This is a genomic window from Dyella sp. SG562 (assembly GCF_011759495.1).
Classification (GTDB): Bacteria; Pseudomonadota; Gammaproteobacteria; order Xanthomonadales; family Rhodanobacteraceae; genus Dyella_D; species Dyella_D marensis.
This window is the reverse complement of the sequence record NZ_JAAOYS010000002.1, coordinates 227,596-319,152: the sequence shown is the minus strand read 5'-3', so window position 1 is coordinate 319,152 and position 91,557 is coordinate 227,596. Positions and strand designations below refer to the sequence as shown.

Genomic DNA, 91,557 nt, shown 5'->3' with positions numbered 1-91,557 from the left:
TCATCCCGGCGTAGGCCGGGATCCAGTGGCGGTATCGCCTGGTTTTCGCGTTATCGCGAACGGGCCGCTTATGCAGCGGGCATTTCGGACGCCTGCTCCTTGCTCGTCATCCCGGCGTAGGCCGGGATCCAGTGGCGGTATCGCCTGGTTTTCGCGTTATCGCGAACGGGCCGCTTATGCAGCGGGCATTTCGGACGCCTGCCGGCGCCCGAGTCACTTTCTCTTTGCTGGCCCAAAGAGAAAGTAACCAAAGAGAGAATGGCCTAAGAGCCACTGCTCGCGACGCAACTAGAAGGAGCAGTGAGCGGCTGCGGTAACTTGATTAACCTGGGTCTACACGAAACCACAGTGCGTTTACGTAGCGGGTGCTTCAACGTGCCGTGGCGAAGAGGATATTCAAGGACTGGTGCCAGCTTCTGCTCTTCGTTCCTGCCTACCTCACGACTTCACCCCTCTCCCCTCCGGGGAGAGGGCAGGGTGAGGGGCTGGGGCTCGCCACGGCGTGGCTATGAAGCGAGCTTTCTTGCTTAAGACTTGCGCTTTATTTCATCCGTATGCTGCCCGAGCATCGGTGCGGCGAAGGGCGGGGGGCCGGGGGTGCGGCTGAATTTGATGGATTGGGCGACGCCGTGATAGCGGCCGACCATGGGATGTTCGATGGTGCCGACGATGCCTTCGGCCAGTACCTGGGGGTGTTCGAACATGTCTTCGATGCGGCGGGCGGCGGCGCTGGGGACTTCGTCGCCGAACAGGGCTTCCCAGGCCGGGGCGGAGCGGGTGGCGAGCGCTTGATGCAATTGCGGGAGGATTTCGCTGGCGTGTTCGGCGCGCTTGCGCACGGTGTCGTAGCGGGGGTTGTCGGCCAGGGCGTGCAGGCCGGTTTTCTCGCATAGCGCGCGCCAGAAGCGCGGCGTGTTGGCGGAGATATAGATGTGGCCGTCGGCGGTGGGATGGATGCCGGTGACGCCGCCGGAGCGCATGTCGCGGCCGATATCCAGGGCCTCGCCCTCGGCCCAGATCAGGCGGGCGGACTGCATGGTCAGCGCGGCGCGCAGCAGCGAGACGCCGACGAACTGGCCCAGGCCGCTGCGTTCGCGTTCGTACAGCGCGGAAGAAACGCCCGCGGCGAGCAGCGCGGCGGCGTAGTAGTCGACCACCGAGCCGTAGATGATCTCCGGCGGACCGCCGCGCTTGCCTTGCAGCGCGCACATGCCGGTCATGGTCTGCAGCACCTGGTCGTAGCCGGCCTTGTCGCGCATCGGGCCGGTCTCGCCATAACCGGTGACGGCGCAGTAGATCAGGCGCGGGTTGATGGCGCCGAGCTGGTCGAAATCGATGCCCAGCCGCCTGGGCACGCTGGGGCGGAAGTTGTGCACCAGCACGTCGGCGTCGCGCACCAGGCGCAGCAGCACGGCGTGGTCGGCGGGGTCTTTCAGGTCCAGCACCATGCCGCGCTTGCTGCGGTTCACGCCGAGGAAGGCGCGGCTTTCGGTGGGCAGCGTCGACGGATACTGGCGCAGGTTGTCGCCGCCCGGCGGTTCGATCTTCAGCACGTCCGCGCCTTGGTCGGCGAGCAGGGTGCAGGCGTAAGGGCCGGCGATATACGCGCTCAGGTCGAGCACGCGGATGCCATGCAGGGGACCGCGCGCCGCGCCGGCCGGATCAGGTGGAGTGCTTTCCATACGCCGCGAGTCCGCGTGATTCCTGGTGTCGTGTCGCCGCTACTTTGCGCCGGGGCCGCGCGTGGAAACAGGCGCGCCCGATATGTTCTGTCAGCACGATCGCTTGCTTCACCGCAGGGACTCCGGCGCGAGCTGCATCCAGGTGAGCCGCCAGGCGCCGTCGGCGCGGCCGCCCGCGCGGTAGTACGGCTCGAAGCGCAGCGGTGCGCGCTGCAGCGGGCGCAGTTCCAGCAGCGGCGCGGCATCGCCTTCCTCCGGCGGCAGCACGGTGAGCCAGTCGGTGGGGTCGCTGGTGGGCAGGCGCAGCGTTTCCTCGGTCTTGAAGCCGTCGATCAGGCCGGTGGCGTAGACCAGCGGGCCGCGCGTAAGGCCCAGGTATTCGAAACGCAGCACCTGCTGCAGCACCGGCTCGCCGTCGGGCGCGCGCGACTCCTGCACATTGCGGTTGACGGCGCGGTGGACGCGCGCGGCCATGGGGAAATCCAGCATCACTTCGTCGCCGTCCTGCCATTCGCGCTCGATGGCGGCGTAGCTTCCAGGCGCGGCGGCGATGGATTCGCCGCCGACGCGGACCCTGGCGCCTTCGGCCCAGGAAGGCATGCGCAGTTTCAGCCGGAAGCGGGCGGACGACGGCATGCGCAAACGGAGGGTCACGCCGCCGTGAAAGGGGTAGGCGGTGCGTTGTTCCAAAATGACCTTGCCGGCACCGGGCCAGTCGAACGAAGCGCTGCCGGGGCCGTAGATGTTCACCGCCACGCCATGCGCATCGCCCGCATACGCCACGCCGGGCAGTTCCTCCAATGCCATCGCGCCGCTGGACTTGCAGCAGCGCCAGTAGGTGGTGTGCACGCGCCGGCCGTTGGGGAAGACGTAGTAGCACCAGTCCTCGCCATTGGGCGCCTGCGCGCCGAGCAGGTCGTTGTAGGCGGTGCGCTCGATTTCCTCGGCGTACTTCGGATCGCCTTCGATCGACAGCAGCTCGCGGTTGAGCTGGATCCACGCCAGGCTGGAACAGGTTTCGACATAGCCATACGGGCTGAACGCACCCGGCGCGTTGAACACCTCGCGCGAACGATGCGCCACGCCGCCCCAGGGGCCGCCGCCCAGCGTCAGGTGGTGCGTGCGGATGCTGGTCCACATGCGCTGCAGCGCATCGCGATACGCCGCCTCGCCGGTGGCCTTGTACAGCTTGGCCAGGCCGACCAGATTCCACGCCAGCTGGTACGCCTTGCCGGTGGCGATCTCCGCCGCATCGGCGCCGGCCTGGATGCGCGGCAGCAGCGCCAGGTCGCGATGGGCATTGGCTTGCGCCAGCACCCGCTTCGCCAGCTCCAGGTAGCGCGCCTCGCCGGTGGCGGCATGCAGCTCCATCGCCGGATCGAGCAGCACCGTCGCCGAAAGGCCGAAGTGATTGCCCAGTTCGGTGATGTCGATGCCGCCTTCGGTCAGCGTGTGCCAGCACAGGTCGCCGATGCGCCGCGCGGCGTCGAGCCAGCGCGGTTCGGCGAAATGCCGGTGCGCTTCCAGCAGGCCGAGGACCAGATAGGCATGCGTCCAGATATCCCAGGTGCGCACGCTGGGCTCGCCATTCCAGCTCGGCGGCTTGGGTGGCTGCGGGCGCATGAAGCGGCGCTCCGGCGCATAGGTGCCGAGGTAGCCGTCCGGCTCCTGCACCGACACCAGGAAATCGGCGACGCGGCGCAGGCGCGCGGTCAGCTCCGCATCGCCGCTGCGCGCCGCGGCCTTGGCGGTGGCGTACAGCCATTTGCCGGCGTGTTCGCCATACCAGTCGCCTTCGGTGTTCTGCGCGCGCCGCTCGGGCGCGAACAGGGCGATGGCGGGGCTGTGTTCGTCGATGATGAAATGCGACAGGCGGCCACGCGCATTCGCGGCCAGCGCTTCGCCGAGCAGACCCTCCAGATGCACGGCCATGCTCACGAGGCATCCACCACGCAGCGGAAGCCGATGCAGCCCGATCGATCCTTGCTTGGCGCCATCAGCAGATACTTGCCGTGCTGATCCAGCCGGTACGCCTGCGGGAAATACCAGTGCGAGGTGCGCGGCTGGTAGCTGCTGCCGCCGCGCAGCACAGCGGCGCGGGTATGTTCGTCCAGATACTCGTCGGTCCATTGCCACACGTTGCCGACCAGGTCGAGCAGGCCGAACGGACTGGCGGCTTGCGGATGCGCGTCCACGTCGTCCGGCGCACGCAACGTGCGGCCGCGGTTGGCGGCGGGCACCTTGCTTTCGTCCCACGCGTTGCCCCAGGGATAGAGGCGGCCGTCCGTACCCTGCGCGGCGTACTGCCACTCCCACTCGTGCGGCAGGCGCTTGCCGGCCCACGCGGCGTAGGCGCGCGCATCCTCGATCGACACCCAGGTCACCGGCTTGTTGTCCCAGCCGGCCGGCGGCGCACCGTCGATCCAGTGCCGCAGGAAGTGGTGCGGATCGGCCGGCGTCCAGCCGCTGGCCTGCAGGAATGCATGGAACTGCGCGTTGGTCACCGGCGTGCGGTCGATAAAGTACGGCTTCAGCTGCATGCGCCGTCGATGGCCGCGGCGCGGCGTGTTTTCCCAGGGATACTGCACGTCGTTGCCGGCCCAGGTCTGGCCTTCGATCTCGATGCCGCCGACGGCGAAGTCGAAGTCGCCGCCGGGGATGGCGATCATGCCCTCAGGCGCCGCTGCGGCCGGCGCCGTGGCCGCGATCGGGCGCAACTGCTGCGGCAACGGCTGCCACTGGGCGGAATACGCGCTCAAGGGTGTTGCTGCGAGTCCGCGCATGCGTGCGAGGAAAGCATCGAGCCCGTCGATCAACGCACCCGGCGCCAACGCCAGCACGGCGCCGAACCCTCGTGCCTCCAGCGCGAACGACAGCACCGCGCGCCCGTGCTCGATGCGCGGCTCCAGCGCCACGCCATGCCACGCGTCGAAGTAGCGCGTGCCTTCGCGGTGCGGCACGGCCAGCTGCTCGCCGTCGACGTCGTACTCGTGCCGGTTGACCAGGTTCCACACGGTGTAATCGGCCAGCGGAAAGCGCGAACCGAACACTCCATGCTGCAAAGTGCGCTCATACGGCCGCCACTCGATGCTCACCATCGCCGGCGCGAACTGCCGCTCGATCGCCGCGATGCGCCGCAGCGACTCCGCATCGCGCGGCGTCAGCTGGTTCCAGATGCCCCACACGTTCTCCCAGGCGTTGTAGCCGATGCCGTTGAAGAAGATGTACTGCAGGTCGTGGTTGCGCTCGCGGCCCCAGCGGTTCTCGTAGTTGATCATGTGGCGCGGTTCCAGCCACTTGAACTTCGCCACCGGCGGCACTGTCTCGTTCGGCGCCTTCTTGCCCCAGCTCTGCACGTTCCAGATCAGCTGCTCCTCGGCGCTGATGGTGGATTCCGGCTGCAGCACCACCGGCCGGCCGGCGGCATCGCAGGCATCGAAGAAGGCGCGCGGCACGCCGTTGTAAGTATCGCCGTTGAGTCCGTCGGCGCCCACCGCTTTCACCAGCTCGGCCGCCGCCTCCCAATCGCGCTGGCCTTGTTCGCGCGTGCCGTTGTCCCACGGCATGGTGGGCAGGAACACGCGCACGCCGCGGCGGTGGAAATCCTCGACCGCGCCGCGCAGGCCATCGAGGCCGCCGGGCAAGTCGCGCGCCAGGTCGAACTGGTTGCGGTCGTCGACGCCGATATTCGGGTAGACGTACCACAGCAGCACGCTGTCGATGCCGCCGTAGCGCTGTTCCAGATCGTCGAGGTAGCGATCCACCGTGTAGCGGCGGGCCTCCGGATCGTAGAAGTAGCGGTCCTCCACCATCATCTGCGCGTGGACGAAGTTGCGCTGCGCCCATTGCAGCTCGGGGCGGCGGTAGTTGGCATCGTCGTAGCCGATGCGGGTGAGATGTTCGCGGCGCCAGTCTTTGAGCTCGGCGATCCAGTCGTCGGCGGTGCCGTCGACGTCCATCTTCCAGTGGCCGATCTCGGCGAACGGCCAGCCCGGCGCCTTGCCCGGCGTGGGCAGGTAGCGGCCGGTGGTGACGTGGGAGAACTTGTATTCGGTCTTCACCGGCGGCGGGTTGGCGTCGTCGGCGTTCACGTCGCGCGGCTGTTCGGAGGAAGGCGTCATGGGAAGCGTGATCGGTAAGGAAGGGAATCAGGCGATGCCGACGTAGGCGGCGAGCGCCTCGGTCGCATCGCCGGGACGCGCCGCCAGCAGCCGCCGCACCTCGTCCTGCCGCGGCACGCCGGTCTGCGCGCCCAGGCGGGTGCAGGCTAGCGCAGATGCGGCGCAGGCGCGGCGCAACGCGGCCGGATACGGCAGGCCCAGGCTCAGGCTGGCGACCAGGGTGCCGCAGAAGGTGTCGCCGGCGCCGGTGGTGTCCACGGCATTCACGGCGAAGCCCGGCTGCAGCAGGTACTCGCCGCCCACGCGCGCGCAGCAGCCGCGCGCGCCGAGGGTGACCACCACGGCGGGGGCGTCCAGTGCGTCGAGGCCGGCGCCGATGCCTTGCCTGCCGCTGATCGCCGCCAGCTCGCCTTCGTTGACGATCAGCAGCTGGCAGTCGCCCAGCAGGCTGCGCGGCAAGGCCTGCGCCGGTGCGGCGTTGAGCGCCACCTGTACACCGGCGCGTCGTGCTTCCCGCGCCCAGGCTTCCACCGTCGGCAAGGGCGTTTCCAGTTGCAGCAGCAGATGGCCGACATCGGCCAGCGGCGGCAGATGTTCGGGCAACAGCCGCGCATTGGCGCCGGGCGCCACGGTGATCGCGTTCTCGCCGTCGCCCGCCAGGCAGACGAAGGCGACGCCGGTGGCCGTGCCGCGCATGCGCACGATGTCGAGCCCGACGCCGGCCCCGCGCAGCGAGGCTTCGATCGGCGCCGCATGCACGTCGTCGCCCAGGGCCAGCAGCATCCGCGTGGGCGCGCCGCCGGCCCGCACGCAGGCCACCGCCTGGTTGGCGCCCTTGCCGCCGGGAAAGGTGGCGAAGCCGTTGCCGAGCACGGTTTCGCCCGGCGCCGGCACGTGCGGCGCGCGCACCACGAAATCGAGATTGGCCGAGCCGGCCACCAGCACGCCGCGCTTCATGGCTGCAGCGCCTGGTAGACCAGGGCGTAGAAACCGCGGCTCAGGCGCGGCAGGTCCTTGGCCGCGTCTTCGCGCGGCAGGTGCTGCAGCAGCAGGATGGCGAGCAGGTCTTCGTGCGGATCGATCGTGTAATACGTCGACGCCGCGCCGGACCAGCCGAACTGGCCCGGCGAACCGGGCTGGCCACGCCGTGCGGGATCGAGCACCACATAGCCGCCCAGGCCGAAACCCTCGCCCGCATTGAACTGATTCACCGGCGGGCCGAGCATGGCGAGGTGGTTGCGCAGCATCAGCTCCACCGTCTTGCGGCCGAGCACGGTGTGGCCGTCCAGGCTGCCGTGGCCGAGCAGCATCTGCGCGAAGCGGGCGTAGTCGGCGGCGGTGGAATACAGGCCGCCGGCGCCGCTGGCGTAGGCATTCAGTGGCGCGCCGGGATGCGCGGCACTGGCACCGTCCGCGATGCGCAGCTTGCCGTTCGCGCCCATGGTGGTGATGTCGACCACCCGGGCGCGCTTGGCCTCCGGCACCGCGAAGCCGGTATCGCGCATGTCCAGCGGCTGGAAGATGCGCTCCCGCAGGAAGCGCTCGAAGGATTCCCCGGACACCACCTCCACCACCCGCGCCGCCAGCTCCAGCGAGGCGCCGTCGTAGCCGAAGCGCGATCCGGGATCGGCGGCCAAGGGCACGCGGCTCATGCGTTCGGCGAAGCCGCGCAGATCCGCGGCGGCATGTGGATCGATGCTCTCCATCCGCTTGACCGCGGCTTCGTCGCCCTTCAAACCGGCCGGATAGCCTGCGGTGTGCGTCAGCAATGCATGCAAGGTGACCGGCCTGGCAGCGGGACGCTCGCTGCCGTCGCTCATCAGTACCCGCGGATGCTCGAAGCCCGGCAGGTAGCGCGACAGCGGATCGTCCAGCGACAGCTTGCCTTCTTCCATCAGCATCAGGACGGCCACCGTGGTTACCGTCTTGGTCATCGAATAGATGCGGAAGATATCGTCGCGGCGCAGCGGCTCGCGCCGGGCCAGATCGCGATAGCCGTACGCCTGCCAATCGACGATGCGGCCGTGCCGCGCGATCAATGCCACCGCGCCCACGTAACCCTCGGTGCCGGTCGCATCGCGCAGATAGGCATGCAGGCGCTCCAGCCTTTCCGCCGACAAGCCCTCGTCCTTCGCCGCGGCAAAAGGCAACGGCCCCTGCGCCGCCATCGCCGGCACCGCGCACAAGGCAACGGCCGCCACCAGGACGGCCCGTCGCCCATGCGCCAACCACCTCGTCACAGCGTGATGGTGTACGTCAGCGAGGTCATGCGCCCGCGGCCCGCCCAGTAATTCTGGTAGCCCGCCAGCTGCGACCAGCTGAGGATGTATTGCCGGTTGAACAGATTCTCCACGCCCAGCGACAGCTTGCCGTGCTTGCCGAGGTCGTAGTTCACGCCCAGGTCGAACAGGGTGTAGCCCTTGGTCTGTTCCGAATAGCTGAACTGCGCACCGTCATAGGCGCGCGTGTCCTGGCCGGATACGTGGCGGCTGAACAAGGTGGTGAAGCCCAGCGTGGCATCGGCGTTGGGCAGGAACTTCCACGTAGCCGCCGCCGCAAACTTGTCGGGATTGATATCCAGCACGCCCAGCGGCTTGTTCAAGCCGCCCGAGCCATAGCGCCCGGCCGGATCGGCCGACCAGAACGCGGTCTTGCCGCGGATATGCGAGTACAGGCCGGTGATCTTGAAGTCCCGGTCGAAACGCCATTCGCCGGTAACTTCGGTGCCTTCGATCCGCACCGGCGCGCGGCTGAGGATGAAGTCGGTGGTATGCGGATCCACCGCCAGCGAGGAACCGAACGGCGACTTCGACACATAGTGCGTGGCGCCGAATGCGCCGTGCTCGCCATGCCAGTTGAAGCCGCCCTCGTAGTTCTTGAACACGATCGCATTGAGATCGCGGATCTTGTCCACCGACTGCCCCGGCGTATTGATATTGCGCAGCGGGATGCCGATGTTCGGCAGGGTGAAGCCTTCGCTGTAGGACAGGAAGGTGGACCACTGGTCGTTGACGCGCCAGATCGCGCCGAAGTTCTTCAGCCCTTCCTTGTACTTCAGGCCGCCGCCCTGCACGAACACGCGGTTGCGGTAGTACGTGGTGGTGTAGCTGTTGACGGTGAGCTTGTCGTCCTCGCGGCGGTAGCCGGCGCTCAGCGTCACCGGGCCGACGTCCCAGGACAGCTGCGCGTACGGCGCCACGCTCTTGTAGTCCATCGGCGGCACCCACAGGCGGCTGGTCAGGGCCAGGCGCTGCTGCGCCTGGTCCTTGCCGAAGTCGATGCCGGTGTGCAGCTCCAGGCCAGTGACGTTGAAGATGTCCGGGCGCGTCCACGAGGTGCGCAGTCCCTTCTTGTGCACCACGATTTCCGACTGGTCGTACAGCGTGCCGAGCGGGGCGATCAGCGGATCCTGCTTGTCCTCGGTGTTTTCCGGCAGGTAGCGCATGGACTGGTCGGCCTTGTAGGCGTTGATGTCCAGGTAGCCGCCGAAGAACTTGTCGTTGGTGTATTGCAGCTGGTACTGCTTGAAGTCGTTGAAGGCGTCCTTGGAACCGAAGATATGGCCCTTCTCCGAGGTATTGGTGCGCGGCACCGCGCACGGCGGCGTGTCGGTGGGGCCGCGGCAGCCCAGCACCTGCACGTACTCGCCCTTGCCCTCGATGCGGAAGCGGCTGACGCTGGCCTGCAGGCGCTGCTCGTTGTCCGCGCCGAAGTTGAAGCCGACCTTGGCGTATAGATTTTTGGTTTCCGAATCCGCCAGCGAACCGCTGGTGTTCAGGCCGATGCGGCGGCCGTTGCCGTCGTAGCTGATGCCGCGGTCGATATACGAAGCGGCCAGCAGCGCATCGAACTCCTGCTGTTTGTGCGAATAGGTGGCGCCGACTTTCCAGCCTTCGCTGTCGCTGTGGGCCTGGGTCTGGTAGCGCGTGGTGAGGGTGACTTCGTCGCCGTCCTTGGTCGGCGTCTTGGAAATGTAGTTGATGATGCCGCCGGCCGCGCCGATGCCTTCGGAAGCGGACGGACCGTTGATCACCTCCACGCGCCCGACGATGCCCATGTCGGTAAACGTGCCGTTGCGCGTGCCTTCGCGCAGCGGCGAGCCCTGTGGCACGCCGTCGAACAGGCGCAGCGGGATGCGGCCGCGCAAGGTCTCGCCGGTATTGCTCATGGCCTGAGAGGACTCGGCATAGCCCGGCACCGAGCGCGCCAGCACCGCCGTCGCGTCCTCGGTCACCAGCAAGGTGTGCTGGATTTCTTCCTTCGACACCACGGTGATCGCGCCCGGGATCTCGTCGATCGCCTTGGGGCTGCGCGTGCCGGTGACGATCACCTGCTGCAGGTTGACCGCGTCCTTGTCCTTGCCGTCCTTCTTCGTACTGCTGTCGGCCGGCGCGGCGCCAGCGGCGGGTGCATCCTGCGCCGGCGCGCCGACGGCGTAGGCCAGCAGGATGCCGCTGATGGCGGCGGTGAGTGGCTTGATCATGTCTTGTCTCGTCTTGGTACCGCCTTGCGGCGGGTCGGCGCGCGCGGCGCGCCGGGGACGGTGCTTCGTCTTCGAACTGGCGACGCCCTCCCCCAGGCGTCCCGACGGCCCATGTCTTCTTATGCGAACCGCTTGCGGCGGCCGTACTGCAACCACGTTGGATTGCGAGCGAGCCTATGCGCTTCGCTGCCGGCGTAGAACCGTCGCGGACTATGTTCAGAGGCTAGTTTTTGTTGCTTACGAAGCAAGCGGATGTATGCGGCGTTGCAGCACGCTACGTGCTTGCCTCAGCGCGCTCTGGCCTGCATCGCCTTGCGGCTTTCCTGCAGCAGCACGGTGACCAGGCGCACGCGCACACTGGAGCGCGACCACACGATGCCGATGCGCCGCGGCACCGCCGGATTGGGCAGCGCAATGCGCGCCAGCTGCAGGCCTTCCGGCCACGGCTGCGCCCAGTCCGGCACCAGGGACACGCCCAGGCCGCGGTCGACCATCACGGCGATCGCATTGAGCGCGTTCAGTTCGAAGCGTTCGCGCGGCACGATGCCGTTCGCGCGCAGATAGTCATCGGCCTGGCGTCCGCCCCATTGATTGCGGTCGTAGCGGATCAGCGGCTGGGTGGCGAGCAGTTCGTGCGGATCGCGGCCGGCCATGCTTTTCGGCGCCAGCACGATCAGCGGTTCTTCGCGCAGCAGCAGCCATTCGCAGGTCTTGGGCAGCGGAAATGGCGCCTGCAGCACCACTGCCGCGTCGAGGTCGCCCGCTTCCACGGCGCGATACAGATCGACCGAATAGCCGGGCTTGATGAAGACGTTGATCTGCGGGAAGGCGTCGACCATGCGCGCCAGCACGTCCGGCAGCATGCCGGCCAGCGCGGTGGGACAGGCGCCCAGGCGCAGCTCGCCGGACACGGCGCTGTCGTTGGCCACGCTGCGCAGGTCCGAGACGCTGCGCAGCAGTTCGCGCGCGCGTTCGAGGATGCGCGAGCCTTGTTCGGTGACGCTCACCGTGCGGCCCACGCGTGCGATCAGCGTGGCGCCCAGCTCACGTTCCAGCGTGCGGATCTGCTGCGCCACCGCCGCCGGCGTCACGTTGAGTACGCGCGCCGCCGCCGCCATCGAGCCCTGGTCGACGACGGTGACGAAGGTATTCAGGAATTGCGTTTCCACGTGCCGCCCTCATCGGTCTTGCCCCCGGGGGGACGATGGGAGAGCGGGGAAAAAGCGTCAAGAGCCATAAGGAGCTCCCTAGTGAAACTCTTCTCCCCTCCGGGGAGAAGATGCCGGCAGGCAGATGAGGGGCGGGTGCTCGCGAAAGAGGTTCGACGAAGCGGAGGCTGCTCTGCTTCGCCGCTCCGTAGGTCCCCCTCACCCCAACCCTCTCCCCGCAGGGGAGAGGGGGCAGGTGGCGGTTAGCGTTTGGGTCTTGAGTAGATCGTCAGGCCTTCCAGCGAACGCTTCGGCGCCGGAAACAGCAGGCTCGCCAGATAGCCGATCACGATGCACAGCAGGATGGAGATGGCCAGATAGAAATACGGATGCACCAGGTGGAACGACCAGGCGATCAAGGTGAGCACGATGCTCGAGGCGATACCGATCGCCACGCCGGGCGAATTCGCCCGGCGGGTGAACATCCCCAGCGTATAGGCGCCCGCGAAGCCGCCACCCAGCAAGCCCGCCAGTTCGATCGACACGTCGAACAGCGAGTGGATGTCGAAGCGCGACAACAGCAATGCCGTGGCGATGCCGACCAGCCCCACCACCACCGTCATGATCTCCGCCATCAGCACGCTCTTCTTCGGCGACGGGTTCTTCACCAGCTTCTCGTAGAAGTCGACCGAGATCAGCGTCGCCACGCTGTTCATGATGCCCGACAGCGTTGCCATCGCGGCCGCGAAGATGCCGGCGATGATCAGGCCGGTCACGCCCATCGGCAGTTCCGCGGCGATGAACAGCGGGAACGTGGCGTCGATGGGCAGCAAGGGATTCAGGCGGTCCGGGTTGTCCTTGTAGAACACGAACAGCGCCGTGCCGATCAGATAGAACACGAAGCCGCCGGGGATCATGATCGCGGCGAACATCCAGATCGAACGGCCCGCCTCCTTGTCCGACTCCGTCGACAAGGTGCGCTGCATCAGCACCTGGTCCTTGGGGAAGGTCAGCACCACGTCGAACAGCACCAGGAAAAGAAAACCCCAGACGGTCGCCTTGGTCAGGTCGAAGCTGAAGTCCAGCAGGTGCATCTTGTGGTTGGCGGTAGCGGTGTGCATGAACTGCCCCACTCCGCCATGCAGATGCCACACGATAAAACCGATCACGAACAGCGCGCCGCCCATCTTCACCAGCACCTGCACGAAGTCGGTCCAGATCACCGCCTTCATGCCGCCCATCGCGGTGTAGACGATGGTGAAAACCCCCATCAGCACCACGCTCAAGCTCACGCTGATGCCGGTGATGGTGGCGATGGCCAGCGCCGGCAGAAACAGGATCACGCTCATGCGGCTGCCGATCTGGGTCAGGATGCACAGCGCGCTGGCCAGCATGCGGATGGCCGGATGGAAGCGCGTTTCCAGGTACGAGAACACCGACATCAGGTCGAGGCGGCGCAGCAGCGGCACGATCCACACCGCCACGAAGGCCAGGCCGAGCACGGCGATCAGGTTATTGGTGAGGTAGGTCCAGTTGCTTTCGAAGGACTTGGCGGGGATGGCGATAAAGCTGATCGAGCTGGTATTGGCCGCGTAGAGGCTTACGCCCGCCGCCCAGAACGGAATGCTGCGGCCGCCGACGAAGAAATTCGCCGTGTTGTTGCGCTTCTCGCGCAGATAGAAGTACAGGCCGATGCCGAACATCGCGGCGAGATAGACCAGGATCACCACCCAGTCCAGCCACTTCAGCAGCAGCTTGCCGGATTGCAGCTGCGCGGTGTGGATGGCGTAGCCGGCGCCGTCGCGCTGCGCCCAGGTGAAGCCGTCCTGCGCGGCGGCCATCAATGCGTCGTTCGCCGGTTGTACGCCGGGCAGCGTGGCCCAGGAGCCGGTGATGCTGTGGTACGTCATCGGGCGCGCGCCTTCCGGCGTGCCGACCAGATAGAGCAGATGGGCCTGGCCCAGCGCGCGCGGGGCGGCGGGCAGCAGCGTGCCGGGGATGGTGGTGGCTTCGGTCCAGCCTTTCGTGGCCGACCAGCGCAGCAGTTGCTGTTTGCCGTCGTGCGCAACGGCGACGAACAGGTTGGGGCCTTGCGCGACCAGCGATAGCGGCGGCGAGTGGCCAGGCCATGCGGGAATATCGGTCCACCCTGCGCGGGGATCGGCCGGATTCGCTCGCCATGCGTGCGCCTTGCCAGCGACCGTGCCGGCCACGAACAGCGCATCGGCGGACACGGCGCCGCGCGGATCGGCCAATGCCGCCGGCAGCGCAGGGAGTGCGGTCGCATCGAGGCGATCGTTGCGCAGATGCAATTCCGCCAGCGCCGTGCGCCCCTGCGCCGGCCACACCAGGTAAGCGCGAGCGCCATCCTGGATCAGCGACACATCGTTCGGCGTCGCCGCGGGCCAGGCCACCGTCAGCCAGCGCCTGCCCGCATCGTCGAGCCGCCACGCCTGTCCCTGCCCCACCGCCACGGTCTGCCCATCGATCACCGCCATGCCGACCAGCACCTGCGCGGTCGCCAACGGCGGCAAGTCCGCGGTACGCAAAGGCGTCAGGCTTTCGGCATGCAGCGGCAGCGCGAGCAACAGCCAGGCCAGGCAGAACAGGCACGAACGGAACACGTGGAGCCGGGCCTCTCGATACGGTCGTCGCGGAACGGGTTCCTGCGCCGGGCGCGCCGCCGTCACGGCTTGTGCGCCGCGGCGAGCAAGGCCTGCGCCCGTTTCAGGAACGGCAGGTCGACCATCTTGCCATCGACCATGAAGGCGCCGCGACCCTGGTTGCCCGGTTCGCGCGCGGCTTCGACGATGCGGCGCGCGCTTTCGATCTCCGCTTCGGAGACGGCGAACGCTTCGTTGGCCAGCGCCACCTGGCGCGGATGGATGCAGCTCTTGCCGAGATAGCCGAGCCGGCGTGCCAGCGCGGCTTCGGCACGGTAGCCGTCGCTGTTGGCGACGTCCGCGAAGGCGCCATCGAGTGCGAACACATCCGCCTGCGCGGCGGCCATGCGCATGGCGAAAAGCACGGACTGCACATTGGCCAGATCGTGCCGCTCGATGCCGTACGGCTCGAACATATCCGCCAGGCCCAGCTGCAGCCCCGCCACGCGCGGATGCGCGCCGGCAATCGACGCGGCCCGGGCCAGCGCACGCGGCGTCTCGATGTTCACCAATAGCCGCGTGCGGCGCTGCCAGCTGCGCGCCGCTTCCACCCGCGCGATCATGTCCACCGCCGCGCGCACTTCCTCGGCGGATTCGATCTTGGGCAGGTTGATCAGGGTGACGCCGTCGCCGACCACCGCTTCCACGTCGTCGCTGAAGTACGGCGTGGATGGCGCATTGGTGCGCACGATCATCAGCTTGGGCGATTGCCTTGCCGCCTCGGTGGCAAGGAAGGCCGCGACGGCGGTGCGCGCGGCGCCCTTGAGGTCGGGCGTGACCGAATCCTCGAGGTCGAACGACAGCGCATCGGCCTCGCCGGCCAGCGCCTTGGCGAACAGCTCCGGCCGCCCTCCGGGGACGAACAGCTTGCTACGCATGGAGGATGGGCGGCGAAATCGGCATGCCCGTAGTGTGCGGCAGCGATCCCGCGCGATCGGTACAGCGCGGGCTTGTTCAGACGATAGCGATGCTATCGATTCGCCGCGGTGCGGCATGAGGAGGGTGGACTCGCATTCGCCCCCAAAGCGCCGTCATTCCGGCGCAGGCCGGAATCCAGTGACGACAACGTGGGATTGTCGCAAAAAGCGCCAGTCGGGCTCTTAGCGAAAATCGGGCGATATCGCTACTGGATTCCGGCCTGCGCCGGAATGACGAGCATGGCCGCGGGCGCACCGCACCCGCGGCCCTTCATGTTACGGATCGAACTTCTTCTCGACCCCCAGCTGGATCGACTGGTTGTCGCGCGTGCTGTTGTCCAGCAGGTTCTGGTACTCCAGCCGCATCGACCAGCCCTTCAGCGTCTGCAGCATCACCCCCGCGCCCACCAGGGTGTGGTTGCGGTTGGTGTTGCCCAGCGCCGCCTGGTACAGCGGGCCGCCCAGCAGATCCGCGTAGCGCATCGCCGCGATGCTTGCGCCCTGGAAGTCGTGGCGGAACTCCGCCCGCAGCTGCGGCATCCACACGCCGTAGTCGCGCTTGACCACCCACTGCGCGCGCAGGCCCAGCACGCCGGTGCTGGTCTTCACGGTCTGGCGCTCGTACTGCAGCGCGTAGACGCTGTCGCCGTGCTCGGTGTAGCTGTCGAGCGTGGCGCGGGCGAAGTCGAAGCGGCCGTACGGCGAGATCAGCATGCCGTCCTCGGTGCGGTGCTCGTAGCCCACCGAGAGCGAGGCGAAGTACTGCTTGCCGTCGCGGCTGCCGGTCACCGTGTTGCCGTTGTCGGTGACGTAGCGGCGCGAGTCGAACGACATCTTCTGGTAGCCGATCAGCGCGTCGACATACACCAGCGGCACCGGGCGGTAGCTGCCGTACACCGCCGCGCTGTAGGCGTCGACCGTGCTGCGGCTGTCGTGCTTGCCCACGTCGGAGGAGTCGTGGCCGTAGCCGACGCCCACGCCCGCCGCGAAGTTGTCGCCGAAGGCGCGGTCCGCACCCAGGCTCACGCCCGAGGTGGTGAAGTCGATGCCGTCGCTGCTGCTGCCCGGCAAGGTCTTGCCGAAGTTCACCGCACCGCCGGTCCACACCGACCACGTACCCGGCTGGCCCGCCGCGCCGGAGCGCTGGCCCTGGCCCGGCGTCGGCTCGTCCGGCTGCACCAGGAAGCGGCGGCCCCAATCTTCACGACCCCAGTCGTCGTCGCGGCCGTGCAGGCCCGCCATCGGGTCGCGGTTCTGCCGTGCGCTGGCCGAGCTGAAGCTGATGCCGTTGCTGAAGCCGCCGCCGCCGGCGCCGGTGTGCAGGGTTTCCAGGCGGCGCTGGAAGTTGTCGATCTGGCCCACCGCCAGGCGGCGTGCGGAATCGGCCTGCGCCTGCAGGATGCCCAGCACTTCGGCGTCCTTCGACGGATCGCTGCGGCCGGTCACGGTGATGTTCACCGTCGCCGTGGCGGAAGTGGCGTAGGCATTGCTCAGCGTGTAGCTGACCTGCGCCTGGCCGCTGTAGCTGTTGGCCGCGGTGAATTCCAGCGTATAGCCCGAGGTGCCGCTGTTGTGGATGTGCGCGTTGCCCGCCGCGGCCGGCGACACCGAGATCAGCGTGGCGCCGGTGAACGGACCGCCGTGCGCCGCCGTGGTCAGGTCCACCTGCACCGTGCGGCCGGCCACCACGTTGGCGGTCAGCGCCGCCGGCAGCGGGATCGGATTCACGGTGACGGTGATGTGCGCCGGCGTGGAGGTGCCGAACGGGTTGGACAGCGTGTAGTCCATGCCCACCGCGCCCGAGGCGTCCTGCGGCGCCGTGTACACGATGTCGGTGCCGCTCACCGCCGCCGTGCCCTTGGCGGGCGGCGTGGTGATGGCCACGCCGGTGAACGGCGAGCCGGTGGCGCCGGCGGTGGCGTGGATGGTGACCGACTGGCCGGCCAGCACGGTGCCGCTCTGCGCCGCCGCGACCGGCACGGCCAGCGGCGTCACGGTTACGGTCACCGTGGCGGGCGCCGAGGTGCCGCCGGGGCCGCTGGCCGTGTAGGTGAAGGTGTCGGTGCCGAAGAAGTTCGTCGCCGGCGTGTACACCGCATTGAGGCCGCTCACCGTCGCCGCGCCGTGCGCCGGAGCCTGTGCCACCGCGATGCTGGTGATCGGGCCGGTGTCGTTGGCGGTGACGTTGATGGTGACGGGCGCGTTCGCCGGCGTGCTGGCGGTGTCGTTCACCGCCACCGGCACGGGCTGGTTGATGCCCACCGTATAGGCCTGGCTGCCGGTGAAGCCGTTGGTGTCGGTGGCCGTCACGGTGAAGCTGTAGTTGCCCGCCGCGGTCGGCGTGCCGCTGATCGCGCCCGCGCTGCTCAGCGCGATGCCGGGCGGCAGCGCACCCGCCGTGAGGCTGTAGGTGAAGCTGCCGCTGCCGCCGCTGGCGCTCACCGTCTGGCTGTAGGCCACGCCCACCTGGCCGCCCGGCAAGGTGGTGCGGGTGAAGGTGATGGCCGGCGCGTTCACCGTCACCGTATAGGCCTGGCTGCCGCTGAAGCCGAAGCCGTCGGTCGCCTTGACAGTGAAGCTGTAGGGACCGGCGGTGGTCGGCGTGCCGCTGATGACGCCGGCGCTGCTCAGCGCGATGCCTGGCGGCAGCGCGCCGGAGAGCAGGCTGAAGGTGTAGCCGCCGTTGCCGCCGCTCGCGGTCAGCGGCTGGTTGTACGCGACGCTGCCGGTGAACGCCGCCAGCGTGGTCGGCGTGATGGCGATCGTCGGCGCATTCACCGTGACGGTATAGGCCTGGCTGCCGCTGAAACCGAAGCCGTCGGTGGCCTTGACGGTGAAGTTGTAGGAGCCCGGCGTGGTCGGCGTACCCGACACGATGCCGGCGCTGCTCAGCGCAATGCCGGCCGGCAGCGCACCCGCCGTGAGGCTGAAGGTGTAGCCGCCGTTGCCGCCGCTGGCCGTGATCGTCTGGCTGTAGGCGACGCCGCCCGAACCCGCCGGCAGCGTGGCCGGGGTGAGCGTGATGGCCGGCGCGTTCACCGTGAAGGTGTAGGCCTGGCTGCCGGTGAAGCCGTGGCCATCGGTGGCGGTGACGGTGAAGTTGTAGGTGCCGGCCGTGGTCGGCGTGCCGGACAGCACGCCGCCGCTGGTCAAGCCGATGCCCGGCGGCAGCGCGCCGGCCGAGAGGCTGTAGGTATAGGTGCCGTTGCCACCGCTCGCGGTGATCGTCTGGTTGTAGGCGACACCGCCGGTGCCCGCCGGCAGCGTGGACGGCGCCAGGACGACCGTCGGCGCGGCCAGCACCAGCGCCACCGGCTGGGTCGCCGTGAACGGCGCGCCGGTGCCGGTGCTGCTGTCGGTCGCCCGCACGGTGAAGTTGAAGGTGCCGGCGACCGTCGGCGTGCCGGACAGCACGCCGCTCGACGAGAGCGACAGGCCCGCCGGCAAGGTGCCCACGCTGAGCGCGTAGGTGTACGTCGGCGTGCCGCCGCTGGCGGTGAAGGTGTGGCTGTAGGCCACTTCCGCCGTGCCGCTGGCCGGCGCGGCGGAGGTGAACACCACCGTGCCCGCGCCCACCGTGCCGCTATAGGCCTGGCTGCCGGTGAAGCCGCCGCTGTCGGTGGCGGTGATGGTGAAGCTGTAGGCGCCCGCCGCGGTCACCGTGCCGCTGAGCACGCCCGAGCTGCCGTCCAGGCTGAGGCCTGCCGGCAGCACGCCGGAGCCCACGCTGTAGGTGAACGTGGCCGGATGGCCTTCGGAGGCGGTGATCGCCTGGCTGTAGGCCACGCCCACCGACGGTGCCGGCAGGCTGCCCGGCGACAGCGTGATGGTCGGCGCGACGATGGCCAGCGTGTAGCTGCCCGACACGTGGAACGGTGCGCTGGTGCCGGTGGAGCTGTCGGTCGCCTGCACCGTGAAGTTGAAGTTGCCGGCCGCGGTCGGCGTGCCGGACAGCGTGCCGGTGGACGACAGCGTCACGCCCGGCGGCAGTGCGCCCGAAGTGATTGCATAGGTGTAGGGCGAGGTGCCGTTGGCGGCGGTGAAGCTGCCGCTCACCGCCACGCCGGCCGTGCCGTTGATGGTGGTGCCGGTGCTGGGCGTCAGCGTCAGCGTCGGCGCGTTCACCGTCAGGGTGTAGGCGCTGCTGCCGGTGTACGGACCGGTGCCGGTGCTGCTGTCGGTCGCCGTGATGGTCAGGTTGTAGGCGCCGGCACCGGTAGGCGTGCCGGTGATCGCACCGCTGCTGCTCAGGCTCAGGCCCGGCGGCAGCGAACCCGCGGTCACCGCATAGGTGTACGCGCTGGTGCCGCCGGAGGCCGTGACGTTCTGCGAGTACGAGCCCGCCACCGTCGCGTTGGGCAGCGAAGCCGGCGCAAGGGTGATGCTCGGCGCGTTCACGGTAAGCGTCAGCGCACCGCTGGTGGCGCTGAACGGACCGGTGCCGGTGCTGCTGTCGGTGGCGGTCACGGTGAAGTTGAACGTACCGCCCGCGGTCGGCGTACCCGACAGCGTGCCGTTGCTGGCCAGCGTGATGCCCGCCGGCAAGCTGCCGGAGGCGATGGTGTAGGTAAACGGCGCCGTGCCGCCGGTGGCGCTGGCGAGCGAGCGGCTGTAGGCGGTGCCCACCGTGGCCGGCAGCGGACTGGTCGGCGCGTAGCTGATGGTGGGCGCGGCGATGGTCAGCGTCAGCGTGCCGCTGGTGGCGCTGAACGGGCCGGTGCCGGTGCTGCTGTCGGTGGCTTTCACCGTGAAGTTGAACGTGCCGTTCGCGGTGGGCGTGCCGGACAGCGTGCCGTTGCTGGCCAGCGTGATGCCGGCCGGGAGCGCGCCGGAAGCGATGGTGTAGCTGTACGGCGTGGCGCCGCCGCTGGCGCCGGCGAGCGACTGGCTGTACGCGGTGCCGACCGTGCCGGCCGCGGGGCTGGACGGCGTGTAGGTGATGGTGGGGGGCGAGACGGTGATCGTCGCGGTGGCGGGTGCGGAGGTGCCGCTCGCATTGGTTGCCGTGTACGTGAAGCTGTCGGGACCGGCGTAGCCGGGCGTTGGCGTATACGTGATCGACGTACCGCTCGCGGTGGCCGTGCCGTGTGCGGCTTGCGTGCCGACGGCGACGGAAGCCGGCGCGCCGCCGGTGATATTGAGGGTGATCGGGTTGTTGGTGCTGTTGTAGGCGACGGTGGCGCTGACCGGGTTGGCGACGGGGGGCGGCAGGGTCTGGACAGTGACATTAAAAATAGTGGCGGAGAAGAATCCGCCCGTGTCGGTCACTCTTACGGTGAAGCTCTTCGCACCCGCCGTCGTAGGCGTACCGCTGATTGTTCCGTTGCTCGCAAGCACCAGGCCGGTCGGCAGCGTAGTGGAGCCGTCGAGCGTGTAAGTGTAAGGCGCCGTGCCACCGGTCGCCGTAAGCGTGAAGCTGTAGGGTGTGTTGATGATCGGATTGCTTGGCGTATTCGTGATGTGCACGTTCGGCGCCGCGATCGTGACCGTATAACTTTGAATGCCGGTCACGCTGGCGCTATCGGTCGCAGTGACGGTAAACGAGTAAGTGTTGTCCGTCGTCGGCGTGCCTGAAATCACACCGGCCGTACTAAGGCTTAGCCCGGGCGGCAGCGTGCCGCTGGTAACCGCATAGGTATACGGCGCAGTGCCGCCGGAGGCGCTCAAGGTGGTGGAGCTGTAGGTGACAGCCACGGTGCCCGAGGGCAGCGTCGTCGGCGTAATGTTGATAGGCGAAGTGTGCGGCGCAATGTTCAACGTCACGGTAATGGCGGGATCCGTGCCGCCGAGACCGTCGTCGAACTTGAAGGAGTCCGTCGTGGCTCCATCGCCGTTATTGACATAAGTGATCTTGCGAAGGCTGTAGTCGGTGGTCTGCGCCGAACCGTGACTGGCCGGAACCGTGACATCACCGATCACATTGAAGGAAGAGCCGCTGCAGCTTACGGGCACGTCGATGACGATGGTGCCGCCTGAGGGTACCGGTGACCCGACGCTCGCATTGGGCGGCGTGAAGTCCGGGCAGCTTGCGTAGGACATGCCGGGCAAGGCCAGCATGACGCACAGCAATAAAAATGCAGTCCAGCGGCCGAATAAATGACGGCCGAGCCCATGGCGCATCGCATCGCGATGCTTCGACTCCGTATGCCACATGACTTGTCCCCTGCTTGCCCGTCTTCCCAACGGGCGGGCACCTGGCGGCGCCAATGTGAAAGCTGCCGTGGCTCGTGAACGAGCAGCCGCGGTACCGGACCCCCTCCGCCGGACAGCTGTCAGCCTTGCCTGGCGGTCCTGCACCTTCCCCTAAGTGCCTACCCTCCTTGGGCAAGCAACGCAATATTGTGACCTTGCGCACGAAGTGCTTGTCAAGATGCCGGCCGCGCGCGAAAGTTAAGCGATCCGGCCAGGGGCTCTTTTCGCCGGCACAACCAAGGGGGAAAACTCATGTCACAACCCTTTCTCGGGCAGGTCATGCCCGTGGCGTTCAATTTCGCGCCCAAGGGATTCGCTTTCTGCAATGGACAGCTGCTGCCGATCGCGCAGAACCAGGCATTGTTCTCGCTGCTAGGTACGTACTACGGCGGCAACGGCACCACGAATTTCCAGCTGCCCGATCTGCGCAGCCGCACGCCGGTAGGCTCCAACAGTGGTGCGGACATCGGCCAGATCGGCGGCGTCGAGAACGTCACGCTGCTGACCGCCAATCTGCCGTCGCATAACCATGGCTTCAATGCCAATACGGCTGCCGCCACCGCAGTCGATCCCAGCAAGGGGCTCTTTGGCAATACCGGTTCCGAGCAGATTTACGGCGCCAACACCGGTACGCAGATCGCGCTCAATGTGCTCGACAACGCGGGCCAGACGCTCCCGCACTCCAATCTGCAGCCATACCTGGTGCTGAATTTCTGCATCGCGCTCAATGGCATCTATCCCTCGCGCAGCTGACCGGAGCCCCCGCCATGTCTCAACCATATGTTGGCGAAGTCCGCCTGTTTCCCTACAACTTCGCGCCGAACGGCTGGTTCGATTGCGATGGCAGCCTGCTTCCCATCTCTGAGTACGAAGTGCTGTACACCTTGCTCGGCACCACTTATGGCGGTGACGGCGTGACCACGTTCGGCCTGCCCAACCTCTGCGGGCGCGTGCCGATTCATCAAGGCACCGGACTTGGCATGGGTACGTACGTGCTGGGCCAGCTGGCCGGTACCGAGTCGGTCACGCTGCTGCCCAACCAGATGCCGGCACATACCCATGCTTACTATGCCGTGAGTTCGGCCGGCGGTGCCGCCGCGCCAGCCGCTACGTTGCAGCTCGGCGCGGTCAGCGGTGATGTGCTTTATACGACCAGCACTGCAAGCATCCCCAGTGTTCCCATGGCAACTTCCGCCGTCGGCTCCATGGGCAACAGCCAGCCGCACGAGAACACCATGCCGTCGCTGGTCGCGCGCTTCTGCATCGCCTGGGCCGGCGTCTTCCCCTCCCAGGGTTGATGCTCATCGATAGATTACAAGGACCAACATCATGAGCGATCCCTTCATTGGCGAGATCCAGATCTACGCTTTTAATTTCGCCCCCTACAACTGGGCCATGTGCCAAGGGCAATTGATGCCGATCCAGCAGAACACGGCATTGTTCTCGCTGCTGGGCGTTACATTCGGCGGCAATGGCACCTCCAACTACCAATTGCCGAACTACGTTGGCAACGCCGCGTGCGGCCAGGGTGCCGGTCCCGGACTGACGCCGCGCGTCATGGGCGAAACGTTCGGCTCGGATAGCGTCACGCTGCTGACCAATGAGATGCCGGCGCACAACCACAACGCTCGCATCTATAACCAGACCGACGCCACCAAGCGCACCGGTACACCCGTAACCGGCGCGGCCATCATCCCGCTGCAGAAGCCGGGCATGAAGACATTCACCGCAGACCCATCTTTCAACACCACCTTCCCGCCAGCGACGATCGGTGTCGCGGGCGGCAGCACGGCACACGAAAACCAGCAGCCCTACCTCACGCTGAATTTCTGCATCTGCCTGTCGGGTGTCTTCCCGCAGCGTCCGTGAGCACGGCCCATGCACTGACCTTTCCCCCGTTGCGGGCAGCCTGGCTGCCCGCAACGGGGAAAGACCTCCCGCCCGGCCTTAGCTGGCGCGAAGCGCAAAACACGGACCTGCCCTTCTTCCGCAAGCTCTACGCCGACGTGCGCGCCGACGAACTCGCGCTCACCCCCTGGCCCGACGCGGTGCGCCAGGCCTTTCTCGACAGCCAGTTCACCCTGCAGCACCAGCACTACACCGCGCACTACCAGCCGTCGGATTACCTGGTGATCGAAGACACCGGCACGCCGATTGGCCGCCTGTACCTGCACCACGACGGGCGGGAGGCCAATGTCATCGACATCGCCCTGCTCTCGGCCACGCGTGGCCGCGGCTTCGGTTCGTCATTGCTGAAGCTGGTGCAGCAGACCGCGCATCGCGACGGCCTGGCCAGCGTGATGCTGCACGTCGAACACCGCAATACCGGCGCGCGCCGGCTCTACGAACGCATGGGTTTCGCCGTGGAGGAAGACATCGGCAGCCACCTGCGCATGCGCTGGATGGCCGCCGCGGTGGCGCTCAGTTGAACAGCGCCTGGTAGATGAAACCGGTCTGGTCGCGCGCGACCGGCACCAGGAAGATGCCGAACTCGCCGATGCTGGCGTGCTTCATCTGGTAGATCTTCTGCGGGAACACGATCGCCGCCTCGTGGCGGAACAGCAGCGAGAACGGCGAGCGCACCATGCCCTGGTACTGCTGCACCGGCAGCGGCCGGGCCTCCACCAAGGCAAACGGTGCGTTGCCGTCGTGATCCAGGGCGACCGTGAAGGTCTCGCCCACATGTCCCGCGAAATGTTCCAGAGCAAAGAATTGCATCGCGCCGCCCCCTTACGCCGCCGATGGAATGGGCGCCGAGTGTCGCACAGAAGCGGCGGCGAATCGCGTGTCGGCAGCGCCGTTACTGCATGTGCACGAGCCCGCTGCCGATGCCCTGGCACAGGCGCAGCGAAAGCTTGCGACCGCGATCGAGCAGGCGGCGCATGGCCTCGCCGCTGCCTGCGGGTGCGGCGTCCGGATGTTCGGCGGCCTCCTCCGTGACCAGGCGCTGCGCCAGTTGCGGATCGGCGACGTAGCCATGCAGGAACAGCAGCGCGGTCCACAGCGAAGGCTTGGATGATGCCGGGTCCATGGAAGTCTCCGCTCAGTCGTGTGTCGCACCGCTCAAGGCGGTGGCTTGCATGGAAGGGCGCGACGAGAACCGCTCGTACCACGCGGCGAGGCGCGGGCGGCCGGCGCGGAAATCGTAGACCTCGCGGAATTCGATCCAGCTCAGCGCGGTGGCGAGCGCGATCGTGCCGAGGTCGACGGCGCCCTCATCGATCTCACGTTCCAGGTAATCGCAAGTCGCCGCGATCTTCCCGCGATACGCATCGACCAGCACCGGCCAGCGCAGCGCCTCCGGCCTGCGCTCGATATCCCAGCGTGCCGCAATACCCGCATCGGCGATACCTTGCGCCAAAGCCTGCATGCGCAGCACGCCATAGCGCGCGGCAGTCTGCATGGGAATCAGCTTCGGCCCACCGTGCAGACCATCGAGGTATTCGCAGATCACGCCGGAGTCGAACAGAACCTCACCATCGTCAAGCAGCAGCACGGGCACCTTGCCCAGCGGATTGACCGCATACACCGCTTCGTTGCGCCGCGTGGGGCTGGTTTCGTGATGGATCACGTCGAGCTGGCCTGCTAACCCGGTTTCGTGCGCGGCGACGAGCACCTTGCGGGCATAAGGCGAGTGAGTCTGATAGAGGAGTTTCATGGGTCAGTCCGCGAGCAGCTTTTCGCGCAGCGAGGGATGGATGTTCCTGCCGCACAGCACGGTGGCGGCAAGGCGGCCGGCGTAGCGCGCCGGTTCGGCGAGGATGGCCGCCACGCCGGCGGCGCCGGCCGGTTCGACGACCAGATGCAGGTGGCGATGGAGCAGGCGCATCGCACTCATCAGCTGCGCTTCGTCCACGGCCACGATGCGGTCGCAGCAGCGCCGCAGCTGCGGCAGGCGCGAGGCGATCGGCACGCGTACCGCGATGCCGTCGGCGATGGTGTCGGCGCGTGCGGTTTCGATCGCGCGCTCCGCTTCCAGCGACAGTTTCATCGATGGCGCACCGGCGGCGACTACCGCCACGATCTCGGCGGACGGCGAGCGCGCGCGCAGCACCGAGCCGATGCCTTCGAGCAGCGCGCCATTGCCCAGCGGCACCAGCACCACCTCCGGCGCGGCGTCGGCGAGCAACTCCGTGGCGATGGTGCCGGCGCCCTGTGCGATCGCCGGCTCCGCGCCGTCTTCGACAAAGCGCAAGCCTTGCTCTTGCGCGTAGTGGCGCGCCGCTGCTTTCGCGGCATCGAAGTCCGCACCGGCTAGTCGCACATCCGCTCCCAGTGCACGCATCGCATCGAGCTTCGCGGGGTTGGCGGTTGCCGCGGCGAACACCGTGCAGGCGTGGCCTCGCCGCGTCGCCGCGCGCGCCAGCCCTTGCCCGAAGTTGCCGGCCGAGGCGGACACGATGGCTTCGCCGGGATGCAGGGCGGTAGCGGCGAACCATTCGGTGCCGCGCCCCTTGAACGAGCCGATCGGATTGCCGGTTTCGTCCTTGGCGATCAGGCGGCAGCCCAGCGCGGCGTCGAGTGCGGGGCTGCGGCGTACTGGCGTGCGCAGGAATACGGGATCGATCGATGACGGGGCGGCGACGATGCCGTCCAGATCCAGCGGGGTGTTCATGCGGTGCGCTCGCTACGGTGGCGAAGGCCGACCATGCTAGGGTGGCGCCGCGCGGCGGGGCCGCGTCCGCCCCAGAACCGGCGGGTTTTCTCCCCGATCTTCCGAGAGACCACGCGGCCATGCCCACCGCCCTGGATAAATTCGACCGCCGCATCCTGTCCATCCTGCAGCTCGATGCGCGGCGCTCCGCCGAACTGATCGGCGCGGAGATCGGCCTGTCCGCCTCCGCCGTGCAGCGGCGCATCGCGCGGCTGCGCGAGGAAGGCGTGATCCTGGCCGAGGTGGCCATCGTCGATCCGAAACGCGCGGGGCGTCCGCTCACCCTGATCGTGGACGTGGAAGTGGAGCGCGAACGCCCCGAACTGCTGGCCAGCCTGAAGCAATGGATCGCGGCCGAACCGGCGGTGCAGGAAGCCTGGTACGTCACCGGCGAAGGCGACTACGTGCTGGTGGTCAGCGCGCGCGACGTGGAGGACTACGACGCGCTGATGCAGAAGCTGGTGGCGGACAACGCCAACGTGCGGCGCTTCCAGACGCGCGTGGCGCTGGGCACCTTGAAGCGCGGCGTTCTGGTGCCGATCGAAGAACCACCAATGTAGGTTGGGGTGAGCCGCAGGCGAACCCCAACATCGCAACTTCCAAACGCACCGCATTGTTGGGGTTCGCCTGCGGCTCACCCCAACCTACGCGTCGCCGGCCGTATCCCGATGGCACAACGCCGCGAACACCAGTACGGGCGGCAGCGCGAAACACCACATGCCGGCATAGCGATACAGCAGCGCTGCCGCCGCGCAGCCCGCCGCAAAGGTAAGCACCGCACCGCCCATGCTCGCCATGCGCGTGCGCGCGGCGGCGCGCTGCTCCTGCGGCACGCCGTGCAGCAGGTCGGCCACGTCCAGCATCAGCTGCGTGGTGGTGCCGGTCATCATGGTGGTGGGCGGCGCCTTGCCCAGGTGCACGCGCTGCACCGCGTTCTGCACCGCCATGCCGGCCACCAGCACCAGGCCGGCGAACATCGCCGCCGGCGCATCGCCCTGCTCGAAACGCCCGTGCCAGATCGCCACGCCGCCACCCAGCACCAGCAGCACCAGCTGGATCGCCAGCAAGGTGCGGAACACCGGCCGGCCCGCAGCCACCAGCCGATAGCGCAGCAGCCGCGCGAGAATCACCGCCACGCAGAACGTCGGCAGCGCCAGCAGCTTGGTGACGATGCCCGTCGCGCCCATCACCAGCGCCGCACCGATGGTGACGAAGTTGCCGGTGACGTGCGCGGTGAACAGGCCATGCATGGCCAGGAAGCCGGCAGTGTCGGTATAGCCGGCGGCGAAGCTCAGCAAGGTGGGGACGGTAAGTTTCATGGGATTCCCGGATATTGGCCTACCAGGTGAACTTGAGCTCGGCGCCAAGATAATCGCTGTCCCGGCCGCCCGCGCGGCGAAGCGCATCGCTGACCTCGAAGCGCACCAGCTCCAGCGCCGTCGCCACGTGCCGGTTGACGGCGTAATCGGCGCGCAGCTGGCCGTACGTGCCCGTGCGCCGGCCGCCACGGCCGGCAGTATTCGGCACCGCCACGTTCGGCTGCGCGTACACCGCATCGCCGGTGGTCTGGCGCCATTGCAGGCCGATAGCGGCGGTGAGCGCCAGGCCGGTCATGGGCTTTACGGTGAGCGACGGCTTCAGGTGGATGAAATTGGCATAGCCGGTATACCCGGCCAAGGTGACGTAATAGCCATTGGGAAACAGCGGATGGAAGGTGCCCAGCGTGCCGTCGCCGCGATGCCGGTCGCCGGAGGCGGCATCCAGCTGCAGGCCGAAGCGCGGCATCCACGGCAGCGCGGTGAAGGTATAGCCGCCGCGCGTGCCGACGGCCCAGGCGCGGATATCTTTGCCGCCCACCGAACCGCGCTGCGCCATCGCTTCCAGATCCCAGTCCAGGCCGTTGGCATTGCCGGCGTAGCGCGTGTCGAACACCTGGCGCGATTCGCGCCCGGCCGCATCGATAAAGCGCGCGTTGTCGCGCCGGTACAGCGCCGCATAGGCGGACAGCTCGTGCTTGCCGTCGATCAGCCGCTCCACGCGCAGCAGGTGAAAGCGCACGTGCCGGTTGGACGTATCGTCGAAATGGCGGTCGTCCTTGTACTGCACCGGCTGGCTGAGCAGGCCGATCAAGCGCCAGCGCCCCGTTTCCCAATCCGCCCACACCGCATCGAAGGCCTGCCGCACGTTCGGTCCGTCGCGCAGCGAGACGAAGCGCTGCAGGTCGAAGGCGAACTCCTGCCGGCCGGCGCGCGCCTTGAACGTGCCCGTGCCGAAGGCATGCACGTAGGCGATAAAGGCCAGGCGCAGATCGAGCGGGTTGCGGTCGGTGGGCGTGGGGTTGCGCTTGCCGTAGGCGTGCGCGTCTTCCAGTTGCACGAAGGCCTGCCAGTGGCTGCCGAGGCGCAGGTCGGCATGGACCTGCGCACGCTGGATCACATAGCCGTCGGCCCGCGCGCCGCCGGCACCGAAACCGGCCGCGTCATTGCGCTCGAAACGCTCGCGCAGGTTGGCGCCCAGCGAGAGATAGCTGGCCGGGCCGCCGCCATCCAGCGCGATGTACTTCAGCGCATCGCCCGGCTCGGTACGCAGCGCCGGATCGGCCAGCGGCGACCAGTCTTCCTGCCAGCGGTTGGAGGCGAAGGCCGGCCGCGCGGCCTCCTGCGCGGCGGCCGCGCCGGCGCCTGCGAGCAGCGCAATCGCCAGCAGCCGCCGCGGCATGCTCAACCGCCCTTGGCCGCAGCGTGGATCTCGGCGATATAGCCGCCGGGGAACGACACCATCGCGATGCGGCGCCCATCGGCTTCGTACGGCTCGACCAGCACCTTGGCGCCGCTCGCCGTGGCCTTGGCCAGCGTCGCGGCAAGATCGGCCACTTCGTAGCCGCTCATCTCGCGGCCATAAGGCCAGGGCAGCAGACCATCGGTGACCTGCACGGACATCTTGCCGAAGTCCGATTCGACGCGGATGCGGCGGAAACGATCGCTGGCGCGGCCGATCTCCACGCCCGGCGCCTGCTTGTCGTCGGACACCACCTTGCCGTGCGAGAACGCCAGGAAGGCGTGGACGAAAGCATCGGCGCGATCCGGCGACACGTACACGCGATTCTCCGGCACGGTGCCGAACGCTTTGTAGTTCGGCGCGGTGGTGTGCCAGTACAGCTGCATGTTCACGCCGCCGGGCCACTGGATCACGGCGTCGCGGCCGATCGGATCGGGAAACGGCGCCACCAGCACGTCGGCGCCGGCGGCGCGCGCGGCGCGGATCGCCACGTCCATGTCCTTCACCAGATAACCCGTGCGCTCGGCGCCGAACGGATACGGGATCGGCGTGCGGAAGCCGAACAGCGACACCGTGCCGGCCGGCGTCTGCAGCAGCTGCGAGCTGGTCTGGCTGGGCGTGGGCGTCACCTGCACCACTACCTGCTTGGTGCTCTGCCCGCCGAAGGTGGCGGTGAAGCTCTGCACGAAGCGGTCGACGTCGGCCGGATCGACATAGACATGAGTGGTGTCGTACTGCGGGGCTACCGCCACGTGCGGCAACGCGGATTCGCGCGCCCCCGCCGACGCGACCAGAAGGCTCAATGACAGGGCGAAGATAGATAGGACAGAAGCCTTGCGCATGGGAAAAACTCCTTGGATCTTGATGATGCGACGGGTCTTGATGATGCGATCAACGTGCGGCGCGGCGTCCGCGCCAGTCGTGCCAGGCCACCAGCAGGAAGCCGCCGGCGAGACCTAGGTGTTCGAATAACGTATTGGCCGCCGGCAGGCGCTGCGCGAGCGGCAGTTCCCAGAAACGTACGGCGAGAAAAGTGGCGCCCAGGGTGAACACCGCCAGCGCCAGTGCGCCGGCCCAGCGCAGCACCCCGCTGAGGATGGCCAGCGAGGCGCCCAGCTCCAGTGCGATCACCAGCACCGCGAATACGGCCGGCGGCGCCAGGCCGAAGTGCGCCATCTCGGCGATGGCGCCGGGGAAATCCAGCGCCTTGTCGATGCCGCCTTGCAGATAGGCGGCGCACAGCAGCAACAGCGCGATCCAGTGCGCCGCTTTCCAGGCGGTCGAGGGCGCCGCGTTCATAGCGCCCAGCACGCGCAACCCAGCGCGCCCCAGAAGGATTTCAGGTCGGCGATCGGCAGGCGGCTGGACCAGGCGGTGGCGTGGTCGTGGCCGTGGATGCCGCAGGCATGCGAGCAGGCGCAGGCCGCGGGCGCCGCTGCGGGCGCCGGCTGCTTCGCCGCCCATGCACCGTAGCCACCGTAGCGGTTCACCGGCGACCAATCCGGCATCGCCGCCGGAATCGGCGCTTCGTCCAGATCGGCGAAGCGGCCCGCGCCGTACACGATCTTGCCGCCCACCATGGTCAGCTCCGAGGTGATGCCGGCGATCTCGCTTTCCGCGCAGGCGAAGAAATCGCGGTCCGGCACGATCAGGTCGGCCAGCTGCCCGGCGGCGATATGCCCCTTCTTGCCTTCCTCGTTGGAGAACCAGGTGACGTATTCGGTCCACATGCGCAGCGCCGTCTCGCGGTCCAGGCAGTTGCGCTGCGGATACAGGCGCAGGCCGCCGACGGTGCGGCCGGTGATCAGCCAGGCCAGCGACACCCACGGGTTGTACGAGGCCACGCGGGTGGCATCGGTGCCGGCGGAAACCCGCGCGCCCTTCTCCAGCATGCGCGCCACCGGCGGCGTGGCCTCGGCCGCGCCGGGGCCGTAGCGCTCGACGAAGTATTCGCCCTGGTAAGCCATGCGGTGCTGCACGGCGATACCGCCGCCCAGCGCCGCGATGCGGTCGATCGACTGGTCGGAAATGGTTTCGGCGTGATCGAAGAACCAGTTCAGGCCTTGCAGCGGAATGTCCTGGTTCACCCGCTCGAACACGTCCAGCGCGCGGCTGATGGTCTCGTCGTAGGTGGCGTGCATGCGCCATGGCCAGCGGTTCTCGGCCAGGATGCGCACCACCCCTTCCAGGTCGCCTTCCATTTCCGGCGGCAGGTCCGGGCGCGGCTGGCGGAAGTCCTCGAAATCCGCGGCGGAGAACACCAGCATTTCGCCGGCGCCGTTGTGGCGGAAGTAATCGTCGCCTTGCTTGTACTTGGAGGTCTTCGTCCAGTTCAGAAAGTCTTCTTTCTCCGCCTTGGGCTTCTGCGTGAACAGGTTGTAGGCCAGGCGGATGGTGAGCTGGCCGTCGTCCGCCAGCTGCTGGATCACCGCGTAGTCGTCGGGATAGTTCTGCGCACCGCCGCCGGCATCGATGGCGCCGGTGACGCCCAGGCGGTTCAGCTCGCGCATGAAATGGCGGGTGGAATTGAGCTGGTAGTCGAACGGCAGCCTGGGACTCTTGCCGAGCGTGGCATAGAGAATCGCGGCATTGGGCTTGGCCAGCAGCAGGCCGGTGGGGTTGCCGTCGCGGTCGCGCACGATCTGGCCGCCCGGCGGCTCCGGCGTGTCGCGGGTGTAGCCCACGGCGCGCAGCGCGGCGGCGTTGAGCAGGGCGCGGTCGTACAGATGCAGCAGGAACACCGGTGTGTCGGGCGCCACCGCGTTGAGTTCGTCGATGGTGGGCAGGCGCTTCTCGGCGAACTGGTGTTCGGTGAAGCCGCCGACCACACGCACCCACTGCGGCGGCGGCGTGATGGCGACTTGCGCTTTCAGCATCGCCATCGCATCGGCCAGCGAACGCACGCCGTCCCAGCGCAGTTCCAGGTTGTAGTTCAGGCCGCCGCGGATGATGTGCAGATGGTTGTCGATCAGCCCGGGCAGCACGCGGCGGCCATGCAGGTCGATCACGCGGGTGGCCGGGCCGGCCAGCGCCATCACCTCGGCGTCGCCGCCGACCGCGACGAAGCGGCCGTCGGCGATCGCCACCGCGCTGGCGGTGGGACGCGCGCGGTCCAGCGTGGTGATCAGGCCGTGGTGCAGGATCAGGTCGGGCGTGCTGGCCGGCGCGTTCATGCTTTGCGCTCCGCGGCGGTGGTATCGCGCCTGGTATGCGGGCCCTGCGGCAGCTGGCCGAACACGTGCGGACTCACCTGGCCGCGCAGCCAGGTGGTCTGCGCGCTGTCGCGATGCAGGAGCTGCTTGACCAGGGGCGGAATCTGCTCGCCCACCAGGATGCCGAGCAGGCCGACCAGGGCGATCACCGGCGGCGCCGGCGAGCGCACCTTGAGCAGGGCGTAGACGACGCCCACCAGCAGGCCGGCGGCGAGGGAAAGGATGTAGGGCTTCATCGGTGCTTCCTCGGTGTGAGGGTTTATTGCCCCTCTCCCTCCGGGAGAGGGGTTGGGGTGAGGGTGCGGGCGGAGCACGAGAGTGATGTGCACCGCTCCGGTCGTACCCTCATCCGGCTGCCGCCACCTTCCTCGCTCCTCAGAGCCGCGCACATCCATGTGCGCTCCCCGCGTGCCCCCGGAGGGGGAAGGGTTCCAACTTGAAGACTGAGTAGGCTCAGCCCTCGTGCGCGCCGAACATGGTCTTGGCGTAAGTCACGCCCAGGCCATACGCGCCGCCGTTGCTCCTGGCGATGCCGGTGGTGCTTTCGTAGGTCTCGCCGCGCGCCCAGTCGCGCTGCAGCTCCAGCAGGTATTGCAGCGAAGTCATCGGGCGGGCGCCGGCCTGCACCATGCGGTCCATCGCGCGGTCGTGCGCTTCGGCCGACACGTCGCCGCAGGCATCGGCGATCACGTACACCTCGAAGCCCTGGTCGAGCGCGGACAGCGCGGGGCCGACGATGCACACGGACGTCCACAGCCCGGCCAGCACGATGCGGCCCTTGCCGATCTCGTTGACCCGGGCAATCACCGCGGCGTCTTCCCAGGTGTTCATCGAGGTGCGGTCGAGCAGGGCCTGTCCCGGGAAGGGTTCGGTCACTTCGCTGAACATCGGGCCGGAAAAGCTCTTCTCCGCCACCGTGGTGAGGATGGTCGGCACCTTGAAGCTGGCCGCCGCCTTGGCCACCAGGCCGGCGTTGTTGCGCAGATTCACCGCATCGATGGAATGGGTGGCGAAGGACATCTGCGACTGGAAGTCGATCATGATCAAGGTGTGATCCGCAGGCGTCAGCAGCAGCTTGCCGGGGGTGGGCGTGGCGATGATGGACATCGAAGGATTCCTTGCGGCGAAATGAAAAAATGTCGTTTCAGATGCGAATAAATCGATGATCGGCGATCAGCGATTTATTCCGTGCATCAACAGTATCTGCGCTCTCTTTCGGCGCAAAAAGCGGAAAGCTTGCCGCTCTAGCATCGATAAATTCGAATGCCGCGCGGCAAGCCGTCCGCCGGCCACGCCGCATCAGCTCTTGATAAAGGCCAGCAGGTCGCTGTTGAGCTGGTCCTGGTGGGTGACGGCCAGGCCGTGCGGCGCACCCGGGTAGACCTTGAGCGTGGCGTGCTTCACCAGCTTGGCGGTGAGCCGCGCGGAGCCGTCGATGGGCACGATCTGGTCGTCGTCGCCGTGGATGACCAGGGTAGGCACGTCGATCTTCTTCAGGTCCTCGGTGTAGTCGACTTCCGAGAACTCCTTGATGCAGTCGTACTGGCCCTTGATGCCGCCCATCATGCCCTGCAGCCAGAACGCTTCGCGCGCACCCTCGGAGACCTTCGCACCGGCGCGGTTGTAGCCGAAGAACGGCAGGGTCAGGTCCTTGTAGAACTGCGAGCGGTCGTCGAACACGCCCTTGCGGATGCCGTCGAACACTTCCAGCGGCAGGCCATTGGGATGGCTGGCGGTCTTGAGCATGATCGGCGGCACCGCGCCGATCAGCACCATCCTGGCGATCCGCCTGGTGCCGTGGCGGCCGACGTAGTGGGCGATTTCGCCGCCGCCGGTGGAGTGGCCGACCAGCACGACGTCGTGCAGATCGAGCTTCTCGATCAGCTCCGCCAGGTCGTCGGCGTAGCGGTCCATGTGGTTGCCGTCCCAGGTCTGCGCCGAGCGGCCATGGCTGCGGCGGTCGTGCGCGATCACGCGGTAGCCGTGCTGGCCCAGGAACAGCATCTGCCCGTCCCAGGCATCGGCGCTGAGCGGCCAGCCGTGCGAGAACAGCACCGGCTGCCCGTTGCCCCAGTCCTTGTAGAAGATCTCGGTGCCGTCGCTGGTGACGAAGCGCGAGCCCGGCGTCTTGCCGGCGCGGGTGGCGGCAGCGCCCTTGGAGGCTTCCGCGGCCGCGGCAAGCGCGGGCATGGCCATCACGGCGGTGGAGGCGAGGGCGGCGTGGCCGAGCAAGGCGCGGCGGCCATGGCTGATGTCGGTCTTTGGCTGAGACATGTCGAGGTTTCCTTGGGCGTGACGGAGGGCCGGGCGCGCGGCATGGATGCCGCGGCGCCGGCTGCGCAATGTCGCGCGCCGCCGCGCCGCGGCACAGCCCGGTTTGGGCATGCCGCGGCTACCCGATCGGGCATGGCGCAAAGAGGGGACAACGGCGAAAATGCGCGGTTTTTTGCCTGGGAAACGCGTGCGATCAGGAATCGAGAAAACCGCGCCGCAGGGCGATCGTCACCGCATGCGTGCGATCGGCGGCGCCGAGCTTGGCGGTGATGTTCTTCAGCCGTGCCTTCACCGTGTCCTCGGAGACGCACAGCAGTTCGGCGATCCGCCGGTTGCCGTGGCCGGTGGCGACCAGGCGCAGCACGGCCAGCTCCTTGGCGGTGAGCATGTCGGCGTCGACGTGCGAGGCCACTTCGCGGGCGATCTCGCCCACCACCACGCGCCGGCCGAGCGCGGCGCCGCGGATCGCCTGCAGGATGTCGTCGCGGGTGGAGGATTTCAGCAGATAGGCCATCGCGCCCAGCATCAGCGCCTGCTTCACGCGCGCATCGCCCGGATAGGTGGTGAGGATGACGATGCGCGCATCGGGAAACTCGCCGCGGATCGCGGCGATCGCCTGCAGTCCGTCCATGCGCGGCATCTGCAGATCGAGCACGGCGACGTCCGGCCGCTGCGCGCGGAAACACTCGATGCTTTCCACGCCATCGCCGGCCTCGCCGGCGACCTGCATGTCCGGCGCGCTTTCGATCGCGGCACGCAGGCCGTCGCGCATGACCGGATGGTCGTCGGCGATCAAGATCCTGAGCGTCCTGTTGTGGCTGTTCACGCTGCCCGGCCTCCGAGCCCGTCCTGCGCATCATCGCGGCGTGGCCGCTGCGCACTATCGGCGCGCGCCATGGCCCTGGCAATGCCCGATCGGGTGAATGAGGCCAAGGTCGAAAGGCAGGCCACGGCCGCGCTCGCTAGACTGCCGCCCACTCATGCATGCAGACCTCGCTGGCGCCCCGGATGGTGCCGGCGTACAGGGCGGCATGCGTCCGCCGGGGGAACGACAGGCATGAAACGACGCGGGCGCCGCGCGCCCTGGCTGCTGCTCTGGTGCGCCGCGCTGCTGTGCCCGGCCCTGCGCGGACAGGATGCCGGCCACTGGAACGGGGAGCAGTTCCGCCAGACGGTATGGAGCGTGGAACACGGCGCACCGGCGGATATCTGGGCGCTCGCGCAGGATCGCGACGGCTTCCTCTGGCTCGGCACCGGCTCGGGCCTGTACCGCTTCGACGGCGTCGCCTTCGAGCGCTTCGAGCCGCGCCAGGGCGAGAACCTGCGCACCAACGACATCACCGCGCTGTCGATGCAAGCCGACGGCACGCTGTGGATCGGCCTGTTCCACGGCGGCGCCAGCGCCCTGCGCGACGGCCGCCTGACCAGCTATTCGGCACGCGACGGCTTTCCCACCAGCATGGTGACCTCCTTCGCGCGCACCGCCGATGGCGCGCTGTGGGCGGCCAGCCGCGGCGGGCTGGCGCGCTTCGACGGCACGCGCTGGGAGATCGCCGGCGCGGACTGGAACTATCCGGCCGCCCGTGCCGAATGGGTGATGACCGATCGCGACGGCACCTTGTGGGTCACCACCGGCGATGAGCTGCTGTCGCTGCGCCGTGGCGGGCATCGCTTCGAAGCGACCGGCATCCGCGTGGCGCGCGATACCACGCTGAGCCAGGCGCCGGACGGACGGATCTGGCTTTCCAGCGGACCGCGCGGCACCAGCGCCCTGCCCGCGGCGCCGGCCGCGCAGCCATCGGAAGGCTTGCGCGAGGACCCGGCGCTGGTGCATTCCAAACGGCTGCTGTTCGACCGCCGCGGCTACCTGTGGGGCACCGAGGCGATGCGCGGCGGCGTCTACCGCATCGATGCGCCGGCGCGCCTGGCCGATGGCCGCGCCTTGCGCGCATCGGCGTTCGACGCCTTGCACGACCGCGGCGGCGGCCTGCCGTCGAATGTCGCGGTGCCGCTGCTGGAAGACCGCGAAGGCACCGTGTGGGTGGGCACCAACCTGGGCCTGGCCAGCTACCACGCCAACAATGTGCGCGTGCCGCCGGGCAGCAAGGTCGGCCCCGGCATCAACACCGCGCTCGCCGCCGACGCGCAGGGCACGCTCTGGCTGGCCAACGGCGGAGTGCTGCAGCGGCTCGACGCGGACGGCGCGCAGGTGGTCGCCGACGGCCTGCCGGACATCAACGCGATGCTGGCCGCGGACGGCACGCTGTGGCTGATGGGCGGCTCCTGGCTGGGCCGCCTGGAACACCACGGCCGCGTGGAGCACATCGAGGTGCCGGTAAGCGAACCGCGCTGGAGCCTGGAAGCGCTGGCCGGCGACGGCCGCGGCGGCCTGTGGGCGAGCTTCATGGACCATGGCGTGTTCCATCTGCGCGATGGCCGCTGGACGGCGCTCGAAGGCAGCATCGGCCGCGGCCGCACCGCGCCCACCGCGCTGCTCGCCGACGCCGCGGGCCGGCTGTGGGCCGGCTATCCCGATGGCCGCGTGCTGTGCGTCGACGGCGAGCAACAGCGCACCTATGCCGGCGCCGAGGGGCCCCGCGTCGGCGCCATCGCCACCTTCGCCCGGCGGGGCGACGAGCTGCTGGTCGGCGGCGACCGCGGCGTGGCGCGCTGGCGCGATGGACGTTTCGAGCCGCTCGCGGCGGACCCGGCGATGCTGGCCGGGGTGTCCGGCATCGCGCTTACCGCGCAGGGCGAGGCATGGATCAACGGCAGCCGCGGCGTGCTGCGCGTGAGCGCGCGCGACCTGGCGCGCGGCTTCGGCGGCCAGGCCGCCGCTTACGAGCTGTTCGACTATCACGACGGCCTGCCCGGCATCGCCCTGCAGGCCACGCCGGTATCGACCGCCGCGATCGATGCGCGCGGACGGGTGTGGTTCAACACCAACCAGGGCGCCGCATGGATCGACCCGGCGCAGGTGCGGCGCAACCCGGCGGCGCCGGCCACCTTCGTGCAGACCCTGATCGCCGGCGACCGGCGTTACGCCGCCGCCGGCGAACCGCGGCTGCCGCAACGGACCAGCGCGGTGCGCGTGCAGTACACCGCCACCAGCCTGGCCATGCCCGATCGCGTGCGCTTCCGCTACCGCCTCGACGGCGTGGACGAAGACTGGCAAGAGGCGGGCACGCGGCGGGAAGCCTCGTATGCCAACCTGGGCCCCGGGCACTACCGCTTCCGCGTGATCGCCGCCAACGAGGACGGCGTGTGGAACGAGCAGGGCGCCAGCCTGGCCTTCTCGATCGAACCGCAGTTCTTCCAGACCGGCTGGTTCCGCGCGCTGTGCCTGGCCGCCGGCGCGCTGCTGGCCGCCGGCCTTTACCTGTGGCGGCTGCGCCTGATGGCCGAGCGCATCCATCTGCGCCTGGAAGAGCGCACGCGCGAGCGCGAACGCATCGCGCGCGAGCTGCACGACACGTTGCTGCAGGGCGTGCAAGGCTTGCTGCTGCGCCTGCAGGCGCTGGCCGCCGGGCTTGGCGAAGGCGGGCGCACGCGCGAGGCGCTGGACGCGGCGATCCGCCGCGCCCGCGACGTGCTGATGGAGGGGCGCGACCGCATCGTCGCGCTGCGCGGGGATAGCGAGGAAGGCGAGCGGCTGGCGCACACGCTGCGCGCGGTGGGCGAGGAGTACCGCGACGGCGGCAGCATCGCCTTCCAGGTAAGTACCGAAGGCGCGGAACGCGCCTTGTGCCCCGCGGCCGCCGACGAAGTGATCGACATTGCCCGCGAGGCGATCCGCAACGCCTTCCGGCATGCGCATGCCGGCTGCATCGACGTGCGCGTGGCGTACCTGCCGCAGGGCTTGCGCATCCGCGTGCGCGACGACGGCATCGGCATCCCGCTCGACATCCTCCGGCACGGCGGCAGGCCGGGCCACTGGGGCCTGGTAGGCATGCGCGAGCGCGCCGGGCGGCTGGGCGCGACGCTGGCGATCCGGCGCGGCAAGGCTCGCGGGACGGACGTGGTGCTGCATGTGCCGGGGCAGGTGGTGTTCGAAGCCGGGGCGCACGGGCGCAGAGCGTGAAGTGCGGCTTCTGGCGTGTGGCTTGATCGCCGTTCCTGCATCAACGCTCCGCCCGCCCCCTCACCCCGACCCTCTCCCCGGAGGGGAGAGGGTGATGACGGGCGGGGCGACAATCAAGCGAAGAGCTCGCGGCACAGCCGCGGCGTTCCGCTGTTGCTCTTGATCTACCGGGTCCCCTTGGCGCCGGCGGTGAGGGCTGGACGAAAAGGCCCCCGCAGGGGGGCGGGGACACGATGTCCCCGCCTTTTTGATCAGGGCATGGATGCCCTGTCAAAAAGCCCGGCCAGCCCTCACGGACCCTCAGCAGCTACGCTGCTGAGGGCGCCAAGCAGGGTGCCCTTTCTTCTTGGTTACTTCTTCTTTGGGCACGCAAAGAAGAAGTAACTCGCCCCGCGGCAGCGGGGCGAAACCCTCGCCAAAGGCGAGCCAACCAACCGCAACGCGACAATCTCCCCCGCAGGAAAAGGAGAGCACTCAGACCGGCAGATCAAACAGCAGCAACTCGGCGTCGCCATTACCTTCGAGCTCGATCAACGCAGCGTCCCTGAGCTGCAACGCATCGCCCGCATTCAGCACAATGCCGTTGACGGTAACGCTGCCGCGCGCCACATGGACATAGCCCAGCCGCCCCGGAGCAAGCGCATGGGCGAGCTTGTCGCCGTCCGCCAGGATCGAAGCGTACAGATACGCATCCTGATTCATGCGCAGCGAACCATCGCGGCCATCCGGCGAAACGACCAGACGCAACTGGCCGCGCTTGGAAGCCTCATCGAAATGCTTTTCCTCGTAGCTGGGCTCAACGCCCTGGCGCTCCGGCATGATCCAGATCTGCAGGAAGTGCACCGGCTCCCTGGCGTCATGATTGAACTCGCTGTGGCGCACGCCGGTACCCGCGCTCATGCGCTGCACGTCGCCGTAGCGCAGCACCGAGCCCGTGCCCAGGCTGTCCTTGTGCTCCAGCGCGCCGCCGAGCACGTAGGAGATGATCTCCATGTTCTGGTGGCCGTGCGTACCGAAGCCCTGGCCGCCGGTGACGCGGTCCTCGTTGATCACGCGCAGCGGGCCGAAGCCCATATGGCGCGGGTCGTAGTACTCGGCGAAGGAAAAGGTGTGGCGGGACGACAGCCAGCCGTGCTCGGCGCGGCCGCGTTCCTGGCTCTTGCGGACTTCCAACATGGGATGCCTCCGTAATGATGTGCGATGGATTCGATGGCTTGCGGGCCCGGGCCACCCAGCCCAAGAAGCCTTGTTTTGCTTGCCATCGCGTCCTGATGGAGAGAGTATGGGCGCCCTCGTCGGCGGGGAAAAGCGAGTGGATTGCCGGCCTATCATCGAGAATTTCGAATGCTGCGCCTGAGCCTCGACGCCCTGCAGATCCTGGACGCCATCGACCGCCGCGGCTCCTTCGCCGCGGCTGGCAAGGAGCTGCACAAGGTGCCCTCCACCATCTCCTACACGGTGGCCAAGCTGGAGGAGGAACTGGGCGTGCAGCTGTTCGAGCGCGCCGGCCCGCGCGCCGACCTGACCCAGGCCGGCAGCGTGCTGCTGAAGGAAGGCCGCCACCTGCTGCGCGCAGCGCAGGACCTGGAGGCGCGCGTGCGCCGGGTGGCCTCGGGCTGGGAAACCGAGTTCGCCATCGAGATCGACTCGATGTTCGCCCCCATCGCGCTGCGCGAGGACATCGAGGCGTTCTGCGCCGTGGCCGACCGCACGCGGCTGCGGGTGGGGCAGGAAGCGCTGTCCGGCACCTGGGAGGCGCTGCTGGAGCGCCGCGCCGACCTGCTGATCGGCGCCGCCGGCGAAGGCCCCTCCGGCGGCAGCTACGTGGCCGAGCCGATGGGCTCGCTGCCGTTCGTGTTCGCGGTGGCGCCGGATCACCCGCTGGCCGCGCTCGACCGCCCGCTGGGCCGGCTGGACCTGCAGCAGTACCGCGCCATCGCCGTGGCCGACAGCGCGCGCAAGCTGGTCTCGCGCACCGTGGGCCTGGCCTTCGGACAGGAGGCGATGACCGTGCCGGATATCCGCAGCAAGCTGGATTTCCAGCGCGCGGGCCTGGGCTTCGGCTTCCTGCCAGAACCCTACGCGCGCCCCGCGATCCAGGCCGGCGAGCTGGTGGTCAAGCAGGTGGAAGAGCCCAAGCCGGCCGAGACCTTCTACCTGGCCTGGCGCACCGGCGAGGAGGGCGCCGCGCTGCGCTGGTGGATCGAGCGCGCGCGCCGGCCCGGCACGCTGGAGCGCCTGCTCGCGCTATCGTTCTGCCACTGACCGGATGACCGGATGACGGAGGCCGCCATGGCACCCTTCGGACGCGCGCTGCGGCGCCTGCGCCAGCTGCGCGGCATGAAACAGAGCCACCTCGCCGAACTGCTCGGCGTCACCCAATCGACCGTGTCGCGCTGGGAGCGCGGCGACCTCGACCTGTCCGCCGCACAGCGGCTCGCCGTGCAGCGTTTGCTGGAAGCGCGGCCCGACCCCGCGCAGGACGCCGCGCTGAAACGGCTGGTGGAGCATTCGGCGCAGAAGGTCCATCTGGTCTGCGACCGCACGCACCGCCTGCTGGCGGTGTCGCCCGCGCGCTTCGCCGACTGGCGCCGGCCGGCCGCCGAGCTGCTCGGCACCTGCATGCTGGTCTATGCCACGCCGGAAATCCTCGCCGCCGAAGCCACGCTGGATGCGCGCGGCTGGTACGAGGACCGCCAGGGCTCGCTGCGCATCGCCACCGGCACCAATGCGGAGCTGCCCATCCGCCCCGGCACCGCGCTGTGGGAACGCATCGCGCTGGCGGACGGCAGCATGGGGCGGCTGGTCACCACGCTGGCCTGAGCGCCGCGCATATTTAATGCGTGGCGGGCACGCCGCGCCGCTCGCTACGCTCCGGTTCCCAGCAGCACGGGAGCAAGCCATGACCATCCTGGTGACCGGCAGCGCCGGCCATCTCGGCGAAGCGCTGATGCGCAGCCTGCAAGCCGCCTCGCGCGAGGCCGTCGGCATCGACCTGAAACCCTCGCCATTCACGCGGCACACCGGCGATATCGCCGACCGCGCCTTCGTGCGCGCGGCGATGCGCGGCATCAGCGCGGTGATCCACACCGCCACCTTGCACAAGCCGCATGTGGCGACGCATCCGGCGCAGGATTTCGTCGACACCAATATCAGCGGCACCCTGGCCCTGCTGGACGAAGCACTGGCGGCCGGCGTGCGCGCCTTCGTCTTCACCAGCACCACCAGCGTGTTCGGCGCGGCGCTGACGCCGGCCGCGGATGCGGCGGCGGCCTGGATCACCGAGAGCGTGGCGCCGGTGCCGAAGAATATCTACGGCACCACCAAGCTCGCGGCCGAGCAGTTGTGCGAGCTGTATCACCGGCGCCATGGCCTGCCCGTGGTGGTGCTGCGCACGTCGCGCTTCTTTCCCGAAGCGGACGACGATGCGGGCAAGCGCGCCGCCTACACGCTGGCCAATGCGCAGGCCAACGAGCTGCTGTACCGCCGCGCGGATATCGAAGACGTGGCGAACGCGCATCTGCTGGCGGTGGAGCGTCTGCCGGCGCTGGGCTTCGGCCGCTATATCCTCTGCGCCACCACGCCGTTCGCGCCGGAAGACCTGGCGCTGCTGCACTGCGATGCGCCGGCCGTGCTGCGGCGGCTGTTTCCGTCGTTCGAGGCCTTGTACGGCGCGCGCGGCTGGCGCATGTTTCCGCGCGTCGATCGCGTCTACGTCAACGCGCTGGCGCGGCATGAGCTGGGCTGGCAGCCGCGGCATCACTTCGCCCACGTGCTGAACTGCCTGGCGGCGGACCGGGATTTCCGCAGTCCGCTGGCCGTGGCGGTGGGCGCCAAGGGCTATCACGCCACCAGCTTCGGCGAGATGCCTTATCCGGTGGACTGAAGGCGCCGCGCGTACTGCGCGGGCGTGCAACCGACCAGGGCGCGGAAGTCGCGGATGAAATGCGCCTGGTCGAAGTAGCCCAGCGACAGGGCCAGCTCGATCCAGTCCGCCGACTGGCCTTGCTGCAGCTGGGCGATCGCCTCGTGCAGGCGGTAGCGGTTGATCGTCCATTTCGGGCCGATGCCGACGTAGTTCTTGAACAGGCGTTGCAGGGCGCGTGCGTTGAGTGCGCTGCGTTCGCACAGTTGCTCGACCGTGGTGATGGAGCGGTCGGCGGCGATGTCCGCGACCAGGGCGGCCACGCGGTCGACGGTGGCGTCGGGCGCGGGCAGATGTGCCATCAACATCCGTTCGGCGGCAGCGGCCATGTCGTCGACTTCAAGCGCGGCGGCTATCGCGGCTTCGTAGCTGTGGGCGTCGGCGCCGAACAGATCGCCGGCGGCCATCGACGCGTCCATCAGCTTCGCCACCTCCGCTGCGTAGAACGGACGAAAGCCGCCCGGCCGGAACTTGATGCCGAACACCTGCCTCCGGCCTTCCAGCACGCGCACGAAGCGCCCCTGGTGCACGCCATGGATACGCCCCTCCACCAGATGCACGCTCGGATGCGGCAAGGTTTCCTGGGTCTGCGGCGGCAGGCCGCGCAGGTCCCAGGCGACGAACCAGTAATGCTCGACCAGCCCCGCCAGCGCGGCGCCGGGCAGGCGGCGCTCGTGGCGGAACTCGCCCTGCGGCAGGCGCGGGTGCAGCACGCCGCGCGGTTCGGGAGCCTTGGCGCTCATGGCTGTCGCGTTTTTCCAATCATCGGGAAGGGCTTCCTGTTGCAATGGCCATGCACTGACGGAGCACGCTATGTTCCCCCGGCTTCCCTTGCTTGTCGCCGTCGCCGTGCTGGCGATGGCGCCCGCCGCATCACACCTGTCGGAGAATCGCATGAAGCACGCCCAAGGCAGCTTCGAGGTCAAGCTCGCACCGCAGCCCGCCGCACCCGGCACCGAAGCCGCGGCGCTGGGCCGGCAGACCATCGACAAGCAGTTCCACGGCGACCTCGAAGGCAGCAGCCTGGGCGAGATGCTGGCGGTGATGGACAAGAACACCGGCTCCGGCGCCTACGTGGCGCTGGAGCGGGTCACCGGCACGCTGGGCGGCAGGCAGGGCAGCTTCGTGCTGATGCACAGCGCCACCATGACGCGCGGCGCGCCGGCCTTGTCGGTAACGGTAGTGCCCGATTCCGGCAGCGGCGAACTGCAAGGGCTGAGCGGGACGCTGGCGATCCATATCGACGCGAAGGGTGCGCACTCCTACACCTTCGACTACAGCCTGCCGGCGGAGTGAAAGCCGCTCGTCATTCCGGCGCAGGCCGGAATCCAGTAGCGACAACACTGGGTTGTCGTGGGAACGTTCAAAAGCACGCCTTGGAGCACCACGCTCAATGCAGCGCACCGCCACTGGATTCCGGCCTGCGCCGGAATGACGAGCGGGAGGCGTTGATGCCATCAGAGAAGGCGGCGAATGCCTTCGGCCGCGGTAAGCAGTGCGATGCCCATCAGCAACGCCCCCACCCCCCGCAAGGCCACCCGCGTATAGCCCGGCCGCTCCGCCAGCCACAGCTGCGCACCGCCCGCCGCACACGCCAGCGCGCCATACACCGCCAGCTGGGTCAGCACGATCACCACGCCCAGCGTCGCCGCCTGCGGCCATAGCGGCCCCTGCTCGCGGCGCATGAACTGCGGAAACACCGCCAGCATGAACAGATAGGCCTTGGGATTGAGCAGGCAGGTGACGGCGCCGCGGCGGAAGGTGGTCCAGCGCGACTGGCCGGCCACCTCGACGGCATGCAGCGCGCCGCCTTCGCTGCGCCACATGCCGTAGCCGATCCAGGCCACGTAGCCCGCGCCGATCCACAACACCGCCTGGAACAGCACGGGCGACCACTGCAGCAGCGCGCCGACGCCCAGCCCGGTCAGCAGCACGTGGCAGGCGCCGCCGGCCATGATCCCCGCCACCGCGGCCAGGCCGCCGCGGCGCCCGCCGCTCAGCGAACTGCCCAGCACATAGGCCATGTCCAGGCCGGGCAGGGCCACGATGCCCAGCACCAGCAGGAAGAACAGGCCCAGCTGCACGGCAGGAATCATGGCGGCGACCTCGTGAGGTAACGGCTTCAGCCTAGGGTCGAATCAGGGCGAAGACGGTCCTGTTTATCCGCTAGGCTGCGGCCATGTATCGCCCCGCCACCCGCGCCCTGGCCGTGCTGGAACTGCTGCAGACCCATCGCCGCATCAGCGGCGTGGAGCTGGCGCAGCGGCTGGGCGTGGATGGCCGCACGGTGCGCCGCTATATCGCCGCGCTGGAAGAACTGGGCATCCCGATCACCGCCGAACGCGGCCGCCACGGCGCCTACCTGCTGGTGGCCGGCTTCAAGCTGCCGCCGATGATGTTTACCGACGACGAGGCGCTGGCCTTGTCGGTAGGTCTGCTGGCGGCGCGCAGCATGGGGCTGACCGAAGCATCCGCGGCCGTGGCCAGCGCGCAGGCCAAGCTCGAACGCGTGATGCCGGAGCGGCTGATGGCGCGCACGCGCGCGGTGGCCGACACGGTGATGCTCGACCTGGCGCGTTCGGCGGCGGCGGGCACCAGCGACACGCTGTTCGCGCTGAGCGCGGCCGCGCAGCAATGCCGGCGCGTGCGCATGGGTTATCGCGCGGCCAATGGCGTGGACAGCGAGCGCGAGATCGATCCCTACGGCCTCGCCCACACCGGTGGCTTCTGGTACGTGGTCGGCCATTGCCATCTGCGCCGCGGCCTGCGTTCGTTCCGGCTCGACCGCATCACGGAGGTCGTGACGCAGGCGACATTGTTCGTGCGCCCGCGCGACTTCGACGCCGTGGCGCATCTGACCTTCAGCCTGGCCACGCTGCCGCGCGAACACAGCGTCGAAGTGTTGCTGCATACCACGCTGGACGATGCGCTCGAGCGGCTGGGCGGCACCATGGGCCTGTTCGAGCCGACGGAAGCCGGCGTGCTGCTGCGCGCACAAGTCGACGGACTGGACTGGTTCGCCCGCCAGCTGGCGCGGCAGCCGTTCGACTTCAGCGTGCGCGGACCCGAAGGCCTGCGCGCCGCCGTGGGTGCGCTGGCGGCGCGCCTGGGCGCAAGCGCCGCACGCGGCGGGTAAGGCGACGCAACGCACGCAAGTCCTATCGCGCGCTTCCTTCGCGCTCCGATGCACCGTCCCGCTCAAGCACGGCAAGGATGCGCCGCACGCGTTCGCAGGTCGCTTTCCGATAAGCCTCCTGCCGTCCCTGCCCGATCATCGACGCATGCAGCTGCGCGGCCTCCTGCGCCGCACCGACGAAGATCGCCTTGCGCTGCGCATCGCCCTGGACCACCCATTCGCTGTACGCCGCGAACCTGGCCAGCGCCGGGGCGGGGAGCCGGCAGACGTCGCGCGCGGCCACCATGTCCATGCCGGCGTCGCGGGCGTCCTCGGCGGTGGGTTGAGCGGCCGCATCCGCGGCGACGCCGGCGGGCGTGGCGGCGGGAATCTCCGGCATCGGCGGCGAGACCGCCGGTTCGACGTGCGCATCGTCCGAGGAATGGCAGCCGGAAAGCACCGCCGCGAACAAGGCAAAAACCATGAAGCTACGCATGCACTCCATCCCGCTGTCACTCCATCCCGCTGTCCAGGAAACGCCGCGAACGGATGCTGGCCTTTTGCATGGCCAGGCCGCTTCGCTGGCCGGACCACGTGCCGCCCGGCCCCCACGTCGCGACGGGGACCAGTACTTCCATCACCCAGGCGCGCTCGATCGGCCCGAAATAGCGGCTGTCGAAGGAAAGCGGATGCGTGTCGGACATCACCCACAGCTGGGACGGCGCCAACCGCAGCTGCGCCGCCACCGGCCGGGGCATCGGCCGGCCGGCGGCATCCACCGCGCGATGCGCGCTCAGCGGCAGCAGCCGCCCATCCACCCGCACGCCGTCGTCCTGTGCGCTGATCCATGCGCCGCCTACCGCGGCCACGCGCTTGAGCATTGGCAGATAGCCATTGCCGCAGGCCTCGCCCTCGTGCAGATAGCCGCGCTCCATGGCCAGCGCGATGCTGCCGGAGCGCGGCGGACAGAAGCGCACGTAGGCGCCGCGCTGCACCGGCCGGTCCACGACCCGGTACAGGCCCGGCGGCAGGCTGCGCGTGAGGTTCAGGCGCAGGCCCGCGGCGTAGCCCAGCTCCAGCAGGATCAGCGCCGCCAGCAGCACGCCGAAACAGGCGATGCCGGCACACCGCGGTCCGTTGCCGTAGCGCGACCGGCACGGCGCCATCTCAGCGGAAGGTGACGCGCACGGCGATCGGCCGCTGGATGCGTCCTGCCGTGATGTTGCCGGTGCTGCGCTCCAGGCGCGCGCGGAACGCATAGCTCGAGCCCGTGCCGACCGCGGCGAATCCGCGCGACACGCCGGGCCGCATGCGCGCGGCGCCATCGCCGGTTTCGATGGCGATGCCGTAGCCGCCGGGACCGTTGGCGTTCATGGCGAACAGATCCGCATGGCTGGCGTCGGCATCCGCCGCGGTGCCGAAGGTGACGTCGGTCAGCAGGCCCGCCGGATCCGCGCAGGACGCCATGGTCAGCTTGAACGCCTGCCACGCGGGCGTGACCTTGCCGCCACGCAGGTCGGAAGCGGTGTAATTCCCCAGCGAAACCTCCTGGTTGAGCGAACCGGTTTCGATCGAGCAGGCCGGGCGGATCAGTTCCAGGTGCACCATCGTTACCGGATTGATGATCCGGTTGAATGGGAAGGCCGTCATGTCCGGCACCAGGATCCGGCCCAGGCGGGCGTTGACGACGGTATCGGCATGGCCGTATCGCACCGGCCCGCCGGTGCGCACGTACTCTGCGTAGAAAAATGTCTGCCACGTGGATGCGCCGGCGGCAAATGTCCTGGTCACCTTGCGTGGCAATGCCGTGTAGCCCGTATCGCCGGGGACCTTGGCATAAAGCCGGATGCCCACGCCGGAGCGCTGCTCGCCCACGGTCAGTTCGCGCACCGTGCCATCGACCAGCCCGTCGCCCTGCAGCTCCATGCTCACCTCGGTCGTGGTCTGCGCCGAGCAGTTGATGCTTGCGGTAGCGCTGTCCGCCGCCGTAGCCAGGATGGTCGCGCCGGCTGGCAGATCGCCATCCACCACGATCCCGTCCGTGCGGTTGACCATGAAGGGCGGGGTATAGGTCACGGTGCACGCCGCGCTTGCGTCACGGGCATGGCAGGCCGCGGCAGCGCACGCGGCGAGGAACAGGAATCGGGTCAAGGCCATGCGGGATGATCTCCATGGTTTCGAACGCCGGCCATGTTGGCTTCACCAGGCTGGCCGATGCGGTGGTCCGCCGGCGGCGAGGGCGGCCGGATGTCGTCGATGCTGTGCGTGTTGAACTGCCTGCGCAGCCACTGGCTCCAACGCCAGGCCCTGCGCATCAGCTGCTCGCGGTAGCGCGCGTTGTGCCGGGGCGTGCGCGAGTGATAGTTGGCCGCTCGTGTCCACAAGTCGCCGCCGTCCTTGCGCAGATGCCCGCGCAATCGCCACGCGGCCAGCCGATAGGCAAAGATCACCCTGGTGCCCAGGATGACAACATCCGCCTCGCTGCGGCCCGCGCATAAGCAGACCAGCCAAAGCAGGCCGGCCAGGCGGCTGCGTAACATGTGTTCCATAGGCTTTCCGTTCGGATGGATCGCGGGCGGCGCGATGCCGCCCGCTTGCGGAGATGAAACCGGCTCAGTCGTAGCTGGCTTCGTAGATGACGTCCGAACGGACATTGCCCGCGGTGGCCACGCCGGTGGCGTAGTACTGCACGCCATACCTGATGGCCGTGGGGCCGGTGGTAGCGAGCGTGACGTCCTTGCGCGTGTGATTGGTGAGATTGATCACCGCGTTGCTCTCATCGAGCATCTGCAGGTCGACATTGGCCGCGCCGGTGAGGCCGAGCACGTTCTTCATACGGCCATCGATATTGACGCTGGGACTGCTGCCGACGAAGCGGAAATGCGCCTTGGTGATCGCCGCGGTGGCGCAGGAACCGCCCTGGCCGTTGCTGAACACTACTTCGAAGCCCTTGCGCCCCGCGGTCTTGGCGGCAGCATCCAGCGCGGTGGTCCTGACCGGATCCAGCGCCACGGTGAAGTTGCCGAAAGCGCCGTTGCTGCCGTTGCCGCCGCTCACCACGCAGGTGCTGTCGGACACGGCGCCGGTGAAGGTGATGAGCCCCTGGTCGGCGTTGGCCGCACCAGCGGTGGCGGCGAGCGCCAAGCCGAAGATGGCTGTCTTGATGTGCTTCATGGTTGCTCCATTGGATGAAGTGGATCGGTTGGTTCGCTTGTCTGCCGCCTCCGCGGCCTTCTTCGTCGTCCGTCGGCCATGCCACGAAGACAAAGACCTTTGGGAGCATTCCACTTCGGCGCTTTCCACCTTGTTCAGGGCATACCTGTCCGCCATCGCTGTTTCCGGCGATGTCGATGTCAGGTTCGCGATGGATGGACAGCGCAAAGCGGATGCGCTGCCCGCACGGGATGCCTGCCTCGCTAGTTACGACGCATCCCGTGCGGGTTTGGACGGCTGAATCATAGGAAACGACTTGCGGCTCCATCCATAGTACGAATTGTAAAAATGAGCCGATATCGGGCTTCGACGGACTTTTGGGAGCAATCCGATTACCACCGAACGGCGCTTCGCCGCGCCTCACATCGCAACCGCTTATGGTGACTTTTCACCATGCGTGAATAGGTTGCGCGTCAAGCCTCGGATGCATCGTGCGGCGATCCTTGCTTGCTGGAATGTTCAACCGGAAAAACCCTCGCGCCGCAGGAAGTCGAACAGCTCCACATCGTTGCGGATGCCGAGCTTGCGCGCCGCGTCGCTCTTCTGCTTGCTGATGGTGGTGATGCCGCGGTTGAGCTGCAGCGCGATCTCCTTCACCCGCATGCCCTTGGCGACCAGGCGCAGCACTTCCACTTCGCGCGGCGACAGCAGGCGCTGGCCCGCGGCATGCGGCCGGCGCAGGCCCGCCTGCGCCAGCAACTTGCGCAACGGCGCGCTCACGTAGACGCTGCCGCGCCGGATGGCCTGGATCGCCGTCGGCAGCTCGGCCATCGACGAGGCCTTGTCGAGCAGGCCGAGCACGCCCGCGGTCTGCAGCAGGCGCAGGATGCTGGCGTTGCTGGTCATGCTTAGCACCAGCACCGGCAGGTCCGGATGGTTGCGGCAGATGCGCTCGATCATAGCGTAGCCGTCCGGGTTCAACGGACCCGGCATGGACAGGTCGGTGACCAGGATGTCGAAGACCTGTTCCGCGAGCAGGGCGAGCAGCTCGTCGACGGTGCCCGCCTCGGCCACGACCTTGCCAGCCTCGTGGGCTTCGATGACGGAACGCACGCCGATGCGCACGACGGGATGATCGTCGGCAAGAAGGATCCGCAGGGACATGACCGAGAGGCTCCGAGACGAACGCGCACCAGCTTAGGCGCATGCCTTGGCGATGCGTAGACGGGCGATGTCCGAAAGTTATCTCCAATACGCGGCTATGCTGTATCCCGTTGCACCGCCGCGGTACCCGATCGCCCGGCGCCACCGGGCCTACTCACCGGAAAGGAGCAGCTCATGCCTGTGCGCCAACGTTTTCTCATCGCCGCCATCGCGCTGGCGCTCGCCGCGCCCGTGGCCGCCCAGACCGGGCTCGGCTATATGGCGAAAAAACTGGACGTCGCCGTGAAGAACTTCGACGCGGCCGACCGCAACCACGATGGCCTGCTCAGCAAGGAAGAAGCGCAGAACGGCAACGTGCCGTTCATCGCCAAGCATTTCGACCAGATCGACCGCGAGCATCGCGGGCAGGTGTCGAAAGAGGATGTCGCCAATTATCTGAAGTCGCTGACGCGGCCGGCGCCGGCGGCTTCGGGCGCCAAACCTTGAGACAAAGCCTGGAGATAGAACCCTTCTCCCTTCGGGTCGCCGAGGGGAGAAGGGCTTAAGCGTCAGAGCGCGGCTTACTGCTCGGTCACCTTCAGATCCTTCATCAGCAGATCGAGCTTCGGCTTCATGCTGTCCTGGCCCTGCGAGCCGGCCATGGCATAGAACACCGAATAGACCACGCCGGGCGTCGCACCCGCGCCGCTGGCCGGCGCACCGATGCGCGTCTCACCATTGGCCGAGTACGCCGTGCCCTCGTAAGGGTGGCGGCGCTTGAGCAGCTTGTCCCAGTAGCTCTTGGCGTCGTCGTCGAGCGCCGCCGGCGGCACCACGTTGCGCTCGATATGCAGGCGGTCGGACTCCTGCGGGTTGGCGCGCAGCGAGACCGCGTTGACGTCCCACACCACCTTGCCATGGTCGGGCACGAAGCCCATGCCCAAGGTGAGCGTGCTTTCCGGCTCGATCTTCTGCAGCTGCGGCGTCACCGAGAAGGCCAGGCGATTGGAGCTGTAGCTGAAGCGCTGCTGGTAATCCGCCTGGATATGCACGGACTTCAGCGCATCGGGCAGCAGGGCGGTGTTCTTCAGGAAATCCTTCCACTGCGCCAGCGAGCCCTCGTAGCCCACCGACATGTAGTCGAGCAGGGCGCGCATGTCGGCGAGGTTGTCGTAGCTGTCGTCGGCCGAGGCGAAGCGCATCAGCATGGCGTAGCCGTCCGGCACCGGCAGGGCGAAAGTGATCACCCGCGTATTGGCGAACGGCAGCGTCCACACGCGCAGCTGCCAGCGGCGCTGGGAGTGGTCGACATACACGCTGTCGGTGGCGGGCTTGCCCAGCGAGGTGATGCGCACCTGCTCCGAGCCGACCGGGCGCATGAAGATGCCCATCTTGCACAGTTGCTCGGACAAGGCGCTGGGGTCGTTATAGAGCTTGTCCGCCGGGAGATTGTCCGGGCGGCGCAGATGCAGCAGGAAGTTATGGCCCGACACGCCCGCCTGCACATAGCCGTTGGCGGCCAGCGACATGCGGTTGCCTTGCTTCTCCACCAGGCCCCATTCGCCGGCGCTGTTGCGCACGATCAGGCCCGGCACGGTATTCATCCAGGAGGCGCCGTAGAGCAGCTGGTTGGAGCCGTCGCCGCGCGGGAACAGCTTGTCGGTATCGCGGCTCAGGATTTCCTTGAGCTGGTTGTCGATATAGCCGTTGAACACGGCTTCGTAGCGCTTGAAGAATTCAGCCACGCCCAGCGGCAGCGCGAACTGGCCCTTCAAGGTGTTGCTCAGCGTGCTGCTGAAGATGTCGAAGCGGAACGGCACGCGGCTGTCCATCACCGCCTGCGCCGGCGCATTGAGCACCTCGCCCATCTGCAGCGCATAGTTGAGGTTTTCGTTGGCCGACTTCATCAGCACCACGCCGATGACCTTGCCTTCCTTATTGAGCAGCGGACCGCCGCTGTTGCCCGGCGAGGCGGCGGCGGAGAAGCGCATCCACTTCCACGCGCCGTCCTGCTGCTCGGGCGTATCGGAGGTATACAGGCCATCGCGGATCACCACGCCCGTGCCCAGCGCATTGCCCACCGCGTAGACCTCCTGGTTGAGCACCGGCTTGGTGTCGACGTCCAGCGTTTCCGGGCCCGGGTTGCCGGACACGGTGAACACCACGAAGTCCTTGCGCAGGTCGAACTTCTCGATCTTGTCGATCGCATAGACCTTGCCGTTGGCGTCGCGCAGCGAGGGCGCGCCCCACAGGCTGTCCACGCCGGTGAGCAGCACGTGGCCGGCGGTGACGAACTGGTTCTTGCCGATGGCGAAGGCGGTGCCGATCGAGTGGTATTTGTCGGTGCGCTCCTGGAACGGGAGCAGGTCCAGCGGCAACGCCTTTTCGTAGGTGAGCGGGTCGTCGGCGGGTTTGGCGGCGACCACTTCGAAGGTGGCGCCCTGAATCTTCGGCAGCAGGGCTGCGTCGAGGCTGGCTGCGGCGGCCGCGCCGGTGGCGGCCAGCCATAGCGCGAGGGCGCAGGCCCAGGTTCGGGCGAGTCCTTCGCCCCCGATCAGCGACCACTTCGTGTTCCGCATAGGTTTCCCGCGCGTGAGTTCCGGCGCCGGGGCCCCCTCCGGGCGTCCTTGTCACGACGGAATGGGCGGCATATTGGCATGCCGCAGGGGGGATTGCATGGGCTGGGGTGGGCCCCTGCCGGCCCCCCTCTGGTTGTGTCGCCAGATGTTGCGATATCGCGGCTTAGACGCTTGCTTTTTGCTCGTCATCCCGGCGTAGGGCGGGATCCAGTAGCGACTAGGTGGGGTTGTCGCGACTTGGCCGCTTATGCAGCGGGCATTTCGGACGCCTGCCGGCGCCCGAGTCACTTTCTCTTTGCTGGCTCAAAGAGAAAGTAACCAAAGAGAAATAGCCTTAGAGCAAAGGCTCGCGACGCGACTAGAAGGAGCAGTGGGCGTCTGCGGTAACCTGATTAACCTGGGTCTACACGAAACATCAGTGCGTTTACGTAACGCGTGCTTCAACGTGCCGTGGCCGAGAGGATGTTCAGTGATTGAGGCCAGCTTTTAGCTTTAGCTCTGTTCATTGCGTAAGCGCACGGCGTAGGTTGGGGTGAGCCGTAGGCGAACCCCAACATGGCGAGGCGCGTGAAGGTGCGGGTGTTGGGGTTCGCCTGCGGCTCACCCCAACCTACGTCACGGCAAGATTTAACGTTACGCTCCGCCCGACCCCTCACCCTGCCCTCTCCCCGGAGGGGAGAGGGGTGAAAGCGTGAGGTAGGCAGGAGCGAAGAACCAAAGCTGGCCCCGGTTCTTAAACGTCCTCTCGGCCACGGCACGTTGAAGCAGCCGCTACGTAAACGCACTGTGGTTTCGTGTAGACCCAGGTTAATCCGGTTACCGCAGACGTCCACCGCTCCTTCTAGTCGCGTCGCGAGCCTTGGCTCTTAGGCCATTTCTTTTGGGTTACTTTTTCTTTGGGCCAGCAAAGAAAAAGTGACTCGGGCGCCGGCAGGCGTCCGAAATGCCCGCTGCATAAGCGGCCAGTTCGCGTCACCGCAAAAACCGAGCGATACCGTTACTGGATCCCGGCCTACGCCGGGATGACGAGCAAGGAGGGCGCCGCCACAAAAAGGCCGCGGCGCCCAGCCGCCATTAGAGTTCGGTGCGGAACTCCACACCCACCACCCGCGGATCATTCACGAACGCAGTGCGATTGTTGAAATCGATCGCGCCAGTGATGACCTTCTTGTTCGTCACATTGCGCGCATACAGCGCCACTTCGCGCTTACCGAAACCCCAGTTGTAGCCCAGCCGCAGGCCACCCTCCAGGAACGGCTTGCTCTGGAACTCCTTCGACTCGTACAGGAAGAAATTCACATCGCTGCGGTAATTCCAGTCGGTGTAGACGAAGAACTCGCCGCTGTCGCCATAGGGGATGCCATAGCGCGCGGTCAGCGTACCGATCCAGCGCGGCGCATTCGGCAGGTCGTTGCCGTTGACCAGCGCGTTGCCGGAGGCATTGAGCGGATCGAGCACCGTGCAACCGGAGCCGCAAGGCGCCACCGCCAGCGTCGGATCCTTCAGCTCGGTGTGGTTGTAGCTGCCGCCGGCGGTGACGATGAAGTTCGGCGTGAGGTAGGCCTCCAGATCGAACTCGGCGCCGTAGCCCTGCGTCTTCTTCGCGTTCAACAGGCGCGTGACATTGATGTCGCCGCCCACCGCGGTGAGCTGCTGGTTGTGCATGTTGTAGGTGTACACGTCCGCGTTGAAGCGCACGCGGTTGTCCATGCCCGTGCTCTTCAGGCCCAGCTCGTAGGAGGTGATGGTCTCCGGCTTCGCCTGCGAGATGAAGTCGGCGAACAGCACGCGGCCCTGCACGCTCGGCGCGCGGAAGCCGTTGGCCACGCGGGCGTACACGTTGAGGTTGGGATTGAGCGTCCAGGTGGCGGTGACGTCGCCGCTCCAGCGCGAATCGTGCGGCTCGGCGCCCAGGGTCAGCGGGCCGCCGCCGATCGGCGAGAGCAGGCGGTCGACGCGGAAGGTGCGCGAGTCGTGCGAGTAGCGCGCGCCGGCGCGCACGTCGAAGTCGTCGGTGATGTGGTAGTCGGCCGAGCCGAACACCGCCCACGCATTGGTGCGCTGCTGCTGCTTGGCGTAGCCATCCAGCACGTGGTTGTTGAGCGTCGCGTAGTCGTAGTTGTTGATCGCGATGTCTTCGTGGAAGTAGTACGTGCCGACCTGCCAGTTCAGGCGGTCCTGCGGATTGCTGGCCAGGCGGAATTCCTGGGTGAGCTGGCGGTCGTGCGGCAAAGCGTCGGCGGTCTCGGACGGGAACGGCGTCACCGCCTTCTGCTGGCTCGGGTCGTGCGGGATGGCGATGCCGCCGTCCACGTCGCCCAGGCTGTAGGTGGTGGCCTTCTCGAAACCGGTGATCGAGGTGAAGGTGTAGTCGCCGAGCTTCCAGTTCAGGTGCAGGTTGCTGCCCCAGGTGAACAGGTGCTGCTTGTTGCGGCCGTCCTGGTACACCGTGTCGCGGCTGAAGCCCGGGGCGAAGCTGTTCTCGCCCATCGGGATGGCGTTGGCGCGGTTGACCATGGCGCTGCCGTCGAGCCAGCGCGCGTGGGTGTTGATCAGCGCGCTGAAGTCGCCGTTCTCGTACAGCGCCTGCAGGCGCACGGCGCGGTCGTTGTAGCCGCCGAGCGCGTCCTTCTTGCCGGTGTAGTCGTTGTCGATCCAGCCGTCGCGGTGCTGCGCCAGCGCCGACACGCGGCCGGACCAGTGCGAGCTCAGCGCGCCGCCCAGCGCCGCCTCGGCGTTGGCGGTGCCCAGGGTGCCGTAGGAGACGCGGGCGTAGCCGGTGGTTTCCTGGCTGGGCTTGCGCGATTCGAACTTGATCACGCCGGCCGGCGAGTTGCGGCCGAACAGCGTGCCCTGCGGGCCGCGCAGCACTTCCACCTGCTCCAGGTCGAACAGCGGGAAGCCCTTGAGGATCGGGTTCTCCTGCACGATGTCGTCGTACACCATCGACACCGGCTGCGAGGCGTTGAGGTCGAAGTCGCTGTTGCCCAGGCCGCGGATGTAGAAGCGCGGGAATTCGCGGCCGTACGAGGTTTCGGCGTACACGCTCGGCGCGCGCGAGGCCAGCTGCAGCGCGCCGTCGCCGGCCTGGCCGAAGGCCTCGAGCTTCTCGGAGGTGAGCACGGTCATGGAGATCGGCACCTTCTGCAGGTTCTCCACGCGCTTTTCGGCGGTCACGGTCACCGCCTGCAGCTCGACCGGCTTCTTCTTGCCGGCGGGCTGGTTGTCGGCGTCCTGCGCCTGGGCGGCGGCGGCCGACAGGGCGAGGGCAATGGATACGGCAAGCACGGCGAACCGCGACGGGTGGGCGACGGACATTGGTTTTCCCCGGGATGGATAAGCAACCGTAGGCAATGGCGCGCAGTACGCCGGCGCATTGCTGTGACGCAATATTGTCATTCATGCGTGCTACCGGCGGAAGTGACCCCGGCCGGCGCCTTGCCGGCGCTCTTACGCGCCCCCATCTAGAATATTCTCTCCGCCCCGGCTCCAGGCGAGCCTAAGCCCATGTCCCTGCAAGATTTTCATCCCGCGGTCCGGCAGTGGTTCGAGCGCGCGTTCCCGGCGCCCACCGCAGCCCAGCTGGCCGCCTGGCCTTCCATTCGCGATGGCCGTCACACCCTGGTGGCCGCGCCGACCGGCTCCGGCAAGACCCTGACCGCCTTCCTGGCCGCCATCGACGGCCTGGTGCGCGAAGGCCTGGCGCACGGCGGCGCGCTGCCGGACGCCACCACGGTGGTGTACGTGTCGCCGCTGAAGGCGCTGTCCAACGACATCCACATCAATCTGGAAGCGCCGCTGGAAGGCATCCGCGCGGAGCTGGCCGCGCTGGGCCTGCCGGACGTCGCCATCCGCACCGCCGTGCGCACCGGCGACACGCCGCAGGCCGAGCGCAACCTGATGCGCCGCCAGCCGCCGCACATCCTGGTGACCACGCCGGAATCGCTGTACATCCTGCTGGGCTCGGCTTCCGGGCGCGAGATGCTGGGCGGTACGCGCACGGTGATCGTGGACGAGATCCATGCGATGGCCTCGACCAAGCGCGGCTCGCATCTGGCCTTGTCGCTGGAACGGCTGGAAGCGCTATGCCAGCGGCCGCTGCTGCGCATCGGCCTGTCGGCCACGCAGAAGCCGATCGAAGAGGTAGCAAAGTTCCTGGTTGGCGAAACCCGTACCTCCTCTCCCCGCCGGGGTGAGGGGGACCTGCGAAGCGCAGAAGCAGCAGCAGAAAAGCAAGCGATGCTTCGTCGATCTTCTGCCGCGAGCACCCGCCCCTCATCCGGCGGGGAAAAGGGAATTCACATCGTCGACGTCGGCCACACCCGCGCCCGCGACCTCGCCATCGAAGTCACCCCGGTGCCGCTGGAAGCGGTGATGTCGAACGATGCCTGGGAGCTGGTCTACAACCGCCTCGCGGAACTCGCGCAGGCGCATCGCACCACGCTGATCTTCGTCAATACGCGGCGCATGGCCGAACGCGTCGCGCGCCATCTGTCCGAGCGCATGGGCAAGGAAGCCGTGGCCGCGCACCACGGCAGCCTCGCCCGCGAGCAGCGCCTGGATGCCGAACAGCGCCTCAAGCGCGGCGAACTGAAAGTGCTGGTGGCCACCGCCTCGCTGGAGCTGGGCATCGATATCGGCGACGTCGACCTGGTCTGCCAGCTCAGCTCGCCGCGTTCCATCGCCGCCTTCCTGCAGCGCGCCGGCCGCTCCGGCCACGCGGTGAACGGCACGCCGAAGGCGCGCCTGTTTCCCACCTCGCGCGACGACCTGGCCGAATGCGCCGCCCTGCTCGACTGCGTGCGCCGCGGCGAGCTGGACACGCTGGCGATCCCGCCGCGCCCGCTCGACGTGCTGGCCCAGCAGATCGTGGCCGAAGTGGCCTGCCAGGAATGGGACGAGGACGCGCTGTTCGCCCTGGTGCGCCGCGCGTATCCCTATCGCGACGTGCCGCGCGAGCAGTTCGACGCCATCGTGCGCATGCTGGCCGACGGCTTCACCACGCGCCGCGGCGCGCGTGCCGCGTACATCCATCGCGATGCCGTGCACAAGCAGTTGCGCGCGCGGCGCGGTGCGCGGCTTACGGCGGTCACCTCCGGCGGTGCGATTCCCGACACCGCCGACTATCTCGTCGTGCTGGAACCGCAGGCCACGGTGATCGGCAGCGTGCACGAGGATTTCGCGGTGGAAAGCCTGGCCGGCGACATCTTCCAGCTCGGCAACACCAGCTACCGCATCCTGCGCGTGGAGCGCGACCGCCTGCGCGTGGAAGATGCGCACGGCGTGCCGCCGAGCATTCCGTTCTGGCTGGGCGAGGCGCCGGGGCGCAGCAATGAGCTTTCGCATGGCGTGTCGCGCCTGCGCGAAGCCATCAGTGCGCAGCTCGACGAAGGCGGCGTGCCCGAAGTGCTGGCCTGGCTGCAGGACACGCTGGGCCTGAGCGAGCCGGCCGCGCAGCAGCTGGCCGACTACCTGGCGAAGGCCAAGGCCGCGCTCGGCGCGCTGCCCACCCAGCACCAGCTGGTGTTCGAGCGCTTCTTCGACGAATCCGGCGGCACCCAGCTGGTGATCCATACGCCCTGGGGCAGCCGCATCAACCGCGCCTGGGGCCTGGCGCTGCGCAAGCGCTTCTGCCGCCAGTTCAATTTCGAGCTGCAGGCGGCGGCGACCGAGGACGCCATCGTGCTGTCGCTGTCGACCAGCCACAGCTTCCCGTTGATCGAAGTGGCGCGCTATCTGCATTCCAACACCGCCGAGCACGTACTGGTGCAGGCGCTGCTGGATGCGCCGCTGTTCCCCGTGCGCTGGCGCTGGAATGCCACCACCTCGCTGGCCCTGCCGCGCTTCCAGGGCGGGCGCAAAGTGGCGCCGCAGATCCAGCGCATGCGCAGCGAAGACCTGCTCGCCACGGTGTTCCCCGACCAGGTGGCCTGCCTGGAGAACATCGTCGGCGAACGGCAGATTCCCGATCACCCGCTGGTCGAGCAGACGCTGTACGACTGCCTGCGCGACGCCATGGATGTGGACGGCTTGCTGCATATATTGCGCGGGCTGGAGAGCGGCCAGATCAGCGTGGTCGCGCGCGACCTCACCACGGCCAGCCCGCTGGCCGCCGAGGTGCTTACCGCCGCGCCTTATGCCTACCTGGACGACGCGCCGCTGGAAGAGCGCCGCACCCAAGCCGTGCAGACGCGCCGCTGGAACGACGGCGACAGCGCGGAAGACCTGGGCAAGCTCGATCCGGACGCCATCGACGCGGTACGCGGCGAAGCCTGGCCGCAGGTGCGTGGCGCCGACGAGATGCACGAAGCCTTGAGCGTGCTCGGCTTCGTCACCGCGGAGGAAGCGGCGCGCGACGGTTGGGAGCACTTGCTGCAGGCCTTGGCGAACGCCCGCCGCGCCACTTTGTTGAGTTCACCGACCCACGCCGGCTGGCAGGTATGGGTGGCGGCGGAGAAGCTGCCGCTGTGGGCGGCCATTCATGCCGATATCGCCATGCAGCCGGCGATCGAAGCGCCGGCCGAATTCCTCGCGCAAGCGTGGACGCGCGAAGACGCGTTGCTGGAAATGGTGCGCGGACGCCTGGTCGGCCTCGGTCCGGTGACGGTCGCGACGCTCGCCGCCTCGCTCGCTGCCGATCGCAGCGACGTCGAAACGGCCCTGCTGCGCCTGCAATCCGAAGGCTACGTGATGCAGGGCCAGTTCACGCCCGCAGCCGCCGACACCGAATGGTGCGAACGCCATCTGCTGGCACGCATCCACCGCTACACCATCGGCCGCCTGCGCCGCGAGATCGAGCCGGTCAGCCGGCGCGACTTCATGCGCTTCCAGTTCGACTGGCAGCACGTCGCACCCGGCGCGCGGCTGAGCGGACCGGAGGCGCTGCCCGCCGCCATCGCCCAGCTCGAAGGCTACGAAGCCGCCGCCGGGGCCTGGGAAGCCGAGTTGCTGCCAGCGCGCATCGACGACTATTCGATCACCTGGCTGGACGATCTGTGCCGCGCCGGCCGCGTCGGCTGGAACCGCCTGCGCGGCGCCACCGGCGGCAGCAGCCCCGTGCGCGCCACGCCGATCGTGCTGCTGCCGCGCAAGGAGATGGCGTTGTGGAGCGGCATCGCCGCCGCTGGCCAGCCGCAGGAGCTGCAGCTGTCCTCGCGCGCCCAGGCCGTGGCCGACATGCTGCGCGAGCATGGCGCGCTGTTCTTCGACGAATTGATGAGCGCCGCGCATCTGCTGCGCACCGAACTGGAAGACGCGCTGGGCGAACTGGTCGCCGCCGGCCGCGTCACCGCCGACAGCTTCGCCGGCCTGCGCGCCTTGCTGCTGCCCGCCGCCAAGCGCGATGCGCACCGCCATCGCCGCGTGCGCCGCCATATGCTGAGCGGCATCGAAGACGCCGGGCGCTGGTCGCTGGTGCGTGCGCCGCTGGTGCCGGACGGCAAGGACGGCAAGCGCGCCGAGTACGTCGAGCACGTCGCGCGCACCCTGCTGCGCCGCTATGGCGTGGTGTTCTGGAAGCTGCTGGAGCGCGAGGCTTCGTGGCTGCCGACGTGGCGAGAGCTGCTGCGCGTGTATCACCGGCTGGAAGCGCGCGGCGAGATCCGCGGCGGACGCTTCGTCGAAGGCCTGGTCGGCGAGCAGTTCGCGCTGCCGGAGGCGATCGGCAAGCTGCGCCATGTCCGGCAGCTGCCGAATGACGGCCAGTTCGTCTGCCTGAGCGGTTGCGATCCGCTCAATCTGGTTGGCACGGTGCTGAGTGGTAATCGCCTGCCGGCGGTGGTTGGTACGCGGGTGCTGTATGAGGATGGTGTGGCGGTGGCCGCGTTGGTGGCGGGCAAGCCGCAGTGGTTGGTGGAGGCCGATTCCGCGCGGCAGCAGCGGTGGAAGAACGCGCTGTTGCGTCGCGCTGAGCCTGGGGCCGCTTTGCTCGTCATTCCGGCGCAGGCCGGAATCCAGTAACGGTATCGTTCGATTGTCGCGTTGCCGCGATTTGGCCGCTTATGCAGCGGGCATTCCGGACGCCTGCCGGCGCCCGGGTCACTTTCTCTTTGCTGGCTCAAAGAGAAAGTAACCAAAGAGAAATAGCCTCAGAGCAAAGGCTCGCGACGCGACTAGAAGGAGCAGTGGACGGCTGCGGTAGTCTGATTAACCTGGGTCTACACGAAACCACAGTGCGTTTACGTAACGGCTGCTTCAACGTGCCGTGGCCGAGAGGACGTTCAGTGACCGAGGCCAGCTTTTGCTTTTCGTTCCTGCCTACCTCACGACATCACCCCTCTCCCCTCCGGGGAGAGGGCAGGGTGAGGGGGCGGGCGGAGCGTAACGTTAAATCTTGCCATGACGTAGGTTGGGGTGAGCCGCAGGCGAACCCCAACACCCGCACCTTCACGCGCCTCGCCATGTTGGGGTTCGCCTATGGCTCACCCCAACCTACGCCGTGCGCTTACGCGACGAACAGGGCTGAGCCCAAAAGCTGGCCTCGGTCACTGAACATCCTCTCGGCGACGGCACGTTGAAGAAGCCGTTACGTAAACGCACTGTGGTTTCGTGTAGACCCAGGTTAATCAAGTTACCGCAGACGCCCACTGCTCCTTCTAGTCGCGTCGCGAGCCTTGGCTCTAAGGCTATTTCTCTTTGGTTACTTTCTCTTTGAGCCAGCAAAGAGAAAGTGACTCGGGCGCCGGCAGGCGTCCGAAATGCCCGCTGCATAAGCGGCCAAGTCGCGGTAACGCAAAAACCAGGCGACACCGCAAAAGTATCCCGCCCTACGCTAGGCCAACAAGCAAAGCATCACTCACTAAAATCAGCGATATAAACCAACTTACCCTCGCTGACGCGATATTCGCTGCGCCCAGTCAGCGCAATAGTCTGCCCCGCCCGCACCCCATTCGGCAGATCGATGGCAAAAGTGCCATCGAACAAAATATCCGCAGTGGCGGCATCCCCACCATGCTCCCAGAACGCCGTGATGATCTGCCGCCGCGCCGAAAACAAATGCAGCGAACTCTCCGCCAGATGGCGCAACTCAGCCACCCCCTGAGTGCGCACACTCAGCACACCCTTGGTGTAATTCTCGAACACCACGCCGGCATGCATCGTATCGAGCATGGCCGGCACGTCCATGCGGTTGTAAGCGGCGAGGTAGCGATCGATCAGGTCGCGCATAGGAGAATCCGGAGTCGGTATGGAAAGGGCGGGCGCGCAGCCCGCCAAGCATAGCAACTCGCGGACGCCCGCCGGCGGGCCTTACTTGACGTTGTCGGTCTCGCCGATAAATCGCGCCACGTTGTCGTGCAGCTTCTTCAGCGAGTCCTCGTGCGCGTAGACCATATGGCCCGACGGATACCACTCGTAGGAGATGTTCTTCTGCAGCGAGGCGGGAATCGGCAGGTGGCGCATCTCGTAGTCGGCCGCGAAGTACGGCGTGGCCAGGTCGTAATAGCCGCCATGCAGGGACACGCGCAGGTTGGGGTTGGTCTTCATCGCCTTGGCGAGATCCGGCATCACGTTGATCGGGCGCTCGCCGTCGCCGCCGGGGCGGCGGAAGTCCCAGTTGTCGATCGAGGCGAACAGCCGGTACTGCTGGCCGTCGCCGTACTTCAGCTGCTTGCGCACGTAGTCGTTGAACGCGGCGACATAGGCGGCGCTGATCGCCGAGGACTGCGGGTCGTACTCGGAGTCCTTACTCAGCGGATCGAGCGACGGGCCGGAAAAGCGGCCATCCAGGCGGCCGGTGGTGACGCCGCCGTCGGACTGCAGCTGCTGCTCGAACATGCCGCCGGTGACGCGCAGGTCGGCCTTCAGCAGATAGGCCACCGGCAGGCCGGTGTACTGGTGCAGCTTCTCCGCCACCGCCTGCTTGCGCGCGTCGTCGAGGCGGCTGCCGGCCATCAGCGCCTGGGCATAGTCGTTCAGCGCGAACTGTTCCACTTCGCGCAGGAACGGCTCCAGCGCGGCCGGCTGCTGCGGCAGGCGGTGGTGGTAGAACGCCGTCGCGGCGAAGGTGGGCAAGGCCACGACATAGGGCACGTCGATGCCCGGGTTGGTCTCCGGACCGTCGATGCTGGTATCGAAGTTGAGGATCTGCGACAGCAGGATCACGCCATTGAGATCGACGCTGGACTGGTTCTCCAGGATATTGGCCAGCACCGCCGAGCGCGTGGTGCCGTAGCTTTCGCCGAACAGGTACTTGGGCGAATTCCAGCGGCCGTAGGTGGACAGGAACTGCGTGATGAACTGCGCGAAGGCATGGCCGTCGCCGTCCACGCCGTAGACCTCCTTGCGGCGCTCCTTCATCTGCTCGTCGCGCTTGCTCTTGTCCTCGTCCGCGGCGATCAGGCGGCTGAAACCCGCACCCGGCGCGTCGATGAAAACCAGGTCCGACGCATCGAGCAGGCTGTAGTCGTTGTTGACCAGGCCGTAGGGCGCGGCGGGCGTGTGGCTGTCGTCGGACGTGACCACGCGCCTGGGCCCGAACGCACCCATGTGCAGCCACACCGTGGCCGAGCCCGGGCCGCCGTTGTAGATGAAGGTGACCGGCCGCTTGCCGGCGTCGGCGCCTTTCTTGAAGTACGCCGTGTAGAACATGCTGATCTGCGGCTCGTGCTCCTTGTCGCCCTTGCCGTGGATGATCAGGGTGCCGGCAACCGCCTTGTAGTCGATGCTCTTGCCTTCCACGCGCACGGAGCCGGTGCTCTCCGACGACTGCGGCTGCAGCAGCGCGGCGTCGGGTTTGCTTTCCTGGGGCTTGTCCTTGTCCTGCTTGTCGGCGGCCAGCGCCGAACCGGCGAGCAGCAGGGAGGCCAGGGCGGCGGCCAGGGGGAGCGTGCGCATCGGAGTTCCTTCGGGGAGGGGCTTGGAGTCCCCGAGCTTAGGCGCTGCAAGTGCCGGCTTTCACACGCCAGAAGTCATGCCTGCGCTCAGCCGCGCGTGGCCAGCACGATCGCCACGGCGGCCAGCGCCACGCCGGCCAGATTGAGCCGGCTGAGCTTTTCGCGGAAGGCGAGCGTGCCGACCAGGGCGCCCAGCGCCACCACGCCGAGGTTCATCGCCGCAAAAACCAGCGACGGTCGGTCGGCCAGGGCCTGGTGGGCGCGCACGTAGAACACGATGTTGCCGAAGTTGGCCAGGCCCAGCAGCAGGCCGGCCAGCGCATCGCGCACGGTGAAGCGCATGCGCCCCGTGGCGCGGCGGCCGAGCTGGATCGCGAACGCTACCACCAGGGCCAGCGCGAACATCGCCTGCAGCGAAGCGGCGAACGGCGTGCCGGCCTGAGCCACGTGCTTGAACAGGATGTCGATCGCGGCGAAGCCCACGAACACGATCAGGGGCCACCACCATGCGGCGCTCGCTTCCGCCTCGTCCGCGCCGCCGCGCCACACCATGCAGGCCATGGCGACCAGGCCGACGCCGATGCCGGCCAGCTTGAAGGCGCTGGCCGCTTCGCCGAACAGCAGGAAGGCCGCCAGCAGCGACACGATCAGCGACAACCGCTGCGCCGCATCGCTGCGCACGATGCCGGCATGGCGTACCGAGGCGGCCAGCGCCAGGAAGATCACCGGCAGCAGCAGGCCCAGGCCGACGAAGCCGATCCACGGCGCACCGGGCCGCGCCAGCGTGTCGAGCGAGGGATGGAACACCCAGGCGGTGAGCGCGCTGGTGGCCACGTAGTTCCAGGCGACCGCCTGCCCCACGTCGATGCCGTGGCGCCGCGCCAGTTTCAGCAGGACGGACACCAGCACGCTGCAGCCGATGGCGAGGAGGATGTAGAGCATGGGTCGATGCCGGCGGGGAACGGGGCGCAGCTTAGCGGCGATGGCGCCGCTTCTCTATGCCCGCTGCCCCGCCAGCGCGAATCGCTCGCGATACCGCGCCGGGCTGAGCTTGATCGCGCGGCGGAAATGATGCCGCAGCGTATCGGCGCTGCCGAAGCCGCAGCGGTCGGCGATCTGCTCCACCGCCAGCTCGCTGCCTTCCAGCAGCTCGCGCGCCCGCGCCAGGCGTTCGTGCACCAGCCACTGCTTGGGCGAATGCCCGGTGGCTTCCTCGAAGCGGCGCAACAGGGTGCGTTCGCTCATGCGCGCGCGTTCGGCCAGCACGCTGATCGGCAGCGGCTGGTCGAGGCGGCGGCGCATCCATTCCAGCAGCGTGCCCAGGGCGGCGCCTTGTTCCGGCAGCGGCGCCGGGATGAATTGCGCCTGGCCGCCGTCGCGATGGGTCGGCACCACCGCGCGGCGCGCCACCTGGTTGGCGATGCGCGGGCCGTAGTCGCGGCGGATCAGGTGCAGCGACAGGTCGATCGCCGCGGCGCTGCCGGCGGAGGTCATCACCCTGCCTTCGTCGACATAGAGCACGTCGGGTGCGAGCCGGATGCGCGGATAGCGCGCCGCGAGCGTCTCCGCATAGCGCCAATGCGTGGTCGCCGCGCGATCGTCGAGCACGCCAGCGGCGGCGAGCACGAACACGCCGGAGCAGAACGACAGCAGGCGCGCGCCACGCTTGTGCGCCGCGCGCAGGGCATCGAGCAAGGCGGGCGGCGGCGCGGCATCGGCGCCGCGCCAGCCGGGGACGATGATGGTGCCGGCGCGGGACAGGCCTTCCAGCCCGGCATCCGCCCGCACGCTGAGGCCGCCGGCTGCGCGCATCGCGCCGCGATCCACGGCGCAGGAGGTGAAGCGGTACCAGCTGTCCAGTTCGGGCCTGGCGATGCCGAACATCTCCACCGCGATGCCGTACTCGAAGGTGCACAGGCCGTCGTACACCAGCGCCGCCACGTTGCGGTTGGCGGGGCCAGTCGGAGTGCTCGCACGCTTTGGCGGTTTCTTCATGATGCCTGGCATTCTTGCCAATGTCGGCGGCGGCCGCCAGTGCCCACACTGGCACCATCCTCAGCACGGAGTACCGCCCCATGAGCAGCGTCGTCCACCGCGTCCCGGCCGCCGCCAGCGCGCAGGCCCTGGCCCATTTCCAGGCGCGCCTGGGCTTCGAAACCGACTGCGCGGACGTGCACTACGCCACGCAGCACGAGGACAAGGATTTCGTCCTGCTCGACGTACGCACGCCGACCCTGTACGCCGCCGGCCACGTGCCTGGCGCGTTGAACGTGCCCACGCGCACCATCAGCGAGCAGCGCTTGAGCGAGTTCCCGGCCGATACGTTGTTCGTGGTGTATTGCGCCGGCCCGCATTGCAACGGCGCCAACAAGGCGGCGGTGAAGCTGGCGCAGCTCGGACGGCCGGTGAAGGAAATGATCGGCGGGCTGACCGGATGGATCGACGAAGGCTTCGGTCTCGAACGCGGCGTGTAAATAGCTGCCTTCACCATTGCTTCGGTACTCACGCTTGAATCCTTCTCCCTCCGGCAACCCGAAGGTAGTCCCCGTGGGAGAGAAGGTGGCGGCAGCCGGATGAGGGTTCGGCCGGAGCGGTGCACATCACTCTTGCGCTCCGCCCGTACCCTCACCCCTCTCCCAGTGGGAGAGGGGCTCTGCATTGCATTACTTCGCGAGCATTTCTCGCCATCGAAATTCGATGCACATCACACCCGCCACTTGCGCGAGCCTTGCATGATCGACCCGTGAAGAACTTACGAAACATTCCTATGTTCTTGCGATGGATGCACCCGGAGGATAGCCGCGCTCAGGGGAGGGATCTCTAGGGAGCTTTCTTATCGGTGCCTGTTCGGCGGCATGCGCAACGCATGCGGCCGCGCTGCCCTTTTGCCCACTTTTATCCAGGAGTGTCGTGATGTCTTTGAAGCCTTACGTCCTGAGCCTCTCCATCGCCGCCGCGCTGACCGTCGCCGGCGGCGCGCAAGCTGCACGTTTCGATCATCTGGCCATTGCCGGCGTCGCCAAGGGTCTCGCCAAGCAGCAGCCTGCCGCGCTGCAGGCCGACAGCGACGACACGTTCGAAGCGACCGATGTGATCGTCGATCCCGACGGCACGGAACACGTGCGCATGCAGCGCAGCTACCGCGGCCTGCCGGTGATCGGCGGCGACGTGGTCGTGCACAGCAACAACGGCCGCTTCCGCGAAGCCAGCCTCACCCTGCGCGGCCGCGGCCGCCCGAGCCTGTCGCCGCGCACCACGGCCGACGAGGCACAGCTTGCCGCCGGCAAGGATTTCAACGGCGAGATCGAGAGCATCGAGAGCCGTGGCCTGGTGATCTATGCGCGCGGCGCCAAGCCGGTGCTGGCCTATGAGGTGAACGTGCAGGGCGCGTCCGACACCTTCGGCACCGCCAACATGCGCTACTTCGTCGATGCCTCCAGCGGCAAGGTGCTGGACCGCTGGAACCTGTTCCAGACCATTGCCGCCAACGGCACCGGCAAGTCCCTGCTGGTGGGCAACGTGGGCATCGTCACCAACTCGGTGAACGGCGGCTACCAGCTGATCGATCCCTCGCGCGGCAACGGCTCGGTGTACGACGCGCAGGGCAAGAACGACACCTCGGCCAACCTGCGCAATGCCACGCTGTTCACCGACACCGACAACACCTGGGGCAACAACGCCGAGAGCGACCGCGCCACCGTGGCCGGCGACATCGCCTACGGCGTGTCCAAGACCTGGGACTATTACAAGAACGTGCACGGCCGCAACGGCATCTTCAACGACGGCAAGGGCGTGAAGAGCTATGCCCACGTGAAGATCAATGTCGGCGGCGGCAGCTACACCTCCAACAACGCCGCCTGGAACGGCAGCGCGATGGAATACGGCGACGGCGGCACCACCTGGTTCCCGCTGGTGGCGGTGGACGTGGCCGGCCACGAGATGAGCCATGGCGTGACGCAGGCCACCGCCGGCCTGGCCTATTCCGGCGAGTCCGGCGGCTTGAACGAAGCGAACTCCGACATCTTCGGCACCATGGTCGAGTACTACGCCAACAACGGCACCGACGCCCCGGACTACCTGATCGGCGAGAAGATCTACCGCAGCAATCCCAACGGCACCACCGCGCTGCGCTACATGTTCAAGCCCAGCCTGGACGGCGCCTCGGCCGATTGCTGGAGCAGCTCGGTGGGTTCGCTCAACGTGCATTACAGCTCGGGCGTGGGCAACCACTTCTTCTATCTGCTGGCCGAAGGCGCCGTAGTGCCGGCGGGCTTTGGCGCGGGCAGCTCGGCCAACCTGACGGCGGCGAAGCTGGTGTGCAACGGCAACACCGCGGCCGGCGGCATCGGGCGCGATGCGGCGCAGAAGATCTGGTATCGGGCGTTGACGGTGTATATGACGTCCAACACGAACTATGCCGCGGCGCGGACGGCGACGCTGAAGGCGGCGGCGGATCTGTATGGCACGACGTCGACGCAGTATGCAGGTGTGGCTTCGGCGTGGAGTGCCGTCAGCGTCAACTGAGGTTGGCGAGTGATGGAGTGATATGGCCGGCCCGGGTAACCGGGCCGGCTTTTTGCTGTCGCTCGATTCGAGGTTATGGCGAGCCCCGGCCCCTCACCCCGACCCTCTCCCCGGAGGGGAGAGGGGGATGCAGCGCGCGGCGAAAATCGGGCGAAGAGCACGCGGCGCAGCCGCGGCGTTCCGCTGGTGCGCTTTTGCTCTTGATCCACGGGTCCCCTTGGCGCCGGCGGTGAGGGCTGGACGAAAAGGCCCCCGCAGGGGGGCGGGGACACGATGTCCCCGCCTTTTTGATCAGGGCATGGATGCCCTGTCAAAAAGCCCGGCCAGCTCTCACGGACCCTCAGCAGCGCAGCTGCTGAGGGCGCCAAGCAGGGTGCCCTTTCTTCTTGGTTACTTCTTCTTTGGGCACGCAAAGAAGAAGTAACTCGCCCCGCGGCAGCGGGGCGAAACACTCGCCAAAGGCGAGACACCCAAGCGCCAGCGCAACAACCGAGCGATACCGCCACTGGATCCCGGCCTACGCCGGGATGACGATCAAGAGCGCGCCTTGAGTGCAGCTGCCTCACGCGCCAGCGCCTCAATCCCCGCCCAGTCGCCAGACTTCAACTTATCCACCGGCGTAAGCCAAGACCCACCTACACACACCACATTCGGCAACGCCAAAAACTCCGGCGCACCCGCCAGACTGATCCCACCCGTAGGGCAAAACCGAATCTGCGGCAGCGGACTAGCCCACGCACCAAGCAGCTTGTGCCCCCCCGCCGGCACCGCCGGAAAAAACTTCAGATAGCGATAGCCACGCTCCAACAGGCTCATCGCCTCAGACGCCGTAGCCACACCCGGCAGCAACGGCAGGTCGCTGTCGTCCGCCGCCGCCAGCAACTTCGGCGACACACCCGGCGACACCGCGAACTTCGCGCCAGCCTGCCACGCATTCTCCAGATCCCGCGGCGTCAGCACCGTACCCACGCCCACCACAGCACCCTCCACCTCCGCGGCGATCGCGCGGATCGCCTCCAACGCCGCCGGCGTACGCAAAGTCACCTCGATCGCCGGAATCCCGCCGGCCACCAGCGCGCGCGCCATCGGCACAGCCGCCTTGGCATCGTCGATGATCACCACCGGCACCACCGGCGCCAGGCGTAGAGTGGCTTCGACTTGCTGCTGCTTGGTTTCGATGAGGCTCATGGGGAATCCTGGGAAGAAAGGTCAGAGCACGCCGGCGCCGAGATCGGCTTCGACCGCGGCCTGGCGGAACAGGCCGAACAGTTCGCGGCCCATGCCGCTATGGTGCGGCGAGAGGTCGGCCGTGGCCGGCGCGCGGCTGGCAAATTCAGACGCATCCACCAGCACGTCGAGCGTGCCGCGGGTGGCGTCGAGGCGGATCAGGTCGCCGTCGCGGATCTTCGCGATCGGCCCCTGCGCCTGCGCTTCCGGCGTGACGTGGATGGCCGCCGGCACGCGGCCGGAGGCGCCCGACATGCGGCCGTCGGTGAGCAGGGCGATGCGGTAGCCGCGGTCCTGCAGCACGGCCAGCGTGGGGGTGAGCTTGTGCAGCTCCGGCATGCCGATCGCACGCGGCCCCTGGAAGCGCACCACCGCGATGAAGTCGCGATTGAGTTCGCCGCGCTCGAAAGCCTTGCGCACGTCGTCCTGGTCGTGGAACACGATGGCCGGCGCCTCGATCACCTGGCGGTCGTCCGGCACCGACGACACCTTGATCACCGCGCGGCCGAGATTGCCGGCGAGCAGGCGCAGGCCGCCGTCGGCGCGGAACGGTTCGGCGATGCCGCGCAGCACGCCGCGGTTGCCGCTTTCCTTCGCCACGGGAGTCCACTGCACGGTACCGGCATCGTCGAGCGACGGTACCTGGGTATAGCCGTCCAGGCCGGTGCCGAACACCGTGCGCACGTCCGCATGCAGCAGGCCCGCGCTCAGCAGCTGGTCGATCAGGAAGCCCATGCCGCCGGCTTCGTGGAACTGGTTCACGTCGGCATAGCCGTTCGGATACACGCGCGCCAGCAGCGGCACCACCGAGGACAGCGCGTCGAAATCGTCCCAGCGCAGCTGGATGCCGGCCGCGCGCGCCATCGCCACCAGGTGCAGCAGATGGTTGGTGGAACCGCCGGTGGCATGCAGGCCGACCACGCCGTTGATGATGGCGCGCTCGTCCACGATATGGCCGATCGGCAGGTGCTGCCCGCCCTTCGCGCTCAGCGCGGCGACGCGGCGCACGGCTTCGGCGGTGAGCGCGTCGCGCAGCGGCGTGTCCGGCGCCACGAAGCTTGCGCCCGGCAGGTGCAGGCCCATGATCTCCATCAGCATCTGGTTGGAGTTGGCGGTGCCGTAGAAGGTGCAGGTGCCCGGCGCGTGGTATGCGGCGGCTTCCGCTTCCAGCAGCTCGGCGCGGTTGGCCTTGCCCTCGGCATAGGCCTGGCGCACCTTGGATTTCTGCTCGTTGGTGATGCCGCTGGGCATCGGGCCGCCGGGCACGAAGATGCCGGGCAGGTGGCCGAAGCTCAGCGCGCCGATCAGCAGGCCGGGCACGATCTTGTCGCAGATGCCCAGGTACAGCGTGCCGTCGAACATGTCGTGCGACAGCGACACCGCCGTGGCCATCGCGATCAGGTCGCGCGAGAACAGCGACAGCTCCATGCCGGCGCGCCCTTGCGTAACGCCATCGCACATCGCCGGCACGCCACCGGCCACCTGCGCGGTAATGCCGGCTTCGCGCGCCACCTGGCGGATGAATTCCGGATAGCGCTCGTACGGCTGGTGCGCCGACAGCATGTCGTTGTACGAGGTGACGATGCCGAGGTTCGGCGCATGGCCGTCGCGCAGCGCGGCCTTGTCGTCCGTGCCGCAGGCGGCGAAGCCGTGCGCGAGGTTGCCGCACGAGAGCCGCTCGCGGTGCGTGCCGCCGGTGCCGGCCGCGTCGATGCGCGCCAGGTAGGCGGCGCGCGTGTCGCGGCTGCGTTCGCGCAGGCGTTCGGTGACTTCGGCAAGGACGGGGTGCAGTGGCGTGCTCATGCGATGGCTTTCGATCGGAGAAGAGAGGGAGAAGCGGGAAACGGGCGTTGAGGGTCGCCCGTTCCCCACTCCTGGCGTCCGGTGCTCAAGGGCACCAGTACACGGCGACCGGCACGCGCGGCTGGGTCAGCACGCTGCGTACCGGGTAATCCTTGCCGGCGCCCAGGCCGAGGCGGGCATCGGCGAGCAGCTGGCGCTTGGTGTCGCCTTCGATGTGCAGATACAGCGCCTGCGTGTCGAGCAGCGCAGGCAAGGTGAAAGTGATGCGCGGCTCGCCGGCGCCATTGGCGCGCATCGGCAGCACCTGCGCGGTGCCGGCCAGGTCCAGCGCTTCGGCAAGGCGGTCGCCACCGGGGAAGAACGATGCGGTATGGCCGTCCGTGCCCATGCCGAGGATCACCGCGTCGAACGGAAACGGCAGCGCGGCGATGCGCGCGCGCACCGCGGCGACGCCGGCTTCGGGCGTGGGCATGTCGGTATACAGCGGCACGAAGTGCGCGGCGGAGGCGGCGTGCTGCAGCAGGTCGGCCTTCACCATGCGCGCGTTGGAGCGCTCGTGGCTTTCCGGCACCCAGCGCTCGTCCACCAAGGTGACCTGCACTTTCGACCAGTCGAGTTCCGCGCGCGCCAGCTGGCGGAAGAAATGCACCGGCGTGCTGCCGCCGGAGACCGCGAGCAAGGCCTGGCCGCGCGCGGCGATACCGGCGCGCAGGCGTTCGGCGACGCGTTCGGCCAGCGCGCGGGCCAGCGCGTGGCAATCGGTGAAGCTGTGCGTGGTGACGTCGGTGTGCTCGGGCATGGCGGTGGGAGGAAGCGGTGGGCGCGCTCGCGCCGGCGGGGTTATCGAGTGTAGGTGGGGGCGTGCAACGCGACGGTGAAGCCAGGCTGCACCGTCGCGGGTGGTGCGGCCTTACTCGCTGTCTTCGTTCCAGGTGCGGCCGTCGCGCTCGATCAGCGCCACTGCCGCGCTCGGACCCCAGGTGCCGGCGGTGTACGGACGCGGCGCCTCGCCGCTGGCACCCCAGGCATCCAGGATGGGGCCGGCCCAGTGCCATGCGGCCTCGACCTCGTCGCGGCGCATGAACAAGGTGGGGTTGCCGCGCACCACGTCCAGCAGCAGGCGTTCATAAGCATCCGGCTGCGATACGCCGAAGGCTTCGGCGAAGCTCATGTCCAGCGGCACGTGGCGCAGGCGCAGGCCGCCGGGGCCGGGGTGCTTGATGGTGAGCCACAGCTTCACGCCTTCGTCCGGCTGCAGGCGCAGCACCAGGCGGTTCTGCGAGAGCGGGCCGGCCGAGGCGTCGAAGATCGAATGCGGCACCGACTTGAACACCACCACGATCTCGGACACGCGCTCCGGCAGGCGCTTGCCCGTGCGCAGGTAGAACGGCACGCCGGCCCAGCGCCAGTTCTCGATCTCGGTCTTCAAGGCCACGAAGGTTTCGGTGTGCGACTTCGAACCGGGGCCGAGTTCTTCCAGATAGCCCGGCACGCTCTGCCCTTCGGCGGCGCCGGCGCGGTACTGGCCGCGCACGGTGTACTGGGCGGCGTTGGATTCGTCGATGGGCCGGAGCGAGCGCAGCACCTTGAGCTTCTCGTCGCGCACGGCGTCGGGCGACAGCGAGGACGGCGGCTCCATCGCCACCATGCACAACAGCTGCAGGATATGGTTCTGCACCATGTCGCGCAGCGCGCCGGCGCGGTCGTAGTAGGCGCCGCGGGTGCCGACGCCGAGCGTTTCGGCCACGGTGATCTGCACGTGGTCGATATGGCCGGCATTCCACAGCGGCTCGAACAGGGCGTTGCCGAAACGCAGCGCCAGCAGGTTCTGCACCGTTTCCTTGCCGAGGTAATGGTCGATGCGGTAGGTCTGCGACTCGTCGAAGATGCGGCCGACCGCGTCGTTGATCTGGTTGGCGCTGGCCAGGTCGCGGCCGATCGGCTTCTCCAGCACCACGCGCGACTTGCCGCGGTTGAGGCCGTATTCGCCCAGGCGGTTGCAGATATCGACGAAGAGCTCGGGCGAGGTCGACAGGTAGAACACCCGCACGTGCTCGGGCTGCTCGCCGATCAGCGCGGCGAACGCGTCCCAGCCTTCGTCCTTGCGCGCGTCGAGCGAGCGGTAGGCGACCTGCTTGAGGAAGGCGTCGACCTGGTCCTTGGCGCCGCCGGCCTCGAGCAGGGCCTTGCGTATGTTGCCGCGGTAGCCGTCGTCGTCCAGCCCTTCGCGGGCGATGCCGATCACGCGGCTGCCGGCGGGGATCTGGCCGTCGAGGAAGCGATGGAACAGGGCGGGCAGCAGCTTGCGCAGGGCAAGGTCGCCCGTGCCGCCGAAGATCACCAGGTCGAAGGCGTCGACCAGGGGGGGAGAAGCCGTCACTGCAGTCACCTCAGGGATAGGGCGTAGACGGAGGCCGGCGTTTTCATCCGGCCCGTTCGGTGCATCCTAACGTACCAGTCAAATACCAGACAACACCACTTCGCGCGGACCGCAAGATGGCGGCCTTCCGGACCTGGCTGGAGGCCAAGTGGTAACCCCTGCAAGGCCCGGTTTCAAGGCGCGCTTGTGGAATTGGTATGGTCATTGGTATGTTGGCCGCCATGGAAACCGCCCTGGTCAACGAATACTTCCGCCTGAGCCGCGACGCGGCCACCCACCAGCCACTGGCATATCTGCGGCTGCGCCGGGCCATTCGCAATGTGGTGGAGCACCGCGACATCGAGCCCGGGCAGGCCCTGCCCAGCGAGCGCGACCTGTCGCGCGCGCTCAGCCTGTCGCGGGTGACCGTGCGCAAGGCCATCGCCGGCCTGGTCGAGGAAGGCATTCTTACCCAGCGGCATGGCGCGGGCACCTTCGTGGCCGAGCGCATCATCAAGCCGATGTCGCGCCTGACCAGCTTTACCGAAGACCTGCGCGCGCGCGGCCTGAATCCGCGTTCGGAGTTCTTCGAGCGCGGCATCGGCGAAGTGACGCCGGAGGAATCGATGGCGATGAACCTCTCGCCCGGCGTGCAGGTCGCCCGCTTGCACCGCGTGCGCTATGCGCGCGAGGAGCCGCTGGCGATCGAGCGCACCGTGGTGCCGGCCAGCGTGCTGCCGGATCCGCTGATCGTGCACGACTCCTTGTATGAAGTGCTGGAAAGCCTGGGCTGCCGCCCGCGCCGCGCCCTGCAGCGCCTGCGCGCGGTGTCGCTGGGCGCGCAGCAGGCGCGCCTGCTGCACGTGCCGACCGGCAGCGCGGGGCTGAATATCGAGCGGCGCAGCTTTCTCGACGACGGGCGCGTGGTGGAGTTCACCGTGTCCTGGTACCGCGGCGATATCTACGACTTCGTGGCCGAGCTGCATACGGACTGAGGTCCGCGCAGAAAAAGCCGCCGGGGATGCCGGCGGCTCGCTTCGGATGAAAGGCGCCGGCGCGAGGCCGGCGCCGGTGTGGCTTACAACGAGAAGTCGTAGCGCACGCCGAACTGGAAGTAGCGCGGCTGCTGGAACGCCACCGGACGCAGATAGTCGACGCTGCGCACCGGCTTGCCGGTGGCGCTGCTGATCGAGCTCTCGCCCACTTCGATCACCGCCAGTTCTTCCTTCTTCGAGAACACGTTGAACACGTTGGCGGTGAAGGCCAGCGGCTGGTTCTCGCCCGCCCAGGTCGGACGGTATTCGGCGTTGAGGTCCAGTGACCAGGTCCACGGCAGGCGGCCCTTCGAGCCGCGCGGGCTGGGTTCGAAGTTGCACTCGAAGTACGAGGCGCCGTAGTGGATCGCGTCGACCGGGTCGAAGCCGATGCAGTTCTTCGGACGGCCCGAAGCCACCGCGAGGTTGGCGCCGAACAGCCATTCCTTGGTGGCCTGGAAGTAGCCGTAGGCCTTCAGCTGGTGCTTGCGGTCGTTCGGCAGCGGGCCGTTGGTGAACTGCATGATTTCCGGCGCGTCCCAGTCCTGCGTCACCGACGGGTCGAGCTGGCCGATGTCGGACTTGAGCTGGCCTTCCGAATTGCCGTAGCTGCGCGAGAAGGTGTAGTCGACGCGGCCGTACCACTGGTCGCTGAACTGGTGTTCCAGGTACAGGTCCAGCGAGTAGTACTTGCGCTTCAGGTCCGGGAACGACACGCCGGCCGGCGTGGTGAAGTCTTCCTTGGTCAGCTTGAACGGCACGAAGTTGCCCTGGCCGGTGGTGTCCACCAGGAAGGTGTTGGACTCGCCCGGGTTGAACAGGTAGCAGCCGGCGATGCGCGCGTTGCTGATGTCGATGTTGTTGCGCGCGGCGTACTTCTCGAACGGGCGCGAATCGCAGAAGTCGTCGATCGAGCTCTTCAGCTTGCGCAGGGTGGCCTTGGCGCCGAAGGTCCAGTTCGCGCCGAGCGTCTTGTCGAAGCCCAGGATGTACTCGTCCTGGTAATAGGCCTTGAGCTTCTGCGCGGCGACGCTGCGGGTGTCGGGCGTGGTGCCGTCCTCGCCGTTCAAGTAGCTGCGCGAGCCGAGCTGGGTCAGGCCGGTGGGTTCGCCGTTCGGGCCGACGCCGCTGTAGGTGTAGTACTCGCTGTAGTAGTTGGACGCCGAGGCGCCGCGGATGGCCACGTTCGACGGGATCGCCAGGTGGTAGCGGCCCGCGTTGGCGTACACCTTGAAGCTGGAGTCGCCGAACACGTCCCAGGTCAGGCCCAGGCGCGGCGCCAGCTGGTGGCGCTGCTTGACGTAGACCTGGCCGGCGCCGTTGAGGTTCTTGAACTGCTCGTTGCGCAGGCCGACATAGGCCAGCCAGCGGTCGTTGACCTGCCAGCGGTCTTCGATGAACTGCGCTTCCTGCTCCACCTTCACGCTGGCGCCGGTCTGGAACAGGCGCTTCTCGGCCACGTACTGGGTGCCGGGCGGCGGCACGATGTCCGGGCGGCCGGTGACTGGGCCGGCATTGCGGTAGACCCAGCGGTAGCCGCCTTCATAGACGTTGCCGGCGGTGGATTCGAGCGTCTGGTTGTCCACGCCCGCGCGCAGGTCGTGGTCGCCCAGGCGGTATTCCACGTCCAGGCGCCAGCCGTGCGTCTTGTCCTGCGCGCCCTTGCCCAGCACGGTGCCGTTGACCAGGCCGCAACCGGTGATCGGCGTGCCGACGCCCGCGCCCTGGCGCGAATCGAGGATCCACGGGCAGTTCGGATTGGCGGCGTAGCCGAGGTTGCGCACGTGCTCGGTCTTGCTGCGGCCGTACAGCGCGTTCACCGTCAGGCTGTCGGTGATGTAGCCGGTGTACTTGCCGATGTAGACGTCGCCGCCCGGCTGCGAGCCCGGGCCGGAATCGAAGTTCTTGGTCTTGTCCGAACCGAGGTAATCGGTGGTGTGGAAGGTCTTGTAGTCGTAGCGGTAGACCTGGCGGTCGATATTGGTCTTGTCCGACAGGCCGGTCAGTTCCAGCAGGTGGTTATCGGTGATGTTCCAGTCGATCTTGGCCAGCCACTTGGTGGCCTTGCTGACGTCGTTGGTCTGCTGCGGCGTGGTGATCGGCAGCACGGTGCGGCCGGTGGTGCGGGTGAAGTCGCCGGCGGCGTACAGGAACAGCTTGTCCTTGATCAGCGGACCGCTGACGTAGCCGGTGTACTGCTCGGACGAGGTCTTGTTGTCGGCGCGGTACTGGTACAGCTGGCCGTTCTCGCGGTAGATGCTGCGCGGCGAATCGCGGAAGTACTGCGGAATGACGTACATGCCGACGCCACCCTTCCAGGTATTGCCGCCACGCTTGGTCACCACGTTGATCACGCCGCCGGTGGAGCGGCCGTACTCGGCGCCGTAGCCGCCGGTGTAGATCTGCTGCTGGTCGATCGCGTCGTACGGCAGGCTGGTGAAGCCCAGGCCGGTCAGCGCGTTGGTCACGGCGTAGCCGTTGATGTAGTACTGGTTCTCCGACGCCGACGAACCGCCGAACGAAGCCACGTTGCCGTAGCGCGAGTCGCCCGACACCACGCCCGGCGCCAGCAGCGCGGCGGCGGTGACGTTGCGTGCCAGCGGCAGCTTCTGCAGCTGCTCGGAGGTGAGCACGGTGCGCGAGTCCACCGCCGACACGTCGATCGCCGGCAACGCATTGCCGATCACCTGGATGCCTTCCAGCGTCTGCGCATTGCCGGATGCCGCGGTGGCCGCGCCGGTGAACGAGACGTCCACGCCGCCGCCGAGCGCGACCTGCACGTTGTCGCGGCTTTCCAGCGTCTTGCCGTCCTTCTGCACGCTGACCTTGTAGCGGCCGACCGGCAGCGAAGCGGCGCGGTAGCGGCCGTCGGCGTCCACCCCGATGTCGCGGGCGAAGCCGGTGTCCAGGTTTTCGATATGGATGGTGCTGCCGGCCTCGGCCGAGCGGCCGAAGATGACGCCGGAGGCATTGGACTGCGCCATCGCCGTGCCGGCGAGGCTCATGCCCAGCGCGAGGGCGAGGGCGGTACGGCGGCACACCGCCGCGTGACGCGGTTGGCGGAACGTCTGCATTGGTTGATCTCCCCGAGAAATCCAAAAGGACGGGCGAAAAGTTCGCCCCAAAGCGTCGCGGGAAATCGCGGCAGGTCCCTTCGAAAGCGGATCGGCGGAAAGCGGCAGGCGACCCCTCGCCTGGCGCGCTTCGCAACTTCTCGCGGGTCGCTCGCCGACCTTAGAGGGGGGTCGGAAAGGGAGTCAACAAAAAACTAAGATTTTTTCTTAGGCGGAGTCATGCACTGATACGCTTGCAACACCTTGTATGGAAAGCAATTTGGAAAAATCGCCCGGCAAGAAAAAAAGTGAATAAATACTTAACGTACACCGACGCGACCGGATCGTAGGAATTTCACCCCCCCTGCCAGCAGGGAATCGCGGCCGTGTGCGCAAAAAAAGGCCGCCGTTCCCGGCGGCCAATTCGGGGAGATACGCGCCCGGCGAAGCCAGGCGCGCTTTCCTCTGTCGTTGTTATAGCGAGAAGTCGTACCGGGCTTCGAACTGCACGTAGCGCGGCACCTGGAAGCTGATCGGACGGTTGTAGACCGGGTCGGGCACGCCGACGTCGGTTTCGCCCAGATCCTGGCGGCTCAGCACCTTCTGGCTGTTGAGCACGTTGAACACATTCGCTTCCAGCGTCAGGTTGTCGCCAGCCCAGTGCGGCTTGTACTGCGCGCTCAGATCCAGCTGATAAGCCCACGGCGTGCGGCCGCGCGAGCCACGCGGAGCGATCTTGCCGTCGCAGTAGAAGTACGCCTCGCCGTACTGGATCGGATCGCCCGGGGCCACGCCGATGCAGTTCTTCGGACGGCCCGAGTAGATCGACACGTTGGCGCCGAACATCCATTCCGGCGTGGCCTGGTACCAGCCATAGGCTTTCAGCTGGTGGCGGCGGTCGTTCGGCAGGTTGCCGTTGGCGCCGAGCATCAGCTCGGGCGCATCCCAGTCCTGCGTCACCGACGGATCGGCCTGGCCGATGTCGGACTTCAGCAGGCCTTCGGAGTTGCCGAAGCTGTGCGACAGCACGTACTCGACCTTGCCGTACCACTTGTCGCTGAACTGGTGCTCCAGGTACATGTCCAGCGCGAGGTACTTGCGCTTCAGGTCCGGGAAGCCGAGGTCGGCCTTGGTGAGCTTGAACTCCTGGAAGTTGCCGTTGCCGGTCACGTCGACCAGGAAGTTGTTGCCCTTGCCCGGGTTGAACAGGTAGCAGCCGTTGAGCACGGCGTTGCTCATGTCGATGTTGTTGCGCGCCGCGTACTTCTCGAACGGACGCGTATCGCACATGTCGTCGATGATGTTCTTCAGGTTGCGATAGATCGCCTTCGCACCGAACGTCCAGTTCGAACCCAGCTGCTTGTCGAAGCCCAGGATGTACTCGTCCTGGTAGTAGGCGCCCAGGCCCTTCGCCGCCACCGTGCGCGGATCGGGCGTGGTGCCGTCGGCGGCGTTGAGGTAGTACACGCGGCCATAGGGCTGGAAGTTGATCGGGCGGCCCTGCGCATCGACGCCGGTGAAGGTGCCGTACTGGCTGCTGTAGGTCGAAGCCGAGGCGCCGCGGATGGCCACGTTGGCCGGCACGGCCAGGTGGTAGCGGCCGGCATTGGCGTAGACCTTCAGGCTGGAGTCGCCGAACACGTCCCAGCTGATGCCCAGGCGAGGCGCGAGCTGGTGGCGCTGCTTGGCGTAGGACTCGCCGCTGCCGTTGAAGTTGTTGAACTGCTCGTTACGCAGGCCGATGTAGGCCAGCCAGCGATCGTTGATCTGCCAGTGGTCTTCGATGTACTGCGCTTCCTGTTCCACGCGCACGTTGGCGGCGGCCTTGAACACGCGGTAGTCGACGTAGTTCAGCGTGCCGGTCGGGAAATGGATGTCCGGACGGCCGGCGATGTTGCCGCTCGCCGGAGCCAGCGTGTAGATGTAGCGCTGGTTCGACTCGTACGACGTGCCCGAATAAGACTCCAGCGTCTGGTTGTCCACACCCACGCGCAGGTCGTGGCTGCCGAGGCGGTACTCGATGTCCAGACGCCAGCCGTGCGTCTTGTCCTCAGCGCCCGGGGCGAGCAGGTTGCCGATCAGGTAGCACGCCGGCGGACGCACGAGCGCGCCGCTGGCATTGCGGTACTGGCCGCTGACGATTGGGCACGAACCGCCGCTGGCCGAGGTCGGCGTCTGCGTGTGCACCGACTTGCTCTTGCCGTACAGCGCGTTGACCGTGAGGTTGTCGGTGATGTAGCCGGTGTACTTGCCGATGTAGAAGTCACCGCCCGGGGTCGGGTTGGCGCCGCCGGAATAGTTCTTCAGATCGACCGTGCCGCGCTTGGCGCCTTCGGCGAGCGTCGGGGTGTAGCTGTAGCCGTAGACCTGGTCCTGCTCGGTCGTCTTGTCCGAGAAGGCGGTCAGTTCGAGGATGTGGCTGTCGGTGATGTTCCAGTCGATCTTGCCCAACCAGCGCGGCGACTTCACGTCGTAATACGCCACCTGTTGCGCGGTGGCCGAGGCGATGGTCTTGCCTTCCTGCTTGGTGAAATCACCGGTCAAATAGATGAACAGCTTGTCCTTGATCAGCGGACCGCTGATGTACGCACCGTATTCCGTGACCCACGACTTGTTGTCGTTGCGGTACTGGAACAGCGTGTTGTCGGACGGCTGGATGATGTTGCGCGGATCGGAGCGGAGGAACTTCGGAATCCACAGCGCCATCACGCCGGCCTTCCATTCGTTGGTACCGCGCTTGGTGATCAGGTTGACCACGCCGCCGGTGGAACGGCCGTACTCGGCGCCGTAACCGCCGGTGAACACCTGCTGCTGGTCGATCGCATCGAACGGCAGCTGCGCCAGACCCAGGTTGGTCAGCGCGTTGGTCACCGAAAAGCCGTTGATGTAGTACTGGTTCTCGGCCGCCGAAGCGCCGCCGAACGAAGCCACGTTGCCGTAGCGCGAGTCGCCCAGCACGGTGCCGGGCGCCAGCAGGGCGGCCGCGGTCACGTTGCGGGCCACCGGCACCTTGGACAGCTGCTCGGCGGTCAGCACGGTGCGGGAGTCGACCGACGACACGTCGATCGCCGGCAGCGCGCTGGCCACCACCTGCACGCCTTCGAGGTTCTTCGCCTCGCCGGCCGCGACCGCAGCCGCGGTGAAGCTCACTTCGGTACCGGTGCCGACCGCCGCGAGCACATCGTTGCGGGTATCGACGGTGGCGCCATCCTTGACCAGGGTGACCTTGTAGCGGCCGACCGGCAGCGAGGACGCGCGGTAGCGGCCGGACTGGTCGACGCTGATGTCGCGCGCAAGGCCGGTGTCGATGTTTTCGATATGGACGGTGTTGCCGCGGGTAGCGTCAACGCGGCCGAAGATCACGCCTGATGCGTTCGACTGCGCCTGCACCACTCCGGCAAGGCTCATTCCCAACGCAACGACGAGTGCGGTCTGACGCCAACGCGGCGCGCGACCAGCGTGCTGGTACTTGATCATCTGTGTTCTCCCCATGATGGCCTGAAGGCCGACAGGCGCAAGGCGCCGAAATCGCCTAGCGCAAGAATGCGTGTGGGGCATTCGTAAGCCCCGGATCGCAGCGAGAGAACTTCCCCAAGCCTCGTCGCGCCGCACGCAAGTTCCCGCGGTAAGCGGTCCGAACATAATTGCGAAAATCGCTGGGCGTCAACAAAATATTTACGCTTACGCGAAGCTTACGAAGCTCACTGAAACAATGACTTAGGCAAACAAATGAAATATTACCCGGAGCTTGCGTAAAACCTTCGCGAAACTTGCTTCCGGACAATATTTGGTGGCCAAACCGTCAAGAAATGACAGAAATGTCGGCCATGGGAAACGATGATGATCGCAGGAACAGGCGCCCCCCCCCATCGGGTCATTCCGCCCCGCGTTGTCAGCCACCCGGCCTCCCCGTTAAAGTTGCGTTCGTTCGGGTGTCCCAAAGCCACGCTGCCAAGGGATGAAACGGGAAGCCGGTGCGCCTTGAGGGCAAGGCCGGCGCTGCCCCCGCAACGGTAAGCGAGCAGTTCTTGCCTCCAGCGACATGCCACTGCGCTCCCACGAGCGCGGGAAGGCCGCGGGAGGATCGCGCGGCAAAGCGCACTCGCAAGCCCGGAGACCGGCCCGAATATCTTTCCTGGTGGCTCGCGGAGGGCGCAGCCGGACCACGTGCCGGTGCCGTTCGCCTGCCGTCGTTTGCGCCTCCTCCGTCATGCCGCCAGCTCGTCATCGATGGGCCGTGCGCGAGGCGCGGCCGAGGAAAACGCTCCATGAAGAAGACTCTGCTGGCCACCGCCCTGCTGTCCTGCGTCGCCGCGGCCCATGCCGCCGACCAGAACGACGCCGGGCAGCTCCCCACCGTGGTGGTGACCGCCACCCGCACGGCCACGCCGATCGACGAGACGCTGGCGCCGGTCACCGTGCTGACCCGCGCCGACATCGAACGCCTGCAGCCGCAGTCGGTGCAGGACCTGCTGTCCGGCCTGCCGGGCGTGGCCTTCGGCAATGCCGGCGGCCTGGGCCAGCAGACCTCGCTGTTCATGCGCGGCACCAATTCCTCGCACACGCTGGTGCTGGTCGACGGCGTGCGCATCGGCACGGTGGGCGCGGGCATTCCGGCCTTCGAGCAGCTGCCGGTGGAACAGATCGAGCGCATCGAGATCGTGCGCGGCCCGCGTTCCAGCCTGTATGGCTCGGATGCGATCGGCGGCGTGATCCAGATCTTCACCCACCACGGCCAGCCCGATCAGGCGCTGACGCCGTCGGTAACCGTAGGCGTGGGCAGCCATCGCCTGGCCGACGGCCAGTTCGGCCTGTCGGGCGGTTCGCGCAACGCCTGGTTCAACGCCAGCGTGGGCGGCCAGTACACGCGCGGCATCAATGCCTGCCGCGCCGCGGCGGCCGGCGTGGGCGGCTGCTTCACCAACGAGCCGGACGACGACGGCTACCGCACCTACAACGGCGCGCTCAGCGGCGGCTATCGCTGGGACGGCGGCACCGAACTGACCGCCAGCGTGCTCAAGAGCAAGGGCGACATCGAATACGACGGCGACTTCCAGAACTACACGCGCCGCTCGCAGCAGGTGGCCGGCGCGAACCTGCGCTTCGCCGTGCTCGACGCCTGGAAGATGAGCCTGAGCGCCGGCCAGAACATCGACCGCGCCGACAACTATCTCAACCGCGCGGACCTCGGCGCCGATATGGCGCCCGCCGGCCATCTGTATTCGCGCCGCAACCAGGCCAGCTGGCAGAACGACGTGACGCTCGCGCCGGGCCAGCTGCTCAGCGCCGGCGTGGACTACCAGCAGGAACACGTGCAGAGCGACACCGACTACCTGCGCAGCAAGCGCGACAACACCGGCGTGTTCGCGCTGTACCAGGGCCAGTTCGGTCCGCACGAGATCCAGCTGTCGGCACGCCACGACCACAACCAGCAGTTCGGCAACCACGACACCGGCTCGGCCGCTTACGGCTACGGCTTCGAGAACGGCCTGAAGTTCACCGCCTCGTACGGCACGGCGTTCCACGCACCGACCTTCAACGACCTGTACTTCCCGCCGTTCTTCGGTTTCGCCACCGCCAATCCCGACCTGAAGCCGGAGAAGTCGCGCACGGCGGAGATCGGCCTGTCGGCGCGTCCGGGCGTGTGGAACTGGGCGGTGAACGCCTACCAGACCAAGGTGGACGACCTGATCGGCTACGACGCCTTCTTCGTGCCGGTCAACATCAGCAAGGCGCGCATCCGCGGCATCGAAGGCCAGGCCGGCGCCGACGTCGACGGCTGGCACCTGCGCGGCTATCTCACCTTCCAGAAGCCGGAGAACCGCGGCGAGGACGATCCCAACCGCGGCAACCTGCTGGCGCGCCGTCCGGAACGCATCGCCCGCCTCGACCTGGACCGCGATCTCGGCGGCGCCTTCAGCATCGGCGGCACGGTGAATGCCGAGGGCTACCGCTACGACGACGCGGCCAACCTGCAGCGCCTGGGCGGCTACGCCACGGTGGACCTGCGCGCGAGCTGGCATTTCCAGCCGGGCTGGACCCTGCAGGGCCGCGTCGCCAACGTGTTCGACCACCGCTACGAGACCGTGCGCTTCTACAACCAGCTGGGCCGCACCGCCTACCTGACGCTGCGCTACAGCCCGGCGCACTGAGATCCGGGCGCAGGTTGGGGTGAGCCGCAGGCGAACCCCAACGTGGCACCGTCATAGGCCGCGACGTTGGGGTTCGCCGATGGCTCACCCCAACCTACGACCTATATGCGCCACGCACTTCAGGCACATCCCAAGCATGTGCCCCCCGACATAAAGTCCCCCCTGCGGAGCGCCGCAGGAGGCGCCGCCCGGGGACTACGTGAACATCTTCGCTCCAATGATCCGCCGCCCGGTGGGCACTTCGCTGCTCGCGCTGGGCCTGGCGCTGGCCGGCATCTGGACCTACCTCCTGATCGGCGTGGCCGCGCTGCCGGCGCTGGAATTTCCCGGCATGTCGGTCTATGCGGAAGTGCCCGGCGCCAGCGCGCAGACCATGGCGTCCACCGTGGCCGCGCCGCTGGAGCGGCATCTGGGGCGGATTCCCGGCATCAAGGAGATGAGTTCGGAGAGCAACGACGGCTCCAGCTCGGTGATCCTGCTGTTCGAGCCGGGCAAGTCCACCGACAAGCTGGCGCGCGACGTGCAGGCGGCGATCAATGCCGCCCAGGTGGACCTGCCCTCGAGCATGACCATCCCGCCGCGCTACTTCAAATTCAACAACTCGCAGATGCCGGTGCTGCTGCTGTCGATGACCTCGAGCACGCAGAGCCCCGACAAGCTGTTCGACATGGCCGACACGCTGATCAAGCCGGTGCTGTCGCAGGTGCCGGGCGTGGCGCAGGTGCGCATCATGGGCGGACGGCCCAAGGCGGTGCGCGTCGAGCTCAACAATGCGCAGCTGGCGGCCATGGGCCTGTCCGGCAACGACGTGCGCAATGCGCTGCGCGCGGCCAACGTCACCTCGCCGCAGGGCATCCTGAGCGACGGCACCACGCAGATGACGGTGACCGCCACCGATTCCCTGCACAATCCCGAAGAATTCGGCCAGCTGCTGATCTCGGTGAAGAACGGCACGCCGGTGCGGCTGTCGGACGTGGCCAAGGTCTACAGCGGCCAGCAGGACGAATACCAGGCGGCCTGGTTCAACGGGCAGCGCTCGGTGACCATCCGCGTGAGCAAGCGCCCGGAAGCCAATGCCGTGGCCACCGCCGACGCGGTCCGCGCCAAGCTGCCGGAAATGCGCTCGTGGCTGCCGGCGGACCTCAAGATCACGCCGATCTTCGATCTCACCCAGACCACCCGCTCGGCCCTGCACGAGGTGGAGATCGCCCTGCTGCTGAGCATCCTGCTGGTGGCGCTGGTGATGCTGGTGTTCCTGCGCCGGCTGCGCCCGACCCTGATCGCCACCTTGAGCGTGCCGCTGTCGCTGGCCGGTGCCTTCATCGTGATGTGGTCGCTGGGCTACACGCTCAACACCTTGTCGCTGGTGGCGCTGGTGCTGTGCATCGGCTTCGTGGTGGACGACGCCATCGTGGTGATCGAGAACATCGTGCGCCACATGGAACACGGCGAGCAGGCGCTGCCGGCGGCGCTGCTGGGCGTGCGCGAGATCGGCTTCACGGTGATCTCGATCACCCTGTCGCTGGTGGCGGTGTTCGTGCCGCTGCTGTTCGGCAACAGCCAGTTCACCGTGATCATGCGCGAGTTCTCGGTGACGCTGACCGCCGCGGTGGTGATCTCGGCGGTGATCTCGCTCACCGTGACGCCGGCGCTGTGCGGCTGGATGCTCAAGCAGGAGAGCGAACGGCGCGAACCGGGCCGGATCGAGCGCGCCGTGGAGCGTTTCGACCGCGGCATGCAGCGCGTCTACGAGCGCGCGCTGGACTGGGCCATGCATCACCGCCGCCTGATGCGCTGGCAGCCGCTGATCCTGCTGGCGCTGACCGTGGGCCTGGCCATGGCGGTGGTGAAGACCGCCGGCTTCAACTTCATGCCCAAGGAAGACATCGGCCTGATCCGTGCCATGGTGCGCGCCGACACCAATATCTCGCCCGGCCTGATGGCGCTGCGCGCGCAGAAGGCCGCCGAGATCATGCTGAAGGACCCGGCGGTGCTGGACGTGACCACCTTCCTCGGCGCCGACAATGCCGGCGGCGCGGTGGGCAACCAGTCGGTGATGTACGTCGACCTCAAGCCCAAGGGCAACGGCCCCGGCGAGCGCCCGGAACATATCGACAAGGTGGTCGAGCGCCTGCGCAAACAGTACGAGCTGCTGCCGGACGTGCAGGTGTCGCTGAGTTCGCTGAGCTTCTTCAACGGCGGCGGCGGTGGCGGCGGCCAGGGCGCCGAGAGCTTCCAGCTGATCAGCGCCAGCACCATCGACCTGCAGCCCTGGGTCTACAAGGTGACCAAGCTGATGAAGGACCGGCCGCCGTTCCGCGACGTCAGCAGCGACTACGACAATATCGACAAGCAGCAGATGCTGAAGGTGGACCGCCAGGCCGCTGGCCGGCTCAACATCAGCATGGGCATGGTCGACACGGCGCTGTACAACGCCTTCGGCCAGAACCAGGTGTCGATCATCTATTCGGACATCAACCAGTACTGGGTGGTGCTCACCTCCAGCGCCGAGCACACGCTCACCCCCGGCACCCTGCTCAACACCTATGTGCGCAACGGCACCGGAGGCATGGTGCCGCTGTCGGCGGTGGCCCGGATCGAGCCGAACGTGACGCCTTCCATCGTCAATCACTACAACCAGATGGAAGCGGTGCAGATCTACTACAACCTGCCGCCGGATTTCCCGCGCGACAAGGGCATGCAGCTGATCGACCAGCTGGTGGCCGAGGCGCGCCTGCCGGCCGGCGTGAAGATCGGCTACACCGGCGAGAACGAGAACCTGCAGGAGAGCAAGGACAACTCCATGCTCCTGCTGCTGGGCTCGATCTTCGCCATGTATATCGTGCTGGGCATTCTGTACGAGAGCCTGGGCCAGCCGCTGACCATTCTTTCCACCCTGCCGGCGGCCGGCGCGGGGGCGTTCCTGGCCATGCTGGTGACGCAGACGCCGATGTCGCTGATCGGCGTGATCGCGATCCTGATGCTGATCGGCATCGTGAAGAAGAACGCGATCCTGATGGTGGATTTCGCCCTGGTGCGGCAGCGCGAGTACGGGCTGTCCGCGCCGGAGGCGATCCGCGAGGCGGCGCTGGTGCGCTTCCGCCCGATCACCATGACGACCCTGGTGGCGATCGGTGCGGCGCTGCCGCTGGCGATCGGGTTTGGTATTGGCGCGGAGACGCGGCAGCCGTTGGGGGTGGCGATTGTGGGTGGGTTGCTGGTGTCGCAGTTGCTTACGTTGTTGAGTACGCCTGCCATTTATCTGTGGAATCACGATCGCAAGGAGCGCAAGGCGGCGCGGAGGGCGCGGCGCGAGGCGAAGCGCGCACTCAAGGCCGCGGGGCAGGCGGCGTGACCCTTGCTCGTCATCCCGGCGTCGCCTTTGCTCGTCATCCCGGCGTAGGCCGGGATCCAGTGGCGGTATCGCCTGGTTGTCGCGTTGGTGCTTGATTGTCTCGCCTGCGGCGAGTGTTTCGTGCCGCTGCCGCGGCCCGACTTACTTTCTCTTGCGTGCCCAAGAGAAAGTAAGCAAAGAGAAGGGCACCCTGCTTGGCGCCCTCAGCAGCGCAGCTGCTGAGGGTCCGTGAGGGCTGGCCGGGCTTTTTGACAGGGCATCCATGCCCTGATCAAAAAGGCGAGGACGTCCTGTCCTCGCCCCCTGCGGGGCCTGATCGTCCAGCCCTCACCGCCGGCGCCAAGGGAACCCGGTAGATCAAGAGCAAAAGCGCACCAGCGGAACGCCGCGGCTGCGCCGCGAGCTCTTCGCTCGGTTTTCGCCCCACCCGTCATCCCCCTCTCCCCTCCGGGGAGAGGGTCGGGGTGAGGGGCCGCTCTAGCGACAACGTTTCTACGAAGCGCAGAAAAAAGCTCTTGAACTCAAGAAGCCCCCTGCCTTTCGACACGGCCGGACTAAAGGCACATCCGCGCGTCACGGGTGGCGCGGTCTTATAGCCGATATGATTGCCCATGCCCCCGATGCCCGTTGCATCGGTACTCCCCGGTGCGCGCCGATTCGCCCTGCAGGCTACGCGCAGCGCACCTCCGGTACGGAAGCCTTGTGAACATTTTTGCGCCGCTGATTCGTCGACCCATCGGCACCTCGCTGCTCGCCATCGGGCTGGTGCTGGCTGGTTTCTGGGCCTACCTGCTGCTGGGCGTCGCGGCGCTGCCGACCATCGAGTTTCCCGGCGTGGTGGTGTTCGCGCAGATGCCGGGGGCCAATGCGCAGACCATGGCCAGTTCGGTGGTGGCGCCGCTGGAACGGCATCTGGGCCGGATCCCGGAGATCCGGCAGATGGTGTCGACCACCAACGACGGCGCCACGCAGATCCAGATCCTGTTCAATTTCGGCCGCAGCGCCGACAAGGCCGCGCGCGACGTGCAGGCGGCCATCAATGCGGCCCAGCCGGATCTGCCGCCGGGCATGCCCAGTCCGCCGCAGTACTTCAAGTTCGACACCTCGCAGATCCCGGTGCTGCTGGTCTCGCTCACCTCGACCAGCCTGCCGCCGGACAAGCTCTACGACCTCACCGACACCATGCTCAAGCCTGCCGTGGCCCAGGTGCCGGGCGTGGCCCAGGTGCAGGTGTTCGGCGGCACGCCGCATGCGGTGCGCGTGGCGCTGAACCCGGATGCGCTGGCCGCCAAGCAGCTCACCAGCGACGACGTCAGCAATGCGCTGATCGCGGCCAATGTCACCGCGCCGCAGGGCGTGCTGAGCAATGGCTGGACGCAGATGACGGTGCTGGCGAACGATTCGCTGCATACCGCCGACGAGTTCGGCGCGCTGCTGATCGCCTCGCGCAAGGGCACGCCGGTGCGGCTGTCGGACGTGGCCACCATCACCAGCGGCCAGCAGGACGAGTTCCAGGCGGCCTGGTTCAACGGCGACCGCACGGTGGCGATGCAGATCAGCAAGCGCGCCGACGCCAACGCCGTGGCCACGGCGGACGCCATCCGCGCCAAGCTGCCGGAGTTCCAGCACCTGATGCCGGCGGACGTGAAGATCACCCCGATCTTCGACCTCACCCAGACCACCAAGTCCGCGCTGCACGAAGTGGAAGTGGCGCTGCTGCTCAGTATCGCCATGGTGGCGGTGGTGATGCTGATCTTCCTGCGCCGCATCGGCCCCACCCTGATCGCCATGCTCAGCGTGCCGCTGTCGCTGGCTGGCGCCTTCGTGCTGATGTGGGTGCTGGGCTACACCTTGAACACGCTGTCATTGGTGGCCCTGGTGCTGTGTATCGGCTTCGTGGTGGACGACGCCATCGTGGTGATCGAGAACATCGTGCGCCACATGGAACACGGCGAGCGGCCGCTGCAGGCGGCGCTTACCGGCGTGCGCGAGATCGGCTTCACGGTGGTGTCGATCACCTTGTCGCTGGTGGCGGTGTTCGCGCCGATGCTGTTCGGCAATAACTTTTTCACCACCTTGATGAAAGAGTTCTCGGTGACGCTCACCGCGACGGTGGTGATCTCGGCCATCGTCTCGCTGACCCTGACGCCGGCGCTGTGCGGGCGCTATCTCTCGCTCGAACATACCGACGACAAGCGGGCCGACGGCAAGCGCGCCTCCGCGCTGTCGCGCCTGGCCGAACGCTTCGACCGCTGGCTGCTGCACGTGTACGAGCGCTCGCTGGACTGGGCCATGCGCCATCGCGGCCTGATGCGATGGCAGCCGCCGCTGCTGCTGGTGCTGACCGGCGTGCTGGCCTTCGCGGTGGCCAAGACCGCCGGCGGCGGCATCATGCCGGAGGAAGACATCGGCATGCTGCAGGCCAATTTCAATCTGGATGCGAACATCTCGCCGACCCTGCTCGCCGAACGCGCGCAAAAAATGGGCGCGATCATGCTGAAGGACCCGGCGGTGCTCGACGTCACCACCATCCTGGGCGGCAACAACAACAATGGCGCGGTCGGCAACAGCATCACGCTGTTCGTGGACTTGAAGCCCCTGGGCAAGCAGCCCGGCCAGCGCCACGACCCGGTCAAGGAGGTGATCAAGCGCCTGGATGCGCAGTACAAGGCCATCCCGGACATCACCGCCTCGCTGACCCCGCTGCAGTTCATCGGCGGTGGCGGCGGGGGTGGCGGCGGCGGCGGGCAGTATCAGTTCCAGCTCAGCAGCGCCGACGGCACCGACCTGCAAGGCCCGACCCTCAAGCTGGCGCGCGTCATGCGCGGCCTGAAGGAATTTCGCGACGTCACCACCAACTTCGACGCCATCGGCAAGCAGCAGAAGCTGAAGGTGGACCGCGATGCGGCCGGCCGCCTGCTGCTGAGCGCGGCGTCGGTGGACACGGCCTTGTACAACGCGTTCGGACAGCGTCCGGTGTCGGTGATCTATTCGGACATCAACCAGTACTGGGTGGTGCTGACCTCGGCGGCGCAGTCGATCAGCCCGGACACGCTGCTCAACACCTATGTGCGCAATACGCAGGGCAAGATGATCCCGCTTTCGGCGGTGGCCAAGATCGAGCCGAACATCGCGCCGCTGGAGATCCGCCACTACAACCAGCTGGAATCCTCATCCATCAGCTACAACCTCGCCGATGGCGTGTCGCAGGTGGAAGGGCTGCGCCGCGTCGACGACGCCATGGCCGCGGCCGGGCTGCCGGCCGGCGTGCAGAAGAAGTACAGCGGCAACAACCAGCAGCTGATGGAAGCGCTGACCAATGGCCTGTTCATCTTCTTCGCGGTGATCATGGCCATGTATATCGTGCTGGGCATCCTGTACGAGAGCCTGGTGCATCCGCTGACCATTCTGTCCACCCTGCCGGCCGCGGGCATGGGCGCCTTCCTGGCCATGCTGGTCACGCATACCCAGCTGACCATGATGTCGGTGATCGCGATCCTGATGCTGATCGGCATCGTGAAGAAGAACGCCATCCTGATGGTGGACTTCGCCCTGGTCGCCGAACGCGAACACGGCCGCTCGCCGCCGGAGGCGATCCGCGAGGCGGCCCTGGTGCGCTTCCGTCCGATCACCATGACCACCCTGGTGGCGATGGGCGCGGCACTGCCGCTGGCGATCGGCTTCGGCGCGGGTTCGGAAATGCGTCAGCCGCTGGGCGTGGCGATCCTGGGCGGCCTGTTCGTGTCGCAGCTGCTGACCTTGCTCAGCACGCCGGCGATCTACCTGCGCGTATACGACCGCAAGGCGCGCAAGGCCGCGCGGCGCGCGCGGCGGCAGGCGAAGCGTGCGCTGAAGGCGGCCAGCCAAGGCGCCTGAGAGAACGCCGTAGGTTGGGGTGAGCGCAGCGAACCCCAACATTCGCCATCCATAGCGCCACGCATCGTTGGGGTTCGCTGCGCTCACCCCAACCTACGTTGGCTGTCGATCAATCCTTGGGGCTGGTGCAGGCGGCGTAGCGCCGGCCGTCGACGCGAAGCAGCGGTTCCGCGCCCTCGGCGCCCAAGCTGGCGCTGTAGTGCTCCGGCGAATCGAAGGCGACCCGGCCATGCAGCACGGGTGGTGCATGGCACTGCACATGCCAATCGAGCGAGGTGCGGCTGCGGTGTTCGTCGCTGCGCTGGCAGCTCGCATCCGGTGGCGGCAGCGCGAACGATGCCCACGGATCGGCGTCTTCATCGACGCAATGCCACGCCACCGTCTCATGCGGCGCGCCCTTGGCATGCGTGACGATCTTCCACAGGCCAGGCATTGCCTGGAAATCGCCGGCGTCGGCGTGCGCGCGCGGCGCCAGCACGGACGACAGCAGTAATACGGTAAGCGCGGCGCGGACGAAGCGCGCCAGCTGATAAGCCACTTGCATCGGTAAGCCCTGCCCGGTGATCCATGCTGGCCGGCGCCACCTCCCTGTGGCACCGGCGCGGAGGCGCCATGGCCCCGTGGCCATGGCGCGGTGACCGGCGGCCGTCAGTCCTGCAGGTCGTCGTTGTCGTCGCCGTCGGCGTCGTGCCGCGCGTAGCGGCCGAAGTCGAACATGTCCATCAGATTGCCCAGTGCCGGCGCATTCACCGGCACGTACGGATTGTCCGGACGCGAGCGCGGATTCGGCAGGTTGTCGCGGCCGCGCGGCGAGATGGTCTCGTGCAGGCCCCAGTTGGCTTCGACGAATTTGTCGAAGGAGACATGGTCGTAATAGGTGTGCACCACGCGGCCGCCGGTGGAGTAGCGCGAGATCACCAGCATCGGGATGCGCGTGCCGTCGCCGAAGAAGTCGATCGGCTGGATATAACCGGAGTCCCAATAGCCGCCGCCTTCGTCGAAGGTGACCACGATGGCGGTGTCCTTCCACACCTCGGGATTGGCCTTGGCCATGTCCACGATCTTCTTCACATAGCCCTCGAACAGGCCGAGCTTGGACGACGCCGGATGGCCGTCGAGGATGCCGTCCGGCTTGGCGATCGCCACCGCGGGCAAGGTGTTGTTCTGGATGTCGCGGTACAGGTCGTTGATGTCCTGGTTGTTCGCGCGCAGCTTGGGATCG

The 91,557-nt window shown here is 67.6% G+C and carries 65 protein-coding genes, 1 pseudogene and 1 riboswitch (1 of these 67 only partly in view); of the genes and pseudogenes, 20 read left to right on the top strand and 46 right to left on the bottom strand.

Going from position 1 to position 91,557, the window contains the following annotated elements; all coding sequences use genetic code 11:
• Positions 1-527: 527 nt before the first annotated feature.
• The 10 genes from FHW84_RS04825 to FHW84_RS04780 all read right to left on the bottom strand — a co-directional run bounded on the left by FHW84_RS04825 (position 528) and on the right by FHW84_RS04780 (position 21,053).
• Positions 528-1,682, bottom strand: coding sequence for a CoA transferase (locus FHW84_RS04825; RefSeq protein ID WP_167253005.1), 1,155 nt, complete (start codon positions 1,680-1,682; stop codon positions 528-530).
• Positions 1,683-1,790: 108 nt separating this feature from the next.
• Entirely contained in the window at positions 1,791-3,614 is a 1,824-nt protein-coding gene (locus FHW84_RS04820) for a beta-L-arabinofuranosidase domain-containing protein (protein ID WP_208399665.1), read from the bottom strand.
• Between the two features lie 2 nt (positions 3,615-3,616).
• Entirely contained in the window at positions 3,617-5,803 is a 2,187-nt protein-coding gene (locus FHW84_RS04815) for an SUMF1/EgtB/PvdO family nonheme iron enzyme (RefSeq protein ID WP_167253004.1), read from the bottom strand.
• A 27-nt stretch (positions 5,804-5,830) separates the two neighbouring features.
• The gene (locus FHW84_RS04810) at positions 5,831-6,760 is read right to left on the bottom strand and encodes a ribokinase (protein ID WP_167253003.1); all 930 of its coding nucleotides are present in this window, start codon (positions 6,758-6,760) and stop codon (positions 5,831-5,833) included.
• Positions 6,757-8,004, bottom strand: coding sequence for a serine hydrolase domain-containing protein (locus tag FHW84_RS04805; RefSeq protein WP_167253002.1), 1,248 nt, complete (start codon positions 8,002-8,004; stop codon positions 6,757-6,759). Before FHW84_RS04805 ends, FHW84_RS04810 begins: the two co-directional genes overlap by 4 nt.
• Before the next feature lie 35 nt (positions 8,005-8,039).
• Positions 8,040-10,286 carry a TonB-dependent receptor gene (locus FHW84_RS04800; protein ID WP_167253001.1) on the bottom strand — a complete coding sequence of 749 codons (2,247 nt, stop codon included), beginning with the start codon at positions 10,284-10,286 and terminating at the stop codon, positions 8,040-8,042.
• A gap of 287 nt (positions 10,287-10,573) precedes the next feature.
• The gene (locus tag FHW84_RS04795; RefSeq protein WP_167253000.1) at positions 10,574-11,455 is read right to left on the bottom strand and encodes a LysR substrate-binding domain-containing protein; all 882 of its coding nucleotides are present in this window, start codon (positions 11,453-11,455) and stop codon (positions 10,574-10,576) included.
• Positions 11,456-11,697: 242 nt separating this feature from the next.
• Positions 11,698-14,058 carry a sodium:solute symporter gene (locus FHW84_RS04790; protein ID WP_167252999.1) on the bottom strand — a complete coding sequence of 787 codons (2,361 nt, stop codon included), beginning with the start codon at positions 14,056-14,058 and terminating at the stop codon, positions 11,698-11,700.
• A gap of 62 nt (positions 14,059-14,120) precedes the next feature.
• Complete coding sequence (locus tag FHW84_RS04785; RefSeq protein WP_167252998.1) at positions 14,121-14,975, bottom strand: CoA ester lyase; 855 nt, start codon at positions 14,973-14,975, stop codon at positions 14,121-14,123.
• A gap of 315 nt (positions 14,976-15,290) precedes the next feature.
• Positions 15,291-21,053, bottom strand: coding sequence for a putative Ig domain-containing protein (locus FHW84_RS04780; RefSeq protein WP_243867887.1), 5,763 nt, complete (start codon positions 21,051-21,053; stop codon positions 15,291-15,293).
• Between the two features lie 405 nt (positions 21,054-21,458).
• On the opposite strand from FHW84_RS04780, the gene FHW84_RS04775 reads away from it, so the two are divergent.
• From FHW84_RS04775 to FHW84_RS04760, 4 genes are read left to right on the top strand one after another with little or no spacing between them, the layout of a single operon-like run.
• Positions 21,459-21,959: a tail fiber protein gene (locus FHW84_RS04775; RefSeq protein ID WP_167252996.1), complete on the top strand. Its 501-nt coding sequence runs from the start codon at positions 21,459-21,461 to the stop codon at positions 21,957-21,959.
• Positions 21,960-21,973: 14 nt separating this feature from the next.
• Entirely contained in the window at positions 21,974-22,504 is a 531-nt protein-coding gene (locus FHW84_RS04770) for a tail fiber protein (protein ID WP_167252995.1), read from the top strand.
• Positions 22,505-22,535: 31 nt separating this feature from the next.
• Positions 22,536-23,075, top strand: a complete 540-nt coding sequence (locus tag FHW84_RS04765; RefSeq protein WP_167252994.1) for a tail fiber protein — start codon at positions 22,536-22,538, stop codon at positions 23,073-23,075.
• The gene (locus FHW84_RS04760) at positions 23,072-23,635 is read left to right on the top strand and encodes a GNAT family N-acetyltransferase (RefSeq protein WP_167252993.1); all 564 of its coding nucleotides are present in this window, start codon (positions 23,072-23,074) and stop codon (positions 23,633-23,635) included. The genes FHW84_RS04765 and FHW84_RS04760 overlap by 4 nt, the downstream gene beginning before the upstream one ends.
• Here the strand turns inward: FHW84_RS04760 and FHW84_RS04755 are convergent.
• The 4 genes from FHW84_RS04755 to FHW84_RS04740 all read right to left on the bottom strand — a co-directional run bounded on the left by FHW84_RS04755 (position 23,628) and on the right by FHW84_RS04740 (position 25,821).
• A complete protein-coding gene (locus tag FHW84_RS04755) occupies positions 23,628-23,924 on the bottom strand; it encodes a hypothetical protein (RefSeq protein ID WP_167252992.1) in 297 nt (98 codons plus the stop codon). The two genes, FHW84_RS04760 and FHW84_RS04755, sit on opposite strands and share 8 nt — an antisense overlap.
• 82 nt (positions 23,925-24,006) lie before the next feature.
• Positions 24,007-24,237: a hypothetical protein gene (locus FHW84_RS04750; protein ID WP_167252991.1), complete on the bottom strand. Its 231-nt coding sequence runs from the start codon at positions 24,235-24,237 to the stop codon at positions 24,007-24,009.
• A 12-nt stretch (positions 24,238-24,249) separates the two neighbouring features.
• The gene (locus FHW84_RS04745) at positions 24,250-24,864 is read right to left on the bottom strand and encodes a glutathione S-transferase family protein (RefSeq protein WP_167252990.1); all 615 of its coding nucleotides are present in this window, start codon (positions 24,862-24,864) and stop codon (positions 24,250-24,252) included.
• Between the two features lie 3 nt (positions 24,865-24,867).
• Positions 24,868-25,821, bottom strand: coding sequence for a pyridoxal-phosphate dependent enzyme (locus FHW84_RS04740; protein WP_167252989.1), 954 nt, complete (start codon positions 25,819-25,821; stop codon positions 24,868-24,870).
• Positions 25,822-25,940: 119 nt separating this feature from the next.
• Here FHW84_RS04740 and FHW84_RS04735 point away from each other — a divergent pair, with 119 nt between their 5' ends.
• Positions 25,941-26,420, top strand: a complete 480-nt coding sequence (locus FHW84_RS04735) for an Lrp/AsnC family transcriptional regulator (RefSeq protein WP_167252988.1) — start codon at positions 25,941-25,943, stop codon at positions 26,418-26,420.
• A gap of 84 nt (positions 26,421-26,504) precedes the next feature.
• On the opposite strand, the gene FHW84_RS04730 is transcribed toward FHW84_RS04735, so the two are convergent.
• The 9 genes from FHW84_RS04730 to FHW84_RS04690 form a co-directional block, all read right to left on the bottom strand.
• Complete coding sequence (locus tag FHW84_RS04730) at positions 26,505-27,179, bottom strand: DUF1275 family protein (protein WP_167252987.1); 675 nt, start codon at positions 27,177-27,179, stop codon at positions 26,505-26,507.
• Between the two features lie 19 nt (positions 27,180-27,198).
• On the bottom strand, positions 27,199-28,578 hold the full coding sequence (locus tag FHW84_RS04725) for an alginate export family protein (RefSeq protein WP_167252986.1): 1,380 nt from the start codon (positions 28,576-28,578) through the stop codon (positions 27,199-27,201).
• A gap of 2 nt (positions 28,579-28,580) precedes the next feature.
• On the bottom strand, positions 28,581-29,480 hold the full coding sequence (locus tag FHW84_RS04720; RefSeq protein ID WP_167252985.1) for a glyoxalase: 900 nt from the start codon (positions 29,478-29,480) through the stop codon (positions 28,581-28,583).
• Between the two features lie 49 nt (positions 29,481-29,529).
• Positions 29,530-29,937, bottom strand: a complete 408-nt coding sequence (locus FHW84_RS04715) for a DoxX family protein (protein WP_167252984.1) — start codon at positions 29,935-29,937, stop codon at positions 29,530-29,532.
• Positions 29,934-31,811, bottom strand: a complete 1,878-nt coding sequence (locus FHW84_RS04710) for an amidohydrolase (RefSeq protein WP_167252983.1) — start codon at positions 31,809-31,811, stop codon at positions 29,934-29,936. Before FHW84_RS04710 ends, FHW84_RS04715 begins: the two co-directional genes overlap by 4 nt.
• Positions 31,808-32,086: a XapX domain-containing protein gene (locus FHW84_RS04705; protein WP_167252982.1), complete on the bottom strand. Its 279-nt coding sequence runs from the start codon at positions 32,084-32,086 to the stop codon at positions 31,808-31,810. The genes FHW84_RS04710 and FHW84_RS04705 overlap by 4 nt, the downstream gene beginning before the upstream one ends.
• A 217-nt stretch (positions 32,087-32,303) precedes the next feature.
• Positions 32,304-32,957, bottom strand: coding sequence for a hydrolase (locus tag FHW84_RS04700; RefSeq protein ID WP_167252981.1), 654 nt, complete (start codon positions 32,955-32,957; stop codon positions 32,304-32,306).
• 192 nt (positions 32,958-33,149) lie between these two features.
• Entirely contained in the window at positions 33,150-34,124 is a 975-nt protein-coding gene (locus tag FHW84_RS04695; protein ID WP_167252980.1) for an alpha/beta hydrolase, read from the bottom strand.
• Positions 34,125-34,317: 193 nt separating this feature from the next.
• On the bottom strand, positions 34,318-34,923 hold the full coding sequence (locus tag FHW84_RS04690) for a response regulator transcription factor (protein WP_343203570.1): 606 nt from the start codon (positions 34,921-34,923) through the stop codon (positions 34,318-34,320).
• Positions 34,924-35,181: 258 nt separating this feature from the next.
• Between FHW84_RS04690 and FHW84_RS04685 the strand changes: the two genes are divergently transcribed.
• Positions 35,182-38,205, top strand: coding sequence for a sensor histidine kinase (locus tag FHW84_RS04685; protein WP_167252978.1), 3,024 nt, complete (start codon positions 35,182-35,184; stop codon positions 38,203-38,205).
• Between the two features lie 474 nt (positions 38,206-38,679).
• Here the strand turns inward: FHW84_RS04685 and FHW84_RS04680 are convergent, their stop codons facing one another.
• Entirely contained in the window at positions 38,680-39,381 is a 702-nt protein-coding gene (locus FHW84_RS04680; RefSeq protein WP_167252977.1) for a pirin family protein, read from the bottom strand.
• 171 nt (positions 39,382-39,552) lie between these two features.
• Here FHW84_RS04680 and FHW84_RS04675 point away from each other — a divergent pair, with 171 nt between their 5' ends.
• From FHW84_RS04675 to FHW84_RS04665, 3 genes are all read left to right on the top strand, one after another.
• Positions 39,553-40,470 carry a LysR substrate-binding domain-containing protein gene (locus FHW84_RS04675; protein ID WP_208399659.1) on the top strand — a complete coding sequence of 306 codons (918 nt, stop codon included), beginning with the start codon at positions 39,553-39,555 and terminating at the stop codon, positions 40,468-40,470.
• A gap of 27 nt (positions 40,471-40,497) precedes the next feature.
• Entirely contained in the window at positions 40,498-41,028 is a 531-nt protein-coding gene (locus FHW84_RS04670) for a helix-turn-helix transcriptional regulator (protein ID WP_167252975.1), read from the top strand.
• A 79-nt stretch (positions 41,029-41,107) separates the two neighbouring features.
• Positions 41,108-42,091 carry an NAD(P)-dependent oxidoreductase gene (locus FHW84_RS04665; RefSeq protein ID WP_167252974.1) on the top strand — a complete coding sequence of 328 codons (984 nt, stop codon included), beginning with the start codon at positions 41,108-41,110 and terminating at the stop codon, positions 42,089-42,091.
• Here FHW84_RS04665 and FHW84_RS04660 read toward each other — a convergent pair.
• A complete protein-coding gene (locus FHW84_RS04660; protein WP_167252973.1) occupies positions 42,076-42,873 on the bottom strand; it encodes an AraC family transcriptional regulator in 798 nt (265 codons plus the stop codon). The genes FHW84_RS04665 and FHW84_RS04660 overlap by 16 nt on opposite strands.
• Before the next feature lie 151 nt (positions 42,874-43,024).
• On the opposite strand from FHW84_RS04660, the gene FHW84_RS04655 reads away from it, so the two are divergent.
• A complete protein-coding gene (locus tag FHW84_RS04655) occupies positions 43,025-43,426 on the top strand; it encodes a DUF3224 domain-containing protein (protein ID WP_167252972.1) in 402 nt (133 codons plus the stop codon).
• Between the two features lie 161 nt (positions 43,427-43,587).
• On the opposite strand, the gene FHW84_RS04650 is transcribed toward FHW84_RS04655, so the two are convergent.
• Complete coding sequence (locus tag FHW84_RS04650) at positions 43,588-44,226, bottom strand: LysE family translocator (protein WP_167252971.1); 639 nt, start codon at positions 44,224-44,226, stop codon at positions 43,588-43,590.
• A gap of 83 nt (positions 44,227-44,309) precedes the next feature.
• Between FHW84_RS04650 and FHW84_RS04645 the strand changes: the two genes are divergently transcribed.
• Positions 44,310-45,266, top strand: coding sequence for a YafY family protein (locus tag FHW84_RS04645; protein ID WP_167252970.1), 957 nt, complete (start codon positions 44,310-44,312; stop codon positions 45,264-45,266).
• A gap of 22 nt (positions 45,267-45,288) precedes the next feature.
• Here the strand turns inward: FHW84_RS04645 and FHW84_RS04640 are convergent, their stop codons facing one another.
• The 5 genes and pseudogenes from FHW84_RS04640 to FHW84_RS04620 all read right to left on the bottom strand — a co-directional run bounded on the left by FHW84_RS04640 (position 45,289) and on the right by FHW84_RS04620 (position 48,419).
• Positions 45,289-45,741, bottom strand: coding sequence for a hypothetical protein (locus FHW84_RS04640; RefSeq protein ID WP_167252969.1), 453 nt, complete (start codon positions 45,739-45,741; stop codon positions 45,289-45,291).
• A gap of 16 nt (positions 45,742-45,757) precedes the next feature.
• The gene (gene traF, locus FHW84_RS04635; protein ID WP_167252968.1) at positions 45,758-46,411 is read right to left on the bottom strand and encodes a conjugative transfer signal peptidase TraF; all 654 of its coding nucleotides are present in this window, start codon (positions 46,409-46,411) and stop codon (positions 45,758-45,760) included.
• 1 nt (position 46,412) lies between these two features.
• Positions 46,413-47,321: a fimbrial protein gene (locus tag FHW84_RS23455; protein ID WP_167252967.1), complete on the bottom strand. Its 909-nt coding sequence runs from the start codon at positions 47,319-47,321 to the stop codon at positions 46,413-46,415.
• 188 nt (positions 47,322-47,509) lie between these two features.
• Positions 47,510-47,689 (bottom strand): annotated as a pseudogene (locus FHW84_RS23165) (conjugal transfer protein TrbN); the annotation flags it as partial.
• Between the two features lie 169 nt (positions 47,690-47,858).
• Positions 47,859-48,419 carry a type 1 fimbrial protein gene (locus tag FHW84_RS04620; RefSeq protein ID WP_167252966.1) on the bottom strand — a complete coding sequence of 187 codons (561 nt, stop codon included), beginning with the start codon at positions 48,417-48,419 and terminating at the stop codon, positions 47,859-47,861.
• Here FHW84_RS04620 and FHW84_RS04615 point away from each other — a divergent pair.
• The gene (locus FHW84_RS04615) at positions 48,397-48,699 is read left to right on the top strand and encodes a hypothetical protein (RefSeq protein ID WP_167252965.1); all 303 of its coding nucleotides are present in this window, start codon (positions 48,397-48,399) and stop codon (positions 48,697-48,699) included. The two genes, FHW84_RS04620 and FHW84_RS04615, sit on opposite strands and share 23 nt — an antisense overlap.
• Positions 48,700-48,917: 218 nt before the next feature.
• On the opposite strand, the gene FHW84_RS04610 is transcribed toward FHW84_RS04615, so the two are convergent.
• A complete protein-coding gene (locus FHW84_RS04610) occupies positions 48,918-49,562 on the bottom strand; it encodes a response regulator transcription factor (protein WP_167252964.1) in 645 nt (214 codons plus the stop codon).
• A 174-nt stretch (positions 49,563-49,736) separates the two neighbouring features.
• On the opposite strand from FHW84_RS04610, the gene FHW84_RS04605 reads away from it, so the two are divergent.
• Complete coding sequence (locus FHW84_RS04605; RefSeq protein WP_167252963.1) at positions 49,737-50,048, top strand: EF-hand domain-containing protein; 312 nt, start codon at positions 49,737-49,739, stop codon at positions 50,046-50,048.
• Positions 50,049-50,122: 74 nt separating this feature from the next.
• Here the strand turns inward: FHW84_RS04605 and FHW84_RS04600 are convergent, their stop codons facing one another.
• Together FHW84_RS04600 and FHW84_RS04595 are read right to left on the bottom strand one after the other, a co-directional pair.
• Positions 50,123-52,120, bottom strand: a complete 1,998-nt coding sequence (locus FHW84_RS04600) for a serine protease (RefSeq protein ID WP_167252962.1) — start codon at positions 52,118-52,120, stop codon at positions 50,123-50,125.
• A 1,074-nt stretch (positions 52,121-53,194) separates the two neighbouring features.
• Positions 53,195-55,438, bottom strand: a complete 2,244-nt coding sequence (locus FHW84_RS04595) for a TonB-dependent receptor (RefSeq protein WP_167252961.1) — start codon at positions 55,436-55,438, stop codon at positions 53,195-53,197.
• Between the two features lie 189 nt (positions 55,439-55,627).
• Between FHW84_RS04595 and FHW84_RS04590 the strand changes: the two genes are divergently transcribed.
• Positions 55,628-60,079 (top strand): DEAD/DEAH box helicase, encoded by a 4,452-nt coding sequence (locus FHW84_RS04590; RefSeq protein WP_167252960.1) that lies wholly within the window; start codon positions 55,628-55,630, stop codon positions 60,077-60,079.
• 831 nt (positions 60,080-60,910) lie between these two features.
• Here FHW84_RS04590 and FHW84_RS04585 read toward each other — a convergent pair.
• From FHW84_RS04585 to ftrA, 4 genes are all read right to left on the bottom strand, one after another.
• Positions 60,911-61,285, bottom strand: a complete 375-nt coding sequence (locus tag FHW84_RS04585; protein WP_167252959.1) for a nuclear transport factor 2 family protein — start codon at positions 61,283-61,285, stop codon at positions 60,911-60,913.
• A gap of 81 nt (positions 61,286-61,366) precedes the next feature.
• A complete protein-coding gene (locus FHW84_RS04580; protein WP_167252958.1) occupies positions 61,367-62,953 on the bottom strand; it encodes a peptidase S10 in 1,587 nt (528 codons plus the stop codon).
• An 86-nt stretch (positions 62,954-63,039) separates the two neighbouring features.
• Complete coding sequence (locus FHW84_RS04575; RefSeq protein ID WP_167252957.1) at positions 63,040-63,894, bottom strand: EamA/RhaT family transporter; 855 nt, start codon at positions 63,892-63,894, stop codon at positions 63,040-63,042.
• Between the two features lie 54 nt (positions 63,895-63,948).
• Positions 63,949-64,947 (bottom strand): transcriptional regulator FtrA, encoded by a 999-nt coding sequence (gene ftrA, locus FHW84_RS04570; protein WP_167252956.1) that lies wholly within the window; start codon positions 64,945-64,947, stop codon positions 63,949-63,951.
• A gap of 80 nt (positions 64,948-65,027) precedes the next feature.
• Between ftrA and FHW84_RS04565 the strand changes: the two genes are divergently transcribed.
• Both FHW84_RS04565 and FHW84_RS04560 read left to right on the top strand, forming a co-directional pair.
• Positions 65,028-65,426, top strand: a complete 399-nt coding sequence (locus tag FHW84_RS04565) for a rhodanese-like domain-containing protein (protein ID WP_167252955.1) — start codon at positions 65,028-65,030, stop codon at positions 65,424-65,426.
• Between the two features lie 445 nt (positions 65,427-65,871).
• A complete protein-coding gene (locus tag FHW84_RS04560) occupies positions 65,872-67,476 on the top strand; it encodes a M4 family metallopeptidase (protein WP_167253763.1) in 1,605 nt (534 codons plus the stop codon).
• Positions 67,477-68,010: 534 nt separating this feature from the next.
• Here the strand turns inward: FHW84_RS04560 and eda are convergent.
• From eda to zwf, 4 genes are all read right to left on the bottom strand, one after another.
• Positions 68,011-68,664 carry a bifunctional 4-hydroxy-2-oxoglutarate aldolase/2-dehydro-3-deoxy-phosphogluconate aldolase gene (gene eda, locus FHW84_RS04555; RefSeq protein WP_167252954.1) on the bottom strand — a complete coding sequence of 218 codons (654 nt, stop codon included), beginning with the start codon at positions 68,662-68,664 and terminating at the stop codon, positions 68,011-68,013.
• A 21-nt stretch (positions 68,665-68,685) separates the two neighbouring features.
• Positions 68,686-70,506, bottom strand: coding sequence for a phosphogluconate dehydratase (edd, locus tag FHW84_RS04550; protein WP_167252953.1), 1,821 nt, complete (start codon positions 70,504-70,506; stop codon positions 68,686-68,688).
• Positions 70,507-70,591: 85 nt separating this feature from the next.
• Positions 70,592-71,305, bottom strand: coding sequence for a 6-phosphogluconolactonase (gene pgl / locus FHW84_RS04545; protein ID WP_167252952.1), 714 nt, complete (start codon positions 71,303-71,305; stop codon positions 70,592-70,594).
• A gap of 111 nt (positions 71,306-71,416) precedes the next feature.
• Positions 71,417-72,886, bottom strand: a complete 1,470-nt coding sequence (zwf, locus tag FHW84_RS04540) for a glucose-6-phosphate dehydrogenase (RefSeq protein ID WP_167252951.1) — start codon at positions 72,884-72,886, stop codon at positions 71,417-71,419.
• Positions 72,887-73,107: 221 nt separating this feature from the next.
• Here zwf and FHW84_RS04535 point away from each other — a divergent pair, with 221 nt between their 5' ends.
• The gene (locus FHW84_RS04535) at positions 73,108-73,860 is read left to right on the top strand and encodes a GntR family transcriptional regulator (RefSeq protein WP_167253761.1); all 753 of its coding nucleotides are present in this window, start codon (positions 73,108-73,110) and stop codon (positions 73,858-73,860) included.
• An 83-nt stretch (positions 73,861-73,943) separates the two neighbouring features.
• On the opposite strand, the gene FHW84_RS04530 is transcribed toward FHW84_RS04535, so the two are convergent.
• On the bottom strand, positions 73,944-76,973 hold the full coding sequence (locus tag FHW84_RS04530; protein WP_167252950.1) for a TonB-dependent receptor: 3,030 nt from the start codon (positions 76,971-76,973) through the stop codon (positions 73,944-73,946).
• A gap of 453 nt (positions 76,974-77,426) precedes the next feature.
• Positions 77,427-80,360: a TonB-dependent receptor gene (locus FHW84_RS04525; protein WP_243867883.1), complete on the bottom strand. Its 2,934-nt coding sequence runs from the start codon at positions 80,358-80,360 to the stop codon at positions 77,427-77,429.
• A gap of 505 nt (positions 80,361-80,865) precedes the next feature.
• Positions 80,866-81,093, top strand: a riboswitch (cobalamin riboswitch).
• Between the two features lie 127 nt (positions 81,094-81,220).
• Here FHW84_RS04525 and btuB point away from each other — a divergent pair.
• The 3 genes from btuB (at position 81,221) to FHW84_RS04510 (ending at position 90,335) form a co-directional block, all read left to right on the top strand.
• Positions 81,221-83,104, top strand: coding sequence for a TonB-dependent vitamin B12 receptor (gene btuB, locus FHW84_RS04520; protein WP_167252948.1), 1,884 nt, complete (start codon positions 81,221-81,223; stop codon positions 83,102-83,104).
• 199 nt (positions 83,105-83,303) lie between these two features.
• A complete protein-coding gene (locus FHW84_RS04515; protein WP_167252947.1) occupies positions 83,304-86,459 on the top strand; it encodes an efflux RND transporter permease subunit in 3,156 nt (1,051 codons plus the stop codon).
• A 702-nt stretch (positions 86,460-87,161) separates the two neighbouring features.
• A complete protein-coding gene (locus tag FHW84_RS04510; RefSeq protein WP_167252946.1) occupies positions 87,162-90,335 on the top strand; it encodes an efflux RND transporter permease subunit in 3,174 nt (1,057 codons plus the stop codon).
• A gap of 109 nt (positions 90,336-90,444) precedes the next feature.
• Here the strand turns inward: FHW84_RS04510 and FHW84_RS04505 are convergent, their stop codons facing one another.
• Together FHW84_RS04505 and FHW84_RS04500 are read right to left on the bottom strand one after the other, a co-directional pair.
• A complete protein-coding gene (locus FHW84_RS04505; protein WP_167252945.1) occupies positions 90,445-90,879 on the bottom strand; it encodes a DUF3617 family protein in 435 nt (144 codons plus the stop codon).
• A 104-nt stretch (positions 90,880-90,983) separates the two neighbouring features.
• Positions 90,984-91,557, bottom strand: partial view of an alkaline phosphatase family protein gene (locus tag FHW84_RS04500; protein WP_167252944.1) — the 3' end only. It continues 1,475 nt past the right edge of the window; 574 of the gene's 2,049 nt are visible here — the last part of the coding sequence; its start codon lies off the right edge, out of view; it ends in the stop codon at positions 90,984-90,986.

Coding starts and splice junctions, on each gene's coding strand:
- eda (WP_167252954.1), bottom strand. CDS start 68,664: ATGAGCCTCATCGAAACCAAGCAGCAGCAAGTCGAAGCCACTCTACGC.
- FHW84_RS04820 (WP_208399665.1), bottom strand. CDS start 3,614: ATGGCCGTGCATCTGGAGGGTCTGCTCGGCGAAGCGCTGGCCGCGAAT.
- FHW84_RS04620 (WP_167252966.1), bottom strand. CDS start 48,419: ATGAAGCACATCAAGACAGCCATCTTCGGCTTGGCGCTCGCCGCCACC.
- FHW84_RS04575 (WP_167252957.1), bottom strand. CDS start 63,894: ATGCTCTACATCCTCCTCGCCATCGGCTGCAGCGTGCTGGTGTCCGTC.
- FHW84_RS04505 (WP_167252945.1), bottom strand. CDS start 90,879: ATGCAAGTGGCTTATCAGCTGGCGCGCTTCGTCCGCGCCGCGCTTACC.
- btuB (WP_167252948.1), top strand. CDS start 81,221: ATGAAGAAGACTCTGCTGGCCACCGCCCTGCTGTCCTGCGTCGCCGCG.
- FHW84_RS04645 (WP_167252970.1), top strand. CDS start 44,310: ATGTATCGCCCCGCCACCCGCGCCCTGGCCGTGCTGGAACTGCTGCAG.
- FHW84_RS04825 (WP_167253005.1), bottom strand. CDS start 1,682: ATGGAAAGCACTCCACCTGATCCGGCCGGCGCGGCGCGCGGTCCCCTG.
- FHW84_RS04655 (WP_167252972.1), top strand. CDS start 43,025: ATGAAGCACGCCCAAGGCAGCTTCGAGGTCAAGCTCGCACCGCAGCCC.
- pgl (WP_167252952.1), bottom strand. CDS start 71,305: ATGCCCGAGCACACCGACGTCACCACGCACAGCTTCACCGATTGCCAC.
- FHW84_RS04590 (WP_167252960.1), top strand. CDS start 55,628: ATGTCCCTGCAAGATTTTCATCCCGCGGTCCGGCAGTGGTTCGAGCGC.
- FHW84_RS04810 (WP_167253003.1), bottom strand. CDS start 6,760: ATGAAGCGCGGCGTGCTGGTGGCCGGCTCGGCCAATCTCGATTTCGTG.
- FHW84_RS04780 (WP_243867887.1), bottom strand. CDS start 21,053: ATGTCCTACGCAAGCTGCCCGGACTTCACGCCGCCCAATGCGAGCGTC.
- FHW84_RS04800 (WP_167253001.1), bottom strand. CDS start 10,286: ATGATCAAGCCACTCACCGCCGCCATCAGCGGCATCCTGCTGGCCTAC.
- FHW84_RS04770 (WP_167252995.1), top strand. CDS start 21,974: ATGTCTCAACCATATGTTGGCGAAGTCCGCCTGTTTCCCTACAACTTC.
- FHW84_RS04580 (WP_167252958.1), bottom strand. CDS start 62,953: ATGCGCACGCTCCCCCTGGCCGCCGCCCTGGCCTCCCTGCTGCTCGCC.
- FHW84_RS04695 (WP_167252980.1), bottom strand. CDS start 34,124: ATGTCTCAGCCAAAGACCGACATCAGCCATGGCCGCCGCGCCTTGCTC.
- FHW84_RS04720 (WP_167252985.1), bottom strand. CDS start 29,480: ATGCGCAAGGCTTCTGTCCTATCTATCTTCGCCCTGTCATTGAGCCTT.
- FHW84_RS04725 (WP_167252986.1), bottom strand. CDS start 28,578: ATGCCGCGGCGGCTGCTGGCGATTGCGCTGCTCGCAGGCGCCGGCGCG.
- FHW84_RS04700 (WP_167252981.1), bottom strand. CDS start 32,957: ATGTCCATCATCGCCACGCCCACCCCCGGCAAGCTGCTGCTGACGCCT.
- FHW84_RS04735 (WP_167252988.1), top strand. CDS start 25,941: ATGCCCACCGCCCTGGATAAATTCGACCGCCGCATCCTGTCCATCCTG.
- FHW84_RS04730 (WP_167252987.1), bottom strand. CDS start 27,179: ATGAAACTTACCGTCCCCACCTTGCTGAGCTTCGCCGCCGGCTATACC.
- FHW84_RS04685 (WP_167252978.1), top strand. CDS start 35,182: ATGAAACGACGCGGGCGCCGCGCGCCCTGGCTGCTGCTCTGGTGCGCC.
- FHW84_RS04815 (WP_167253004.1), bottom strand. CDS start 5,803: ATGACGCCTTCCTCCGAACAGCCGCGCGACGTGAACGCCGACGACGCC.
- FHW84_RS04535 (WP_167253761.1), top strand. CDS start 73,108: ATGGAAACCGCCCTGGTCAACGAATACTTCCGCCTGAGCCGCGACGCG.
- FHW84_RS04615 (WP_167252965.1), top strand. CDS start 48,397: ATGGCTGTCTTGATGTGCTTCATGGTTGCTCCATTGGATGAAGTGGAT.
- FHW84_RS04705 (WP_167252982.1), bottom strand. CDS start 32,086: ATGAAGCCCTACATCCTTTCCCTCGCCGCCGGCCTGCTGGTGGGCGTC.
- FHW84_RS04525 (WP_243867883.1), bottom strand. CDS start 80,360: ATGAGCCTTGCCGGAGTGGTGCAGGCGCAGTCGAACGCATCAGGCGTG.
- FHW84_RS04745 (WP_167252990.1), bottom strand. CDS start 24,864: ATGAAACTCCTCTATCAGACTCACTCGCCTTATGCCCGCAAGGTGCTC.
- FHW84_RS04680 (WP_167252977.1), bottom strand. CDS start 39,381: ATGTTGGAAGTCCGCAAGAGCCAGGAACGCGGCCGCGCCGAGCACGGC.
- FHW84_RS04670 (WP_167252975.1), top strand. CDS start 40,498: ATGGCACCCTTCGGACGCGCGCTGCGGCGCCTGCGCCAGCTGCGCGGC.
- ftrA (WP_167252956.1), bottom strand. CDS start 64,947: ATGAAGAAACCGCCAAAGCGTGCGAGCACTCCGACTGGCCCCGCCAAC.
- FHW84_RS04565 (WP_167252955.1), top strand. CDS start 65,028: ATGAGCAGCGTCGTCCACCGCGTCCCGGCCGCCGCCAGCGCGCAGGCC.
- FHW84_RS04710 (WP_167252983.1), bottom strand. CDS start 31,811: ATGAACGCGCCGGCCAGCACGCCCGACCTGATCCTGCACCACGGCCTG.
- FHW84_RS04750 (WP_167252991.1), bottom strand. CDS start 24,237: ATGGACCCGGCATCATCCAAGCCTTCGCTGTGGACCGCGCTGCTGTTC.
- FHW84_RS04640 (WP_167252969.1), bottom strand. CDS start 45,741: ATGCGTAGCTTCATGGTTTTTGCCTTGTTCGCGGCGGTGCTTTCCGGC.
- traF (WP_167252968.1), bottom strand. CDS start 46,411: ATGGCGCCGTGCCGGTCGCGCTACGGCAACGGACCGCGGTGTGCCGGC.
- FHW84_RS04530 (WP_167252950.1), bottom strand. CDS start 76,973: ATGCAGACGTTCCGCCAACCGCGTCACGCGGCGGTGTGCCGCCGTACC.
- FHW84_RS04610 (WP_167252964.1), bottom strand. CDS start 49,562: ATGTCCCTGCGGATCCTTCTTGCCGACGATCATCCCGTCGTGCGCATC.
- FHW84_RS04665 (WP_167252974.1), top strand. CDS start 41,108: ATGACCATCCTGGTGACCGGCAGCGCCGGCCATCTCGGCGAAGCGCTG.
- FHW84_RS04650 (WP_167252971.1), bottom strand. CDS start 44,226: ATGATTCCTGCCGTGCAGCTGGGCCTGTTCTTCCTGCTGGTGCTGGGC.
- FHW84_RS04740 (WP_167252989.1), bottom strand. CDS start 25,821: ATGAACACCCCGCTGGATCTGGACGGCATCGTCGCCGCCCCGTCATCG.
- FHW84_RS04585 (WP_167252959.1), bottom strand. CDS start 61,285: ATGCGCGACCTGATCGATCGCTACCTCGCCGCTTACAACCGCATGGAC.
- FHW84_RS04595 (WP_167252961.1), bottom strand. CDS start 55,438: ATGTCCGTCGCCCACCCGTCGCGGTTCGCCGTGCTTGCCGTATCCATT.
- FHW84_RS04785 (WP_167252998.1), bottom strand. CDS start 14,975: ATGCGTAGCAAGCTGTTCGTCCCCGGAGGGCGGCCGGAGCTGTTCGCC.
- FHW84_RS04600 (WP_167252962.1), bottom strand. CDS start 52,120: ATGCGGAACACGAAGTGGTCGCTGATCGGGGGCGAAGGACTCGCCCGA.
- FHW84_RS04755 (WP_167252992.1), bottom strand. CDS start 23,924: ATGCAATTCTTTGCTCTGGAACATTTCGCGGGACATGTGGGCGAGACC.
- FHW84_RS04765 (WP_167252994.1), top strand. CDS start 22,536: ATGAGCGATCCCTTCATTGGCGAGATCCAGATCTACGCTTTTAATTTC.
- FHW84_RS04775 (WP_167252996.1), top strand. CDS start 21,459: ATGTCACAACCCTTTCTCGGGCAGGTCATGCCCGTGGCGTTCAATTTC.
- edd (WP_167252953.1), bottom strand. CDS start 70,506: ATGAGCACGCCACTGCACCCCGTCCTTGCCGAAGTCACCGAACGCCTG.
- FHW84_RS04660 (WP_167252973.1), bottom strand. CDS start 42,873: ATGAGCGCCAAGGCTCCCGAACCGCGCGGCGTGCTGCACCCGCGCCTG.
- FHW84_RS04715 (WP_167252984.1), bottom strand. CDS start 29,937: ATGAACGCGGCGCCCTCGACCGCCTGGAAAGCGGCGCACTGGATCGCG.
- FHW84_RS04605 (WP_167252963.1), top strand. CDS start 49,737: ATGCCTGTGCGCCAACGTTTTCTCATCGCCGCCATCGCGCTGGCGCTC.